General features: G+C 70.5%; 117 protein-coding genes and 4 pseudogenes (2 of these 121 only partly in view). 92 read left to right on the top strand and 29 right to left on the bottom strand.

The genetic code is table 11. From position 1 onward, the window contains the following. The 9 genes and pseudogenes from QP939_RS09330 to QP939_RS09290 all read left to right on the top strand — a co-directional run. Positions 1–641, top strand: the 3' portion of a protein-coding gene (locus QP939_RS09330) for an MCE family protein (RefSeq protein WP_285456226.1). It extends 346 nt beyond the left edge of the window; the window shows 641 of its 987 coding nt (coding positions 347–987); the start codon falls outside the window, past its left edge; the stop codon is at positions 639–641. Beyond that, entirely contained in the window at positions 638–1,822 is a 1,185-nt protein-coding gene (locus tag QP939_RS09325) for an MCE family protein (protein ID WP_285456225.1), read from the top strand. Before QP939_RS09330 ends, QP939_RS09325 begins: the two co-directional genes overlap by 4 nt. Next, the gene (locus QP939_RS09320) at positions 1,819–2,994 is read left to right on the top strand and encodes an MCE family protein (RefSeq protein ID WP_285456224.1); all 1,176 of its coding nucleotides are present in this window, start codon (positions 1,819–1,821) and stop codon (positions 2,992–2,994) included. Before QP939_RS09325 ends, QP939_RS09320 begins: the two co-directional genes overlap by 4 nt. Then, the gene (locus QP939_RS09315; RefSeq protein WP_285456223.1) at positions 2,994–4,259 is read left to right on the top strand and encodes an MCE family protein; all 1,266 of its coding nucleotides are present in this window, start codon (positions 2,994–2,996) and stop codon (positions 4,257–4,259) included. Before QP939_RS09320 ends, QP939_RS09315 begins: the two co-directional genes overlap by 1 nt. A 36-nt stretch (positions 4,260–4,295) precedes the next feature. Next, positions 4,296–4,877, top strand: coding sequence for a hypothetical protein (locus tag QP939_RS09310; protein ID WP_285456221.1), 582 nt, complete (start codon positions 4,296–4,298; stop codon positions 4,875–4,877). A 74-nt stretch (positions 4,878–4,951) separates the two neighbouring features. Then, complete coding sequence (locus QP939_RS09305) at positions 4,952–5,938, top strand: hypothetical protein (RefSeq protein ID WP_285459703.1); 987 nt, start codon at positions 4,952–4,954, stop codon at positions 5,936–5,938. 868 nt (positions 5,939–6,806) lie between these two features. Then, positions 6,807–10,311 (top strand): annotated as a pseudogene (gene rpoB, locus QP939_RS09300) (DNA-directed RNA polymerase subunit beta). A gap of 89 nt (positions 10,312–10,400) precedes the next feature. Next, positions 10,401–14,312: a DNA-directed RNA polymerase subunit beta' gene (locus QP939_RS09295; RefSeq protein WP_285456219.1), complete on the top strand. Its 3,912-nt coding sequence runs from the start codon at positions 10,401–10,403 to the stop codon at positions 14,310–14,312. 164 nt (positions 14,313–14,476) lie between these two features. Further along, on the top strand, positions 14,477–16,198 hold the full coding sequence (locus tag QP939_RS09290; RefSeq protein ID WP_285456217.1) for a SpaA isopeptide-forming pilin-related protein: 1,722 nt from the start codon (positions 14,477–14,479) through the stop codon (positions 16,196–16,198). A 56-nt stretch (positions 16,199–16,254) separates the two neighbouring features. Here QP939_RS09290 and QP939_RS09285 read toward each other — a convergent pair whose 3' ends face one another. Together QP939_RS09285 and QP939_RS09280 are read right to left on the bottom strand one after the other, a co-directional pair. Then, positions 16,255–17,037 (bottom strand): M15 family metallopeptidase, encoded by a 783-nt coding sequence (locus QP939_RS09285; protein ID WP_285456215.1) that lies wholly within the window; start codon positions 17,035–17,037, stop codon positions 16,255–16,257. A gap of 59 nt (positions 17,038–17,096) precedes the next feature. Beyond that, a complete protein-coding gene (locus QP939_RS09280; protein ID WP_285456214.1) occupies positions 17,097–17,597 on the bottom strand; it encodes an Lrp/AsnC family transcriptional regulator in 501 nt (166 codons plus the stop codon). A gap of 95 nt (positions 17,598–17,692) precedes the next feature. On the opposite strand from QP939_RS09280, the gene QP939_RS09275 reads away from it, so the two are divergent. Then, a complete protein-coding gene (locus QP939_RS09275) occupies positions 17,693–18,871 on the top strand; it encodes an MFS transporter (protein WP_285456212.1) in 1,179 nt (392 codons plus the stop codon). A 13-nt stretch (positions 18,872–18,884) separates the two neighbouring features. On the opposite strand, the gene QP939_RS51795 is transcribed toward QP939_RS09275, so the two are convergent. Together QP939_RS51795 and QP939_RS51790 are read right to left on the bottom strand one after the other, a co-directional pair. After that, positions 18,885–19,013 (bottom strand): hypothetical protein, encoded by a 129-nt coding sequence (locus QP939_RS51795; protein WP_352250807.1) that lies wholly within the window; start codon positions 19,011–19,013, stop codon positions 18,885–18,887. Between the two features lie 70 nt (positions 19,014–19,083). Continuing rightward, a pseudogene (locus QP939_RS51790) lies at positions 19,084–19,299 on the bottom strand (GNAT family N-acetyltransferase); the annotation flags it as partial. Positions 19,300–19,424: 125 nt separating this feature from the next. Between QP939_RS51790 and QP939_RS09265 the strand changes: the two are divergent. Then, a complete protein-coding gene (locus QP939_RS09265) occupies positions 19,425–19,649 on the top strand; it encodes a hypothetical protein (RefSeq protein ID WP_285456210.1) in 225 nt (74 codons plus the stop codon). On the opposite strand, the gene QP939_RS09260 is transcribed toward QP939_RS09265, so the two are convergent. Genes QP939_RS09260 through QP939_RS09245 form a run of 4 tightly spaced genes read right to left on the bottom strand, consistent with a single transcriptional unit; the run spans position 19,630 to position 22,335 of the window. Next, on the bottom strand, positions 19,630–20,247 hold the full coding sequence (locus tag QP939_RS09260) for a hypothetical protein (protein ID WP_285456208.1): 618 nt from the start codon (positions 20,245–20,247) through the stop codon (positions 19,630–19,632). The genes QP939_RS09265 and QP939_RS09260 overlap by 20 nt on opposite strands. Then, a complete protein-coding gene (locus tag QP939_RS09255) occupies positions 20,247–21,437 on the bottom strand; it encodes a hypothetical protein (RefSeq protein ID WP_285456207.1) in 1,191 nt (396 codons plus the stop codon). The genes QP939_RS09260 and QP939_RS09255 overlap by 1 nt, the downstream gene beginning before the upstream one ends. 8 nt (positions 21,438–21,445) lie before the next feature. After that, positions 21,446–21,778: a hypothetical protein gene (locus tag QP939_RS09250; RefSeq protein ID WP_285456206.1), complete on the bottom strand. Its 333-nt coding sequence runs from the start codon at positions 21,776–21,778 to the stop codon at positions 21,446–21,448. Continuing rightward, positions 21,778–22,335, bottom strand: a complete 558-nt coding sequence (locus tag QP939_RS09245) for a YbaB/EbfC family nucleoid-associated protein (protein WP_285456205.1) — start codon at positions 22,333–22,335, stop codon at positions 21,778–21,780. Before QP939_RS09245 ends, QP939_RS09250 begins: the two co-directional genes overlap by 1 nt. A 164-nt stretch (positions 22,336–22,499) precedes the next feature. Here QP939_RS09245 and QP939_RS09240 point away from each other — a divergent pair, with 164 nt between their 5' ends. The 40 genes from QP939_RS09240 to truA all read left to right on the top strand — a co-directional run bounded on the left by QP939_RS09240 (position 22,500) and on the right by truA (position 47,466). Continuing rightward, positions 22,500–22,655: a hypothetical protein gene (locus QP939_RS09240; protein ID WP_285456204.1), complete on the top strand. Its 156-nt coding sequence runs from the start codon at positions 22,500–22,502 to the stop codon at positions 22,653–22,655. 495 nt (positions 22,656–23,150) lie between these two features. After that, positions 23,151–23,525 carry a 30S ribosomal protein S12 gene (gene rpsL, locus QP939_RS09235; protein WP_003102113.1) on the top strand — a complete coding sequence of 125 codons (375 nt, stop codon included), beginning with the start codon at positions 23,151–23,153 and terminating at the stop codon, positions 23,523–23,525. Continuing rightward, on the top strand, positions 23,525–23,995 hold the full coding sequence (gene rpsG, locus QP939_RS09230) for a 30S ribosomal protein S7 (RefSeq protein WP_003102106.1): 471 nt from the start codon (positions 23,525–23,527) through the stop codon (positions 23,993–23,995). Before rpsL ends, rpsG begins: the two co-directional genes overlap by 1 nt. A 63-nt stretch (positions 23,996–24,058) precedes the next feature. Then, entirely contained in the window at positions 24,059–26,158 is a 2,100-nt protein-coding gene (gene fusA, locus QP939_RS09225) for an elongation factor G (protein ID WP_285456201.1), read from the top strand. Between the two features lie 131 nt (positions 26,159–26,289). Further along, positions 26,290–27,483: an elongation factor Tu gene (gene tuf / locus QP939_RS09220; RefSeq protein WP_285456200.1), complete on the top strand. Its 1,194-nt coding sequence runs from the start codon at positions 26,290–26,292 to the stop codon at positions 27,481–27,483. 395 nt (positions 27,484–27,878) lie between these two features. Beyond that, entirely contained in the window at positions 27,879–28,184 is a 306-nt protein-coding gene (gene rpsJ / locus QP939_RS09215) for a 30S ribosomal protein S10 (protein ID WP_003102098.1), read from the top strand. A gap of 31 nt (positions 28,185–28,215) precedes the next feature. Further along, positions 28,216–28,872, top strand: coding sequence for a 50S ribosomal protein L3 (gene rplC, locus QP939_RS09210; RefSeq protein ID WP_285456198.1), 657 nt, complete (start codon positions 28,216–28,218; stop codon positions 28,870–28,872). Beyond that, positions 28,869–29,558, top strand: coding sequence for a 50S ribosomal protein L4 (gene rplD, locus QP939_RS09205; RefSeq protein ID WP_285456197.1), 690 nt, complete (start codon positions 28,869–28,871; stop codon positions 29,556–29,558). The genes rplC and rplD overlap by 4 nt, the downstream gene beginning before the upstream one ends. Then, positions 29,555–29,866, top strand: coding sequence for a 50S ribosomal protein L23 (gene rplW, locus QP939_RS09200; protein WP_003102087.1), 312 nt, complete (start codon positions 29,555–29,557; stop codon positions 29,864–29,866). The genes rplD and rplW overlap by 4 nt, the downstream gene beginning before the upstream one ends. A 15-nt stretch (positions 29,867–29,881) precedes the next feature. After that, a complete protein-coding gene (gene rplB / locus QP939_RS09195; protein WP_257921854.1) occupies positions 29,882–30,715 on the top strand; it encodes a 50S ribosomal protein L2 in 834 nt (277 codons plus the stop codon). A gap of 18 nt (positions 30,716–30,733) precedes the next feature. Next, entirely contained in the window at positions 30,734–31,015 is a 282-nt protein-coding gene (rpsS, locus tag QP939_RS09190) for a 30S ribosomal protein S19 (RefSeq protein WP_003102083.1), read from the top strand. A 31-nt stretch (positions 31,016–31,046) separates the two neighbouring features. After that, positions 31,047–31,463 carry a 50S ribosomal protein L22 gene (gene rplV, locus QP939_RS09185; RefSeq protein WP_003102079.1) on the top strand — a complete coding sequence of 139 codons (417 nt, stop codon included), beginning with the start codon at positions 31,047–31,049 and terminating at the stop codon, positions 31,461–31,463. Further along, positions 31,463–32,290 carry a 30S ribosomal protein S3 gene (gene rpsC, locus QP939_RS09180; protein ID WP_257921853.1) on the top strand — a complete coding sequence of 276 codons (828 nt, stop codon included), beginning with the start codon at positions 31,463–31,465 and terminating at the stop codon, positions 32,288–32,290. The genes rplV and rpsC overlap by 1 nt, the downstream gene beginning before the upstream one ends. A gap of 3 nt (positions 32,291–32,293) precedes the next feature. Next, complete coding sequence (gene rplP, locus QP939_RS09175) at positions 32,294–32,713, top strand: 50S ribosomal protein L16 (RefSeq protein ID WP_005166782.1); 420 nt, start codon at positions 32,294–32,296, stop codon at positions 32,711–32,713. Further along, positions 32,713–32,961 carry a 50S ribosomal protein L29 gene (gene rpmC, locus QP939_RS09170; protein WP_004558865.1) on the top strand — a complete coding sequence of 83 codons (249 nt, stop codon included), beginning with the start codon at positions 32,713–32,715 and terminating at the stop codon, positions 32,959–32,961. Before rplP ends, rpmC begins: the two co-directional genes overlap by 1 nt. Next, positions 32,958–33,236, top strand: a complete 279-nt coding sequence (rpsQ, locus tag QP939_RS09165; protein WP_285456195.1) for a 30S ribosomal protein S17 — start codon at positions 32,958–32,960, stop codon at positions 33,234–33,236. The genes rpmC and rpsQ overlap by 4 nt, the downstream gene beginning before the upstream one ends. A 77-nt stretch (positions 33,237–33,313) precedes the next feature. After that, entirely contained in the window at positions 33,314–33,682 is a 369-nt protein-coding gene (gene rplN / locus QP939_RS09160; RefSeq protein ID WP_004558867.1) for a 50S ribosomal protein L14, read from the top strand. After that, positions 33,682–33,996: a 50S ribosomal protein L24 gene (gene rplX, locus QP939_RS09155; RefSeq protein ID WP_004558868.1), complete on the top strand. Its 315-nt coding sequence runs from the start codon at positions 33,682–33,684 to the stop codon at positions 33,994–33,996. Before rplN ends, rplX begins: the two co-directional genes overlap by 1 nt. Next, positions 33,996–34,559 (top strand): 50S ribosomal protein L5, encoded by a 564-nt coding sequence (gene rplE, locus QP939_RS09150; RefSeq protein WP_013222611.1) that lies wholly within the window; start codon positions 33,996–33,998, stop codon positions 34,557–34,559. Before rplX ends, rplE begins: the two co-directional genes overlap by 1 nt. Positions 34,560–34,563: 4 nt before the next feature. Continuing rightward, positions 34,564–34,749, top strand: coding sequence for a type Z 30S ribosomal protein S14 (locus QP939_RS09145; protein WP_004558870.1), 186 nt, complete (start codon positions 34,564–34,566; stop codon positions 34,747–34,749). Positions 34,750–34,835: 86 nt separating this feature from the next. After that, on the top strand, positions 34,836–35,234 hold the full coding sequence (gene rpsH / locus QP939_RS09140; protein ID WP_285456193.1) for a 30S ribosomal protein S8: 399 nt from the start codon (positions 34,836–34,838) through the stop codon (positions 35,232–35,234). 16 nt (positions 35,235–35,250) lie between these two features. Next, entirely contained in the window at positions 35,251–35,790 is a 540-nt protein-coding gene (gene rplF, locus QP939_RS09135; protein WP_285456192.1) for a 50S ribosomal protein L6, read from the top strand. Positions 35,791–35,792: 2 nt separating this feature from the next. After that, positions 35,793–36,191 carry a 50S ribosomal protein L18 gene (gene rplR, locus QP939_RS09130; protein ID WP_285456191.1) on the top strand — a complete coding sequence of 133 codons (399 nt, stop codon included), beginning with the start codon at positions 35,793–35,795 and terminating at the stop codon, positions 36,189–36,191. 34 nt (positions 36,192–36,225) lie between these two features. Beyond that, positions 36,226–36,870, top strand: coding sequence for a 30S ribosomal protein S5 (gene rpsE / locus QP939_RS09125; protein WP_004558874.1), 645 nt, complete (start codon positions 36,226–36,228; stop codon positions 36,868–36,870). Between the two features lies 1 nt (position 36,871). Continuing rightward, entirely contained in the window at positions 36,872–37,057 is a 186-nt protein-coding gene (gene rpmD / locus QP939_RS09120; RefSeq protein ID WP_004558875.1) for a 50S ribosomal protein L30, read from the top strand. After that, positions 37,054–37,500 carry a 50S ribosomal protein L15 gene (gene rplO, locus QP939_RS09115; RefSeq protein ID WP_285456190.1) on the top strand — a complete coding sequence of 149 codons (447 nt, stop codon included), beginning with the start codon at positions 37,054–37,056 and terminating at the stop codon, positions 37,498–37,500. Before rpmD ends, rplO begins: the two co-directional genes overlap by 4 nt. A gap of 102 nt (positions 37,501–37,602) precedes the next feature. Continuing rightward, positions 37,603–38,706 carry a hypothetical protein gene (locus QP939_RS09110; RefSeq protein WP_285456189.1) on the top strand — a complete coding sequence of 368 codons (1,104 nt, stop codon included), beginning with the start codon at positions 37,603–37,605 and terminating at the stop codon, positions 38,704–38,706. Positions 38,707–38,710: 4 nt separating this feature from the next. Next, positions 38,711–39,334 carry a LysE family translocator gene (locus QP939_RS09105; protein WP_285456188.1) on the top strand — a complete coding sequence of 208 codons (624 nt, stop codon included), beginning with the start codon at positions 38,711–38,713 and terminating at the stop codon, positions 39,332–39,334. 274 nt (positions 39,335–39,608) lie between these two features. Beyond that, the gene (gene secY / locus QP939_RS09100) at positions 39,609–40,916 is read left to right on the top strand and encodes a preprotein translocase subunit SecY (protein ID WP_285456187.1); all 1,308 of its coding nucleotides are present in this window, start codon (positions 39,609–39,611) and stop codon (positions 40,914–40,916) included. Next, positions 40,913–41,467 (top strand): adenylate kinase, encoded by a 555-nt coding sequence (locus QP939_RS09095; RefSeq protein WP_285456186.1) that lies wholly within the window; start codon positions 40,913–40,915, stop codon positions 41,465–41,467. Before secY ends, QP939_RS09095 begins: the two co-directional genes overlap by 4 nt. Positions 41,468–41,511: 44 nt before the next feature. Beyond that, on the top strand, positions 41,512–42,288 hold the full coding sequence (map, locus tag QP939_RS09090) for a type I methionyl aminopeptidase (RefSeq protein ID WP_285459702.1): 777 nt from the start codon (positions 41,512–41,514) through the stop codon (positions 42,286–42,288). A gap of 327 nt (positions 42,289–42,615) precedes the next feature. After that, on the top strand, positions 42,616–42,837 hold the full coding sequence (gene infA / locus QP939_RS09085; protein WP_004558881.1) for a translation initiation factor IF-1: 222 nt from the start codon (positions 42,616–42,618) through the stop codon (positions 42,835–42,837). 33 nt (positions 42,838–42,870) lie between these two features. Further along, the gene (gene rpmJ, locus QP939_RS09080; RefSeq protein ID WP_004558882.1) at positions 42,871–42,984 is read left to right on the top strand and encodes a 50S ribosomal protein L36; all 114 of its coding nucleotides are present in this window, start codon (positions 42,871–42,873) and stop codon (positions 42,982–42,984) included. 203 nt (positions 42,985–43,187) lie between these two features. Continuing rightward, positions 43,188–43,568: a 30S ribosomal protein S13 gene (rpsM, locus tag QP939_RS09075; RefSeq protein ID WP_285456182.1), complete on the top strand. Its 381-nt coding sequence runs from the start codon at positions 43,188–43,190 to the stop codon at positions 43,566–43,568. Continuing rightward, positions 43,565–43,750, top strand: a complete 186-nt coding sequence (locus tag QP939_RS09070; protein WP_004558884.1) for a hypothetical protein — start codon at positions 43,565–43,567, stop codon at positions 43,748–43,750. The genes rpsM and QP939_RS09070 overlap by 4 nt, the downstream gene beginning before the upstream one ends. 18 nt (positions 43,751–43,768) lie before the next feature. Further along, a complete protein-coding gene (rpsK, locus tag QP939_RS09065) occupies positions 43,769–44,176 on the top strand; it encodes a 30S ribosomal protein S11 (protein ID WP_004558885.1) in 408 nt (135 codons plus the stop codon). A 23-nt stretch (positions 44,177–44,199) separates the two neighbouring features. Continuing rightward, positions 44,200–44,805: a 30S ribosomal protein S4 gene (gene rpsD, locus QP939_RS09060; RefSeq protein ID WP_125306120.1), complete on the top strand. Its 606-nt coding sequence runs from the start codon at positions 44,200–44,202 to the stop codon at positions 44,803–44,805. 93 nt (positions 44,806–44,898) lie between these two features. After that, positions 44,899–45,969: a DNA-directed RNA polymerase subunit alpha gene (locus QP939_RS09055; RefSeq protein ID WP_043781960.1), complete on the top strand. Its 1,071-nt coding sequence runs from the start codon at positions 44,899–44,901 to the stop codon at positions 45,967–45,969. A gap of 41 nt (positions 45,970–46,010) precedes the next feature. Further along, a complete protein-coding gene (gene rplQ / locus QP939_RS09050) occupies positions 46,011–46,565 on the top strand; it encodes a 50S ribosomal protein L17 (RefSeq protein ID WP_285456177.1) in 555 nt (184 codons plus the stop codon). A gap of 73 nt (positions 46,566–46,638) precedes the next feature. Beyond that, entirely contained in the window at positions 46,639–47,466 is an 828-nt protein-coding gene (gene truA / locus QP939_RS09045) for a tRNA pseudouridine(38-40) synthase TruA (RefSeq protein WP_285459701.1), read from the top strand. Between the two features lie 58 nt (positions 47,467–47,524). Here the strand turns inward: truA and QP939_RS09040 are convergent, their stop codons facing one another. The 3 genes from QP939_RS09040 to QP939_RS09030 are packed head-to-tail and all read right to left on the bottom strand — an operon-like array spanning position 47,525 to position 49,814. After that, positions 47,525–48,244 (bottom strand): hypothetical protein, encoded by a 720-nt coding sequence (locus tag QP939_RS09040; protein WP_285456176.1) that lies wholly within the window; start codon positions 48,242–48,244, stop codon positions 47,525–47,527. Then, positions 48,241–49,476: a type VII secretion protein EccE gene (eccE, locus tag QP939_RS09035; RefSeq protein WP_285456175.1), complete on the bottom strand. Its 1,236-nt coding sequence runs from the start codon at positions 49,474–49,476 to the stop codon at positions 48,241–48,243. The genes QP939_RS09040 and eccE overlap by 4 nt, the downstream gene beginning before the upstream one ends. Beyond that, positions 49,440–49,814: a hypothetical protein gene (locus QP939_RS09030; RefSeq protein ID WP_285456174.1), complete on the bottom strand. Its 375-nt coding sequence runs from the start codon at positions 49,812–49,814 to the stop codon at positions 49,440–49,442. The genes eccE and QP939_RS09030 overlap by 37 nt, the downstream gene beginning before the upstream one ends. Positions 49,815–50,066: 252 nt before the next feature. On the opposite strand from QP939_RS09030, the gene eccB reads away from it, so the two are divergent. From eccB to QP939_RS09015, 3 genes are all read left to right on the top strand, one after another. Then, positions 50,067–51,704 carry a type VII secretion protein EccB gene (gene eccB / locus QP939_RS09025; RefSeq protein ID WP_285456173.1) on the top strand — a complete coding sequence of 546 codons (1,638 nt, stop codon included), beginning with the start codon at positions 50,067–50,069 and terminating at the stop codon, positions 51,702–51,704. Between the two features lie 64 nt (positions 51,705–51,768). Beyond that, positions 51,769–52,089 carry a hypothetical protein gene (locus tag QP939_RS09020; RefSeq protein WP_285456172.1) on the top strand — a complete coding sequence of 107 codons (321 nt, stop codon included), beginning with the start codon at positions 51,769–51,771 and terminating at the stop codon, positions 52,087–52,089. Then, complete coding sequence (locus QP939_RS09015) at positions 52,086–53,156, top strand: WXG100 family type VII secretion target (RefSeq protein WP_285456170.1); 1,071 nt, start codon at positions 52,086–52,088, stop codon at positions 53,154–53,156. The genes QP939_RS09020 and QP939_RS09015 overlap by 4 nt, the downstream gene beginning before the upstream one ends. 36 nt (positions 53,157–53,192) lie before the next feature. Here the strand turns inward: QP939_RS09015 and QP939_RS09010 are convergent, their stop codons facing one another. After that, positions 53,193–54,824, bottom strand: a complete 1,632-nt coding sequence (locus tag QP939_RS09010; protein ID WP_285456169.1) for a S8 family serine peptidase — start codon at positions 54,822–54,824, stop codon at positions 53,193–53,195. A 20-nt stretch (positions 54,825–54,844) separates the two neighbouring features. After that, on the bottom strand, positions 54,845–56,209 hold the full coding sequence (eccD, locus tag QP939_RS09005; RefSeq protein WP_285456167.1) for a type VII secretion integral membrane protein EccD: 1,365 nt from the start codon (positions 56,207–56,209) through the stop codon (positions 54,845–54,847). A gap of 428 nt (positions 56,210–56,637) precedes the next feature. On the opposite strand from eccD, the gene eccCa reads away from it, so the two are divergent. The 5 genes from eccCa (at position 56,638) to QP939_RS08980 (ending at position 64,046) form a co-directional block, all read left to right on the top strand. Beyond that, complete coding sequence (gene eccCa, locus QP939_RS09000) at positions 56,638–60,648, top strand: type VII secretion protein EccCa (RefSeq protein WP_285456166.1); 4,011 nt, start codon at positions 56,638–56,640, stop codon at positions 60,646–60,648. A 103-nt stretch (positions 60,649–60,751) separates the two neighbouring features. Continuing rightward, positions 60,752–62,749 carry a type VII secretion-associated protein gene (locus tag QP939_RS08995; RefSeq protein ID WP_285456165.1) on the top strand — a complete coding sequence of 666 codons (1,998 nt, stop codon included), beginning with the start codon at positions 60,752–60,754 and terminating at the stop codon, positions 62,747–62,749. A 14-nt stretch (positions 62,750–62,763) separates the two neighbouring features. Then, positions 62,764–63,120, top strand: a complete 357-nt coding sequence (locus tag QP939_RS08990; RefSeq protein WP_285456164.1) for a hypothetical protein — start codon at positions 62,764–62,766, stop codon at positions 63,118–63,120. A gap of 253 nt (positions 63,121–63,373) precedes the next feature. Beyond that, positions 63,374–63,691: a WXG100 family type VII secretion target gene (locus tag QP939_RS08985; RefSeq protein ID WP_285456163.1), complete on the top strand. Its 318-nt coding sequence runs from the start codon at positions 63,374–63,376 to the stop codon at positions 63,689–63,691. A gap of 61 nt (positions 63,692–63,752) precedes the next feature. Further along, complete coding sequence (locus QP939_RS08980) at positions 63,753–64,046, top strand: WXG100 family type VII secretion target (protein ID WP_285456162.1); 294 nt, start codon at positions 63,753–63,755, stop codon at positions 64,044–64,046. 154 nt (positions 64,047–64,200) lie between these two features. Here QP939_RS08980 and QP939_RS08975 read toward each other — a convergent pair whose 3' ends face one another. Both QP939_RS08975 and QP939_RS08970 read right to left on the bottom strand, forming a co-directional pair. Next, on the bottom strand, positions 64,201–64,893 hold the full coding sequence (locus QP939_RS08975; protein WP_285456161.1) for a DUF4333 domain-containing protein: 693 nt from the start codon (positions 64,891–64,893) through the stop codon (positions 64,201–64,203). A 29-nt stretch (positions 64,894–64,922) separates the two neighbouring features. After that, on the bottom strand, positions 64,923–65,816 hold the full coding sequence (locus QP939_RS08970; protein WP_285456160.1) for a hypothetical protein: 894 nt from the start codon (positions 65,814–65,816) through the stop codon (positions 64,923–64,925). Between the two features lie 262 nt (positions 65,817–66,078). On the opposite strand from QP939_RS08970, the gene rplM reads away from it, so the two are divergent. The 3 genes from rplM (at position 66,079) to glmM (ending at position 68,554) form a co-directional block, all read left to right on the top strand. Next, positions 66,079–66,531: a 50S ribosomal protein L13 gene (gene rplM, locus QP939_RS08965; RefSeq protein ID WP_004560141.1), complete on the top strand. Its 453-nt coding sequence runs from the start codon at positions 66,079–66,081 to the stop codon at positions 66,529–66,531. Positions 66,532–66,545: 14 nt separating this feature from the next. Further along, positions 66,546–67,046: a 30S ribosomal protein S9 gene (rpsI, locus tag QP939_RS08960; RefSeq protein WP_285456157.1), complete on the top strand. Its 501-nt coding sequence runs from the start codon at positions 66,546–66,548 to the stop codon at positions 67,044–67,046. A 173-nt stretch (positions 67,047–67,219) separates the two neighbouring features. Beyond that, positions 67,220–68,554: a phosphoglucosamine mutase gene (glmM, locus tag QP939_RS08955; RefSeq protein ID WP_285456156.1), complete on the top strand. Its 1,335-nt coding sequence runs from the start codon at positions 67,220–67,222 to the stop codon at positions 68,552–68,554. Positions 68,555–68,599: 45 nt separating this feature from the next. On the opposite strand, the gene QP939_RS08950 is transcribed toward glmM, so the two are convergent. Then, a complete protein-coding gene (locus QP939_RS08950) occupies positions 68,600–69,475 on the bottom strand; it encodes a cytochrome P450 (protein WP_285456154.1) in 876 nt (291 codons plus the stop codon). Between the two features lie 30 nt (positions 69,476–69,505). Between QP939_RS08950 and QP939_RS08945 the strand changes: the two genes are divergently transcribed. The 3 genes from QP939_RS08945 to QP939_RS08935 all read left to right on the top strand — a co-directional run bounded on the left by QP939_RS08945 (position 69,506) and on the right by QP939_RS08935 (position 71,823). Continuing rightward, positions 69,506–71,125: a fatty acyl-AMP ligase gene (locus tag QP939_RS08945; protein WP_285456153.1), complete on the top strand. Its 1,620-nt coding sequence runs from the start codon at positions 69,506–69,508 to the stop codon at positions 71,123–71,125. Next, positions 71,118–71,369: an acyl carrier protein gene (locus QP939_RS08940; RefSeq protein WP_285456152.1), complete on the top strand. Its 252-nt coding sequence runs from the start codon at positions 71,118–71,120 to the stop codon at positions 71,367–71,369. The genes QP939_RS08945 and QP939_RS08940 overlap by 8 nt, the downstream gene beginning before the upstream one ends. Before the next feature lie 175 nt (positions 71,370–71,544). Beyond that, the gene (locus QP939_RS08935) at positions 71,545–71,823 is read left to right on the top strand and encodes a hypothetical protein (protein ID WP_285456151.1); all 279 of its coding nucleotides are present in this window, start codon (positions 71,545–71,547) and stop codon (positions 71,821–71,823) included. Positions 71,824–71,968: 145 nt separating this feature from the next. On the opposite strand, the gene QP939_RS08930 is transcribed toward QP939_RS08935, so the two are convergent. Next, on the bottom strand, positions 71,969–72,325 hold the full coding sequence (locus tag QP939_RS08930) for a hypothetical protein (RefSeq protein WP_285456150.1): 357 nt from the start codon (positions 72,323–72,325) through the stop codon (positions 71,969–71,971). 47 nt (positions 72,326–72,372) lie between these two features. Next, positions 72,373–72,585 carry a hypothetical protein gene (locus tag QP939_RS08925; RefSeq protein ID WP_285456149.1) on the bottom strand — a complete coding sequence of 71 codons (213 nt, stop codon included), beginning with the start codon at positions 72,583–72,585 and terminating at the stop codon, positions 72,373–72,375. A gap of 30 nt (positions 72,586–72,615) precedes the next feature. Here QP939_RS08925 and QP939_RS08920 point away from each other — a divergent pair, with 30 nt between their 5' ends. Further along, a complete protein-coding gene (locus QP939_RS08920) occupies positions 72,616–74,406 on the top strand; it encodes a hypothetical protein (RefSeq protein WP_285456148.1) in 1,791 nt (596 codons plus the stop codon). Between the two features lie 19 nt (positions 74,407–74,425). Next, positions 74,426–74,878 carry a hypothetical protein gene (locus QP939_RS08915; RefSeq protein WP_285456146.1) on the top strand — a complete coding sequence of 151 codons (453 nt, stop codon included), beginning with the start codon at positions 74,426–74,428 and terminating at the stop codon, positions 74,876–74,878. Between the two features lie 19 nt (positions 74,879–74,897). Here QP939_RS08915 and QP939_RS08910 read toward each other — a convergent pair whose 3' ends face one another. Then, positions 74,898–75,722: a dienelactone hydrolase family protein gene (locus tag QP939_RS08910; RefSeq protein WP_285456145.1), complete on the bottom strand. Its 825-nt coding sequence runs from the start codon at positions 75,720–75,722 to the stop codon at positions 74,898–74,900. A gap of 460 nt (positions 75,723–76,182) precedes the next feature. Here QP939_RS08910 and glmS point away from each other — a divergent pair. The 8 genes and pseudogenes from glmS (at position 76,183) to tsaE (ending at position 85,757) form a co-directional block, all read left to right on the top strand. After that, a pseudogene (gene glmS, locus QP939_RS08905) lies at positions 76,183–78,046 on the top strand (glutamine--fructose-6-phosphate transaminase (isomerizing)). 18 nt (positions 78,047–78,064) lie between these two features. Continuing rightward, positions 78,065–79,504, top strand: coding sequence for an NAD(P)H-hydrate dehydratase (locus QP939_RS08900; protein ID WP_285456144.1), 1,440 nt, complete (start codon positions 78,065–78,067; stop codon positions 79,502–79,504). Positions 79,505–79,560: 56 nt separating this feature from the next. Continuing rightward, entirely contained in the window at positions 79,561–80,394 is an 834-nt protein-coding gene (locus tag QP939_RS08895) for a DeoR/GlpR family DNA-binding transcription regulator (protein WP_285456143.1), read from the top strand. Then, positions 80,384–81,814: a xylulokinase gene (gene xylB / locus QP939_RS08890; protein ID WP_285456142.1), complete on the top strand. Its 1,431-nt coding sequence runs from the start codon at positions 80,384–80,386 to the stop codon at positions 81,812–81,814. Before QP939_RS08895 ends, xylB begins: the two co-directional genes overlap by 11 nt. Positions 81,815–81,817: 3 nt before the next feature. Next, positions 81,818–82,909, top strand: a complete 1,092-nt coding sequence (locus QP939_RS08885; RefSeq protein WP_285456141.1) for an ABC transporter ATP-binding protein — start codon at positions 81,818–81,820, stop codon at positions 82,907–82,909. Between the two features lie 177 nt (positions 82,910–83,086). After that, entirely contained in the window at positions 83,087–84,202 is a 1,116-nt protein-coding gene (gene alr / locus QP939_RS08880; protein ID WP_285456139.1) for an alanine racemase, read from the top strand. Next, on the top strand, positions 84,199–85,296 hold the full coding sequence (locus tag QP939_RS08875; protein ID WP_285456138.1) for an alpha/beta fold hydrolase: 1,098 nt from the start codon (positions 84,199–84,201) through the stop codon (positions 85,294–85,296). Before alr ends, QP939_RS08875 begins: the two co-directional genes overlap by 4 nt. Further along, the gene (tsaE, locus tag QP939_RS08870; protein WP_285456137.1) at positions 85,293–85,757 is read left to right on the top strand and encodes a tRNA (adenosine(37)-N6)-threonylcarbamoyltransferase complex ATPase subunit type 1 TsaE; all 465 of its coding nucleotides are present in this window, start codon (positions 85,293–85,295) and stop codon (positions 85,755–85,757) included. The genes QP939_RS08875 and tsaE overlap by 4 nt, the downstream gene beginning before the upstream one ends. A gap of 20 nt (positions 85,758–85,777) precedes the next feature. Here the strand turns inward: tsaE and QP939_RS08865 are convergent, their stop codons facing one another. The 3 genes from QP939_RS08865 to QP939_RS08855 are packed head-to-tail and all read right to left on the bottom strand — an operon-like array spanning position 85,778 to position 89,778. Then, positions 85,778–86,977: an IS30 family transposase gene (locus tag QP939_RS08865; protein ID WP_285456136.1), complete on the bottom strand. Its 1,200-nt coding sequence runs from the start codon at positions 86,975–86,977 to the stop codon at positions 85,778–85,780. Positions 86,978–87,029: 52 nt separating this feature from the next. Then, complete coding sequence (locus QP939_RS08860) at positions 87,030–88,361, bottom strand: carboxyl transferase domain-containing protein (RefSeq protein ID WP_285456135.1); 1,332 nt, start codon at positions 88,359–88,361, stop codon at positions 87,030–87,032. Next, positions 88,354–89,778 carry an acyl-CoA synthetase gene (locus tag QP939_RS08855; RefSeq protein WP_285456134.1) on the bottom strand — a complete coding sequence of 475 codons (1,425 nt, stop codon included), beginning with the start codon at positions 89,776–89,778 and terminating at the stop codon, positions 88,354–88,356. The genes QP939_RS08860 and QP939_RS08855 overlap by 8 nt, the downstream gene beginning before the upstream one ends. 99 nt (positions 89,779–89,877) lie before the next feature. Here QP939_RS08855 and tsaB point away from each other — a divergent pair, with 99 nt between their 5' ends. Genes tsaB through tsaD form a run of 3 tightly spaced genes read left to right on the top strand, consistent with a single transcriptional unit; the run spans position 89,878 to position 92,068 of the window. Beyond that, positions 89,878–90,543, top strand: a complete 666-nt coding sequence (tsaB, locus tag QP939_RS08850) for a tRNA (adenosine(37)-N6)-threonylcarbamoyltransferase complex dimerization subunit type 1 TsaB (RefSeq protein ID WP_285456133.1) — start codon at positions 89,878–89,880, stop codon at positions 90,541–90,543. Continuing rightward, positions 90,540–91,019 (top strand): ribosomal protein S18-alanine N-acetyltransferase, encoded by a 480-nt coding sequence (rimI, locus tag QP939_RS08845; protein WP_285456132.1) that lies wholly within the window; start codon positions 90,540–90,542, stop codon positions 91,017–91,019. Before tsaB ends, rimI begins: the two co-directional genes overlap by 4 nt. Further along, a complete protein-coding gene (tsaD, locus tag QP939_RS08840) occupies positions 91,019–92,068 on the top strand; it encodes a tRNA (adenosine(37)-N6)-threonylcarbamoyltransferase complex transferase subunit TsaD (protein WP_285456131.1) in 1,050 nt (349 codons plus the stop codon). Before rimI ends, tsaD begins: the two co-directional genes overlap by 1 nt. Before the next feature lie 49 nt (positions 92,069–92,117). Here the strand turns inward: tsaD and wecB are convergent, their stop codons facing one another. The 3 genes from wecB to QP939_RS08825 all read right to left on the bottom strand — a co-directional run bounded on the left by wecB (position 92,118) and on the right by QP939_RS08825 (position 94,326). Then, on the bottom strand, positions 92,118–93,269 hold the full coding sequence (wecB, locus tag QP939_RS08835) for a non-hydrolyzing UDP-N-acetylglucosamine 2-epimerase (RefSeq protein WP_285459700.1): 1,152 nt from the start codon (positions 93,267–93,269) through the stop codon (positions 92,118–92,120). A 97-nt stretch (positions 93,270–93,366) separates the two neighbouring features. Further along, positions 93,367–93,546, bottom strand: a complete 180-nt coding sequence (locus QP939_RS08830) for an LAXTG motif-containing small protein (RefSeq protein ID WP_125307442.1) — start codon at positions 93,544–93,546, stop codon at positions 93,367–93,369. A gap of 12 nt (positions 93,547–93,558) precedes the next feature. Next, complete coding sequence (locus QP939_RS08825) at positions 93,559–94,326, bottom strand: choice-of-anchor protein CoaP (RefSeq protein ID WP_285456129.1); 768 nt, start codon at positions 94,324–94,326, stop codon at positions 93,559–93,561. Positions 94,327–94,687: 361 nt separating this feature from the next. Here QP939_RS08825 and xrtP point away from each other — a divergent pair, with 361 nt between their 5' ends. Both xrtP and QP939_RS08815 read left to right on the top strand, forming a co-directional pair. Beyond that, complete coding sequence (gene xrtP, locus QP939_RS08820) at positions 94,688–95,197, top strand: exosortase P (RefSeq protein WP_285459699.1); 510 nt, start codon at positions 94,688–94,690, stop codon at positions 95,195–95,197. Next, positions 95,194–96,570 (top strand): XrtP-associated glycosyltransferase, encoded by a 1,377-nt coding sequence (locus tag QP939_RS08815; RefSeq protein ID WP_285456128.1) that lies wholly within the window; start codon positions 95,194–95,196, stop codon positions 96,568–96,570. Before xrtP ends, QP939_RS08815 begins: the two co-directional genes overlap by 4 nt. A gap of 22 nt (positions 96,571–96,592) precedes the next feature. Here QP939_RS08815 and QP939_RS08810 read toward each other — a convergent pair. Next, a pseudogene (locus QP939_RS08810) lies at positions 96,593–98,456 on the bottom strand (N-acetylmuramoyl-L-alanine amidase). A gap of 367 nt (positions 98,457–98,823) precedes the next feature. Between QP939_RS08810 and groES the strand changes: the two are divergent. Both groES and groL read left to right on the top strand, forming a co-directional pair. Continuing rightward, positions 98,824–99,117 carry a co-chaperone GroES gene (groES, locus tag QP939_RS08805; RefSeq protein WP_007031106.1) on the top strand — a complete coding sequence of 98 codons (294 nt, stop codon included), beginning with the start codon at positions 98,824–98,826 and terminating at the stop codon, positions 99,115–99,117. A gap of 91 nt (positions 99,118–99,208) precedes the next feature. Continuing rightward, on the top strand, positions 99,209–100,822 hold the full coding sequence (groL, locus tag QP939_RS08800) for a chaperonin GroEL (RefSeq protein ID WP_285456127.1): 1,614 nt from the start codon (positions 99,209–99,211) through the stop codon (positions 100,820–100,822). Between the two features lie 111 nt (positions 100,823–100,933). Here groL and QP939_RS08795 read toward each other — a convergent pair whose 3' ends face one another. Next, positions 100,934–101,254: a WhiB family transcriptional regulator gene (locus tag QP939_RS08795; protein WP_277991888.1), complete on the bottom strand. Its 321-nt coding sequence runs from the start codon at positions 101,252–101,254 to the stop codon at positions 100,934–100,936. Positions 101,255–101,484: 230 nt separating this feature from the next. Between QP939_RS08795 and QP939_RS08790 the strand changes: the two genes are divergently transcribed. From QP939_RS08790 to QP939_RS08770, 5 genes are all read left to right on the top strand, one after another. Beyond that, positions 101,485–102,390 (top strand): MerR family transcriptional regulator, encoded by a 906-nt coding sequence (locus QP939_RS08790; protein WP_414641734.1) that lies wholly within the window; start codon positions 101,485–101,487, stop codon positions 102,388–102,390. A gap of 56 nt (positions 102,391–102,446) precedes the next feature. Further along, positions 102,447–103,439, top strand: coding sequence for a hypothetical protein (locus QP939_RS08785; protein ID WP_285456125.1), 993 nt, complete (start codon positions 102,447–102,449; stop codon positions 103,437–103,439). A 131-nt stretch (positions 103,440–103,570) separates the two neighbouring features. Beyond that, positions 103,571–104,167 (top strand): response regulator transcription factor, encoded by a 597-nt coding sequence (locus QP939_RS08780; protein ID WP_003073605.1) that lies wholly within the window; start codon positions 103,571–103,573, stop codon positions 104,165–104,167. 391 nt (positions 104,168–104,558) lie between these two features. Continuing rightward, positions 104,559–105,131, top strand: coding sequence for a sigma-70 family RNA polymerase sigma factor (locus QP939_RS08775; RefSeq protein WP_072474704.1), 573 nt, complete (start codon positions 104,559–104,561; stop codon positions 105,129–105,131). Next, a complete protein-coding gene (locus tag QP939_RS08770; protein ID WP_285456117.1) occupies positions 105,132–106,067 on the top strand; it encodes an anti-sigma-D factor RsdA in 936 nt (311 codons plus the stop codon). It begins immediately after the preceding gene. Between the two features lie 56 nt (positions 106,068–106,123). Here QP939_RS08770 and QP939_RS08765 read toward each other — a convergent pair whose 3' ends face one another. Next, positions 106,124–106,519 (bottom strand): DUF5319 domain-containing protein, encoded by a 396-nt coding sequence (locus QP939_RS08765; protein WP_285459698.1) that lies wholly within the window; start codon positions 106,517–106,519, stop codon positions 106,124–106,126. A gap of 129 nt (positions 106,520–106,648) precedes the next feature. Between QP939_RS08765 and guaB the strand changes: the two genes are divergently transcribed. The 4 genes from guaB to QP939_RS08745 all read left to right on the top strand — a co-directional run bounded on the left by guaB (position 106,649) and on the right by QP939_RS08745 (position 110,612). Further along, on the top strand, positions 106,649–108,160 hold the full coding sequence (guaB, locus tag QP939_RS08760) for an IMP dehydrogenase (protein WP_285456116.1): 1,512 nt from the start codon (positions 106,649–106,651) through the stop codon (positions 108,158–108,160). A 52-nt stretch (positions 108,161–108,212) separates the two neighbouring features. Then, the gene (locus QP939_RS08755) at positions 108,213–108,665 is read left to right on the top strand and encodes a DUF3574 domain-containing protein (protein ID WP_285456115.1); all 453 of its coding nucleotides are present in this window, start codon (positions 108,213–108,215) and stop codon (positions 108,663–108,665) included. Between the two features lie 74 nt (positions 108,666–108,739). Beyond that, positions 108,740–109,267: a hypothetical protein gene (locus QP939_RS08750; RefSeq protein ID WP_285456113.1), complete on the top strand. Its 528-nt coding sequence runs from the start codon at positions 108,740–108,742 to the stop codon at positions 109,265–109,267. Between the two features lie 211 nt (positions 109,268–109,478). Beyond that, positions 109,479–110,612, top strand: a complete 1,134-nt coding sequence (locus tag QP939_RS08745) for a GuaB3 family IMP dehydrogenase-related protein (RefSeq protein ID WP_086672826.1) — start codon at positions 109,479–109,481, stop codon at positions 110,610–110,612. Here QP939_RS08745 and QP939_RS08740 read toward each other — a convergent pair. Next, positions 110,596–110,790: a DUF397 domain-containing protein gene (locus QP939_RS08740; RefSeq protein WP_285456111.1), complete on the bottom strand. Its 195-nt coding sequence runs from the start codon at positions 110,788–110,790 to the stop codon at positions 110,596–110,598. The two genes, QP939_RS08745 and QP939_RS08740, sit on opposite strands and share 17 nt — an antisense overlap. 163 nt (positions 110,791–110,953) lie before the next feature. Here QP939_RS08740 and QP939_RS08735 point away from each other — a divergent pair, with 163 nt between their 5' ends. After that, on the top strand, positions 110,954–112,062 hold the 5' portion of the coding sequence (locus tag QP939_RS08735; RefSeq protein WP_285456110.1) for a GMC family oxidoreductase. 601 nt of this gene lie beyond the right edge of the window; only the first 1,109 of its 1,710 coding nucleotides appear in the window; it begins with the start codon at positions 110,954–110,956; its stop codon lies beyond the right edge, outside the window.

The raw sequence follows: 112,062 nt of genomic DNA, 5'->3' as shown, positions 1-112,062 counted from the left end.
GCGCCCTGAACCCGGGCTCCGCGATCCCGCGCGACCGCACGATGGCCCCCTACGACGTGCTCGACGCGTTCCGCGGGCTGTCCCAGACGGTCGACAACATCGACACCAAGCAGCTCGCGCAGAGCTTCGACACGATCTCGCAGACCTTCGCCAACACGCCGCAGGACGTGAAGGGCGCGCTGTCGGGGCTGTCGAAGCTCTCGGACACGATCGCCTCGCGCGACGAGCGGCTGTCGAACCTGCTGGCCAACACCCGCGAGGTGTCGCAGACGCTGGTCGACCGCGACGCCGAGGTGCAGAAGCTGCTGACCGACGGGAACAAGCTGCTCGACGAGCTGTCCAAGCGCGAGGACGCGATCACGGCGCTGCTCAACGGCTCCCGCGAGCTGGCGACGCAGCTGCAGGGCCTGATCGACGACAACGACAAGCAGCTCGACCCGGTGCTGACCCAGCTCGACCAGCTCACGTCGATGCTGCAGCGCAACCAGGACTCCCTGGCCGACGGCATCAAGAAGTTCGCGCCGTTCATCCGCGTCTTCACCAACACCATCGGCAACGGGCGCTGGTTCGACAACTACATCTGCGGCCTGCTGCTGCCCTCGATGGGCCCGATCAACGAAGAGGGGTGCTACACGAAATGAGTGACACCCGCTTCGGCCAGGCCCTCACCCGGGGCTTCACCATCGCGATCGTCCTCGCGCTCGTCGTCGCCGGCGGGATCTGGTGGACGCTCAAGGACGCCGGCCGCAACCACCTGACCGCCTACTTCGCCGGCGCCGTCGGCCTCTACGAGGGCAACAGCGTCCGGATGCTCGGCGTCGACATGGGCACGGTCACCAAGATCCAGCCCATGGGCAACCAGGTGAAGGTCGAGTTCGAGTACGACCGCTCGGTCGCCGTCCCGGCCGACGCCAAAGCGCTCATCGTGGCGCCGTCGCTGGTGTCGGACCGCTACATCCAGCTCGCCCCGGCCTACACCGGCGGCCCGCGCATCTCCGACGGCGCGGTCATCGGCCTCGACCGCACCGAGGTGCCGCTGGAGGTCGACCAGCTGGCGGCCAGCCTGGCCAAGGTCAGCGAGACCCTCGGCCCGAACGGCGCCAACAAGGAAGGGTCGCTGTCGAACCTGCTGAACACCGCGGCGGCCAACGTCGACGGCAACGGCCAGGCCCTGCACGACACGATCACCAAGCTCGGCCAAGCCGCGGGCACGCTGGCGGGCAACAAGGACGACCTGTTCTCCACCGTGCAGAACCTCGGCAAGTTCTCCCAGACGCTGGCCGACTCCGACAAGCAGGTCCGCAGCTTCGAGAGCCAGCTCGCCGACGTCTCCGGCTACCTGGCGTCCGAAAAGGACAACCTGGCCGCGACGGTGCAGCAGCTGGGCACCACGCTGACGTCGGTGCAGGCGTTCATCGACGCCAACCACGACCGGCTCAAGTCCAATGTGGACAAGCTGGCCGGGATCACGAAGGTGCTCGTCGACCAGCGCAGCTCGCTCGCCGAGATCCTCGACGTCGCCCCGGTCGGCCTGAGCAACCTGGTCAACACCTACAACGGCTCGTCCGGCACGCTCGACGCCCGGCCGAACCTCAACGAGCTGACCCAGCCGCCGCTGGTGATGATCTGCCGGCTGCTCAAGCAGGCCGGCACGAACAACATCCCCGACGTGCTCGGCAACGCCTGCGAAGGCATCGCCGGCGTGGTCGACAAGGCGATCCCGCTGCCGTCCGTGGCGCAGACCGTGCAGGCCCTGCAGTCCGGCCAGCTGCCGCCGCTCCCGCTGCCCGTCGCGGGCCAGCTTTACGGAGGTGGCCAGTGAAAAAGCTACTGACCGTCGGGGCACTCGCCACGGTGTCCGCGCTGACACTGTCCGGCTGCGCCTTCAACGGCATCTACGACCTGCCGCTGCCCGGTGGCGCCGACCTCGGCGACCACCCGTACACGGTGAACGTCGAGTTCCGGGACGTGCTCGACCTGACCCCGCAGGCCGGGGTGAAGGTCAACGAGGTGCCGATCGGCCGCGTCGAGAACGTCGGGCTCACCAAGGACGGCTGGCACGCGCTCGTCACGCTGAAGGTCAACGGCGACGTCAAGCTGCCCGCCAACGCGCTGGCCAACATCAAGCAGTCGAGCCTGCTCGGCGAGAAGTACGTCGAGCTGGCCTCGCCCGGCGACGACCAGGCCCAGGGCAAGCTCGCCGACAACGCGACGATCCCGCTGGCCAGGACCAACCGCAGCGTCGAGGTCGAAGAGCTGCTCGGCGCGCTGTCGCTGCTGCTCAACGGCGGTGGTGTCGACCAGCTCAACACCATCACCAAGGAGCTCAACAACGCCACGTCCGGCCGCGAGCCGGACATCAAGGCGCTGCTGGACAACGCGAACGAACTCGTCACGAACCTCGACAAGCAGTCGCAGAACATCACCCGGGCCATCGACGGGCTGAACCGGCTGTCCTCGACCCTGAACGACCAGAAGGACAAGCTGGCCGGCGCGGTCGACAACCTCGGCCCCGGCCTCGGCGTCCTGGAGCAGCAGCGCGGCCAGCTGGTCACGATGCTGCAGGCGCTGGACAACCTCTCCGGCGTCGCCACCGACACGGTGAACAAGTCGCAGAAGGACCTGGTCGCCGACCTCAAGGCGCTGACGCCGACGCTGCAGAAGCTCGGCGAGGCGGGCAACGACCTGCCGAAGGCGCTGGAGATCCTGCTGACGTTCCCGTTCAGCGACCAGGCCGTCAACGGCGTCAAGGGCGACTACTTCAACCTGTTCGCGAAGGTGGACCTGAACCTGAAGACCGTCGTCGAAAACCTGGGCCGCAGCCGGCAGAACCCGCTCGCCGGGCAGCTGCCGCTGCCGGGGCTGACCGGCGGGACCGAGGGCGCGTCCGGCAACCCGCCGCTGCCGATCCCCGGCGAAAGCGGGCAGCAGTCCGGACAGGCCCAGCCGGGCCTCGGCAATCTCTTCGGGCTCCTCTCGGGAGGTGCGGGCTGATGCTGGTACGCAAGACGAGGATCCAGCTGATCGCCTTCGCGGTCATTTCGGTCGTCGCGATCGTGTACGCGCTGATCCGGTTCGCCGGGCTCGGCAGCGTCTTCGGCAACGACGGCTACACGGTGAAGCTCGAGCTGAACGAGTCCGGCGGCATCTTCACCAACGCCGAGGTCACCTACCGCGGCTACAACATCGGCCGGGTCGGCGAGCTGCGGCTCACCCCGACCGGGCTGGAGGCGGACCTCAACATCGACCCGTCGGCGCCGCAGGTGCCCGCGGACCTCGACGCCGTCGTCGCCAACCGCTCGGCGGTCGGCGAGCAGTACGTCGACCTGCGGCCCAAGGCCGACCAGGGCCCGTACCTGGCGTCCGGCTCGGTCATCCCGGCGAGCAAGGCGACCACCCCGGTCAGCACCGAGCGGCTGATCGGCGACCTCGACTCGCTGGCCGCGTCGGTCCCGGTCGACTCGCTGCGCACGGTCGTCGACGAGTCCTACGACGCGTTCCGCGGCACCGGCGGCGACCTGCAGAAGCTGCTGGACACCGCGCGCAGCTTCACCACGACCGCGCAGGAGTACCTGCCGCAGACGATCCAGCTGCTCGACCAGGGCGGCAAGGTGCTGGACACGCAGAACGACCAGGCCGAGAACTTCGCGTCGTTCAGCAAGAGCCTCAACGAGCTCACCGGCACGCTGAAGAACTCCGACGGCGACCTGCGCAAGCTGATCGGCATCACGCCGCAGGTGGCCGCGCAGGTCAGCCAGGTGCTGAAGGAGTCGGGGCCGGGCCTCGGCGCGCTGACGGCGAACCTGCTCACCACGGCCAACCTGACCGTGACCCGGCTCGACGGGATCGAGCAGGGCCTGGTCACCTACCCGGCCCTGGCCGGCGCCGCGGGCAGTGTCGCCCCGGGTGACGGCACCGCCCACCTCGGCCTGGTGCTGAACCTCTTCAACCCGCCGTCCTGCACCAAGGGGTACCTGCCGTACTCGCAGTACCGGACCGGGAACAACCTGGCCCCGCGGCCCGCGGACGAGAACGCGTACTGTGCCGAACCGAAGGGCAGCCCGATCAACGTCCGCGGCGCGCAGAACGCCCCGTACGGCGGAGTGCCGGTGGCGCCGTCCGACTCCGACGTCGCGGAGAACAAGAACCGCCCGGCGGAGGAGCTGGCCGAGGAGCGGGATACCCGCGGCGTGCCCGGCATCGTCGGCAGCCCGGGTGTCAGCCTGAACAGCATGGGCGCGCTGCTCGGCCTGGCCTGACGTGGATTTGATGACCGTTACCTACCCTGGAGTGTTATGAGTTCGGACGAGCCGGCCGCCACCGCGGTCGAGGAGGTTCCCGAGCCGTCCGAGACGCCGTCGAAGGACTCCTCGCGGATCCTGGTGCTCGGCGCGGCCGCGCTGGCGCTCGCCGCGCTGATCGCCGCGGCGCTGTTCGGGATCCAGTGGTGGGCCGCCGCGGCCGACGACAACGCCGACCTGGCGGCCTCGCGCGAGGCCGTCGTCAAGGCGGGCACGAACGCGCTGAAGGCCTACACCGAGGTCGACTACAACGACCTCGACGGGTTCTTCGCCCGGCAGAAGTCGGTGTCGGACGACAAGATGGCGCAGCAGATCGACCAGTCGGCGCCGACGTTCCGCAAGGCGCTCGCCGACGCCAAGACGAAGGTCACCACGGACGTCCAGGACATCGCCGTCGAGGAGCTGGACGACCACGAAGGCAAGGCCAGCTTCCTCGCCGCGATCGCCACGACCGTCACCCAGGGCGACAAGAGCAGCGCGAAGCCGCTGCGCCTCGAGGTGTCGATGACCCGCGTCGGCGACGAATGGAAGCTGTCCGGCATCGACAGCGTCCCGCTCGTCGCGGCCGGCCAGTAGCTTCACCCGTAAGGAGCCCCGTAGTGCCCCCCTCCCGCCGCAGCAGCAGCACCCCGCCGTCGCGACGGCCCCGCGTGGCCGGTCTGCGCAAGCCGTCGACGGACGAGTCCGCCGCCGAGCGCACCGGCCAGCTCCCCGCGGTGCCGCCAGCGTCCGCGGAGCCGCGCAAGCCGCGGCCCCGGCCGGTGCCGCGCCCGATGCCGCGGCCGGTGGCCAAGCCCGCGCCGGAGGCGTTCGAGCCGAGCAGCGGGCAGATCGACACTTCGCCCGCGGAGGACACCGCGGTGTTCGCCGCGGTCGGCACCGAGGAAGAGCCGCAGGTCGACGCGCTGACCGGCGAGTCCGTCGACGAGGAGGAAGAGGCCCCGGCCCGGCCGGCCCCGCGGCGGAAGAAGCGGGACACCGGCATCGCGAAGCCGACGGAGGAGTCCGAGGTCGCGGTCGAGGACGAGCCGTCGTCGTCGGCCACGGCCGCGGGGTCCCGGGTGCAGAAGCCGTACCTGGTGGCGGGCGCGCTGGTGCTGGTTGCCCTGATCCTGGGCGGCCTGGCGTTCTGGTTCAAGTCGGAGGAGGTCAAGGTCTCCTCGGCGACGAGCAACACGGCGTTGCTGGACGTGGCGAAGACGGCGCAGGTCAAGGACGCCGTCTCGAAGGCGGCCGAGGCCCTGTTCTCGTACGACTTCAACAACATCAAGAAGACCGAGGACGCGGCGAACGACCTGCTCGCCAACGACGACGTCAAGAACAAGTACAACTCGCTGATGGGCGAGGTGAAGAGGCTGGCGCCCGAGCAGAAGATGATCGTGACGTGCAAGGTGACGCGCGCGGCGGTGATCATGCTGAACGGCGACCTGGCGAAGGTGATGGTCTTCGTGGACCAGACGTCGACCCGGACGGACACGAAGAAGACGACGGCGGGCACCGCCCAGCTCCACTTGAACGCCCAGCTCCAGGGCGACAAGTGGAAGATCACCGACATGGACACCTACAACGCACCGAAGGTCCCGGCGGCGTCTCCGGCGCCCTCCTCGGCCCCGGCATCGCCCTCGCCGTCGAAGTAGGTCCGCGGATCGGCGCTGGGTCGGCTGACGCCGGGCTGGTGGCCCGTGCGGCCGTTGGAGGCCGCCTGGGCGGCGCGAGGCGACCACGCCGGCTTGTGGCCCGGCGGAGCCCGGCCTTGCCGCGCGAGGCCGCCCTCTTGCGTGCCCCGGGACGCCGCCGTACGCGCCTGCCTTCGCCGAGCCGGCCGCCGTCAGCCGCAGGGCCTGATCCCGCGCCGGACCGGCCCGCGAGTCGCTCCTGGGCGGGCCCACCCGACGCGATGGTCCGTGCGAACTACTCGCCCGCGGGTCCAGTCGGACCGTGCCCGCGCTCGCCCGGCTGCAGCTGTCCCCGCGGACCCGGCCACCCGCCCGCGAGCCGCGTCCGACACGCCGAAATCCCGGAAGATCCCACTCGAAGCCGCGCGGCGAGTCGTGGCATGAAACACACCTCGGTGCGCCCCAAAACCCCAGGTCGCGGCCCCATTACTGGCGCTACCAGCCGGTAGCTGACAAGATATTCGGCCGCTCACGCTCCGCTGACCCTCTTCCACGCTGCGCCAACCGGCGGGACCCCCGTGTGGCATCTTGACTCTCGGCGCCGGTGGGTTCACGCTTACTCCCGAACGGCGAAACCGGCGGCCCTTGCGGGAGGGACAACCGGCTCGCCTGGAGGCATACCTGAAGACGTCGCGAGGCAGGCTGGGCCCCATCGGGAGCGCCCCCTGGACAGACCGCGCCGTTCGGGCTAGACTGCCTCTTTGCGCTGCCCTCTTTCAGGCTGCCCGGAGCCGGTAGTTAGGATAGTGGGCACACGGCACCCTTGACAGTCGCTGATAGCTGTTGCTATGGCGGCCGTCACCGCTCATTGTCCCCGGAAGGACGCATCTTGGCAGTCTCTCCCGCGAACCAGGCCACTGCTGCGACCACCTCGGCTGAATCTCGCTCGGAGTCCACGGGAATCCCCGGCGCGCCCAAGCGGGTTTCCTTCGCAAAGATTCGCGAACCCCTCAGCACTCCCAACCTGCTCGACGTCCAGATCCAGTCGTTCCAGTGGTTCACCGGGGACGAAGCGTGGTTCGAACGCCGTGTCGAAGAAGGTGAAGAAAACCCGGTCGGCGGCCTCGAAGAGGTCCTGAACGAGATCTCCCCGATCGAGGACTTCTCCGGTTCGATGTCCCTGTCCTTCTCCGCTCCGCGCTTCGACGAGGTCAAGGCCTCGATCGAGGAGTGCAAGGACAAGGACATGACGTACGCCGCGCCGCTGTTCGTCACGGCGGAGTTCGTCAACAACAACACGGGCGAGATCAAGAGCCAGACGGTCTTCCTGGGCGACTTCCCGGTGATGACCGACAAGGGCACGTTCATCATCAACGGCACCGAGCGTGTCGTCGTGTCCCAGCTGGTCCGCTCGCCGGGCGTCTACTACTCGAAGGACGTCGACAAGACGACCGACAAGGACGTCTTCAGCGTCCGCGTGATCCCGAGCCGCGGCGCGTGGCTCGAGTTCGACGTCGACAAGCGCGACACCGTCGGCGTCCGCATCGACCGCAAGCGCCGCCAGCCGGTCACCGTCCTGCTGAAGGCGCTCGGCTGGACCACCGAGGCGATCCGCGAGCGCTTCTCCTTCTCGGAGACGCTGCTGGCCACCCTCGAGAAGGACCACACCGCGGGCACCGACGAGGCGCTGCTCGACATCTACCGCAAGCTGCGCCCGGGCGAGCCGCCCACGAAGGAGAGCGCGCAGACCCTGCTGGAGAACCTGTTCTTCAAGGCGAAGCGCTACGACCTGGCCAAGGTCGGCCGGTACAAGGTCAACAAGAAGCTGGGCCTCGAGACGCCGTACGACACCGGGACGCTGACCGAAGAGGACATCGTCACCACCATCGAGTACCTGGTCCGGCTGCACGCCGGCGAGGACAAGATGACGGCGCAGAACGGCACCGAGATCCCGGTCGAGACCGACGACATCGACCACTTCGGCAACCGGCGCCTGCGCACGGTCGGCGAGCTGATCCAGAACCAGATCCGGGTCGGCCTCTCCCGCACCGAGCGCGTCGTGCGCGAGCGCATGACGACGCAGGACGTCGAGGCGATCACGCCGCAGACCCTGATCAACATCCGCCCGATCGGCGCGGCGATCAAGGAGTTCTTCGGCACCTCGCAGCTGTCGCAGTTCATGGACCAGAACAACCCGCTGTCGGGCCTGACGCACAAGCGGCGTCTGTCGGCTCTCGGCCCGGGTGGTCTGTCGCGTGAGCGCGCCGGCATGGAGGTCCGGGACGTCCACCCGTCGCACTACGGCCGCATGTGCCCGATCGAGACGCCGGAAGGCCCGAACATCGGCCTGATCGGCTCGCTCTGCTCGTACGCGCGGGTCAACCCGTTCGGCTTCATCGAGACGCCGTACCGCAAGGTCGTCGAGGGCCGGGTCACCGACCAGGTCGACTACCTGACCGCGGACGAAGAGGACCGGTACGTCAAGGCCCAGGCCAACGCGCCGATCTCGGACGACGGCACCTTCGTGGAAGACCGGGTCATGGCCCGCCGCAAGGGTGGCGAGGTCGAGCTGATCGACCCGCTCGACATCGACTACATGGACGTCTCGCCGCGGCAGATGGTCTCGGTCGCGACGGCGATGATCCCGTTCCTCGAGCACGACGACGCGAACCGCGCGCTGATGGGCGCGAACATGCAGCGCCAGGCCGTGCCGCTGCTGCGCAACCAGGCCCCGTACGTGGGCACGGGTGTGGAGCTGCGCGCCGCGGTCGACGCCGGTGACGTGCTCGTCGCCGAGCAGGCCGGTGTCGTCGAGGAGCTCTCGGCGGACCTGATCACGATCATGCACGACGACGGCACGCGGAAGAGCTACGGGCTGTACAAGTTCCGTCGCTCGAACCACGGCACCTGCTTCAACCACCGCCCGATCGTCAACGAGGGCGACCGGGTCGAGCAGGGGCAGGTCATCGCCGACGGCCCGTCCACCGAGAACGGTGAGATGGCGCTCGGCAAGAACCTGCTCGTCGCGGTCATGCCGTGGGAGGGCCACAACTACGAGGACGCGATCATCCTCTCCGAGCGCCTGGTGCAGGACGACGTGCTGACGTCGATCCACATCGAGGAGCACGAGATCGACGCCCGCGACACGAAGCTGGGCGCCGAGGAGATCACCCGGGACATCCCGAACGTCTCCGAGGAGGTGCTGGCCGACCTCGACGAGCGCGGCATCATCCGCATCGGTGCCGAGGTCCGCGACGGCGACATCCTGGTCGGCAAGGTCACGCCGAAGGGCGAGACCGAGCTGACCCCGGAGGAGCGCCTGCTCCGCGCGATCTTCGGCGAGAAGGCCCGCGAGGTCCGCGACACCTCCCTGAAGGTGCCGCACGGCGAGACCGGCAAGGTCATCGGCATCCGCGTGTTCTCGCGCGAGGACGACGACGAGCTGCCCCCGGGCGTCAACGAGCTGGTCCGCGTCTACGTGGCCCAGAAGCGCAAGATCCAGCCGGGCGACAAGCTCGCCGGCCGGCACGGGAACAAGGGTGTCATCGGCAAGATCCTGCCGGTCGAGGACATGCCGTTCATGGAGGACGGCACCCCGGTCGACATCATCCTGAACACCCACGGTGTGCCGCGACGGATGAACATCGGCCAGATCCTCGAGCTGCACCTGGGCTGGCTGGCGTCGCAGGGCTGGACGATCGAGGGCAACCCGGACTGGGCGAAGAACCTTTCGCCGGAGCTCTACGACGTCGCGCCCGGCACGAACACCGCCACCCCGGTGTTCGACGGCGCGAAGGAAGAGGAGCTCACCGGGCTGCTCGGGGCGACCAAGCCGAACCGCGACGGCGAGCGCATGGTCAAGGAGAACGGCAAGGCCACGCTGTTCGACGGCCGCTCCGGCGAGCCGTACCCGTACCCGGTCTCGGTCGGCTACATGTACATCCTGAAGCTGCACCACCTGGTCGACGACAAGATCCACGCCCGCTCCACCGGCCCGTACTCGATGATCACGCAGCAGCCGCTGGGTGGTAAGGCGCAGTTCGGTGGCCAGCGCTTCGGTGAGATGGAGTGCTGGGCGATGCAGGCGTACGGCGCCGCCTACACGCTGCAGGAGCTGCTGACGATCAAGTCGGACGACGTGGTCGGCCGCGTCAAGGTGTACGAGGCGATCGTCAAGGGGGAGAACATCCCCGAGCCGGGCATCCCGGAGTCGTTCAAGGTGCTCCTCGAGGAGGCTCCAGTCGCTGTGCCTCAACGTCGAGGTGCTCTCCAGCGACGGCGCGGCGATCGAGATGCGCGACTCCGACGACGAGGACCTCGAGCGCGCCGCGGCGAACCTCGGCATCAACCTGTCCCGCAACGAGTCGCCCTCGGTGGACGACGTCGTGCACTGATCCGGTGTCGAGCGGGGACCTGCCTCCCGTGGGTCCCCGCTCCACCGCCGACCCCTCTCTAGCCGATACAACCCCAAGGGGACTTAGACGTGCTGGACGTCAACTTCTTCGATGAGCTCCGCATTGGTCTCGCCACGGCCGACGACATCCGTCAGTGGTCGTACGGCGAGGTCAAGAAGCCGGAGACCATCAACTACCGGACGCTCAAGCCCGAGAAGGACGGCCTCTTCTGCGAGAAGATCTTCGGCCCGACCCGGGACTGGGAGTGCTACTGCGGCAAGTACAAGCGCGTCCGCTTCAAGGGCATCATCTGTGAGCGCTGCGGCGTCGAGGTGACCCGCGCCAAGGTGCGCCGCGAGCGGATGGGCCACATCGAGCTGGCCGCCCCGGTCACGCACATCTGGTACTTCAAGGGTGTTCCCTCGCGCCTCGGCTACCTGCTGGACCTGGCGCCGAAGGACCTCGAGAAGATCATCTACTTCGCGGCTTACGTCATCACCGGCGTGAACACGGAGCTGCGCCACAACGACCTGCCGACCCTCGAGAACGAGATCGGCGTCGAGCGCAAGAACCTCGAGACCAAGCGGGATGCCGACATCGAGGCCCGCGCGCAGAAGCTGGAAGCCGACCTGGCCGAGCTGGAGGCGGAGGGCGCCAAGTCCGACGTCCGCCGCAAGGTCAAGGAGGGCGGCGAGCGCGAGATGCGCCAGATCCGTGACCGCGCCGGTCGCGAGCTGGACCGTCTCGAGGAGGTCTGGACGACCTTCACCAAGCTCGACACCCGCCAGCTGATCGCCGACGAGCTGCTCTACCGTGAGCTCGTCGACCGCTACGGCGAGTACTTCACCGGCGGCATGGGCGCGGAGGCCATCCAGAAGCTGGCCACCGAGTTCGACGTCAACGCCGAGGCCGAGAGCCTGCGCGACACCATCCGCAACGGCAAGGGGCAGAAGAAGCTCCGCGCGCTGAAGCGGCTCAAGGTCGTCGCGGCCTTCCAGGCCACCGGCAACGACCCGCGCGGCATGGTGCTGGACGCCGTCCCGGTCATCCCGCCGGACCTGCGCCCGATGGTGCAGCTGGACGGTGGCCGCTTCGCGACGTCGGACCTGAACGACCTGTACCGCCGGGTCATCAACCGGAACAACCGCCTCAAGCGGCTGATCGACCTCGGCGCGCCCGAGATCATCGTCAACAACGAGAAGCGGATGCTGCAGGAGGCCGTCGACGCGCTGTTCGACAACGGCCGCCGCGGCCGTCCGGTCACCGGCCCGGGCAACCGGCCGCTGAAGTCGCTGTCCGACCTCCTCAAGGGCAAGCAGGGCCGGTTCCGCCAGAACCTGCTCGGCAAGCGCGTCGACTACTCGGGCCGTTCGGTCATCATCGTGGGTCCGCAGCTGAAGCTGCACCAGTGCGGTCTGCCGAAGGACATGGCGCTCGAGCTGTTCAAGCCGTTCGTCATGAAGCGGCTGGTCGACCTGAACCACGCGCAGAACATCAAGTCCGCCAAGCGGATGGTGGAGCGCTCGCGGCCGCAGGTGTGGGACGTGCTGGAAGAGGTCATCACCGGCCACCCGGTGATGCTGAACCGCGCGCCGACGCTGCACCGCCTCGGCATCCAGGCCTTCGAGCCGCAGCTGGTCGAGGGCAAGGCCATCCAGCTGCACCCGCTGGTCTGCGAGGCGTTCAACGCGGACTTCGACGGTGACCAGATGGCGGTGCACCTGCCGCTGTCGGCCGAGGCGCAGGCCGAGGCCCGGATCCTGATGCTGTCGGCGAACAACATCCTGTCGCCGGCGTCGGGCCGTCCGCTCGCCATGCCGCGACTGGACATGGTCACGGGTCTGTTCCACCTGACCCGCCTCACCGAGGACGCCGAGGGCGCGGGCAACGCGTACTCGTCGCCCGCCGAGGCGATCATGGCCTTCGACCGCAAGGCGCTGAGCCTGCACGCCCCGATCAAGATCCGCATCACCGACCGTCAGCCCGCCAAGGCCGACGAGCCGGCGCTGGCGGAGAAGGGCTGGGAGCCCGGCAAGCCGTGGCTGGCCGAGACCACCCTGGGCCGCGTGCTGTTCAACGACCTGCTGCCGGCGGACTACCCGTTCATCAACGAGCCGATGCCGAAGAAGCGGCAGGCCGCGATCGTCAACGACCTCGCGGAGCGGTACTCGATGACGCAGGTCGCGCAGACGCTGGACAAGCTCAAGGACGCCGGTTTCTACTGGGCGACCCGGTCGGGTGTCACCGTGGCGATCTCCGACGTCCTGGTGCCGAAGGGCAAGCAGGCCATCCTCGACGAGTACGAGGGCAAGGCCTCCCAGGTGGAGAAGCGCTACCAGCGTGGTCAGCTGTCGCACGCCGAGCGGAACAACGAGCTCGTCAAGGTGTGGACGCAGGCCACCGAAGAGGTCCACAAGATCATGGAGACGGCGCTGCCGGACGACAACCCGATCGCGATGATCGTGAAGTCCGGCGCGGCGGGCAACATGACGCAGGTCCGGTCGCTGGCCGGGATGCGTGGCCTGGTGTCGAACCCGAAGGGTGAGTACATCCCGCGTCCGATCAAGGCCAACTTCCGTGAGGGCCTGTCGGTGGCGGAGTACTTCATCGCGACGCACGGTGCCCGGAAGGGTCTGGCGGACACGGCGCTGCGGACCGCCGACTCGGGTTACCTGACCCGGCGTCTGGTGGACGTCTCGCAGGACGTCATCGTCCGCGAGATCGACTGCGGCACCACCCGCGGCATCATGATGCCGATCGGCGAGGACCTCGGCGACGGCCGCGTGCTGCGCGACCAGCACGTCGAGACCTCGGTGTACGCGCGGAACCTCGCGACGGACGCCGTGGACGCCAAGGGCAACGTCGTGCTGAACGCCGGCGACGACCTGGGCGACCCGGCCATCGAGAAGCTGCTCGGCAGCGGCATCTCGAAGGTCAAGGTCCGCTCGGTGCTGACCTGCGAGTCGGCCGTCGGTATCTGCGCGACCTGCTACGGCCGCTCGATGGCGACCGGTCAGCTCGTCGACGTCGGCGAGGCGGTGGGTATCGTCGCCGCCCAGTCGATCGGTGAGCCGGGTACGCAGCTGACGATGCGTACGTTCCACCAGGGTGGTGTGGCCGGTGACGACATCACGACCGGTCTGCCGCGTGTCCAGGAGCTGTTCGAGGCCCGCGTCCCGAAGGGCAAGGCGCCCATCGCCGACGTCGACGGCCGCGTGCGGATCGAGGAGAGCGAGCGGTTCTGGAAGATCACCCTCATCCCGGACGACGGGGGCGAGGAGATCGTCTTCGACAAGCTGTCCAAGCGGCAGCGGCTCGCGAACACCCCGAACGGCCCGCTGGGCGACGGTGACCACGTCCACGTCGGTCAGCAGCTGCTCGAGGGCACGCCGGACCCGCACGAGGTCCTGCGGGTCATGGGGCCGCGCGAGGCGCAGATGCACCTGGTGGACGAGGTCCAGAAGGTGTACCGGGCGCAGGGTGTGTCGATCCACGACAAGCACATCGAGGTCATCGTCCGGCAGATGCTGCGCCGGGTGACGATCATCGACTCCGGGGCCACGGACTTCCTGCCGGGCGAGCTGCCCGAGCGGACGAAGTTCGAGGCGACGAACCGCGCCGCGGTCGCCGAGGGCGGCGAGCCGGCTTCGGGTCGTCCGGTGCTGATGGGTATCACGAAGGCGTCGCTCACCACGGACTCGTGGCTGTCGGCGGCGTCGTTCCAGGAGACCACGCGAGTCCTGACCGACGCGGCGATCAACGGCCGCTCGGACAAGCTCGTCGGCCTCAAGGAGAACGTGATCATCGGTAAGCTGATCCCGGCCGGTACGGGCATCAACAAGTACCGCAACATCCAGGTGCAGCCGACCGAGGAGGCCCGGGTCGCGGCGTACGCGATCCCGTCCTACGACGACGGCTACTACACCCCGGACGTGTTCGGGACGGGCACCGGTGCCGCGGTGCCGCTGGACGACTACGACTTCGGCCGCGACTTCCGCTGACGAAGCTGTTCTCAGGAAAGGCCCTCGCCGGGTTTCCGGCGGGGGCCTTTCCCGTTTTGGCACCTCGATGACTATTAACTCCTGCAATTACCCGATAGAGTGACCCGGTTCACGCGGTTCGGGGGCTTTGCGCGTTTCCAACGGGTAATCAGGGGTGACTGTTCGTGAACAAATCCAGAGGCGCGAGATCTGTCGCGCGCACATTCGCGACCCTCGCGGCCGCGGCGGCGTTGACCAGCGTGTTCGCCGCGCCGGCGGGGGCGGAGGAGCCGACGTCGACGGCACCGTCCACGGTGGAAGCGCCGAGCAGCAGTTCGACCGCGCCGACGCCGACTTCTTCCGCGCCGGAGAGCAAACCCGCGGCCCAGCCGCAGGCCGAACCCGTGGAGCGGGCCCAGGTCGAAATCTCGGCCGTCTTCGACAAGGAGACCTACCAGACCGATGAGGACGTCCACTTCACCTTCAAGGTGACCAACGTCGGCTCGGCCACCGCGAAGGGCCTTACGGTCTGGCAGCGCTTCGACCAGCCGACTGATCTGAACGTCCCGTACGAGCCGGGCTGGGGCCCGCTCACGAGCGGCAACCCCGGGGTCGACCTCGAGCCCGGCAAGACGTTCGTGCTCCACGGCACCGGCAAGATCCGGGACATCGACCAGGACTCCACGGTCCTGCGGGGCGTCGTGTTCGACGCGACCAACTTCGGCGTCGGGGAGTTCACCGCCAAGGCGGCGGTCGCCAAGGTGGCCGGGCGCGCGACGGGCGTCGTGTACGGCGACAAGAACGGCGACGCCACGCTCGACGACGGCGAACAGCTTGCGGGGGCGAAGCTGACCTTGCGCTACGTCCACGGCGACAAGACCTACACGGCCACGAGCGACGCCGACGGGAAGTTCACCTTCGCCGACCTCCCGGCCGCCGAGTACTACCTCGGCGGCGAGGTCGTCAACGGCTGGCTGATCCCGTGGCAGACCATCCGGATCGGACCGGACTCGAAGGACCTGCTCGTCCGCGGGGCACCGCCGCTGAACGGCGCGCTCAAGGCGACGATGGCGTTCACCCAGGACAGCTACAAGGTCGGCGACCTCGCGCACGTCACCGTGACGCTGTCGAACTCGGGCAAGACCCCGCTCGTCGGCATCGTGGCCGCGTGCAACCGCATCGGCGACCCGCACCACCTGACCGGCCGCACCCCCGGCTGGGGTGACCTCGCGACGACCGGCGTGACGATCGCCCCGGGCGAGACGCGCACCTTCGACGTGACCGAGGCGGTGCCGGAGGCCGCGTTCAACCGCGGGTACGTCGTGGTCTCGTGCGACTTCGGGTACGACGAGGTCGACATCGAAAACCACGCGGACGCCGGTGACCAGGCGTGGGTGCCGGGTGCCAAGGCCACGATCATCGGCCGGGTGGTGCACGGTGAGCAGGGGCTCGCGGGCGTCAAGGCGGTGCTCGTGTCCGACCAGAAGTGCCCGGTCGTCGGCGAGCAGACGACCGACGCGAGCGGGACCTTCGAGTTCCACGACGTGGTGCCGGGCCCGAACTACGACATCTACCTCCTGCCGCCGTCGGGTTGGCGGATCAAGTACGACAACCCGACTTCGCCCGACGTCCGCGGCCCGGCGGACCAGCCCGCCCGGCTGTTCATCGAGGCCGAGGAGGGTGACGCGCCGCTGCCGACGGTGCCGGCCAACCCCGCCGACTGCACGCCCGGCGCGCCCACCTCGACCACCGGCGCGGCCGGTGGCACGGGCGGCGGCCAGAGCAGCGGCTCCGGCCTGGCCAGCACCGGTGTGGAGGCCCTCGGCCTCGGCGCGCTCGCGCTGACGGCCCTGGCGCTCGGCGGCGGCCTGGTCTTCACCGCCCGCCGTCGCAAGCGCGCGGCCTGACGAACACACGACAGCGCCCCTCGGTCCACTGTGGACCGAGGGGCGCTTTTCGCGTTTCAGCGGAGGCTGCGGCGGGACACCGGGAAGTCGAAGTAGGTGTCCGGGAAGGGCTCGCCGTTCAGCGTGTAGTGCCACCACTCTTCGGGCAGGTTGCGGAAACCCGCCGCGGCCATGGTGTTCTTCAGCAGGTCGCGGTTCTGGCGCGCGACCCCGGTGATCGCCGGGTTGTCCGTGTGCGCCAGCGGGTCGAAGCAGTCGAAGCCCGTGCCCATGTCGACCATGTTGTCGCCGAAGCGCTCGCCCTGCGGGGCGAAGCACGGCTTCAGCGGCTCGCTCGGGATGTAGGGCCGCTGCGGTCGCGGCGGGAGCTTGACGATCGTGAGGTCCATCGTGCTGCCGCGGCTGTGCCCGGACTTCTCGGCGATGTAGCCGTCGGCGAAGAGCCGGTCCTTGGCGACGTTCGGGTAGAACTCGGCCTTCATCTTCTCGTCGGCGAGGTCCTTCGCCCACCGCACGAAGTGGTCGACCGCCCGCTGCGGGCGGTAGCAGTCGTAGACCTTGAGCGTGTAGCCCTGCCGCAGCAGCCGCGCCTGGACGTTCCGCAGGCCTTCGGCGGCCGGCCGGGTCAGGATGCAGAGCGGCTGGCGGTAACCGTCGACGCGCTCGCCGACGAAGTTGTGGCGGGTGAAGTACCGGATGTCCTGCAGGATCGTCGGGGCGACGTCGGAGAGCGCGACGAACTCGCGCGGCGCGGTCGGCGTGGCCGCTTGGGCGGTTCCGGGGGCGACGAGGGCGGCCGCGGCCGCGAGGGCGACGGCGAAAGTCCGGAAGATCGGCATCCTTCTCGTCTATCAGGTGCGAACCGGGCGGACAGCCGCCTCCCGGGCAGCACTTCGGGTCACGACCAGCCTTCCGGCGTGCTCGCCCGGAGGAAGTCGTCCGACGGCGGCTGCACCGGCCTGCCCTCGTACTGCGTCGAGAGCACCACCGACGACCGCAGCTCGCCGTGCTTGCCCAGGCGTTCCAGCAGGCCCTCGAAGTGCTCCAGCGACGCCGCGCGGATCTTCAGCATCGTGCAGTGGTCGCCGGAGAGCCGGTGGATCTCGACGACCTCCGGGTAGTCCTCGGACTTCGACGTCTTCAGCAGGCAGCTGCTCAGCGCGCACCGCATCTCGACGAACGCCTGCAGCGGCTGGCCCGCCCGCCGCGCGTCGACCTGGGCGCGGTACCCCGTGATCACCCCGGTCTCCTCGAGCCGCCGCACCCGCTCGGCCACCGCGGGCGCCGAGAGGTTGATCCGGCGGCCGAGCTCCTTGAACGACAGCCTCCCGTCGGCCTGCAGCAGGTCCAGCAACCGCCAGTCGACGTCGTCCAGGGCCTTTTCCGAACGAAAGGTCATGGCCCCCATCTTCCTTCCGAAGCGCGGGCCGAGCGACCGAAATCCCGTTGATCGTCCCTTCGGCGCGCGGCCGGAAATCCCTAAAGTTCCTGGTCATGGGGACTTTGACGACCACCGGGCGGACCCGGTCGATGGGGGCGCTGTTCGCCGGCGTCGCGTTGCTCAACACGGCCACGGTCGGCCTGAGCACGGCGGCGACGCTGATCGTCGCCGCGGGCAGCGGGCCGGGCTGGAGCGGTTTGCCGAGCGTCGCGAGCGTGCTCGGCACCGCGGCCGGGGCGCTCGGCGCGGGGCTGCTGCTGCCCGCGCACGGCCGTCGCCGCGTGCTGGTTTCGGGCTACGGCGTCGCGGCGGCCGGCGCGCTGATCGCGTTCGCCGCCGCGCTGGCGACGTCGGTGGTGCCGCTGCTGCTCGGGATCCTGCTGGTCGGCATCGGCAACGGCGGGGCGCAGCTGTCGCGCTACCTCGCCGCGGACCTGTACCCGGAGGAACGCCGCGGCCGCGCGCTCTCGACGGTCGTCTGGGCCGGGACGGTCGGCGCGCTGGTCGGCCCGGCGCTGATGGCCCCGGCGGCCGACGTCGTGACGGCGCTGGGCTGGCCCTCGCTGTCCGGTCCGGTGGCGGTCGCGGTGCTGGCCACCGCCGGTGCGGCGCTGGCCGCGTCGCTGCTGCCGCGCGACGTCCCGCCGCCGCGGGAGCCGGTGGTCACCCCGGTCGTCGCGCCGGTGCGGTCGGCCGCCGTGGTGAAGCCGCTGGTCGCGATGGTCGCCGCGCAGCTCACGATGGTCGCGGTGATGACCATGACGCCGCTGCAGCTGGAGAGCCACGGGCACGGCCTCGACGTCGTCGGCTGGGTGCTGAGCGCGCACATGATCGGCATGTTCGCGCTGGCGCCGCTGTCCGGCTGGATCGCCGACCGCTGGGGCCCGCGCGTGACGGTCAACGCGGGCCTCGGCGTGCTGGCACTGTCGACGGCGACGGCGATCGCGGCCCCGACGGCGCACAGCTCCGGCCTGCCGGTGGCGTTGTTCCTGCTGGGGTACGGCTGGAACCTCGTGTTCGTCGGCGGCAGCGCGCAGCTGAGCCGCGACCTCGAGCCGCAGACGCGCAACCGGGTGCGGGGCTTCGTCGACGCGGTGGTGTGGTCGGCGTCCGCGCTCGCCGGGCTCGGCTCCGGGCAGCTGTTCGCCGGCGGCGGGTACGGCCTCGTCGCGGTCGTCGGCGGGGTGCTCGCGCTGCTCCCGCTGGCGTTGCTGGCCCCGCGGCGGACGTGACGGTTCAGGGCCGTCAGCCGAGGGGCTTGGCGAACCAGTGCTCGGCGAACTGTTCGTCGTTGAACGGCTCGACCTCGGCGTAGCCGACCTTCGCGTACAGCGCGCGGGCCTCGACGAGGTCGTGGCGGGTGTCGAGCCGCATCAGCCGGGAACCGAGCTTCCCGTGCGGCTTCTTCGGCGGCCGCCACCAGCGCGGGCGCGCCGCCCGTGCCGCGGTGCCCGGGCCGCACGAACACCTTGGTCAGCTCGCTGATCCCCGGCTCGACCACCCGGGTCCCGGCGCAGCCCGCGACCGCGCCGTCGACGTACCCGACGAGGAACGCCCCGGTGGGCGGCACCAGGTCCGTGCCCGGTTCTTCGGCCACGTAGTGCGTGAGCTCCGCTTCGGTGATCGGGCGACCGAAGTAGCGTGAAGCGACTTCGTCCATGTACTCGCGCATGATCGCGACGGCGTCCGGGTGCGCGACGTCGATCCGGGTGATCTTCCAGTCCACGTCCTCATCCTGGGGTCGCTGTCCAGCGAATTCCGCCGGCCCCGGGCACCATGGGAACCATGACGACCCTCACGAAGCGCCTCGCGGTGGTGGCCGTCCTCCTGGTCACCCTGGGCGCGGTCCTGCTGTCGATCGGCGCCATCGGCTTCCGGGCGACCTCCGACCAGCCCGACGCCAACATCGGCGCCGGCTTCGCTCTGCTGGCGGGCCCCTACATCGTGGGGCTGGGCCTGGTCTTCGCGCTGTCGGCGGGCCTGACGCACCTCACGACGCGGCGTCGCTGACGTCCCACAGCGCGGCCGGCAGGTGGTCGGCCAGGTCGGCGAGGTACTCGGCCTCGGCCACGACGTTCTGCCGCGTCGCGCAGCCCTGGCCCCACGTGCGGGCCGAGCCGTGCTCGACGACGACGTCACGCTGAGCGAACCGCGGGTGCGCGGCCAGCCAGCGGCTCAGCTCGGCCTCGAGCCCCGGGTCCGACGGCACCGCCACGCCCTTCCCGGCGGTGATCCGCAGCTGCGGCGACGGCGGCACGCGGACCTGGGTGACGTGGACGTCGCGGAAGTACGTGTGGTCGTCGAAGTGCCGGTACGGCTCCTGGCCGTCGACGGCGATCACCGGCCGGTCGCGGTGGCGGAACTCGACCCACGCCTTGTGGCCGCTTTCGACCAGCGGCCGCCCGGACGGGTGGAGCACGCCGAACGTCGGCGCCGGGTTCGCGTCACCGGCGACGCCGCTGTGGAACGCGCCGCCGCGCTCGGCCGCGAACGCCTTGAACCAGTGCTCCCGGCGCCCTTCGACGTACTTCGTGTGCGAGCGCCACCAGATCGCGGCCGCACCCGCGAAGATCGCCGCGATCAGGACCACCACCACGACCAGGAGCATCAGAAGTCCAGGTCCTCGCGCGTCTCTTCGTCGGACTGCTCGCGGCCCTTCTCGCCGGAGTCGCTCGCCTTCTTGGCGTTCTTGACGTGGCTGTTGAGCTTGCCGAGGTGGTCGTTCAGCGTCTTCGCCGGGTTGTCGCCCGGCTTGGCCGGGTTGAACGCGAAGACGCCCTTGGCCGCGGCCTCGCCGCCCTTCTTCGCGATCTCGGACAGGGCGTTCTTCCCGGCCCGCTTGCCGATCATCCCCTCGGCGCCCTTGAGCTTGTCGACCATGCTCTTGCCCGCGTTCGCTTCGGCGAGCTCCTTCAGCTTGCCCGCGGTCTTGCCTTCGGCGAACACCTTGCCCAGCTTGGTCGCGGCCAGCTTGGCCTTCATCTTCTGCAGCCAGGCGAGGATCTTCTGGAGCAGCTCGCGGACCTTCGACACCTTCTGCGTCGTCTTCGCGGTGGTCGTGCCGAGCTTGACCTCCGACGCCGTGCCCGCGGTGGCGACCGACGCCCCGCAGGTGGGCACCGCGGCCGCCAGCGCCGGGATCCAGATCATGATCAGCCAGGTGACCAGCTCGGTGAGGATCGCCTTGATGAGGTCCTCGATGAAGCTCATCAGCATGCTGCTCAGCTGCAGCATCTGCGCGAGGTCGCCCGACTTCGCGGAGACACCGCCGATGCCGTGGGCGAACTCGCCGAGCGACCGGCGCGCGGCGTCGCCGGCGTCACCCTTCCAGTCCGCCAGTGACGTGTCCGCGACCTCGGCGAAGTTCTTCGCCAGCTGGTCGAGACCGGTGGCGATGGCGGAGAAGTTGTCGGCGGCGATGCCGAGCGCCGGCCCGTCGCCGCTGACGAAGTGGATCGCGTCCTGGATCGGCTGGACCGCGCTGATCAGGAAGTTCAATCCCTGCCCGACGAGCCAGCCGAGCGGGTCGGTGGCGATGTCGGTGATCGTGCTGGCACTCGATTGGATGAAGCTGGTCGTGTCGGTCGCGATCGTGCCGAGGCCGAGCGCGATGTCGACGCCGTCGGGGTGCGGCGCGGTCGCCGCCTTGAACACCGAGGAGACGTCCTTGCCGACGGTCACCGCGCCGCCGACGAACGGCGTCGCCTTGACCGCGTTGTCGACGTTCACCCCGAGGACCGTGTTCGGGTCGTCGCTCTTCACGCTGACGCCGCTCGCGACGTCCTGGAACTCCGCCATCGTTCCCCCTACGGCTTCTTCGGGCCGTCGAGCAGGACCTCGACCTGGCCGAAGAAGGCTTTGTGGTCGTCCTCGGTGCCCTGGTAGACGCGCGCCGCGTCGGTGAACTTCTCCTGCGCCGACGCCAGGCCCTCGGCCATCGACCCCAGCAGGTCCCGCAGCTCGTGCAGGGTTTCGTCGTAGCCCCGCTTGGTGAACAGGCCCACCACGCCCCACGACTTGTCGCCGACGTCGGACTGCCCGACCTTCTCGGTGAACTTCGCGCCTTGGTCCCGGTACTTGCCGAGCACGCCGACGTAGTCGCGCAGGGCGTCCACGCGGACCTGGTAACCCTCGGGCATCAGTCCTCCTCGTCGAACAGGTTCCGCAGGAAGCGGTCGCCCGCGGACCCGCCGTTCGCGGGCGGGGCGGGCGGGGGCGGGGCGGCGTCGGCCTGGCGCAGCACGCGCTCCTCGGAGAAGTCCTCCGGCGGCGCGGGCGGCCGCCCCGGCTCTTCCGCCAGCTTCGACCGCAGTTCCTCGACGGTGGTTCCGAACGCCTCGGCCTGGGTCTCGAGGACCTGGTCGACCAGGCCCTGCTCGTCGCCCAGGTGCTCCTGGACGAGCACCGCCTGCCGCCGGGCCGCCTCGCCGACGGCCTCGCGCAGGGTGGCCATCAGGGTGGCCGACAGCGCCTGGGGGCCCTTGGCGAGCGCCGCGTCGGTGAATTTGACGTCGAGGACCGCGCCGCCCGGCCCGGTGACGACGGTCACGCCGCCGTCCGGCGAGGACGCGCTCGCCCGCAGCTCGGTCAGCTCCTGCCGCATCGCCCCGAGGCCGGCGAACCGGTCGTCGGCGTTCCGGATGCTCGACTGGAACCGCTCGAACTCGGCTACCAGCTGGTCGAACTCGGCGGACATGGTCCTGGTCCCTCCCGGTCGCGTGCCCTTCGCCACCCATCGTGGCCCCTCGGCGACGGTGTGACGCACGGAACGACCGATCCGATCCCGGTGCATCACCCGGTCGGGTAATGGGTAGGTTTCCGGCCGCAAGGGGAAGCAGGGGACAGCGCTAGGAGTGCGTGATGAGCAGCAGCGAAGGGGCCGAGCGGCCCGCCGAAGAACCGAAGTCGACCGGCAGCCACGCGGCGCCGGAAGGGGCGGGCGTGCACCCGCTCATCGACCTGTCGCGCGACCCGAACCCGGGCAAGCCGGACCACGCGAAGCCCGACGAGGACTGACGCGCCCGTCGTCGCGTCCGGTGCGGTGAAGGGCCCGTTCGTCTCGTCCGAGGCGAGCGAGTCGCCCTTCATCCCACGCCGGGTGCGCGGCTCGGCCGGGGAACATCCCCCAGGCCGGGGGTGTTGAAAAAGAGGTCACGTCCGCGGAAGCCGCGGCCGCGACCCGGGCGCGACCGGACTCCGGAACATCCCGCGGCCCCGGCGTGTTCAGAGGTAGGCTGGAGGTTCGCCGACCTTCAGACCCCCCGCCGCGCTCCGTCCGGACCCGGGCGGGTATCTTTGGAGACCGTGCCCGGCAGGCGTCGGGCCGCTCCGCGTGCCGTGCGCATGGGCGGGGTGCTCAGGCACCCGGTCACCGGCTTCGGCAGGTCGGGGTTCCGACGGAAAATCCCTCCGGGAAGCTACCGGTCGCGAGACCGTGACGCGGGCCGACACGCCCGACCGCGGGGGCCGGTGAAGACACGAAGAAGCAGATCACGACAGGAAGCTGGTCCATTGCCCACGATCCAGCAGCTGGTCCGCAAGGGCCGCCAGGACAAGGCTGCCAAGCAGAAGACCGCGGCCCTCAAGGGGAGCCCGCAGCGGCGTGGCGTGTGCACTCGCGTGTACACCACGACCCCCAAGAAGCCGAACTCGGCGCTGCGCAAGGTCGCGCGTGTGAAGCTGACCAGCGGCATCGAGGTCACCGCCTACATCCCCGGTGAGGGCCACAACCTGCAGGAGCACTCGATGGTGCTCGTGCGTGGTGGTCGTGTGAAGGACCTTCCGGGTGTCCGTTACAAGATCATCCGCGGTTCGCTCGACACGCAGGGTGTCAAGAACCGCAAGCAGGCGCGCAGCCGGTACGGCGCGAAGAAGGAGAAGAGCTAATGCCCCGCAAGGGTCCGGCCCCGAAGCGGCCGCTGATCTCCGACCCCGTCTACGCCTCCCCGCTGGTCACCCAGCTGGTGAACAAGGTGCTGAAGGACGGGAAGCGGTCCCTGGCCGAGCGCATCGTGTACGGCGCGCTCGAAGGCGCTCGCGAGAAGACGGGCACCGACCCGGTCGTCACGCTGAAGCGCGCCCTCGACAACGTGAAGCCCACCATCGAGGTGAAGAGCCGCCGCGTCGGTGGTGCCACCTACCAGGTGCCGATCGAGGTCAAGCCGGGTCGCTCGACGACCCTGGCGCTGCGCTGGCTGGTCTCCTTCTCGCAGGCCCGCCGCGAGAAGACGATGATCGAGCGCCTGCAGAACGAGCTCCTGGACGCGTCGAACGGCCTCGGGGCCTCCGTGAAGCGTCGCGAGGACACGCACAAGATGGCCGAGTCCAACCGGGCCTTCGCGCACTACCGCTGGTGATTTCCGCCCGGCATCAGATGCAAGCCATGCCGGGCCCCACGCTTGAGACAGGGGAACATTCTCGTGGCACGTGAAGTGCTGACCGACCTCAACAAGGTCCGCAACATCGGCATCATGGCGCACATCGACGCCGGCAAGACCACCACCACCGAGCGGATCCTGTTCTACACCGGGGTCAACTACAAGATCGGTGAAGTCCACGACGGCGCCGCCACCATGGACTGGATGGAGGAGGAGCAGAAGCGGGGTATCACCATCACCTCGGCTGCGACCACCACCTTCTGGAACGACTACCAGATCAACCTGATCGACACCCCCGGGCACGTCGACTTCACCGTCGAGGTGGAGCGCAACCTGCGGGTGCTCGACGGCGCGGTCGCCGTCTTCGACGGCAAGGAAGGCGTCGAGCCGCAGTCCGAGCAGGTCTGGCGGCAGGCGGACAAGTACGACGTCCCGCGCATCTGCTTCGTCAACAAGATGGACAAGCTGGGTGCGGACTTCTACTACACCCTGCGCACCATCGAGGAGCGCCTCGGTGTCAAGCCGCTGGCGATCCAGCTGCCGATCGGCGCCGAGAACGACTTCGAAGGCGTCATCGACCTGGTCCGCATGAAGGCGCTGACCTGGCGCGGCGAGGTCCAGAAGGGTGAGGACTACTCGGTCGAGGACATCCCCGCCGAGCTGGCCGACCGCGCCGCGGAGTACCGGGAGAAGCTGATCGAGGCCGTCGCCGAGACGGACGACTCCATGATGGAGAAGTTCCTCGAGGGCGAAGAGCTCTCCGAGGCCGAGATCAAGTCCGGCATCCGCAAGCTGGTCATCACCCGCGAGGCGTTCCCGGTCCTGGCCGGCTCCGCGTTCAAGAACAAGGGCGTGCAGCCCATGCTCGACGCGGTGATCGACTACCTGCCGTCGCCGCTGGACGTCCCGGCCGTCGAGGGCCTGCTGCCCGACGGCGAGACCCCGGTGACCCGCAAGGCGTCGGTCGACGAGCCGTTCGCCGCGCTCGCGTTCAAGATCGCCGCGCACCCGTTCTTCGGCAAGCTGACCTACATCCGGGTGTACTCGGGCAAGGTCGCCGCCGGGGCGCAGGTCATCAACGCGACCAAGGAGCGCAAGGAGCGCATCGGGAAGATCTTCCAGATGCACTCCAACAAGGAGAACCCGGTCGACGACGCCCAGGTCGGCCACATCTACGCGGTCATCGGGCTGAAGGACACCACCACGGGTGACACCCTGGCGGACCCGCAGAACCCGATCGTCCTCGAGTCGATGACCTTCCCGGAGCCCGTCATCCGGGTCGCGATCGAGCCGAAGACGAAGGCCGACCAGGAGAAGCTGTCCCTGGCGATCCAGAAGCTGGCCGAAGAGGACCCGACGTTCCAGGTCAAGCTGGACGAGGACACCGGCCAGACGATCATCGCGGGTATGGGCGAGCTGCACCTCGAGGTGCTGGTGAACCGGATGAAGTCCGACTACAAGGTCGAGGCGAACATCGGCAAGCCGCAGGTCGCCTACCGCGAGACGATCAAGAAGACGGTCGACAAGCTGGACTACGTCCACAAGAAGCAGACCGGTGGTTCCGGCCAGTTCGCGAAGGTCATCGTGAAGCTGGAGCCGCTCGAGCGCACCGACGGCGCGCTCTACGAGTTCGACAACAAGGTGACCGGTGGCCGCGTGCCGCGGGAGTACATCCCGTCGGTCGACGCGGGCGCGCAGGACGCGATGCAGTACGGCGTCCTGGCCGGCTACCCGCTCGTCGGGTTGAAGTTCACCCTGTTGGACGGTGCTTACCACGAGGTCGACTCTTCGGAGATGGCGTTCAAGATCGCCGGTTCCATGGCGATGAAGGAAGCCGCGAAGAAGGCCGGCCCGGTGATCCTGGAGCCGATGATGGCGGTCGAGGTGACCACGCCCGAGGACTACATGGGTGACGTCATCGGTGACCTCAACTCCCGCCGTGGTCAGATCCAGGCCATGGAGGAGCGGTCGGGCACCCGCGTCGTGAAGGCGCTGGTCCCGCTGTCGGAGATGTTCGGCTACGTCGGCGACCTCCGGTCCCGCACCCAGGGCCGGGCGAACTACTCCATGGTGTTCGACTCCTACGCCGAGGTTCCCGCGAACGTCGCGAAGGAAATCATCGCGAAGGCGACGGGGGAGTAAAGCCCCCCACCGCGCGCGGGCATTAAGGGACTCTCCTGAACGTCCGCTAGCACCGACGAAGGAACATTCACGGGGCGGCAGCCACGCCGCCCCGTGAGCACAAAGCGAAACCAGTCCAGGAGGACATTCCAGTGGCGAAGGCGAAGTTCGAGCGGAGCAAGCCGCACGTCAACATCGGGACCATCGGTCACGTCGACCACGGCAAGACCACGCTCACCGCGGCGATCACCAAGGTTCTGCACGACAAGTACCCGGACCTCAACGAGTCGCGTGCGTTCGACCAGATCGACAACGCGCCCGAAGAGAAGCAGCGCGGCATCACGATCAACATCTCGCACGTCGAGTACCAGACCGAGAAGCGTCACTACGCGCACGTCGACGCCCCCGGTCACGCGGACTACATCAAGAACATGATCACCGGTGCCGCCCAGATGGACGGCGCGATCCTGGTGGTCGCCGCGACCGACGGCCCGATGCCGCAGACCCGTGAGCACGTGCTGCTCGCCCGCCAGGTCGGCGTGCCCTACATCGTGGTCGCGCTGAACAAGGCCGACATGGTCGACGACGAGGAGATCCTCGAGCTCGTCGAGCTGGAGGTCCGCGAGCTGCTGTCCTCGCAGGAGTTCCCGGGCGACGACGCCCCCGTCGTGCGCGTCTCGGGCCTGAAGGCCCTCGAGGGCGACGAGAAGTGGGCCGAGGCCGTCCTCGAGCTGATGACCGCCGTCGACGACAACGTGCCGGACCCGGTGCGTGAGCTCGACAAGCCGTTCCTCATGCCGATCGAGGACGTCTTCACCATCACCGGCCGCGGCACCGTCGTGACCGGTCGTGTGGAGCGCGGCCAGGTCAACGTGAACGAAGAGGTCGAGATCGTGGGTATCCGCGAGAAGTCGACCAAGACCACCGTCACCGGTGTCGAGATGTTCCGCAAGCTGCTCGACTCGGGCCAGGCGGGCGACAACGTCGGCCTCCTGCTCCGCGGCATCAAGCGCGAGGACGTCGAGCGCGGCCAGGTCGTCGTGAAGCCGGGTACCACCACCCCGCACACCGACTTCGAGGGCCGGGTCTACATCCTGTCGAAGGACGAGGGTGGCCGTCACACCCCGTTCTTCAACAACTACCGCCCGCAGTTCTACTTCCGCACCACCGACGTGACCGGCGTCGTGACCCTCCCCGAGGGCACCGAGATGGTCATGCCGGGCGACAACACCGACATCTCGGTCCAGCTGATCCAGCCGGTCGCGATGGACGAGGGTCTGCGCTTCGCCATCCGCGAGGGTGGCCGGACCGTCGGCGCGGGCCAGGTCACCAAGATCAACAAGTGATTTCACGCCCCGCCCGGGGGTAATACACCCCCGGGTCAGGGGCGTCAAATCACGTGTGCGACACTATTCAGGTTGCTCGTCCTGGGGCGGCCGATCCCTGTCAGGGGTCCGGCCGCCTCGGTGCGAGTGGCCACGGTCCGCCGAGCTCTTCCTTCGGGTTGCAGGCGAGCGGGCAACGGCAGTGAGACGGTCAGCCGGCTCATAGCCTCCTCACGTTGAGGAAGACCAGGCAAGACGACGATCCCGCGGGATCCGTCTGTGCGTCGGGCGCGACACGCCCGACCGCGTGGACCGGGGACAGGGCCGTTGAACTGCGGAAACCCAGGCCCAGGGTGGAAACACCCGGCGGGGTTTGTGAGATAGCGGCACGAGACGACAAGGAACGAGCAGCCACCATGGCGGGACAGAAGATCCGCATCCGGCTCAAGGCCTACGACCACGAGGCGATCGACACCTCGGCGCGCAAGATCGTGGAGACGGTCACGCGCACCGGCGCCCGGGTCGTCGGGCCGGTGCCGCTGCCCACCGAGAAGAACGTTTACTGCGTCATCCGCTCGCCGCACAAGTACAAGGACTCGCGCGAGCACTTCGAGATGCGCACGCACAAGCGTCTGATCGACATCCTCGACCCGACGCCGAAGACGGTCGACGCGCTCATGCGCATCGACCTGCCGGCGAGCGTCGACGTCAACATCCAGTAAGCGTTGGGCGAGCGGCGGAGATAAGAGACTCATGTCTGACAGGCAAGTGAAGGGCATCCTGGGCACCAAGCTCGGCATGACCCAGGTCTTCGACGAGCAGAACCGGGTTGTCCCGGTCACCGTCGTGAAGGCCGGTCCGAACGTGGTCACCCAGGTTCGGACCCAGGAGAAGGACGGCTACAAGGCCGTGCAGCTGGCGTTCGGCGCGGTCGACCCGCGCAAGGTGAACAAGCCGCGCACGGGCCACTTCGACAAGGCGGGCGTGACGCCGCGCCGGTTCCTCGCCGAGCTGCGCACCACCGACGCCGAGACCTACGAGGTCGGCCAGGAGATCACCGCCGAGGTGTTCGCCGCCGGTGTCGAGGTCGACGTGACCGGGACCAGCAAGGGCAAGGGCTACGCGGGTGTCATGAAGCGCCACGGCTTCAAGGGCCAGGGCGCGAGCCACGGTGCCCAGGCCGTGCACCGCAAGCCGGGCTCGATCGGTGGCTGCGCCACCCCCGGCCGCGTCTTCAAGGGCCTGCGCATGGCGGGCCGGATGGGCAACGACCGGGTCACCACGCAGAACCTGACCGTGCACGCCGTGCGTGCCGACGACGGCCTGCTGCTGATCAAGGGCGCTGTGCCCGGTCCCAAGGGCGGCGTGCTGTTCGTTCGCAGCGCCGCGAAGGGTGGTAACTCCGAATGACAAGCGTCGAGCTGAAGACCCCGGCCGGTAAAGCCGACGGCACGGTCGATCTCCCCGAGGAGATCTTCGACGTGCAGGCCAATGTCGCGCTGATGCACCAGGTGGTGGTGGCCCAGCAGGCCGCCGCGCGCCAGGGCACGCACGACACGAAGACCCGCGGTGAGGTCTCCGGTGGCGGCAAGAAGCCGTACCGGCAGAAGGGCACCGGTCGTGCCCGCCAGGGTTCGACCCGCGCGCCGCAGTTCGCCGGCGGTGGCGTCGTCCACGGCCCCACGCCGCGTGACTACTCGCAGCGCACCCCGAAGAAGATGAAGGCCGCCGCCCTGCGTGGCGCCCTCTCCGACCGGGCCCGCGCCGGCCAGCTGCACGTCGTCACCGAGCTGGTGACCGGCGAGAAGCCGTCCACCAAGGCCGCCAAGACCGCCCTCGCCGCCGTCACGGCCGCGAAGCGCGTGCTCGTGGTGCTGCACCGGGACGACGAGCTGAGCTGGGTCTCCCTGCGGAACCTGCCCGAGGTGCACCTGCTCTGGGCCGACCAGCTCAACACCTACGACGTGCTGGTCAACGACGACGTCGTGTTCACCAAGGCCGCGTACGACGCGTTCGTCGCCGGCCCCGTCCGCGGCAAGGCCGTCAAGGCTTCCGCGCGGTCGGGCGAGGTCACGGAAGGGAGTGACGAGAAGTGAGTTCGGTCGCCATTCCGGACCCCCGCGACATCCTGCTCGCGCCGGTCATCTCCGAGAAGTCCTACGGGCTGCTCGAGGACCACAAGTACACGTTCATCGTCCGCCCGGACGCCAACAAGACCCAGATCAAGATCGCGGTCGAGAAGGTGTTCGGCGTCAAGGTGGTCAGCGTCAACACGGCCAACCGCCAGGGCAAGCGGAAGCGGACTCGCGCCGGCTTCGGCAAGCGCAAGGACACCAAGCGCGCCATCGTGACTCTTTCGCCCGAAAGCAAGGCGATCGAGATCTTCGGCGGACCCACCGCGTAAAGGACTGAGCTGACAATGGGCATCCGCAAGTACAAGCCGACGACCCCGGGTCGTCGCGGTTCGAGCGTCTCGGACTTCGCCGAGATCACCCGCTCCACCCCGGAGAAGTCGCTGCTGCGTCCGCTGAGCGGTTCGGGCGGTCGCAACTCGTCCGGCAAGATCACCACCCGGCACAAGGGTGGCGGCCACAAGCGCGCTTACCGCGTCATCGACTTCCGTCGCAATGACAAGGACGGCATCCCCGCCAAGGTCGCGCACATCGAGTACGACCCCAACCGGTCCGCTCGCATCGCGCTGCTGCACTACGCCGACGGCGAGAAGCGCTACATCATCGCGCCGGAGAAGCTGAAGCAGGGCGACACCGTCGAGAACGGCCCCCGGGCCGACATCAAGCCGGGCAACAACCTGCCGCTGCGCAACATCCCGGTCGGCACCGTGATCCACGCGATCGAGCTCCGCCCCGGCGGCGGCGCGAAGATGGCGCGGTCCGCGGGCGCGAAGGTGCAGCTCGTCGCCAAGGACGGGCCGTACGCCCAGCTGCGTCTCCCCTCGGGTGAGATCCGCAACGTGGACGTGCGCAACCGCGCCACGGTCGGCGAGGTCGGCAACTCCGAGCACGCCAACATCAACTGGGGCAAGGCCGGCCGCAACCGCTGGCGCGGCAAGCGCCCCACGGTCCGCGGTGTCGTCATGAACCCGGTCGACCACCCGCACGGTGGTGGTGAGGGCAAGACCTCCGGTGGTCGCCACCCGGTCAACCCGAACGGTAAGCCCGAGGGTCGTACGCGCCGGCGCAAGCCGTCCGACGCCCTCATCGTCCGCCGCCGGCGTACCGGCAAGAAGCGCTGAGCAGGGAGGTAGAAGCACATGCCACGCAGCCTTAAGAAGGGCCCGTTCGTGGACGACCACCTGCTCAAGAAGGTGGACGCGCTGAACGAATCGGGCAAGAAGACGGTCATCAAGACCTGGTCGCGCCGCTCGACGATCATCCCGGACTTCCTGGGTCACACGATCGCCGTGCACGACGGCCGCAAGCACGTCCCGGTGTTCGTCACCGAGGCCATGGTGGGTCACAAGCTGGGCGAGTTCGCCCCGACGCGGACCTTCAAGGGCCACATCAAGGACGACCGCAAGTCGCGCCGCCGCTGAGCGGGCACGAGAACAGACAAGGGAAGTAGCGATGAACGCCCAGAACGACGCGACGACCGAGGCCCTGCCTACGGCGTACGCGCGGGCTCGCTTCGTCCGGGACTCGCCGACCAAGGTGCGCCGGGTGATCGAGCTCATCAAGGGACGTAGCGCCGCCGACGCCTTGGCCGTGCTCCGGTTCGCCCCGCAGGCGGCCAGCGAGCCGGTCGCGAAGGTGCTCGCCAGCGCCGTGGCCAACGCCGAGAACAACCTTCAGCTGGACCCGGAGACGCTCTGGGTCAAGAACGCGTACGCCGACGAGGGCCCCACCCTCAAGCGCATCCGCCCGCGGGCCCAGGGCCGCGCGTACCGGATCCGCAAGCGGACCAGCCACATCACCGTCGAGGTGGAGTCGCGTCCGGCCGTCGCGCAGAAGGCTCAGAGCAAGAAGAAGGCAGGTGGCCGGTAGTGGGCCAGAAGATCAACCCGCACGGTTTCCGCCTGGGTATCACCACGGACTGGAAGTCGCGCTGGTACGCCGACAAGCAGTACGCGGAGTACGTGGCCGAGGACGTCAAGATCCGGAAGCTGCTCTCCACCGGCATGGAGCGCGCCGGTATCTCCAAGGTCGAGATCGAGCGCACCCGTGACCGCGTCCGCGTCGACATCCACACCGCCCGGCCGGGCATCGTCATCGGCCGCCGCGGCGCGGAGGCCGACCGGATCCGCGGCGCGCTGGAGAAGCTGACCAAGAAGCAGGTCCAGCTGAACATCCTCGAGGTCAAGAACCCCGAGGCCGACGCCCAGCTGGTCGCCCAGGCGGTCGCGGAGCAGCTCTCCAACCGCGTGGCGTTCCGCCGCGCGATGCGGAAGGCGATCCAGACCTCCATGCGCTCGCCGCAGGTCAAGGGCATCCGCGTGCAGTGCGGCGGTCGTCTCGGCGGTGCCGAGATGTCCCGCTCCGAGCACTACCGCGATGGCCGCGTCCCGCTGCACACGCTGCGCGCCGACATCGACTACGGCTTCTTCGAGGCCAAGACGACGTTCGGGCGCATCGGCGTGAAAGTGTGGATCTACAAGGGTGAGCTCGTCGGTGGCCTGAAGGCCCGCGAGGCCCGCGACGCCGCCGAGCGCGCGCCGCGTCGCGAGCGCAGCGACCGCCCGTCCCGCCCGCGTCGTTCCGGCGCGTCGGGCACGACGGCCACCTCGACCGAAGCCGGTCGCGCCGCCGCTGCCGCCACGACCGAGGCCCCGGCGGCTCCGGCCACCGAGACCGCAGAAAAGACGGAGGGCTGAGACGTGCTCATCCCGCGCAGGGTCAAGCACCGGAAGCAGCACTCCCCGAAGCGCCACGGCGCCGCCAAGGGTGGCACGAAGGTCAACTTCGGCGAGTACGGCATCCAGGCGCTTGAGCACAGCTACGTGACGAACCGGCAGATCGAGTCCGCTCGTATCGCCATGACCCGTCACATCAAGCGTGGCGGCAAGGTGTGGACGACCATCTACCCGGACCGCCCGCTGACCAAGAAGCCGGCCGAGACCCGGATGGGTTCCGGTAAGGGTTCGCCCGAGTGGTGGATCGCCAACGTGAAGCCGGGCCGCGTGATGTTCGAGATCTCGTTCCCGAACGAGGAGACGGCTCGCGAGGCGCTGCGCCGCGCGATCCACAAGCTGCCCATGAAGTGCCGCATCGTGACCCGTGAAGGTGGTGAGTTCTGATGGCGAAGGCAGGTGCCGCCCAGGCATCGGAGCTGCGTGAGCTCACCGCGGAAGAGCTCGTCCTGCGTCTCAAGGAGTACAAGGAGGAGCTCTTCAACCTCCGCTTCCAGATGGCGACCGGGCAGCTCGACAACAACCGCCGTCTGCGCACCGTCCGCACGGACATCGCGCGGATCTACACGGTCATGCGCGAGCGCGAACTCGGCCTGTCCGTTGCCCCCGACGCCGAGAGTGAAGGTGCCGCATGAGCGAGCCCACCACCGAGACGCCGGCCCGGAACGACCGCAAGGTCCGCGAGGGCTACGTCGTCTCGGACAAGATGAACAAGACGATCGTGGTCGAGCTCGAGGACCGCAAGAAGCACCCCCGCTACTCGAAGGTCGTCCGCACCACCTCCAAGGTGAAGGTGCACGACGAGAACAACGAGGCTGGCGTGGGCGACCGGGTCACCCTGATGGAGACCCGCCCGCTGTCGGCGACGAAGCGGTGGCGCCTGGTGCAGATCGTGGAGAAGGCCAAGTAAGCAGGGCTCTTTAAGAGTTCTTAGTTCCGCAAGGCTCGCTCGTCGGGCGAGAACCGGCGCGACATACAGGAGTTGACGTGATCCAGCAGGAGTCGCGGCTTCGGGTAGCCGACAACACGGGTGCGAAGGAAATCCTCTGCATCCGGGTTCTCGGTGGCTCCGGGCGGCGCTACGCCGGCATCGGCGACATCATCGTCGCCACCGTGAAGGACGCCATCCCGGCCGCCGGGGTGAAGAAGGGCGACGTCGTCAAGGCCGTCATCGTCCGCACGGTGAAGGAGCGTCGTCGTCCGGACGGTTCCTACATCCGGTTCGACGAGAACGCCGCCGTGCTCATCAAGAACGACAACGAGCCCCGCGGCACCCGCATCTTCGGCCCCGTGGGCCGCGAGCTGCGCGACCGAAAGTTCATGAAGATCATTTCGCTCGCGCCGGAGGTGCTGTGATGAAGGTGAAGAAGGGCGACACGGTCGTCGTCATCGCCGGCAAGGACAAGGGCGCCAAGGGCAAGGTCATCCAGGCCTACCCCGAGCGCGAGCGCGTGCTGGTCGAGGGCGTGAACCGGATCAAGAAGCACACGCGGATCAGCCAGACCCAGCGCGGCGCGCAGTCCGGCGGCATCGTCACGCAGGAGGCGCCCATCCACGTCTCGAACGTGATGGTCGTCGACTCGGACGGCAAGCCGTCCCGGGTGGGTTACCGCATCGGCGAGGACGGCAAGAAGGTCCGGATCTCGCGCCGGAACGGTAAGGACATCTGATGACCACCGCTGAGAAGACCTCTCCGCGCCTCAAGGTGCGGTACCGCGAGGAAATCAAGGGCCAGCTGCAGGCTGAGTTCTCCTTCGCCAACGTCCACCAGATCCCGGGCGTGACGAAGGTCGTCGTGAACATGGGCGTCGGCGACGCCGCCCGCGACAGCAAGCTGATCGAGGGCGCGGTCAAGGACCTCGCCCTGATCACGGGTCAGAAGCCCGAGGTCCGGAAGGCCCGCAAGTCCATCGCGCAGTTCAAGCTGCGCGAGGGCCAGCCGATCGGCGCGCGCGTCACGCTGCGCGGCGACCGGATGTGGGAGTTCCTCGACCGGCTGCTGACCATCGCGCTGCCGCGTATCCGCGACTTCCGCGGGCTTTCGCCGAAGCAGTTCGACGGTCACGGCAACTACACGTTCGGTCTCAACGAGCAGTCGATGTTCCACGAGATCGACCCCGACTCCATCGACCGCCCGCGCGGCATGGACGTCACCGTCGTCACGACCGCTACGAACGACGACGAGGGCCGGGCGCTGCTGCGCAAGCTCGGCTTCCCGTTCAAGGAGAACTGAGCCGATGGCCAAGAAAGCACTGGTCCACAAGGCCGCGAAGAAGCCGAAGTTCGCCGTGCGCGCCTACACCCGCTGCCAGCGGTGCGGCCGCCCGCACGCCGTGTTCCGCAAGTTCGGGCTCTGCCGGATCTGCCTTCGCGAGATGGCGCACGCGGGCGAGCTGCCCGGCGTCCGCAAGTCCAGCTGGTAAGAGCTTCTTTTTAACTCCCACTTCGCCACAGGCCCCGCCCGCTCCGGCGGGCGGGGAACCAGGGCGAGAAAGGTTGACAGGTCACCATGACGATGACCGACCCCATCGCAGACTTCTTGACGCGTCTGCGTAACGCGAACTCGGCGTACCACGACGAGGTCAAGCTCCCGCACTCGAAGCTCAAGGCGAACATCGCCGAGATCCTCAAGCGCGAGGGCTACATCGCGGGCTACCACGACGAGCCGGGCGAGAAGCACAAGAACCTCGTCGTCGAGCTCAAGTACGGCCCCAACCGCGAGCGGAGCATCGCCGGTCTCCGGCGCGTCTCCAAGCCCGGTCTGCGGGTCTACGCAAAATCGACCGAACTGCCGTCCGTGCTCGGCGGCCTGGGCATCGCGATCATCTCGACGTCCTCGGGCCTCCAGACCGACCGGCAGGCCAAGCGCAACAGCGTGGGCGGCGAAGTCCTCGCCTACGTCTGGTAAGGAAGGGGGCACAGACATGTCACGCATCGGAAAGCTGCCGGTCGCCGTCCCCTCCGGGGTCGAGGTGACCATCAACGGTCAGCACATCAGCGTCAAGGGCCCCAAGGGGACCCTGGAGCACACCGTCGCCGAGCCGATCACGGTCGAGCGCGACGACGACGGCACGCTGCTGGTCAAGCGCCCGGACGACGAGCGCACCAGCAAGGCCCTGCACGGCCTCACCCGCACCCTGGTGAACAACCTGGTCGTGGGTGTGACCGCGGGCTACGAGAAGAAGCTCGAGATCCACGGTGTCGGTTACCGCGTGCAGGCCAAGGGCTCGGACCTCGAGTTCGCCCTCGGCTACTCGCACCCGGTGAAGATCGAGGCCCCGGAAGGCATCACCTTCAAGGTGGAGAGCCCGACCCGGTTCTCGGTCTCCGGCATCGACAAGCAGAAGGTCGGCCAGATCTCGGCGGTCATCCGCCGGCTGCGGCGCCCGGACCCGTACAAGGGCAAGGGCCTGCGGTACGAGGGCGAGAAGATCCGCCGCAAGGTCGGAAAGACGGGTAAGTGATCATGAGCGACACGACTACGAAGCGCAAGCCGGTGGGCAAGGACATCTCGACCCGCCGCCGCGTCGCGAAGGCCCGTCGGCACTTCCGCCTCCGCAAGAAGGTCTCGGGCACGGACCAGCGTCCGCGCCTGGTCGTCAAGCGGTCCTCGCGGCACATCGCCGTGCAGGTCATCGACGACCTCGCCGGCCACACGCTGGCGTCGGCGTCCACCCTCGAGGCGGACGTCCGGGCGTTCGAAGGCGACAAGAAGGCCAAGGCCGCCAAGGTCGGGGCCCTCGTCGCCGAGCGCGCCAAGAACGCCGGGATCTCGGCTGTGGTGTTCGACCGTGGGGGCAACGCCTACCACGGCCGCATCGCCGCGCTCGCCGACGCCGCCCGTGAGGCGGGGTTGGAGTTCTGACGATGCAGAAGCTTGTTAACGGAAGGAAAGCCTGATGCCGGGACGTACACGGCAATTCGGCGGCGGCCAGGGTGGACCCGGCGGGCAGGGCGGCAACGACCGCGGTGACCGTCGCGACCGCCGCGACCGGCGCGACAGCGGCCGTGGCGGGGCGGCCCAGGACAAGACCCCGCACCTCGAGAAGGTCGTGACGATCAACCGCGTCGCCAAGGTCGTCAAGGGTGGTCGTCGCTTCAGCTTCACCGCCCTGGTGGTCGTCGGCGACGGCGACGGTCAGGTCGGCGTCGGCTACGGCAAGGCCAAGGAAGTTCCCGCGGCCATCGCCAAGGGCGTCGAGGAAGCGAAGAAGAACTTCTTCCGCGTTCCCCGCGTCGGCGGCACCATCCCGCACCCGATCCAGGGTGAGGAGGCCGCCGGTGTCGTGCTGCTCCGTCCGGCGTCCGCCGGTACCGGCGTCATCGCCGGTGGCCCGGTGCGCGCGGTGCTGGAGTGCGCGGGTGTCCACGACGTGCTGTCGAAGTCGCTCGGCTCCGACAACGCGATCAACATCGTGCACGCGACCGTGGCGGCCCTGAAGGGCCTGCAGCGTCCCGAAGAGGTCGCGGCCCGCCGCGGTCTCCCGCTCGAGGACGTCGCGCCGGCCCGGATGCTGCGCCAGCGCGCGGGCCAGGGGGTCTGACATGGCTCAGCTCAAGGTCACCCAGGTCAAGAGCAAGATCGGCACGAAGCACGCTCACCGCGAGTCGCTGCGCACCCTCGGGCTGCGCAAGATCCGCCAGAGCGTCGTGCGTGAAGACACCCCCCAGGTGCGCGGCCTGATCCACACCGTCCGCCACCTGGTGGAGGTCGAGGAGGTCCAGGCATGACGGCCATCAAGATCCACCACCTGCGTCCGGCTCCGGGCGCCAAGCGCGACAAGATCCGCGTGGGCCGTGGTGAGGGTTCGAAGGGCAAGACGGCCGGTCGCGGTACGAAGGGCACCAAGGCCCGGAAGAACGTGCCCGCCGGGTTCGAGGGTGGGCAGATGCCCATCCACATGCGGCTGCCGAAGCTGCGTGGCTTCAAGAACCGCTTCCGCACCGAGTACCAGCCGGTGAACGTGGGCGACATCGCCCGCGTCTTCCCGGACGGCGGCACCATCGGTGCCGAGGAGCTCGTCAAGAGCGGTCTGGTCCGCAAGGGCAAGCTGGTGAAGGTCCTCGGCAACGGCGACGTGAACGGCGTCAAGCTGGACGTCACCGCCGACGCGTTCTCCGGCTCCGCCAAGGAGAAGCTCGAAGCGGCCGGTGGCACCGCCACCACCAACTGAGTTGGTTCGATCGAAGGCCCGTCTGGTTCGCCAGGCGGGCCTTCGGCGTTCCCCGGGCCGATACTCCTTGCCGTGGCCGGGATCCGGACGGAGGATCGCCAGGTGGACAGACCTTCGCAGGACCCGCCTGACCCTTCGGCCGCGGAATCGCCGCTGAGCTTTCCGGTCGAGGCGCCGAGGCTCTCGGGTGTCGAGCCGGGCGGGGGAGCGCCGCCGGATTTCCCGGTGGAAGCGCCCCGGCCTGCGTCGCTGGAGTTTCCCGCCGAGGTCGCGCGACCGGGCGGGGGAGAGCCGCTGAGTTACCCGGTCGAGGCCGCCCTACCCGGGCCGACGTACCCAGCCGAGGTAGCCCCGCCCGCGCCGCTGGACTTCCCGGTGGAGGCGCCTCGGCCCGAGCCGCTGGCCTTCCCCGCCGAGGCGGCCCAGCCGACGCCGCCGACTTTCGCCGCGGGAGCGACCCAAGCCGCACCATCGGCCTTCCCACCGCCACCGCAAGGCGCCGAGCCACCCCAGCAGCTGCCGTTCCCGGTCGCCGAGATCCCAGGCGTCGTAGCGGTGCCGCAGCCGGTCGCCGCCAACCCCGAACCACCCGTCACCCCAGGCGAACCCGCCCCGAGCGGCCTCCTCCGCCTGGTCCCACCCCTCCTCGCCGCCGCGGCCGCGCTGATGGCCGCGCTCGGCGTCTTCCTCCCGCTCTTCCGGGTCGAGCAGCGCATGGGCCGCGGGCAGCGGTTCTTCCAGGCACCGCTGACCGTCACCGAGACCGCCTGGGGCACCCGGACCGACTTCCCCGGCCAGGAAGCCATCGACCAGGGCGGCCCGCCGGTCGGCATCCCGCTGATCGCCGCCGTCGTACTCCTCGTCGTCGCGGCCGTTCTCGCCTTCTCGCGGCCGGATCGGCCCCTCGGGCGGTGGCTGCTCGCCGCGGGGGCGTTCTTCACCGCCGGGGTCGTCTTCACCGTCGGGATGAGCGGGCTCGGGTGGTCCGCCATCGCCGACGCCGCCGAGTTCGAAGTCAGCACCGCCGCCGGGATGTGGCTGCTGATCGGGGCCACCGTGCTGGCCGCCGCCGCGGCGGTCGTCGCCGCCCTGCTGGTCAAGAACCGTGGCTGGGCCGATCCCGCGCTCGCCTACAGCGACACCCCGACGCCGCCGTCCGGGGTCGCGATAACCGTTCTGCCACCCGACGAGCCGCCGCTACCGTAGAGCCATGTCGTGGCTGCTGGTCTTCTTCGGGGCTTCCGTCCTCATCGCCCTTACGCCCGGCGCGAACAACCTGCTCGGCCTCCACCACGGCATGACGCACGGTGTTCGCCGCGGCCTCGCCGGGCTGGCCGGCCGGCTGGCCGCGTTCACCCTGTTGATCACCGCCGTCGCGGGCGGCCTGGGGCAGCTGCTCGCCGCCTCCGAGACCGCGCTCACGATCATCAAGTGGGCCGGTGCCGCCTACCTGCTCTACCTCGGCCTTCGCCTGCTGTGGTCGACGTTCCGGGGCGAAGCGGACGTCCCGGAGCCGGACACCGAACCGGCGTCCGCCTGGCGGGTGTCGCGCAAGGAGTTCGGCGTCGCGATCACCAACCCGAAGGCCATCCTCATCTTCACCGCCTTCGTCCCGCAGTTCATCGACGCAGGTCACGGGCCCTTCCCGGCGCAGATCGCGCTGCTCGGCGGGGTGTACCTGCTGGCCGAGTTCCTGGCCGGCTCCGTCTACGTCGGCGTCGGTGCCGCCGTGAAGACGATCAAGCTCACCCGGCGGGCGCGGCGCAACGTCGACCGCGGGACCGGGGTCGTCCTCGTCGGCCTCGCCGGGGTGCTCGCGACGTCGAACGCGTGATCCGGATCCGCCCCGACGGCGGGCGGATGTGTCAAGGATTACGGCCGACACGGCGAAGTGGATCAACCCGCCGGAGCAACCTTGGTACGGAAAACGCACACGGACTGCGGACACGCCCCGTGAAGCTGTTAGAGTCGGCGACACGCTTCGGGACGAGTGTGCCCCGAAGCGTTCCTGGCTTGCCTGCCAGTAGTGCTGTGTTCCCGCCGGCCCCCGTGCCGGCCAAGCCGATCGTCGGTTACGGACAGCCGACGACGCCGAGGAGGTCCCCCGCGTGCTCAGCGCCTTCCGCTCGGCTCTCGCGACGCCGGATCTACGCAAGAAGATCCTGTTCACGCTAGCCATCGTCGCGGTCTACCGGATCGGTGCGACCATTCCGGCGCCCGGGATCTCGTACGGTGCCGTCCAGGCATGCAGCTCCCAGGCGCAGCAGGAAGGCGTCTACCAGCTGCTGAACCTGTTCAGCGGCGGTGCGCTGCTGCAGCTGTCGCTCTTCTCGACCGGCATCATGCCGTACATCACGGCGAGCATCATCATCCAGCTGCTGACCGTGGTCATCCCGCGGTTCGAGGAGCTGAAGAAGGAAGGGCAGTCCGGCCAGGGCAAGCTGACCCAGTACACCCGGTACCTGACGATCGCGCTGGCGATCCTGCAGGCCACCGGCGTGGTCGCGCTCGCGGACCGCAAGCAGCTCTTCCCCGACTGCGACCAGTCGATCATCCCGGACAACAGCGTCTACTCGCTGGCCCTGATCGTCATCACCATGACCGCGGGCACCGCCGTCATGATGTGGCTGGGCGAGCTGATCACCGAGCGCGGTGTCGGCAACGGCATGTCCGTCCTGATCTTCCTGAACATCGCCGCGCGCATCCCGGTCGAGGGCGGGAACATCCTGTCCAACGGCGGCGGCATCGCGCTGACGATGATCTGCATCTTCGGGCTCGTGATCATCGCGAGCGTCATCTTCGTCGAGCAGGGGCAGCGCCGGATCCCGGTGCAGTACGCCAAGCGCATGATCGGCCGCCGGATGTACGGCGGCACGTCGACCTACCTGCCGATCAAGGTGAACCAGGCCGGCGTCATCCCGGTCATCTTCGCGTCGTCCCTGCTGTACCTGCCGGACCTGATCAGCCGCCTCGTCGGCGACCAGAACAGCAACTCCGGCTGGCAGGTGTTCATCAAGAACTACATCGTCAACCAGGGCAACTGGGTACACATCCTGCTGTACTTCGGCCTGATCATCTTCTTCACGTACTTCTACATCACGATCACGTTCAACGTGGACGAGCGTGCGGAAGAGATGAAGAAGTTCGGCGGGTTCATCCCGGGCATCCGCCCGGGCCGCCCGACCGCGGAGTACCTGAGCTTCGTGCTCGGCCGGATCACCCTGCCCGGCTCGCTGTACCTGGGCATCATCGCGATCCTCCCGAACTTCTTCCTGTCGGTGACCGGTAGCGGGAACAACCAGAACTTCCCGTTCGGTGGCACGGCTGTGCTGATCATGGTCGGTGTCGGCCTCGACACCGTGAAGCAGATCGAAAGCCAGCTGATGCAGCGCAACTACGAAGGGTTCTTGAAGTGACGCGGTTGGTTCTCGTGGGTCCGCCCGGCGCGGGCAAAGGTACGCAGGCGGTGGCGCTGTCCGAGCAGCTGCGCATCCCGCACATCTCCACGGGTGACCTGTTCCGCGCGCACGTCGGCCAGGAGACCCCGCTCGGCCAGGAGGCCAAGCGCTACCTGGACTCGGGCGAGCTCGTGCCCGACTCGGTGACGAACGAGATGGTCCGCGAGCGGCTCGCCGAGCCGGACGCGAAGGCCGGGTTCCTGCTCGACGGCTTCCCCCGCAACACCAAGCAGGCCGAGGTCCTCGGCGAGATCCTGGGTGACGCGGACGTCGCGCTCGACGCCGTGATCCAGCTGCAGGTGCCGGAGGACGTCGTCGTCGGGCGGCTCATGTCGCGCGGCCGCGCGGACGACACCGAAGAGGTCATCCGCCGCCGCCAGCAGATCTACGTCTCGGACACCGCGCCGCTGCTCGAGTACTACGCCGACATCCTGGTGACGGTCGACGGCGTCGGCAGCGTGGACGAGATCTCCGGCCGCGTGCTGAAAGCGCTGCGCGACCGCACGTGAATCTCGGAGGGTTGCGTGTTCTGCAAGTGCTCCGCCGCGGGCGCATGATCGAGGTCAAGACCCCCGGCGAGCTGGAGGCGATGCGGGCGGCGGGTCTCGTCGTGGCCCGCACGCTCGCGGCGGTCCGCGCCGCGGCGAAGCCCGGTGTCAGCACGGCCGAGCTCGACGAGCTGGCCGAGCAGACGATCCGGGACGCCGGCGCGGTGCCGTCGTTCAAGGGCTACCACGGCTTCCCGGCGTCGATCTGCGCGTCGGTGAACGAGCAGATCGTCCACGGCATCCCGGCGAAGACGCAGGTGCTGGCCGACGGCGACATCATCTCCGTCGACTGCGGCGCGATCCTCGAGGGCTGGCACGGCGACTCCGCCGTCACGCTGGCCATCGGCACGGTCTCCGACACCGACCTGGCGCTGTCCGCGGCGACCGAGGCGGCGATGTGGGCCGGCATCGAGGCGGTCAGCGCCGGCGGCCGGCTCACCGACATCTCCTACGCCGTGCAGTCGGCGGCCGAGCGCGCGGGCCGCGACGACGGCGTCGAGTACGGGATGATCGTCGAGTACGGCGGCCACGGCATCGGCCGCCAGATGCACATGGACCCGTTCCTGCCGAACGTCGGCAAGCCGGGCAAGGGCCCGCGGCTGAAGCCGGGCATGGCCCTGGCGATCGAGCCGATGCTGACCGGCGGCGGCGGGGAGACCCGCGAGCTGGACGACGGCTGGACGGTCGTCACGGCCGACGGCTCCCGCGCGGCCCACTGGGAGCACACCGTCGCCATCACCGAAGACGGTCCCTGGGTGCTGACTGCCGCCGAAGACGCCTGAGTCCTCCGGGGGGTCCGGGTGGCGGAGCCCCCGGCCCGGGGCGAAGCCCCGGATGTCACTGACCTGCGCGTTCACCCACAAGTAGTGATCGCCATCACGTCCACCTGCACGTCCCTTTAGCATGGTCACCCCCGGTTTGGGGGTCGCGACACGGGTTGCGTACACTGTCAAGTCGGCGCACTTATCGCGCCCGGATCCTGCGCGCTCGTGAATTCACGATCTTGGGAGCCGGGCACCAGTGTGCCACGCAACACCCGACCCAGCACTAGTGCTCGGATTGATCATGGTGTGGCGACAGACGCTGAAGACAACGGAAATGCGGAGGACATGGCGAAGAAAGACGGGGCCATCGAGGTCGAAGGCCGCGTAGTCGAGCCGCTCCCCAACGCGATGTTCCGCGTCGAGTTGGAGAACGGTCACAAGGTCCTGGCACACATCAGCGGCAAGATGCGGCAGCACTACATCCGCATCCTGCCGGAGGACAGGGTTGTCGTGGAGCTCTCGCCCTACGACCTCTCTCGTGGTCGCATCGTCTACCGCTACAAGTGATCACGAAGAGCAGCTACTAGGAGAGCAGAAGACGTGAAGGTCCAGCCGAGCGTCAAGAAGATCTGCGACAAGTGCAAGGTGATCCGCCGCCACGGCCGGATCATGGTGATCTGCGAGAACCTGCGGCACAAGCAGCGGCAGGGCTGATCGCCAAGCACTCGGCAGAGTGATTGACGGCTACACAACCTCCCCGTACCTGCCGGGCCACGCGAGTGGTCCGGTACACCCCCGGACTTCAGGCCGGGGCCGGGACACCCGAAGCGCAAGCCGAGGGCACGACACGCGAGTCGGTCCCGGAACCGGACGGGGAGCAGACCTGAAGAAACCTCAATGAAGGAGCAGAAGCGCCAATGGCACGACTCGCTGGCGTAGACCTTCCCCGCGAGAAGCGGGTGGAGATCGCGCTTACGTACATCTACGGCATCGGCCGTACCCGCTCGAAGCAGCTCATCGCGGCTGCCGAGATCAACGCGGACACCCGCGTCAAAGACCTCAGCGATGACGACCTCGCGAAGCTGCGTGCGTACATCGAAGAGAACTTCAAGGTCGAGGGTGACCTTCGCCGCGAGGTGAACGCCGACATCCGTCGCAAGATCGAGATCGGCACCTACCAGGGGCTGCGCTGGCGTCGTGGTCTGCCCGTCCGCGGACAGCGGACCAAGACCAACGCCCGCACCCGCAAGGGTCCGAAGAAGACGGTCGCCGGCAAGAAGAAGGCTGGCAAGAAGTGAGCGTCCAGGGCAAGAAGGTCGTGCAGATGGGTGGCGTTCACCGCCGCGGCTCGGCTTGTGTCTCGCCCAAGGCGCTCTACGCCCGCCCGATGGCGCTCCGCAACCTGTACACCGACGCCGGTTCGATCATCCGGCGCGGACAGGCCGAAGCGGTCGCCGCTCACCAAGAGAACGCGCGCTAACAGGAGATCCCTCAGAACATGCCACCGAAGTCTCGTACCGCGGCCGGGGCCAAGAAGGTCCGCCGCAAGGAAAAGAAGAATGTCGCGCACGGTCACGCGCACATCAAGAGCACCTTCAACAACACCATCGTCTCGATCACGGACCCGACCGGTGCCGTGATCGCGTGGGCGTCGAGTGGTCACGTGGGCTTCAAGGGCTCCCGTAAGTCCACCCCGTTCGCCGCGCAGATGGCCGCCGAGAACGCCGCCCGCAAGGCCGCCGAGCACGGCATGAAGAAGGTCGACGTCTTCGTGAAGGGCCCGGGTTCGGGCCGCGAGACGGCGATCCGCTCGCTGCAGGCGGCCGGCCTCGAGGTCGGCACCATCCAGGACGTGACCCCGCAGCCTCACAACGGCTGCCGCCCGCCCAAGCGGCGCCGGGTCTGAGGAACGGGGAGGAGTAAGAAGAAATGGCTCGTTACACCGGCCCCGCGACGCGTATTTCGCGTCGCCTCAAGGTTGACCTCATCGGCGGCGACCAGGCTTTCGAGCGTCGCCCCTACCCGCCGGGCCAGCACGGCCGCGGGCGCATCAAGGAGTCCGAGTACCTCCTGCAGTCGCAGGAGAAGCAGAAGGCTCGCTACACCTACGGCGTTCTCGAGCGTCAGTTCGTCCGGTACTACAAGGAAGCCGTCCGGCGTCCGGGCAAGACCGGTGAGAACCTGCTGCAGATCCTCGAGTCCCGCCTGGACAACGTGATCTACCGCGCCGGCATCGCCCGCACGCGCCGCCAGGCGCGCCAGCTGGTGAGCCACGGCCACTTCCTGGTCAACGGCCAGAAGGTGAACGTCCCGTCGTTCCAGGTCACCAAGTGGGACATCATCGACGTGCGGCCGAAGTCCATGGGCATGCTGCCGTTCGTCGCGGCGAAGGAGTCCTTCGGCGAGCGCCCGATCCCGGCGTGGCTGCAGGTCGTCCAGTCCAACCTCCGCGTGCTGGTCCACCAGCTGCCGGAGCGCGCGCAGATCGACGTTCCGGTCCAGGAACAGCTGATCGTCGAGCTCTACTCGAAGTAATCGAGTCACGGGCGGCGGCGCCCCCAGTGCGCCGCCGCCGCGCCATCCCTTCGACGTCATATGGCGGGCGTCGTCTGGAAAGGAAAACAAGGAATGCTGATTTCCCAGCGGCCGGCTCTCGGCGAAGAGACGGTCAACGAGACCCGCTCCCGGTTCACCATCGAACCGCTGGAGCCCGGCTTCGGCTACACGCTCGGCAACTCGCTGCGGCGCACGCTGCTGTCGTCCATCCCGGGCGCGGCCGTGACGAGCATCCGCATCGACGGCGTGCTGCACGAGTTCACCACCGTTCCCGGGGTGAAGGAAGACGTCACCGACATCATCCTGAACCTCAAGGAGCTCGTGGTGTCCTCGGAAGAGGACGAGCCGGTCACCATGTACCTGCGCAAGCAGGGCCCGGGTGAGGTCACGGCTGCCGACATCGTGCCGCCGGCCGGCGTCACCGTGCACAACCAGGACCTGCACATCGCGTCGCTGAACGGCAAGGGCAAGCTCGAGATCGAGCTCGTCGTCGAGCGCGGCCGCGGTTACGTTCCCGCCCTGCAGAACAAGCAGGCGGGCGCGGAGATCGGCCGGATCCCGGTCGACTCGATCTACTCGCCGGTCCTGAAGGTGACGTACAAGGTCGAGGCGACCCGTGTCGAGCAGCGCACCGACTTCGACAAGCTGATCCTGGACGTCGAGACCAAGCCGTCGATCACGCCGCGCGACGCGGTCGCGTCGGCCGGCAAGACGCTGGTGGAGCTGTTCGGTCTCGCCCGCGAGCTGAACGTCGACGCCGAGGGCATCGAGATCGGCCCGTCGCCGCAGGAGGCGGACACCATCGCCGCCTACGCGATGCCGATCGAGGACCTGGACCTCACCGTCCGGTCGTACAACTGCCTCAAGCGCGAGGGCATCCACACGGTGGGCGAGCTGGTCTCGCGCAGCGAGGCGGACCTGCTCGACATCCGCAACTTCGGCGCCAAGTCGATCGACGAGGTCAAGCTCAAGCTCGTCGGCCTCGGCCTCGCGCTGAAGGACAGCCCGCCCGGGTTCGACCCGACCGCGGCGGCCGCCAGCTACGACGGCGAAGGCTGGTCGGAGGGTGTCGGTGGGATCGCCGACGGCATTTCGGACGGCCACGACGATGGCCAGGACTACGCAGAGACCGAGCAGCTCTGAGGCCGTGTGCCTGGACGCTGTGAGCTGAACTAGGAGAACCAATGCCCACCCCTACCAAGGGAGCCCGGCTCGGCGGGTCGTCCGCGCACGAGCGGCTGATCCTGGCCAACTTGGCCACGCAGCTGTTCGAGCACGGCAAGATCACGACCACCGAGGCGAAGGCCCGCCGGGTCCGCCCGCTGGCCGAGAAGCTGATCACGAAGGCGAAGCGGGGCGACCTGCACAACCGTCGTCAGGTGCAGAAGGTCGTCCGTGACAAGGACGTCGTGCACAAGCTGTTCGCCGAGATCGGTCCGCACTTCGCGGAGCGTCCGGGCGGCTACACCCGGATCACCAAGACGATGGCGCGCAAGGGCGACAACGCCGCCATGGCCGTCATCGAGCTGGTGGCCGAGAAGACGGTGACTTCGGAAGCCGAGCGCGCTCGCAAGACGAAGTTCGCCAAGGACGAGAAGCCCGCCGCCGCCCCGGCTGCCGAGGAGACCACCGAGGCGCCCGCCGCCGAGGAGGCTCCCGCTGCCGAGGAGGCCAAGGCCGAGGAGACCACCGAGGCCCCCGCCTCGGAGGAGACCGACGCCGACGCCAAGAAGGACTGACGTCCTGACGGCCGCTTCGACACCGGACGAGCCCGCCACTCCCGCTGGGGAGGGCGGGCTCGTTCGTCTGCGCCTGGACGTCTCCTACGACGGCACGGACTTCTCGGGCTGGGCCCGCCAGCCGGGCCGCCGGACGGTCCAGGGGCTGCTGGAGGAGGCGCTGCGGAAGCAGCCGCCGGGTGCGTCGGTGCCGAAGTCCGTGGTGGTGGCGGGCCGCACGGACGCCGGGGTGCACGCGACGGGCCAGGTGGTGCACGTCGACGTCGTCCCGCTCGCGGAACCTTCGGGCCGGATCCCGGTGTCGCCCGAGGGCATCCCGGACCTGACGCGCATGGTGGGCCGCTGGAACCGCCTCCTGCCGGGGGACGTGCGCGTGCTCGGCGCCCGGGTGGCCCCGGATGGTTTCGACGCGCGGTTCTCGGCGATCCGCCGTCACTACCGCTACCGCGTCTCGGACGCGCCGTGGGGCGTGGACCCGTTGCGCCGCCACGACACGCTGGCGTGGAACCGTCCACTGTCGACGGACGCGATGAACGCCGCCGCGGCGGACCTGCTGGGCCTGCACGACTTCGCGGCGTACTGCAAGCAGCGCGAGACGGGCACGACGATCCGCGAACTGCAGCGCCTCGAGTGGGAGCGCGTGGACGAGCACCTGCTGGAGGTCCGGGTCTCGGCGGACGCGTTCTGCCACTCGATGGTCCGCAGCCTGGTGGGAGTCCTGCTGCTGGTGGGCGACGGCCGCCGCACGGACGAGTGGCCGTCGAAGGTGCTGGAGAGCGGCATCCGCGACAGCGCGGTCGCCCCGGCCCACGGCCTCACCCTGCTCGGCGTGGACTACCCGCCGGACGAGGAACTCGCGGCCCGCGCGGAACAGACCCGCAACGTCCGCACCGCGCCGTAACCGAAAGCGGGTGGCTCCCCGAGGGGAACCCCCCGCTTTCGCTTGTCCGAAGAGGACCTCAGTCGCCGCGGCGGACGGGGCCCAGGAGCTGCTGCTCCTTGCCGGTCGTGACCAGGCGCAGGGGGCGCCACAGGTTGCGGCCCAGCGCCACCACCTGGTCGTCCTTCAACGTCGTCAGCTGGCGCATCATCTGGGGCGGCAGGCGCCAGATGCGGGCCGCCAGCTCGGCCTGGCCGGCCGGGAGGCGCTGCATCAGGACCAGGTCCGCCGCGTTGGCCGTCGCGCCCGCCTGCGGGTGCAGGTACGGCAGGACGTACACCGTCGTCTGCCACGGCGAGCGGGGCGGGAACAGGTCCTGCGGTGTCGGGCCGCCGTCGGTGACCACCAGCAGCGGCGCGTCCTCCGACGGCCGCGGCAGCTCGACCGGTGAGAGGCGGCGGATCTGCACCAGCGGGGACGGGCGGCCGTCGCGGCTGCCCGCCGCGCGGGACAGCACCTGCCACTCCGTCGGGCGACCCGTCGCGACGACGACCCACGCGCCGACCGCCATCGCCCGCATCGCCACCTGGCGGGCCAGGTACAACCCACCCACCAGCACGATGCGCGTCGGCGTCGAGCGCAGCGCCGAGATCGTCAGCGGCTCGCCCTTGAGGCCCGAGCCGAGCACGATGCCGCCGCGGTCACCCGACGGGCTGATCGCGTCGAGCATCGCCGGGTCCACGGTGAACTCCGGGGCCACCCCCAGGTTCTGGCCCGCGTCACGCATCCGGGAACTCATGCCGTGCCTCCGATCGGCAGCGTCGCGGCGAACGCGGAAACCTGCAGCCCGCGCAGCGGCGTCAGGTCCACGCCGAGCCGCTCGGACAGCCCGTTGAGCCGCTGCTCGGCGGCGTCGAGCTCACGCGGGTTGCGCGCGCTCAGCCGGACCACGCCGCGCAGTCCGATCTTGCCTTCGTCGGACGCCGGGGAGATCGACATCGCCAGCGTCGCCGACAGCGCGCGGACGCTCGTCAGCGCGTCCAGGCTGCCGGTGATCTTGCCCTTCGGCCAGCCGGTGATCGCGTAGCTCGCGTGCCCGATGCCGGCCGCGGTCACGCCGGACCACCGCTCCTGCAACGTCACCTTCGTCGGCGAACCGGCGACGGCGGTGAGCTCGGCGGCCGAAATGCTCGCGCGCAGCAGCTCGTCCGGGTCCAGCGGGCGGGTCGGCACGCCCTGGGACTCCAGCGCGTTGCGCACCCGCGAGAGCGCGCCGATGAGGGCGCGGTGGGCGCCGACGACGCCGCCGCCGCGTTCCCGGATCGCCGCCGGGCAGCGCTTCGGGTCCAGCCGGATCGCCACCCACGTCGTGCGTCGCGCCGCCGCGGGCAGCGGGCCCAGCACCTCCATGTAGGAGGACAGGGCGGGCGAGTCCGACGGCAGCGCCGCGCTGCCCGGGTAGCAGTGCCAGATCATCTGGATGGAGTCGAGGACCACACCGCGGTCTTCGAGGCACGGCGCGAGCGCCGACAGCGGCAGGCTCGGCGCGCCACCCGCCTGGGTGATCAACGCCGGGGTCGGCTCGACGAGCAGCACCGCCGTCCAGGTGCCGTCGTTCCACGCGATCCCGACCTGCTGGCGCTCGTGGTCGACGCCGTGCGCCACCACGAGGTCCGGCACCGCGATGCGGAGCAGGTTCACGCGGGCGTCGTCCGGGCCGGTGACCGTGGTCTCCTCGGCGGCGAGCTCCTCGACGGTGCTCGGCGGCAGCGGGTTCGCGACGCGGTCGTGGGAACGGAAGGAGTAACGCATCGTCAGGCCGACCCACTGGGTGAACCAGCGGCCGCGCCAGCGCAGCAACGCGACGATGAGCGCGAAGCCGACGACGCCGACCCCGACCCACTTCAGCGACATGTCGATGGCCAGCAGCACGAGCCCGACCGCGAGGCCGACCTCGAGCACGACGAGGTTCGCCACGGGCAGCGGCCCGAGGGTCACGCCGCTGGTGCGCCGCCGGGAAGGAGGAGCCATCCGGACCGGCGCGGGGCCGGGCGGAGGAGCGGGCGGGCCGTCGGCACCTTCGGGTCCGGGGCCACCAGGTCCTCCCGGACCGCCAGGGCCGCCGGGGCCACCGGGACCGCCGGGCCCACCGGGTCCGCCCGGACCGCCGGGGCCGCCAGGTCCTCCCGGACCGGGGCCGCCGGGACCACGTCCGCCCGGACCGGGACCAGGGCCACCGGGACCACCCGGGCCGCCGGGACCAGGACCGCCGGGACCGCGCGGAGGAATACCGGGTCCTCCAGGACCGCCACCGGGTCCGCCGGGGCCTCCAGGACCGCCGGGGACGCCACCGGGACCTCCCGGGCCACCGGGTCTGCCCGGCCGCGGCGGCGGGCCCGGCGGACGGCCGGGCGGCGGGGGCCCGGGCGGGCCTGGCGGACGTGGAGGAGTGGTGACGGACATCCGCGCTTTCTCTTCCCCTCGTGGCTTGCTGCGTACCCGGAAAGCCGGGTCCCGGGGTGTCCGACACTAGCCGGAGTTGGTAGAAACCCCACACCAGACGGTCCCCGTACGGCTATCCTGCGGAACCGTACCGCGACGGGGAGAGCTGTAGGTCGAGAATGCCATCAACACCCACGACTAAGTCTCAGGTCCAGGCGTATCAGTTCGTCCTACGGCGGATGCAGTCCGCGCTGGTCCGGCGGGACGCCGTGATGCTCCACGACCCGATGCGCACCCACACGAGGGCCACGATCGTGGGGGTCGTGCTCGGGGCGCTCGGCATGATCGTGTTCGTCGTCTGGGGGCTGCTGAGCCCGAAGCCGTCCGTGCCGGAGGCCGGCAACATCGTGATCGGCGAGCAGTCCGGCACGGTCTACGTGGTGGCGGGCAACCCGAAGAAGCTGATCCCGACGTTCAACCTCGCGTCGGCGCGGCTTTTGCTGCTGGCGCAGTCGAAGCAGTCGAGCGCGGGTGCCGGCGGCACGGCGGCGGCCCCGCCCGCGCCCGCCGCGGCGAGCAGTGCGAGTGTGAAGAACCCCACGGTCGTTTCCGACGACCAGCTGGCGTCCATTCCGCGCGACAAACTCACCGGCATTCCGGACGGCCCGCAGCTGATCCCGACGGATTCGCAGCGGATTTCCCCCGATTGGGCGGTGTGCGACCAGGTCCAGCTCGACCCGTCGCTGCCGAACCCGGACATCGGCAAGACCAACACCTACGTCTTCGGCGGGGTCGCCCCGAGCAGCCTCGGCGCCGAACTGGGCGAGAACGAGGCGTTGCTGGCGACGGCCGAGAACGGCAAGACCTACCTGATCTACCGGCTGCCGAGCTCGCGGAACCGGCCGAACGCCAACACCGTGCGCGCCGAGATCGACGTCGCCAACCCGAACGACGCCGTCCGCACGGCGCTCGGGCTGCAGCAGCGGCCGCGGAAGATCACCCAGGGCCTGCTGAACGCGATCCCCGAGGTCCCGCCGCTGACGCCACCGCGGATCGCCGACGGACAGGCGCCCGCCGACTTCGACGGGCTGACCGTCGGCGACGTCTTCTCCACACAGCCGACCGGTGACCAGCCGAAGTACTGGGCCATCACCACGAACGGCATCCAGCAGGTTTCCCAGGCGGTCGCCGACGTCATCCGCGTCGCGAAGCACGGCAGTGCGAGCAAGCCGCGGCAGCTCGGCCTCGACAAGCTCGCCGGCGTGCGCGTGCTGCAGCCGAGCGACCCCGACTACATCCCGGTCGACGAGTTCCCGCGCGCGGTCCCGACGGTCCTCGACGCGACGAAGAACTCGTCGGTCGCCTGCCTCGGCTGGTCGCTGGTCGGCTCCGGCAATGACCAGGACGCGCACACCTCGGTGTTCGTCGACACGCAGCTGCCGGGCCAGAAGGCCACCGGCGACAAGTTCACCCCGATGACGGTGACCACGCCGGGCCCGAACCGCGTGCCGATCAACGGCTTCTACCTCAAGCCCGGGTTCGCCGCGGTGGTCCAGTCCGCCACCGGCAAGGACAGCTTCGGCAAGGGCGCCATCCAGCTGATCTCCGACCGGGGCGTGCGCTACAGCGTCCCGGACGCGCAGACCGCGGACGCGATCGGGCTGAACAACCGGCAGCCCGCGCCGGAGTCGATCATCGGGCTGCTGCCGACCGGCGCGTCGCTGAACACCCAGGACGTGTTGAAGCAGTTCGACTCGGTGCCGATCGACCCGAACGCCGGCACGTTCCCGACGCCGACGCAGCAGGCGGGGCCCTGACCGGAACCACCGGCCGGCCGCGGGCGTCACACGCTCGAAGGTCTTTTCGTGAGCGGAGGTGCCCGTGGCCGGCTTGAGGATGGACGGCGTCGTCGTCGCCGAGTACGCCAAGACGGCCGAGGGGGCCGCTGACGACTTGGACGCGGCGGCGGCGGAAGTCGGCGGCGAGGGGTTCTCCGCGGAGTCGTACGGCGCGCTGGGGGCCCAGATCGGGCTCGGTGAGTCGTACGGCCGGGCGGCCGGGGCGTTGCGGCGTCAGTTGACCGACGGCGCGGAGGCGCTGCGCTCGGCGGCGGAGGCCCTGCGGCAGGTCACGGTCCGCCACGGCGGGCAGGACGAAGAGGCCGCCGAGCTGATCAAGCGCGCCGGAAGGCTGGACGGATGATCGCCGAAAGCTCCACCGAGTCCATCCCGCACCCGCTGGCGAAGCAGGCCGCCGTGCCGGTCCCGCAGGGCGAGGACGTCATCACGGCGGCCGAGCCGTACCTGGGCTACCTCACGGACTTGTCACGGCAGCTCGGGGTGATCGACCCGGTCGAGACGTACTTCCGCCCGCTGATCGGCCGCTGGGCCGACCTCGGTGCGGAGGCGGACCGCCTCCGCCAGGCGGCCTCGGCGGCGGCCGAGGTGTCGGCCCGCCTCGAGGATCAGCTCGGCCGCCTCGACGCGGGCTGGGAAGGCCGCGACGCGGACTCGTTCGTCGCCTACATCCGCGAAATCGGCGCGGCGGGCGGGGATCTGCAGGAGGCGCTGAACGTCCTGGCGGGCGCGCTCGACGACATGGTGGAGACGGTCCGCGACGTCGTCGTCGACCTGGTCGGGGTGCTGGTGGACGCGGCCGAGCTGACGTCGGAGACGATGCTCCTCCCGACCGGCGGCACGCGCCGGGCCCGCGCCCAGCTGCAGGAGACGCAGGAGTCGGCGAAGGCCCTGTACGAGACGGCGCGCGACGTGATGGAGGCGTTCAACCGCCTGTGCGACGGCGTCGACGACCCGGACGCGGCGGCCACGAGCATCGAGATCAAGCACCGGTACCCGCAGGAGCGCTTCAAGCTGCACGACGGCGCGTTGAACGAGGCGGGCTCGGACGAGCAGGCCACGGCCGCTACCGGTGCTGCCGCCGAGGACGTGACAACGCCGTCTTCGGCCTCGGAACCGGCCGAGCCGAAGCACACGGACTCCGGGACACCGGACGACGGTCAGCCGGCGCCCCAGCAGGCTCCCGCCCCGCAGGAGCACCAGAACCAGGGGATGTCGGGCGTTCCGATGATGCCGATGATGGGCTTCGGGGCGTTCGGCATGGGCGGCGGCCAAGGTCGTCGGCCGTCGAAGTCGCGTCAGGTCGTGAAGCCGTCGGAACTGCTGGGCGAGCCGGGTTTGGTTGCCCCGCCCGTGATCGGCGAGGACGAGAAACCCGCGCCGCCACCGGAAAAGAAGCCGCCGGCACAGTGAAACCCCCGGCCCGCGGGCCGGGGGTTTCCCGTTGGCTCAGCGCCGGGTCGACGTGGTTTCGGCCGGGCGGGTGCGGCGGACCGTCCGCATCACGAAGACCGTGATCAGCAGGGCGACCACGCCACCGGCGGTCCCGGCCAGCGCGACGATCACCGGCGTCGAGCTGCGGTCGTTGGCGGGCGGGAGCTGGGCCATCTGCTGCGACGGCATCGGCGCCATGTTCCCGACTTCCGACGGCAGGATCTGCGTCAGCGCCGCGACCGGGTCGATGACCCCGGCGCCGACGAACTGGTCGCGCCCGCCCGGAGCGGCCGGGTGCTGAGCCGTCTCCTTGATCCGGTTGACGACCTGCTTCGCGCTGAGGTTCGGGTACTTCGCCCGGACCAGCGCGGCGAGACCCGCGACGTACGGCGCCGCGAAGCTGGTGCCCTGGATCTCGCTCGCCTTGTCGCCGCTTTCGAACGTCAGGTTCGCCAGGCCGCTGGACCCCTCGGCCGGGTCGAGCGAGATGATCTTCGTGCCGGGCGCCGCGACGCCGACCCAGGGGCCGTGCACGCTGAACGGCGCCACGCTGCCGGTCTTTTCCTCGATCGCGCCCACGGACAGCACGTCGTCGGCGAACCACGGCGGCGTGACGATCGTCTTCGGCCGCTTCACGTCCGGCTGGTCGTTCTGCGGGCACTTGTCCGTGACGTTGCCCGCAGCGGCGACGATCACGATGTCCTTCGAAGCCGCGTAGTGGATGGCCGCCTGCACCTGCTGCTCGCCCGCGGTGATCCCGCCGTCGGCCGTGCGGCAGTTGTCGACCGACATGTTGACGACCTTGATGTCGCCGCGGTCGGCGATCCGCACGAGGATCTCGGCCAGCGTCTTCAGGGTGCCCGCCGTGCCTTCCTTCTCGAGCTGGCGGCCACCGTTCGTCTGCCCGGGCGAGGTGTGGTCGCCTTCGCTGCTGCCCCCACCTCCGGAGCTGGGCGGCAGCTGCGTTTCCGACCCGGCGGGCGGGTTGGTGCTCGACGACGGCGTGCCGCCGGTGCTGCTGGCCGGCGGGGCCGCCGTTTCCTTGGCGGGCCCGTAGTTCTCGCTCAGCTGGCGGAAGGACACGATCGTCGCGTCGGGCGCGACGCCGACGAAGCCGACCTCGGGGTTGTCGGGCTTGGCCGCGATGATCCCGGCGACTTCGGTGCCGTGGCCGTCGCAGTCCTCAAGGCCCGGTTTCTGGCCGCGGGTCGTCCCGGCGACGTAGTCCCCGCCCGATTCGAGGCGGTTCTGGAACCACGGGTGGTTGGTGACGCCGGTGTCGATCACCGCGACCTTGATGCCGCCGCCCGCCGAACGGTCGGGGGTCGCGGCGCGGACGATGTCCTGCGCCTTCGAGATCTGCAGGTACTCCTGACCCCACGGCCGGTTCTTGATCTCGATGTTCTGACCGAGCGTGCTGCGCTGCACGCACCCCTTGGTCTGCGTGTAGTTCTTGTCGGGCTTGCCTTCGTCGGCGGGCCGCTTGCTTTCGTCGACCGGGGGCGGGGTCGCCCAGTAGCCGTCGGCCGGGGCGGTCTGCGCCCACGCGGGCAGGGCGGCGCCGAGCGGGGCCAGTACGCCGAGCAGGCCGGTCAGCAAAGCGGTGGTGGTGCGCCGGGCCGGGCCGAAACGCCGTCCTACAACCATCCGAGATTCACCCGATCCGGTCACTTGAAGTTCAGGTGCCGCAGGGTGGTGTAGAGATCCATCACACCCAGGGCGAGCGGGAGCACCGAGGCGATGCAGATGCCTTCGATGATCTCCACGGTGCGGCGCAGCGGCGGCGAGAAGCGCTGGTTCGGGAAGATCACGCCGACGACGAGCGCGCCCGCGGCGAGCAGGACCAGCACGCCGAAGACGTACAGGAGGCGGTTCTCGGCGCTGGCCGAGACGAGCCAGCCGATCCCGATCCCGGTCGCCGCGACGAGGCCCGTGGTCAGCAGGGCGATCGCCTGGCTGCCGTTGGCGTACGCGCGGGCGCGCAGGAGCAGCACGAGCGTCGCGACGACGCCGAGGATGATGCCGAACGCGCCGGGCGCGGTGGCGGCGATGATCGCGGAGATGGCGACGGTGGCGCCGCAGCCGATCATCAGGCCGGTCATGTAGTTGTGCGCCACCGCCGTGCGGCGCTCGATCGCGCGGTAGTCCGGGAAGCCGGAGTCTTCCTTGAGCTCTTCGGCGTTGCTCGGGACGTGCGGCAGCGGCAGCTTCGCCAGCCAGATCGTGGCGCGCGGCAGGAACGAGATGCAGGCGAGGGCGACCGCGACCGTGCCGGCCGCGATGCCGGCCGCCGGGTGCGCGACGAGCGTGCCGAAGAGGAAGGCCAGCGCGCCGAAGGTGCCCGCGGTGGCGGCGGCGATGAACGTCGTGATGCCCGCGCCGATCACCATGATGCAGACCGAGGCGACGATGATCACGAGGACCGCGCCGAGCAGCAGGTTCGCCCGCAGCGAGAGCCCGGGCACGATGTAGAAGCCGCTGACGAAGGCCAGCGGCAGCCCGCCGGCCGCGGCGATCAGCACCCCGGTCGCTTCGGCGTGGTAGGCCTTGGCGAGCGTCGCGCCGACCGCGACGCAGGCGATGGCACCGATGCCGCCGGCGATGGCGGCGCCGAGCGCGGAGCCGCCGTAGAAGGAGCCGCTCATGAACAGCGCGACGGCGGCGACGAACAGCGCCAGCCCGCCCGCGATGTGCCCGAAGCGGTTGGCCGTCTCCTTGGTCCACGGCCGGAAGCTGTCGGGCGAGGACTCGGCGATGGCGTCGACGACGTCGTCGTAGAGCGGCGGCGGCGGGTTCTCGTTGCGCTTGCGGAGCTGGAGCAGCTCACCGTCGACGACGCCGAGCGAGGCGAGCGTGCGGCTCGGGTCGAGCGGGGCGTCGCCGAGCTTGGCCAGCGCCCAGCCACCGTGCCGGGCCCCGCCGTCCGGCGAGGTCTCCTTGGCCATGTCCAGCAGCATCGGCAGCAGATCGGCCACCGCGACGTCGGCGGGCAGCGCCACGTCGATCCGCGTGGAGGGCGCGACGACCGTCACCCTGCTGAAAACTGTCGTGCCCGTAGCCACTGCACTGCCCCCGCTCGGTTGAGACTGCTCCCGGGGGAACTTATACCGAACCCCGGTGCCGACATCATCGAACGTCCGAAATTCACCGGCAACGGCAGGTCAGGTCACCGCCCGCCGGGTGGGCTGAAGGGGACGTTCGTCTCATCTGATGCGCTGAAGGGTCCTTTCCTGTCATGTGATGGGAGGAAAGGACCCTTCAGCCCACCGTCCGGGTGCGGGTCGGGGCCGAACCTGCGCGTTACTGTCGGTGGTGGGTCGTACACTCGGATCCGAGGGCAGGGGACCGGGCTCACGAGGGCGGTTCCGGCATCCGCCGGAATTCCGCCGCGGTGTTCGATAGGTTGTTCCGCGCACCTCGCGCACCAAAGCGGCGTCGAGTTTGAATGAGGGGTCCTTCGATGAGCACGCTGCAGTTCAAGAAGTCGCCGCGGCTGGCGGCACCTCGCCCGCCGGGCGGCGAGGTGCACCTCGAGCCGCCGCCCGAGGTGCCCCGGGTCATCCCCGGGAACATCGTCATGAAGGCCCTTCCGGTCGTCATGATCGTCGCGTCGCTCGGGATGATGGTCTTCATGTTCCAGGCCAGCAACCGGAACCCGATGATGATGGCCATGGGCGGCATGATGGTCGTCGGGACGCTGGGCATGATGGCCGGCGGCGGTGGCAAGGGCGGCGGTGCCAAGCGCGCCGAGATGGACGAAGATCGCAAGGACTACCTCCGCTACCTCGGCCAGATGCGCGACCGGGCCCGCGAGGCGATGGTCGACCAGCGCGCGGCGCTCGAGTGGGTGCACCCCGACCCCCAGTCCCTCTGGTCGCTGGCCGCCAGCCGCCGGATGTGGGAACGTCGCCAGAACGACCAGGACTTCCTGCACCTGCGCGTCGGGCGCAGCTCGCACCGCCTCGCGACGCGGCTGGTGCCGCCGCAGACCGGGCCGGTCGACGAGCTGGAGCCGATCGCCACCCTCGCGCTGCGCCGGTTCGTGCGTGCGCACTCGATCGTGCCGGACCTGCCGACCCAGATCACCCTCCGCGGGTTCGCCGCGGTGAGCATGCAGGGCGAGCGCTCGCTGACCCGCGGCCTCACCCGCGCCATGCTCGCGCAGCTGGTTTCCTTCCACAGCCCCGACGACGTGCTGATCGCGGTCGCCACCGCCGGTCGCGCGAAGGAGGAGTGGGAGTGGGCGAAGTGGCTGCCGCACGTCCAGCACCCGACGCTGTCCGACGGCATCGGCCAGCTCCGCATGATGGCCGGTTCGCTGGCCCAGATCGAGAACTGGCTCGACGAGGAACTCCGTGACCGGCAGCGGTTCTCCCGCAACGCCACCCCGGCGCCGGACCAGCCCCACGTCGTGATCATCATCGACGACGCCGAGGTGACCCGGGAAGAGCAGATCATCCTCGAAGAGGGTCTGGTCGGCGTCACCCTGATCGACCTGTCCGACTCGATCGGCAACCTGGCCGCCCGCCGCGGTCTGCGGCTGGTCGTGGAACCGGATCGTCTCGGTGCGCGCAGCGCCGGTGGCGTCGAGTGGTTCGGCCGCCCGGACACCCTCAGCGTGGTCGAGACCGAGTCGCTGGCCCGCCTGATCTCGCCCTACCGCGTCGGTGGCGCGGCCGGGCAGGACGTCGGCGACGAAGAGCCGCTGCTGTCCAACCCGTCGCTGCTGGAGCTGCTCGGCATTCCCGGTGACCCGATGACGTTCGATGTGCAGCAGGCCTGGCGTCCCCGCCCGATCCGCGACCGCTACCGGGTCCCGTTCGGCGTCGGCGAGTACGGGCAGCCGGTGGAGCTGGACATCAAGGAGGCCGCGGCCGAGGGCATGGGCCCGCATGGGCTGTGCATCGGCGCGACGGGTTCGGGTAAGTCGGAGTTCCTGCGCACCCTGGTCCTGGGCATGCTGGCCACCCACTCCTCCTCGACGCTCAACTTCGTGCTGGTCGACTTCAAGGGTGGTGCGACGTTCCTGGGCCTGGACAAGGCCCCGCACGTCTCCGCGGTGATCACCAACCTCGCCGACGAAGTCACCCTGGTCGACCGGATGAAGGACGCCCTGGCCGGGGAGATGAACCGCCGTCAGGAGGCGTTGAAGAACGGCGGTAACTTCAAGAACGTCTGGGAGTACGAGAAGGCCCGCGAGAACGGCGCCGACCTCGATCCGCTGCCCGCGTTGTTCATCGTGTGTGACGAGTTCTCGGAGTTGCTGGCGGCGAAGCCGGACTTCATCGATTTGTTCGTCGCGATCGGCCGGTTGGGCCGGTCGCTGCAGATGCACATGCTGCTGGCCTCCCAGCGGCTGGAGGAAGGCAAGCTGCGCGGTCTGGACTCGCACCTGTCCTACCGCATCGGCCTCAAAACCTTCTCCGCCGCCGAGTCCCGCGCCGCGATCGGCGTCCCGGACGCGTTCGAGCTGCCCTCGGTCCCCGGCGGCGGCTATCTGAAGTACGACACCTCGACGCTGGTGCGGTTCAAGGCGTCGTATGTGTCGGGGCCGTATCGGCCGGCGGGGATCAAGGCGGCGGGTCCGGCGGCGACGGTGGTGCGGGCGGACAAGCGTCCGCAGTTGTTCGTGCCGGATTTCATCGAGTTGCCCAAGGAACCCGAGCCGCAGCAGATCGAGGCCCCCACGCCGGAGGCGCCGCAGTCGGAGGAGGCGGTCGAACCGTCGGAGTTGGATGTGATCGTGTCGCGGCTGGTGGGGCAGGGCCCGCCCGCGCACGAGGTGTGGCTGCCGCCGTTGAAGGACCCCAACTCCCTCGACACCTTGTTGCCGAACCTCAACCCGACTGATGACCGGGGTTTGTCGCCGGTCGGGTTTTTCGGCAACGGCCGCCTGCAGGTGCCGTTGGGGATCATCGACCGGCCGTATGAGCAGCGCCGCGACCCGCTGTGGGCGGATTTCTCCGGCGCGGCCGGGCACGGGGTGATCGTGGGGGGTCCGCAGTCGGGGAAGTCGACGATGCTGCGGACGCTGATCATGTCGATGGCGTTGACCCACACTCCGGAGGAGGCGCAGTTCTACTGCCTGGACCTCGGTGGCGGCACCCTGGCCGGGCTCGCCGACCTCCCCCACGTCGGCGGGGTCGCGGTGGCGCGCCGCGAGCCGGACAAGGCCCGGCGGATCGTGGCCGAGCTGACCACCCTGCTCACGGAGCGGGAGGGCCGGTTCGGGGCGATGGGGATCGACTCGATGACCGAGTTCCGCAACCGCAAACGCCGTGGGGAGATCCGGGCGGAGCAGGACCCGTTCGGGGACGCGTTCCTGATCGTGGACAACTGGCGAGCCCTGCGGGATGACTTCGAGGAGCTGGAAACCACCATCACCCGCCTGGCGACGCAGGGTCTGTCCTATGGGGTGCACGTGGTGATCGCGGCGAACCGGTGGGCCGACATCCGCCCGGCGATCAAGGACATGCTCGGCACCCGCTTCGAGCTGCGGCTGGGTGATCCGACCGAGTCCGACATCGACCGCCGCGTCGCGGTCAACGTGCCTGCTGGGCGGCCGGGGCGGGGGTTGACGCGGGAGAAGCTGCACATGCTGGGCGGGTTGCCGCGCATCGACGGCTCGAGTGACCCGGAAACCATCGCCGCCGGGGTGGCGGACGCGGTGGGGAAGATCCGGGGGGCGTGGCGGGGGCGGGTGGCGCCGCAGGTGCGGCTGCTGCCGGAGATGATCACCTACGAGGAGGTCCTCAAGCTCGATGGCCAGCGGGAGTCGAAGCTGATCCCGATCGGGGTGAACGAGGAGGACCTGCAGCCGATCTACCTGGACTTCAACGCCGAGCCGCACTTCTACGCCTTCGCCGATGGGGAGTCGGGGAAGACGAACCTGCTGCGGCAGATCGCCCGCGGGATCTCCGAGCGCTACAGCGCCAAGGAGGCGTTGATTCTGCTGGTGGACTACCGGCGCACGATGCTCGGGTTCATCCAGGGTGATTCGCTGCTGGGGTATGCGGTGTCGGCGGCGCAGCTGGAAAGCATGGTCAGCGACGTGTTCAACTCGATGACCCGCCGGCTGCCGGGCCCGGACGTCACCCAGGAGCAGCTGAAGACCCGCTCGTGGTGGAAGGGCCCGGAGTTGTTCATCCTGGTCGACGACTACGACCTGGTCGCGACCTCGACCAACAACCCGCTGCGGAAGATCTCCGACTTCCTGCCCCAGGCCAAGGACGTCGGCCTGCACCTGGTCGTGGTCCGTCGTACCGGTGGCGCGTCGAAGGCGATGTATGACCCGATCATCGGGAAGCTGAAGGAAATCGCGGCGCCGGGCATGGTGATGAACGGCTCCCGCGACGAAGGCGCCCTGGTCGGCAACATCAAACCCTCGGCGATGCCGCCCGGGCGGGGCACCATGCTCACCCGCAAGTTCGGCAAACAGCTCATCCAGGTCTCGTGGATCAACCCCGACTGAGCACGGCAGCGGGACGCGCACCGGCGGAGGGTAGGTTTCTCCCCGAGGGCGCGTCCCGGTTGCCGGGCGCGGGGGAACGCGACGAACTCTGCGGGAGCTGCTGGTGACGGTCCGGGTTGCGGTGGACTTCGGGACATCGAGTACCTGTGTCGTCGCCTCGGTGAACGGGCGCGAGCCGCAGGTCGTGGTGATCGACGGCCAGCCGCTGATGTCCTCGGCGGTGTACGCGGCGGCGGACGGCACGCTGTTCGTCGGCCAGGAGGCCGAGCGGCAGGCGGCCGTCGACCCGTCGCGGTACGAGCCGAACCCGAAGCGGCGGATCGACGAAGGCGAGCTGCTGCTCGGCGAGAACGTCCTGCGCGTCACCGACGTCGTGCACGCGGTCCTCGGCCGCGCGGTCGCCGAGGCGCGCCGCCTGGCCGGTGAGGCCGAGATCGACCTGCTCGTGCTGACCCACCCGGCCGACTGGGGCGCCATCCGCACCCGGCTGCTGCGGCAGGCCGCCGGCGGGCTGGCCCGCGAGGTCGCGCTGGTGCCGGAGCCGGTCGCCGCGGCGGTCTACCACGCGGCGACGTTCGCGCCGCAGGACGTGACGAGCGACCGCACCGTCGAGTTCAGCGGCCGCCCCGGCGACGCGCTGGCCGTGCTGGACCTCGGTGGCGGCACGGTCGACGTCAGCGTCGTGCGGCGGCTGCCGCCGGACACCGCGCGGGACCGCGCCGGCCGCCCGCAGCGCGGTGGCTTCCAGGTGCTCGCCACCCGGGGCGACCCCGGGTTCGGCGGCGCGGACATCGACCAGGCGCTGCTGGAGCACGTCGGCTCGCTGGTTTCCGCGGCGGACCCGGACGCGTGGCGCCAGCTCGTCGAAGGGCGCGAGCTCGTCGACCGGCGATGTCGGCGGGTGCTGCGCCAGGACATCCGCGGCGCGAAGGAAACGCTGTCGCGGCACGCCTACACGGACGTGCCGATGCCGCCGCCGTTCGCCGACGCGCACGTCACCCGCGAAGACCTCGAGCGGCTGATCGCCGCGCCGCTGGGCCGCGCGGTGGAGCTGACGGTCGCGGCGATCGGTGACGCGGGCCTGCGGCCGAAGCAGCTCACCGCGATCTTCCTGGTCGGCGGGTCGAGCCGGATCCCGATGATCTCCCGGCTGGTGCACGAGCGCACCGGCGTGGTGCCGACCAGCCTCGACCAGCCCGAGACGGTCGTCGCGCGCGGTGCGCTGCGGGCCGTGCTCGTGGACCCCGACCGCACCGGCGCCCTCCCCGGCGAAGCGATGGCCCGCATGGGCGCGGTGCCCGGCGGTGCCCTCAACCCGGCGGCGCAGCGCACGGAGGTCGTCCGCCCCGGCGACGTCGCCCCGCGGCCCGCGCCGCCGCGTCCCGCACCCGGCGGGTTCCCGCCGAACGCGAACCGCCCGGCCCCGCCGCCGTCGCCGCCGCACGGGCAGCCCGCGGCGCGGCCGTGGACGCCGCCCGCCGGGCAGCCCGCCCAGTTCGGTGCCGCGCGCGCCGAAGGGGCCCCGGCCGAGCAGCCTGGCAAGAAGAAGAGCCGCGGGAAGCTCTGGGGCCTGGTCGGCGTCGCCGTGGTCGTCGTGGCCGCACTCGTCGTCGGCGGTGTGTTCCTCTTCGGCGACCCCGGCGGCCAGGCCGAGACCGGCCGGACGCTGGCGCAGTACGACTTCAAGTTCGTCTCGCCGGAAGACTGGGTGCAGACCGACGACCGGGTCGCCGACAAGCAGGTCGTCATCCACCCGCAGGATTCCCGGGACGGCAACGACCTCCTGGTCGCCCAGGAGTACGTCATGGACTACGACGCGACCGCCGAGCCGCAGAAGCTCGTCGACGAGCTCAAGCGCTACGCGGTGAGCGAGCCCGAGCGCTGGAGCGCGATCACGCCGAACCTGTCGTACGCGGGCAAGATGGTGATCGGCTACCACGAGCGCAAGCCGGACCGGCCCGACCTCCAGGTCGACTGGTACGTCCTGGCGAAGGGCCGGATCCGCGTCCACGTCGGCTGCCAGTACGCCACGCCGCAGCTGCGCGACCGGGTGAGCGCGGCGTGCGTGCAAGCCGTGCGCACGGTGGAAATCCTCGACTGAGAGGAGGGCACGCGGTGCCGTCCGAAGAATTCGATAGCGCCGCGGCGTCCTTCAAGCGGATCGGCCAGGACGCGGTGACGCACTCCCGGCGCGTCGCGGGGAACGCGCTCGCGCGCACGCGGCGCCACCACAGCGAAAACGTCGAGCTGCTCAAGCGCAGCGGCCGCGGCGCGAAGCCCGGCGATCCGACGCCCGGCACGCTCCGCGCCGCCGCGGAACGGTTCCGCCGCGCCCGCGGATTGGCCGTGCCGTCGGTTCCCGATCCCGCCGATCCGGTTCCTTCGCGTTCGCAATCTCCCGCGCGTCCCCCTCGATCGGGTGACGACGAGGAGGACTTTTCCCAGATGCGAATCATGAAACGGGACGGCTGAGTACCCCGAGGTGCTCGCTGTGCGTGTGCTAACCCCGCTGGTGGAGAACGCATTTTCGGGTGACGGATCGCCATGTCGGTGCCGTTTCGGAATACCCGCGGCGATCGGTTCCCCGGTGCGGCGTTAACGCAAGCAACTACTTGCGGGCAAAGCACGACAAGGGGGAACCGGACGTGGCAGTGTCTCCGTCGTAGGGCCGTACGAACGAACAAGACCTGGTACGGACGACCACACTTGAGAAGGGGGTTCCAGCATGGCTGGATTCCAGGGAACACCGCAGCAGTTCACCGAGGCCGAGGGTCGCGTGACCGAGGTCCGCTCGGGCATGGACAGCAACCTGGCCACGCTGCGCGACCGCATCGAGGCGACCCGCGCGGGCTGGCAGGGTGAGGCGCAGAAGGCGTTCGACCACGTCATGCAGCGCTTCGACGACGACGCCCGCCAGATGAACCAGGCGCTGCAGCGCATCGCCGACCTGCTCCGCGAAGCCGGTTCGAAGTACGAGCGCTCCGAGCAGCAGCAGCAGGAGACCATCGCGGCCCTGAACAAGGGCTTCGAGGCCCTCGGCTGAGTGTCACCCCTGAACTTTCTTTCCCACACCCAAAACTTCCACAGCACAGAAGGAGCACATCATGCCTGATGGCGCCGGCATTGTCGTCAATTACGCCACCATCCACGCGGCCGCCGAGGACTGCAACAGCACGGGCAACGAGCTGCAGCAGGCCTTCGACCGCCTGAAGGACGACCTCCGCCCGCTGGTCACCACCTGGACCGGTTCCGCGAAGGAGCAGTACGACCAGGCCCAGCGCACCTGGGACCAGAAGTTCGAGGACCTGAAGCAGGTTCTGGCGCAGATCGCCGCCGCCCTGCCGCAGATCGCCGACGGCTACCAGAGCACGGACAAGGCCGTCGAGGGCCTGTTCTGATCGGTTAGTCCCGGGAACCACGGCGGGCCCGCACTCCGGTGCGGGGCCCGCCGTTTTCCTTTGTGCGGCAAGGGATCGGACGGCGAGGTCGCGGGAGCTGGCCGCGCCGCACCGGGCCCGCGTCACGTCCAGCGGCGCACCGCCGCCGGGAACCTCAGTGGGGCGCGCCGACCTCGTACTCGGGCCGGTCGTTGAGCACCCGCACCGTGACCTTCTTGTCCTGGCCCGCGATCTTCACCGTGCAGTCGAAGGTCGTGCCGTTCTCGGCGGCTTCGTTCGCCGGGCACTGCGCGTCCTTCACGTCCGGCTCGCCGTAGCTCTCGTTGAGGACCTTGACCACACCGTCCTGAAGGGACTGTCGCTCGAGGACGTCCCCGCGGAACGCGCCGAGCAGCCACGCCGCGCCGCCGCCGATGACGAGCACCAGCACCGCCGTTCCCGCCACCAGCAACGGTTTCTTCGACTTCGGCTTCTTCTCCGGCTCCGCCGCGAACGCGCCGAGGCCGCCGTACTGCGTCGGCTGGAACCCGCCGCCGTACTGCTGCTGACCAGGCTGCGCGGGCCAACCGCCGCCCGGCGTTCCAGGCTGCTGCGGGGTGGGCTGCGACGGCGGCTGCCACGGCCCGCTCGGCTGCCCCTGCCACGGCCCGGAGAACGAGCCGGTCGTGCCGGGCTGGGCCTGGTTCCACTGGCCCGTGTACGAGCCCGTGACGGCGCCCTGGTCCGGGTTCTGCTGCCACTGCCCGGCGTGCGGGCCGGTCGCCTGCTGCTCGGGCTGCCCGGCGCCGGGCTGGTTGCCCTGCGGCTGCCACCACTGCGGCTGCCGCGGGTCGGGCGGCTGGGTCATCGGAGATCACCTCGGGTCGTGGTCACGCCTCAGCTGCCCTGCGCTTCGCCGAGCCGGCGGTAGAAGTCGTTCATCGCCGCCCGGTCGGGCAGCACCGTGATCTGCGACGCGTCCGGCAGCTTCGGCATGTCCTGCAGGCTCGCCTTGCCGGTGAACCGGAAGTCGTACTTGAGCTCCAGGTTGTGGCCGTCGCCGGAGAACTTGGCCTCCATCACGAACGAGACCAGGCTGCCGTCCGGGTTCAGCGTGATCGTGGTCGGCACCATGGCCTTCTTCAGCTCCGGCCCGACCTGGTCGACCAGGCTCTGCGGCAGGATCTCGACCTTGTTCTTGACGAAGATCCCGAACGGCACGTTGACCGTCAGCGCGGTCTTGCCGTCGCCGAGGCTCTTCGCCCCGCGCACCGCCCGCTTGTCGGCCTTGTAGGCGTCGACGGTCGAGTCCGACATCCGGCACGGCGTCAGCACCCCGCCCCAGACGCACGGCTGGACCAGGCCCGCCTCGGGTTTCGGCATCGACACCCAGGCCGTCGGCGAGACGCCCTTCTGGACGTAGACCGGGCCGAGGTAGGTGTACTCGACCGTGCCGTCCGCCGGCCAGTACGTGTCGATGATCTCGTCCGGGTTCTTCAGCGACCGGTGCCGCACGACCCGGTTCTCCGGGCTGCCCGTGCGCGCCGACGTCACGACGCTGTGGATCCACTTGTCGTCGAACTTGAAGTAGGCGTCCATCGAGTTGGTGACGTCGCGCGTGTCCGTGATGGCGTCGCCGAGCTTCTTGATCACCTGCTCGAACTTGCCGCCGACGTAGTCCGCGGCGTCGTCGCCCTTCGGCAGCGCGGTGCCCGCCTTGGCCTGGCCGCACGCGCTGACCAGGGCCAGCAGGGCGGCGAGGACGAAGATCGCCGCCGGTCGTTTCCTCATCGCCGTCCCCTGCTCGACTGTGTCCCCGGGTCCGCCCCATCCTCGCGTGTCGCGCTCGCGCGCGCAGGCACTTCGGGGGGAAAACCGGGTAGAGTCCCGGCTGCGCCCGGGCCGCCCGAAGCCTAGTATGGGCGCTTCCACCCACCCCCGATGCACGGGCGCGGTGGGCGTGGGGGTATCTTCATATGTCGTTGTGCGCTGCGGCGCGTAAGCGCTAGGCCCGCACAGAACCCACACGCAATGTTGACGACGAGGTAGACCCTTGCCCACGTACAGCCCCAAGCCCGGCGACGTCACTCGTGCCTGGCACGTGATCGACGCCGAGGATGTCGTGCTCGGAAGGCTGGCGACCGAGGTCGCCACGCTGCTGCGCGGCAAGCACAAGCCGACCTACGCCCCGCACGTGGACACCGGTGACTTCGTCATCATCGTCAACGCCGAGAAGGTCGCGCTCACCGGAAACAAGCGCGAGCAGAAGTTCGCGTACCGGCACAGCGGTTACCCGGGCGGTCTGCGGAAGCGCTCGTTCGGCGAGCTGCTGGACACCAAGCCCGAGCACCTTGTCGAGAAGGTCGTCAAGGGCATGCTGCCGAAGAACAAGCTCGGCCGCGCCCAGGCGAAGAAGCTGAAGGTGTACGCCGGCCCGCAGCACCCGCACGCCGCGCAGCAGCCGCAGGCGCGCGAGATCACCAAGATCGCGCAGGTCGCGCAGTGAGTGAGGAACAGTCTGTGACCAGCACCGAGACCGAGACCCCCGAGGTCGTTGAGGCCACCGAGGCGACCGAGACCGGCGCCGTGGCCACCAGCGAGACCCCCGCCGCGCCGCGCCCGTCGCGTGCCGCGGGCGGCAACGCCCAGACCGTCGGCCGCCGCAAGGAAGCCGTCGTCCGCGTGCGGGTCGTCCCGGGCACCGGTGAGTTCAAGCTCAACGGCCGCTCGCTCGAGGAGTACTTCCCGAACAAGGTGCACCAGCAGCTCATCCGCGAGCCGCTGGTCACGGTCGAGAAGCCGGACTCCTTCGACATCTTCGCCAACCTCCGCGGCGGCGGCGTCTCCGGCCAGGCCGGTGCGCTGCGCCTGGCGATCGCCCGCGCGCTCGTCGAGGTCGACGCGGACGACCGCCCGGCCCTCAAGAAGGCCGGCTTCCTCACCCGTGACGCCCGCGCCACGGAGCGGAAGAAGTACGGCCTCAAGAAGGCCCGCAAGGCCCCGCAGTACAGCAAGCGCTGATCGCGCCTCTGGCGCAACCCACCGGAGCGCCCATCCGTCCATCGGATGGGCGCTCCGGCGTTTTTCGGGGTATCCGTGTCGTTTCCGGTGGTCGGAGCGACATCCGGGGGTGGGGGACAGCGGTCCGTCAGGGTCGCTAGGTTGTCGTGGTGGTTGTCCAAGGAGGTCGATCGATGGCACGCCTGTTCGGTACCGACGGGGTACGTGGCCTGGCCAACGGCGAGTTGACGCCGGAGCTCGCGCTGGCGCTGGCGGCCAGCGCCGCCCGCGTGCTCGCCGCGCACGACCGCTCGCACCGGCCGGTCGCGGTCGTCGGCCGCGACCCGCGCGCCAGCGGCGAGATGCTGGAAGCCGCGGTCGTGGCGGGCCTCACGTCCGCCGGGGCCGACGTGCTGCGCGTCGGCGTCCTGCCGACGCCCGCCGTCGCGTACCTGGTCGGCTCGCTCGAGGCCGACCTGGGCGTGATGATCTCCGCGTCGCACAACCCGATGCCCGACAACGGCATCAAGCTCTTCGCCGCGGGCGGGCACAAGCTCCCCGACGGCATCGAGGACGAGATCGAGGCCGGCCTCGCGGACGGCAAGGTCCGCCCGACCGGTGCCGGCGTCGGCCGCGTCCACGACGTCGACGACGCCCTCGACCGCTACGCCACCCACCTACTCGGCGCGACGCCCCACTCGCTCGCCGGGCTGAAGGTCGTCGTCGACTGCGCGAACGGCGCGTCGTCGGCCGCCGCGCCCGAGGTCTACCGCCGGGCCGGTGCCGAGGTCGTCGCGCTGCACGCCGAGCCGGACGGCATCAACATCAACGAGCACTGCGGCTCGAACCACCCCGAGAAGCTCCGCGAAGCGGTCGTCGCGCACGGCGCCGACCTCGGCATCGCGCACGACGGCGACGCCGACCGCTGCGTGGCCGTCGACTCCGCGGGCGAGCTCGTGGACGGCGACCAGATCATGGCCGTGCTGGCGCTCGCGCTGGCCGAGTCCGGCGAGCTGACCAAGGACACCCTGGTCGCGACCGTGATGAGCAACCTCGGCCTGCACCTGGCGATGAAGGCGCACGGCATCCACGTCGTGACGACGGCGGTCGGCGACCGCTACGTCCTCGAGGAGCTCCGCGCGAGCGGCTTCGCCCTCGGCGGCGAGCAGTCCGGCCACGTGGTCCTGCCCGCGCACGCCACGACGGGCGACGGGCTGCTCACGGCGTTGCGCCTGATGAGCCGCATGGCCGAGACGGGCAAGTCCCTGGCGGACCTGGCGGCCGTGATGAACCGGCTGCCGCAGGTGCTGGTCAACGTCCCGGTCGCGGACAAGGCGGCGGTCGCCGACTCGTCCGAGGTCCGCGACGCCGTCGGCGAGGTCGAGGCCGAGCTGGGCGAGGAGGGCCGGGTGCTGCTGCGCCCGTCCGGCACCGAGCAGCTGGTCCGCGTCATGGTCGAGGCCCCGGCCCAGTCGACGGCCCAGGCCGCGGCCGACCGCCTGGCCGGTGTGGTCTCCGCGGTCTCGTAACCCCCGCTCACCCCGTCGTGAGTGTTTAGGGCGGTTCTAACCGCCCTAAACACTCACGACAACTTGCGCCGAGACCAGGCCGTGGAACACCGGGTGGGTCTTCCAGCGCACCTTCCGCACCTCGCAGCCGCTGTCCAGGTGCTTCGCCAACGCCGTGAGCGCGATCTCGCCCTCGGCCAGCGCGACTCCTGAGCCTGGGCACGCGTGGCGGCCCAGGCCGAACGGGAGGCCGTCGGTCAACGACACCGCCACCGGGCCGTCCGGGCCGAAGCGCAGGACGTACCGGGCCGGGCAGATCGCCGTCACCAGCTCGCGCACGCTCCGCGGCCCCGAAGTGGCCAGCTCCAGCCCCGCGCACGCGAGGAAGTTCAGCGAGTTCTCGTACGCCGCGTGCGCCAGCACCACGGGGTTGAACATCAGCTCGTCGTCGTCGAGCCGCCCGGCCGCGTGGGCCTCGCGCAACGCCGTCAGCCCGCCCGGCCCGGCCGGGGTCCGGCTGAGCTGCACAGCGAGCCGGAACGCCGCCGCCTGCCCGGCCCGGTCCGTGCCGCCGAAGACGTCGAGGTTCGCCGTCGTCGCCTCCAGGCGGTCCAGGAAGCCGTCGTCGAGGCCGACGCCGAGCACCGCGGACGCCACCGTGCCCGCCACCGGCCGCGCGAAGTCGCGCACCAGGTCGAACGACGACCCCAGCCCGCCGACCGCCGCTTCGATCGACGCGACCACGGCGTCGGGGAGCGGCTCCAGCCCGGCGATGATCTCCCGCAGCACGCCGCGCACCCGGGTGTGGCCGTCGCCGTCGCGCAGCAGGACGCTCGGCGAGCCGCCGCCGGGATCCGACGTCAGATCGGGGGACCGCAAGGCCCGCGCGCACGCGTCACGCCCGGATACCACGCCGATCCCGCGCTTCTCGAACTCCTCCATCGCGCCACCACGGTAGGGCAGGATGGGGCCGTGCCGCCCGCAGAAGTCCCGGAAGACGTCCTGACCACGCCGTTCACGGACTACCTGCTCCGCAACGCCGCCGCAGACCGGCCCGCGTTCACCTGCCGCACCTTCCCCGGGCCCACCGACCACACCCTGACCTGGCCGCAGGTGCTCGCGCGCGTCCGCGGCGTCGCGCGGGAGCTGCGGCGGCACACCCGGCCGGGTGACCGGGTGGCGATCGTCGCCCGCCAGGACCTCGGGTACGTCCTCGCGTTCCTCGGCACGCTCTACGCCGGGCTCGTCGCGGTGCCGCTGTCGGTCCCGACCGGCCGCACCCACCGCGCCCGCATCGAGGCCGCCTTCGCGGACGCGACGCCGTCGGTCTGCCTGGCCTCGAAGAACCTCGTGGAAAAGGTTCCGCACGACGTCGTGCTGGCCGTCGAGGACATCGAGCCCGACGACGCCGAGCCGCCCGGCGTCGTGGCGATGACCGATCCCGCGTACCTGCAGTACACCTCGGGCTCGACGCGCCGCCCGGCCGGTGCGGTGATCTCGCACCGCGCGCTGGTGGCCAGCTGCTGGCAGAGCACCCGGCCCTACCACGCCGACGCGTCGAGCCACCTCGCCGGCTGGGTGCCGTTCTTCCACGACATGGGCCTGATCCTGCTCATCGGCGTCCCGGTGTTCCTCGGCGCGCGGTCGGTGTTCTTCACGCCGATGGAGTTCGTGCGCGACCCGCTCCGCTGGCTCCGGCTGCTCGCCGACCACCCGCGCGCGATCACCGCCGCGCCGAACTTCGCCTTCGACCTGGCCGCCGAGGCCGCGGGAGACCTCGAAGACGTCGACCTTTCGCACGTCAACGCCGTCCTCAACGGCAGCGAACCGGTCCGCGCGGCGAGCGTCGAGGCCTTCGACCGGGCCTTCGCGCCGTTCGGGCTGCCGCGCGCGGCGCACAAGCCGTGTTACGGGCTGGCCGAGGCGACGGTGTTCGTCGCGAGCGCGGGCGACGAAGGCCCGACGGTGACCGCGTTCGACCGGGACGCCCTCCGCGCCGGCGTCGCGAAGCCCGCCGAGGGCGGCGAGGCGCTGGTGGCTTCCGGCCTGCCGTACGGCCAGCGAGTAGAGATTGTCGACAAAGAGACCGGCGCGGCCATGCCCGACGGCGAGGTCGGCGAGATCCGCGTGTCCGGGCCCAACGTCGCCGACGGCTACTGGGGTCACCCCGAGCGCGGGGACGTCTTCACCGCCGACGGCCTGCGCACCGGCGACCTCGGCTTCGTCCACGACGGCCTGCTGTACGTCGCGGGACGGCTCAAGGACCTGATCATCGTCGACGGCCGCAACCACTACCCGCAGGACATCGAGGCCACCGTCGAGGCCGCGCACCCGGCCGTCCGGGCGGGCCGGGTCGCCGCGTTCGCGGTGCGGGACGGGCGCGGCGAAGGCGTCGCGGTCGTCGCCGGGAGCGCGGCCACCGGCGACGACGTCGAGACAGCCGTGCGGCGGGCCGTCTCCGCGGGCCACGACCTGCCGCTGCGCGCCCTGTGGCTCGTCCCGCCGGGCGCGGTGCCGCGGACCTCCAGCGGCAAGGTGTCCCGCGCGGCCGCCCGCGACCGGTGGTGGGGAGAGAATGACGGCCATGGATGACCTCGCCGACGAGATCCGGAAGATCGTCTGCCGCGCCCTCGAACTGCCGCCGGAGCGGCTCACCGACACGACCCCGTTCGACGACATCGGCATGACGTCCCGGCAGCGCGTCCAGCTGCTCGCGCGGGTCGAGGTGGCCTACGGCGTGTCCGTCGACCTGGACGAGCTCGACCGGCTGGTGGACGTCCGCGGCGTCGCCGAAGTCATTTCCGAGGCGCTCGCCGCGCAGCACCCCACCGGGTGAGTGCACTTCCGCGAAGCCCGGGTCGGGCCCGCGGCCGAACGCTAGACTCTGTGTGCATCTGCGATGGCACCGAACGGCGTCCGCGCGCGTCTCAGTCGGGAAACCCGAGCCTGGGACTGTGGGATCGAAGGGGGCAGCGACCATGCCAAACGGTTATGAAGCGAGTTCGGAGGCGATGACGCGAGCGCAGATGCGCCTCGCGGACGTCGCGGACGACCCGGCCGCGGAAGCGAAGAAGGTCGCCCCGACCGAGCTGAAGAAAGAAGACATGGGACGCGTCCACGGGGACGGTTTCGACAAGTACAAGACCGGCATCGACGAGATCGGTGCCGGGCTCACCGGCCTCTCGAACGCCCTGATGAACCTGGGCAGCGGCATCGGGGCGGCCGGCTCCAAGTACACCGCGCAGGAAGCCGACGCCGGCGCGCAGGCGAAAGCGGCGGGGAGCAAGTAATGGCCGACTGGGCGGAAATCAAGAAGATCCTCGACGACCCGAACGTCTCCATGGAGACTAAATCGGAGTTGATGGAGGAGTACGACCGCAACACCATCAACTTCAACGACGAAGAAGAAGAGTACGCGAAGAAGTACGTCGAGAACTACTCCGACGGCGGCAACGACGGGTACCGGGTCTTCGAAAACGACGACACCGACGAGATCGTCGCCCGCGCGAAGGAGGAGTCGGCGGCCAAGGGCAAGGAACAGCAGGCCCAGACCGACCGCAAGAACCAGGCGAAGAAGAACCTCGACGGGATCGCCGCGCCGACGCTGGGGGCCGGCGCGAAGTCGTCCGACGAAATGCTCGACCAGGGCAACGTCGCGGTCGACTTCCTCGTGCAGTGGACCGACGAGATCTGGAACAAGATCAAGGGCGGGTCCGGCCACATCGACTCGCAGAAGGACCTCCGCGACAAGTTCCACGAGAACCGCGGGATCCAGTTCCAGAAGTTCCTCACCGAGGCCGACGACCTGACCAAGGCGCACAAGGTCGTCGAGGACACGCTCACCAAGAGCGACACCGAGCTTCCGGACCCTCTTCGGGGAGTGGAAGGGCAAGGGCGCCAACGCGGCCGAGATCAAGTACGACGAGATCATCAAGCCGCACGCCAAGGAGCTCTCGCAGCAGATCGACGGCGCGGCGAAGCTGATCCCGCAGACCGTCACGCACGTCTACGACGCCGTCAAGAAGAAGGTCGACGAGGTCCTCGGCCTGCACCGCACCACGATCGCCCAGGCCGACATCAACATGGCCAAGGACGTCCTCAAGATCGCCAACGGCGAGACCGAGGAGTTCGACGACTTCATGAAGGTCGCGGGCTGGATCGACGCGGTCAACGCGAAGAACGGCAACCAGTCGAACCTCGCCGAGCGCCTGCAGAACGACGACTGCGGCTTCAACGACGAGAACAAGGAGTACGGGCGCAACGTCTGCCGCTACTGGCGCGACGGTGCGTTCACCACCGAGTACCAGGGCCTGATCAACGCGTTCAACGGCTCCTGCAAGACCGCCAAGGACACGATCGACCAGCAGTGGGGCGCGCTCGAGCGCTTCATGGACGGCTACCGCAACCAGCTCACCGAGGGCAAGAACGACAGCAAGCCCGACGACGGCGGCGGCGACCCGGGCAAGACCGACACCGGCGGTGGTGGCAAGAAGGACACCGGCGGGGGCGGGGGCACCGGCGGCGGCACGGGTGGCGGCACCGGCGGGGGCGGCAGCACGACGCCGTCGGCGACCGAGCCGCCGAAGGCCGAGGAGCCCCCGAAGCCGGACGACGGCAAGAACCCGATCACCGGCAAGCCGCTGGAGATCAACCCGGAGACCGGCGAGCCGTACCCGATCGACCCGAAGACCGGCGAAGCCATCAAGGACATGGACGACACCGACACGGTGTCGGTCAAGAAGGGCGACAACACGATCACGATGTCCGAGCCCGACGCCCAGGGCAAGCAGGACATCTCGGTGGACGACGGCCACGGCAACAAGAAGGACTACCACCTCGACTGGGGTGACGACGACAAGGCCGAGGCGGGCAAGGACGGCAAGGACGCCAAGGGCGCCGACGGCGGCTTCGGGCCGCAGGGTTCGCAGCAGGGCGCGGTCAAGGAGGGGCAGCCCTCGGCCGACGGCACGTACAAGCCGGGCCCGGACGGCAAGATCCACATCCAGGACGGCAACCTCAAGATCACGGCCGAGCGGCCGGAGGGCCCGGACGGCCCGACGATCGTGACGGTCGACGACGGCAAGGGCGAGCCGACCACCTACACCCTCGACGAGAAGGACGACCCGAAGGCGGGCGACCTCAAGGCGGACGACAAGGGCACCGACGGCAACGGCTCGGCGATCAAGCACGACGCGGACGCCGAGTCGGCGCTGAAGAAGGACCCGTCGCCGGACAACCCCGACCCGGGCTTCACGCGCGGTTCGGGCGAGGGCGGCTTCGTCGCGGGCGGTGGTTCGGGCGAGGGCGGCTTCGTCGCCGGTGGCGGTTCCGGCGGAGGCGGCTTCGCCGCGCCGGGCGGGCAGGACTTCTCCGGTGACTTCGGCGGCGGTGGCGGGGGCGGCGTCGCGGCCGAGCCCGCGGTGGCCGCGGCCGACGCCGGTGTCTCGGGCGGCGGCGCCGGTGGCGACGCGACGTCGACGGCGGGGGCGAGCGACTTCGGGTCGGCCGTCACCGGCGGCGGGTCGGCGGACTTCGCCGGCGCGGTGTCCCTGGACCCGGGCGCCCAGTCCGGCGCGAGTGACGCGTCGGTCCCGATGTCCGACGGCGGCGGGCTCGGCGCGACCCCGGTCGACCCGGGCATGCACCAGGCCGCGGCGAACTCGTCGAGCGGCATGAGCGGGATGAGCGGCATGGGTGGCATGGGCATGATGGGCGGCATGGGCGGCGCGCCCGGCGGGGGCGGCGGCGACCAGCAGCGCGGGCCCAGCCAGTACCGCATCGAAGGCGGCGTCTTCGAGACGAGCGGCGCGAAGGGCCGGATCAGCGGCTCGCTGGACGACGAGGGTGACCGCTCGATCCGGTACGACCGGTGACGAGGGCTGAGGAGGGCCGATGAGCAGCGCCGAAGACCGGTACCGCGCGGCGGTGTCCACGATGGACGCCGCGGCGCGGGAGCAGGACGAGCAGCGGGGGCTGCGCGAACGCCGCGTCGCGGAGGCCGAGGCGCAGGCGCGTGACGGGCTGCGCCAGGAGCTCGGGGCCGCGCAGAAGTACGCCGAGCACATGGACGAGCTCAACAAGCGCAAGCAGAGCGCGGGAGGCTGGGCGACGGAGAAGACGCTGGCCGACAAGGGCCGCGAGTCGCTGATGGAGTTCGGCGTCCAGGACGAGGAGGCGGCCCCGGCGTTCTCGGGCTACGCGGCCCCGGCCGCGGCACCCCCGCGTCCCGAACCGGCCCCGGAACCACCCCCGGCGGCGGCCGCACCCGAGCCGCCCCGGCGTGGACGCCACGCGCGTCAGCCGGACGACGAGGACGACTTCTCCAGCACCAGCTGGCTGGTCTGAGTCTCTGAGCGACGGGCCCTCAGTGGGCGGGTTCTTCTTCCCGCTCGATGGGGGCCCGTTTGACGTCCGCCTCCAGCAGGGGCCGGTACTTGCCGGTGCCGGTGAGGTGGGTGAGGAAGAAAGCGGTGAACAGGGCCCGCGTGAGCTGCTGGGTCCCGCGGTGCGGCTTGCCGTGCATGACGAACTGGGTCCAGTGCTTGCCTTCGGTGACGCCGAGGTGGGTGGCCTTGCCGAGGGTGCGGAGCTGGACGTCGTCGCCGCCCCAGGCGTCGGCGATGGCCTCGGCGTGCGCGACCTTGGGCGCGACGAGGTCTTCTTCGGCGGCCAGGTGCAGCCCGGGAACGGTGACGGCCTTGGCGGATTCGGAGGCGGGCGGCAGCGTCTGCGCGGGGGAGACGGTGGCGACGGCCTTGATCCGCGGGTTTTCGGCCTGCGCGTCCTGCGCCGCGGCGAGCACGGCGGAGCCGCCACCGGTGGAGTGCCCGGCGAGGCCGAGCTTGGCGGGATCGACGCTGATGCCGTCCGGCCCGAGCCGCACGGTGGTGACGACGTCCAGGGTGGTCAGCAGATCGGCGGCGAGCAGCCGGTGCGACGGAAGAGGCCCCCGCTGGGTGGCCGGAGCGGCGGCGACGATGCCCCAGCTGGCGAGGTGGTGCAGCAGCTGCCGGTACCGCTCGGGGGGCTGCAGCCAGCCGTGCCCGAAGGCGACGGCGGGCAGCCCGAGCCCGGCGCGCGGCGTGTAGACGACGCCGGGCAGTCCGACCAGGGCGAGGTTGCCTCGGAGGACCTCGTGCGGGCCTGGGTGCGTCAACTCCGCGAGCAGCTGCTTCGGCTTGCTGGCCATGGCCGGAACCCTACTGTGCGCCGCCGTCGAGGGCTCGCCCGCCGCCCGGCGCGCCGCACACACCGGTCGCCGCGGCGCGAGGTGCCTGGCGAGCCGCAGCCGCCACTCTCTGCCGCGCGCCCCTGGCCCCAAGCGCCCCAATGTGGCCTTGGTTGCGTCTGACGCACCGAAGGCCGCCTTGGGTGCGTCTGACGCACCGAAGGCCACATTGGGGCGCTCCACCCGCCCGGTCCCGGCCCGTCTCGGCGCGAGTTGTCGTGAGTGTTTAGGGCGGTTAGAACCGCCCTAAACACTCACGAGCGCGCCGCCGCCTTAAGCCGTGTGACCGGTCGCCCGTATCCCGGCACCCGTGTGGGTGACACCGCATTGGTCCGGACCACCGCCCAGCTCATCTCCCCAGGTCAACGGGCCTTTCCGGACCCCGTCAGCACCTCGAACGTCCCTCGTTAGGCTGGTGCGCGTGTGTGGAATCGTGGGATACGTCGGGCACCGCCCGGCTCTGGACGTCGTCCTCGGCGGGCTCCGGCGCATGGAGTACCGCGGTTACGACTCGGCCGGGGTCGCGGTCCTCGACGGTGCCGGTGCCCTGACCGTCGAGCGCAAGGCGGGCCGCCTCGCCAACCTGGAAGCCGAGCTCGACAAGGTCGGCCGGGAGAACTTCGGCGGGACCGCCGGCATGGGGCACACCCGGTGGGCCACCCACGGCGCGCCCGTCGACCGGAACTCGCACCCGCACCGCGACTCCACCCAGCGCGTCGCCGTCGTGCACAACGGCATCATCGAGAACTTCGCCACCCTGCGCGCCGAGCTCGAGGCCGCCGGGGTCGAGATGGCCAGTGACACCGACAGCGAGACCGCCGCCCACCTCATCGCCCGCGCCTACGACGAGGGCGACACCAAGGGCGACTTCACCGCCAGCGTCGCCGCCGTGTGCCGTCGGCTCGAAGGGGCCTTCACCCTCGTCGTGACGCACGCCGACCACCCCGACACCATCGTCGCCGCGCGGCGGTCTTCGCCGCTGGTTGTCGGCGTTGGCGAGGGTGAACACTTCGTCGCCTCCGACGTCGCTGCCTTCATCGAGCACACCCGCGAGGCCGTCGAACTGGGTCAGGACCAGCTCGTCGTCATCTCGCGCGAGGGCTACGAGGTCACCGACTTCCACGGCGACGCCGCCCAGGCCAAGCCGTTCACCGTCGACTGGGACCTCTCCGCCGCCGAGAAGGGCGGCCACGAGTACTTCATGCTCAAGGAGATCGAGGAGCAGCCCGAGGCGCTGGCCAACACGCTGCGCGGGCACTTCGAGTCCGGCCGCATCATCCTCGACGAGCAGCGCATCTCCGACCAGGACCTGCGCGACGTCGACAAGGTCTTCGTCGTCGCCTGCGGGTCGGCCTACCACTCCGGCCTGGTCGCCAAGTACGCCATCGAGCACTGGACGCGGCTGCCCGTCGAGGTCGAGCTGGCCTCCGAGTTCCGCTACCGCGACCCGGTCCTGGACCGCGACACGCTCGTCGTCGCGGTGTCCCAGTCCGGCGAAACCGCGGACACGCTCGAAGCCGTCCGGCACGCGCGCGAGCAGAAGGCGCGCGTCCTCGCCGTCTGCAACACCAACGGCGCGCAGATCCCGCGCGAGTCCGACGCCGTCCTCTACACCCACGCCGGGCCCGAGATCGGCGTCGCCTCGACCAAGGCGTTCCTCGCCCAGATCGCCGCCAACTACCTCGTCGGCCTGGCGCTGGCGCAGGCGCGCGGCACGAAGTACCCGGACGAGGTCGCCCGCGAGTTCGCCGAGCTGGAGGCCATGCCCGCGGCCGTCCACAAGGTACTGTCCACTGTGGAGCAGACGCGTGACCTCGGCCGCCGGATCGCCGACTCGCGCGCCGTGCTGTTCCTCGGCCGCCACGTCGGGTTCCCGGTCGCCCTCGAAGGCGCGCTGAAGCTCAAGGAGCTCGCGTACATGCACGCCGAGGGCTTCGCCGCCGGCGAGCTCAAGCACGGCCCGATCGCGCTGATCGAAGAGGGCCTGCCGGTCGTCGTCGTGATGCCGTCGCCGAAGGGCCGCGCGGTGCTGCACTCGAAGCTCGTCTCGAACATCAGTGAGATCCAGGCGCGCGGCGCCCGCACGATCGTGATCGCCGAAGAGGGCGACGAGACCGTCCGGCCGTTCGCCGACGAGCTGCATCGAGGTCCCCGCCGTCCCGACGCTGCTGCAGCCGCTCGTCTCCACCGTGCCGCTGCAGGTGCTCGCCGCGGAGATCGCCCGCGCCCGCGGGTACGACGTCGACAAGCCGCGTAACCTGGCGAAGTCGGTCACTGTCGAGTAACCCGCGGGAGGCCCCGCCGTGCAGGGAATCTGGACCACGGAACGGATTCGCGAGGCGGAGGGGCGGCTGTTCGCCGTCACGCCCGAAGGCGAGCTGATGCGGCGGGCGTCCTTCGGGCTGGCCGTCCACCTGGCCGGCTTCCTCGAAGACCACACCGGCGGCGTCTTCGGCCGCCGGGTCGTGCTGCTCGTCGGCTCCGGCGACAACGGCGGTGACGCGCTGTGGGCCGGGGCCTTCCTGCGCCGTCGCGGGGTGGCCGTCACGGCGATCCTGCTCAAGCCCGAGAAAGCCCACGCCAAGGGCCTCGAGGCGCTGAAGCGCGCCGGGGGCCATGTGGTGTCCGGCGCGGACGGTCCACAGTGGATCGCCAAGGCCGACGTCGTCGTCGACGGCATCATCGGCATCTCCGGCAAGGGCGCGTTGCGGCCGGACGCCGCACGGCTCGTCGGGCTGGTCGAAGCCCCGATCGTCGCGGTCGACCTGCCCAGCGGCGTCGATCCGGACACCGGCGCGGTCGACGGCCCCGCGGTGAAGGCGGCCAAAACGGTCACGTTCGGCGCGCTCAAGCCGGTGCACGCGCTCGCGCCCGCCCACTGCGGCGAGGTCGTGCTGGTCGACATCGGCCTCGACCTGACCGACCCCGACCTGCGCCGGCTGGACATCGTCGACGTCGCCGCGGCCTGGCCGGTGCCGGGCCCGGAGGACGACAAGTACAGCCAGGGAGTGGTCGGCATCGCGGCGGGCTCGGCGACGTACCCGGGCGCGGCGGTGCTCGCCGCGGGCTCGGCGGTCCGCGCGACGGCCGGGATGGTCCGGTACGCGGGCCACGCGGCCGACGTCGTCCGGGCGCAGTGGCCGGAGATCATCGCGACGGGCACGGTCGCCGACGCGGGCCGCGTCCAGGCGTGGGCGGTCGGGCCGGGCATCGGCACCGGCTCGGAGGGCCGGGACGTCCTGCGGTACGTGCTCGGCCAGGGCGTCCCGGTCTGCGCGGACGCCGACGCGACGACGATCATCGCGAAGTCCCCGGACGTCCTCGACGCCCGTGATCCGGACACGCCGCTGGTCCTGACGCCGCACGCGGGCGAGTACGAGCGCCTGATGGGCCGCAAGCCGGGCGCGGACCGCGTGACGGCGGCGCGCGACGCGGCGAAGAAGTACGACGCCGTGGTGCTGCTCAAGGGCCACTGCACGGTGATCGCGGCCCCGGACGGCCGCGTCGCGGTCAACACCCCGCGCGGCGCGTGGCTGGCGACCGCGGGCTCGGGCGACGTGCTGTCGGGCCTGGTCGGCGCGCTCCTGGCGGCCGGGTTGGACCCCTGGCTGGCGGCGAGCATGGCCGCGCACGTCCACTCGCTGGCGGGCGCGATCGCGGCCCAGAACGCCCCGACCTCGGCGTCGGCGCTGGTCCACGCGATCCCGGAGGCCCTCAGGTCGATCCGGTCGCTAACGTCCTGAGAAGAGTTATCGAGTTCTCTGTTAACTCGGGGCGATAAATCTGGTAAGAATGCCGTGTGAGCGGCGGCACAGCACCCGGAGACCGGAAGACCCGGCCGTCCGACGCCGTCGTCGAACAGCGGCGGCAGGACATCCTCGACCACGTCATTGAGCACGGTGCGGTGCGCATCGACGACCTGACCGCCCGGTTCAAGGTCAGCCTGATGACCATCCACCGCGACCTCGACGACCTGGCCGAACGCCGGCTCCTGCGCAAGCTGCGCGGCAAGGTCGAGGCCTACCCGGCGCTCACCATCGAGACCGCCGCCCGCTTCCGCGACACGCTCCACCACGGCGAGAAGGAAGCCCTCGGCGAGGCGGCCGCGAAGCACGTCCAGCCGGGGCAGACCGTCTTCGTCGATGACTCCACCACGCTGCTGCCGCTGGTCAAGCGGCTGGCCGAGATCGACGCGCTCACCGTCGTCACGAACTCGCTGCACGCCGCCCGGCTGCTGGGCCCCAAGGTCGAGGTCGTCCTCGCCGGGGGTCGTTATAGCCACGAGTACGACTCCTGCGCCGGTCCCGAGGTGCTCAACCTGCTCGACTCCATCCGCGCCGACGTCTCGTTCGTGTCGGTCACGGCGGTGGCCGTCGGGCGGCTCTACCACCCCGACCGCGACTACGCCGAGCTGAAGAAGGCCGCGCTGAAGGTCGCGAACGAGAACGTCCTCGTCGTCGACCACTCGAAGTTCGGCCGCACCGCCACCTACGCGCACGGCGACGTCGGCGACTACGACCTGCTGATCACCGGGGAGACCACGCCCACCGAGGAGATCGAGGCCGCGCTCAACGCGGGGACCGCGATCGAGATCGTCGAACACGTCGAGGAGGGGCAGCCCTATGACAGCTGAGCTGGTGGCCGGCATCGATTCGTCCACGCAGTCGACCAAGGTCGTCGTGTGCGACGCCGAAACCGGCGAGATCGTCCGCACCGGCCGCGCGCCGCACCCGGAGGGCACCGAAGTCGACCCCGCCGCCTGGTGGGACGCCTTCAAGGAGGCCACGAAGGGCCTGCTCGACGACGTCAAGGCCATCGGCGTCGGCGGTCAGCAGCACGGCATGGTGACCCTCGACGAGCACGGCGACGTCGTCCGGCCCGCGCTGCTGTGGAACGACACCCGCTCCGCGCAGGCGGCGCTCGACCTGATCGACGAGCTGGGCGGGCCGTCGGTCTGGGCGAAGTCCGTCGGCTCGGTGCCGGTCGCGAGCTTCACCGTGACGAAGCTGCGCTGGCTGGCCGAGAACGAGCCGCAGCTCGCCGACCGCGTCGCTCGTGTGCTGCTCCCGCACGACTGGCTGACCTGGAAGCTCACCGGCGGCGACCCGGTCACCGACCGCGGCGACGCGTCCGGCACCGGCTACTTCTCGCCGTCCGACAACGCCTACCGCCTCGACGTCCTGGCCCACGCGTTCGGCGGCCGGACGCCGGAGCTGCCGACCGTGCTCGGCCCGGCCGAAGCCGCCGGGCAGACCCCGGACGGGATGCTCGTCTCGGCCGGGACCGGCGACAACATGGCCGCCGCGCTCGCGCTCGAACTCCAGCCCGGCGACGTCGTCGTGTCGCTCGGCACCAGCGGCACGGTGTTCGGCGTCGCGGAAACCGGCGCGGCGGACGCGTCCGGCGAGGTCGCCGGGTTCGCCGACGCCACCGGCCGCTTCCTGCCGCTGGCCTGCACGCTCAACGCCGCCCGCGTCCTCACCGCGACGGCGTCGATGCTCGGGGCGACGCTGAGCGAGTTCGACCGGCTCGCGCTGACCGCCGAACCCGGCTCCGGCGGCCTGACCTTCCTGCCCTACCTCGACGGCGAGCGCACCCCGAACCTGCCGGGCGCGACGGGCTCGTTGAGCGGCCTGACCCGGGACAACATGACCCCGCAGAACCTCGCGCGCAGCGCCGTCGAAGGCATGCTGTGCGGCCTGGCCGCCGGGCTCGACGCGGTGCGCGCGCACGGCCTCGACGTCGGCCGCGTGCTGCTGATCGGCGGCGGCGCGCAGTCGGCCGCCGTCCGCGCGGTGGCGCCGCTGGTGTTCGGCGTGCCCGTGCAGCTGCCCGAAGTCGCCGAGTACGTCGCCATCGGGGCGGCGCGCCAGGCGGCGTGGGCCTTGACGTCCAGTGCGGAACCCCCGTCCTGGCAAGGAAACCAGAAGCTCCGGCTCGAGCTGGACGAGCCGACCGAGGCGCAGCGCGCCGAGGGCCACCGGATCCAGCAGCGCCACCTCGAAGCCCGCGAAGCGGCGTATGGGGTCCGGCGGAATCTCGGAGAGGACTGACCGATGGCTTCCATCACCTACGACAAGGCGACCCGGCGCTACCCCGGCGCCGAGCGCCCCGCGGTCGACGCGCTGGACCTGGAGATCGCCGACGGCGAGTTCCTGGTGCTGGTCGGCCCGTCCGGCTGCGGCAAGTCGACCAGCCTGCGCATGCTCGCCGGCCTCGAGGACATCGACGAAGGCGCCGTCTGGATCGGCGACCGCGACGTCACGCAGCTGCCGCCGCGCTCCCGCGACATCGCGATGGTGTTCCAGAACTACGCGCTGTACCCGCACATGACGGTCGCGCAGAACATGGGCTTCGCGCTGAAGATCGCCGGGCGCCCCGCGTCCGAGATCAAGCAGAAGGTGCTCGACGCGGCGAAGCTGCTGGACATCGAGCAGTACCTCGACCGCAAGCCGAAGGCGCTCTCCGGCGGTCAGCGCCAGCGCGTCGCGATGGGCCGCGCGATCGTCCGCGAGCCGCAGGTCTTCCTGATGGACGAGCCGCTGTCGAACCTGGACGCGAAGCTGCGCGTGTCGACGCGCACGCAGATCGCCGCGCTGCAGCGGCGCCTGGGTGTCACGACGGTGTACGTCACGCACGACCAGGTCGAGGCCATGACGATGGGTGACCGCGTCGCGGTGCTGTCGGACGGTCTCCTGCAGCAGTGCGACACCCCGCGCGCGCTGTACGACCGGCCCGCAAACGCTTTCGTCGCGGGCTTCATCGGCTCGCCGGCGATGAACCTGGTGACGGCGAAGCTGACGGCGGACGGCGCCGAGCTGGGCGGCGGCAGCGTCCCGCTGACCCGCGAGGTCATCGCCGCGGCCGACGGCGACACGGTGACGCTCGGCTTCCGCCCCGAGTCGCTCGAGGTGGTCAGCGAGGGCGAGAACACGGTGCCGATCAAGGTGGACCTGGTCGAGGAGCTCGGCTCGGACGCGTACGTCTACGGCAAGCTCGCCGAGACGGACGCGGAGGGCACGAAGTCCAACGTGGTCGCCCGGGTCGACCCGCGCACGCCGCCCGCCATGGGCGACACGCTCCACCTGCGGATCCGGCCGGACGAGCTGCACGTGTTCTCCGCCACGTCCGGGGCTCGCCTGCCCTGATTTGGGTCGCGCGCCCGGGGTGGGGATGCTCACCCCGGGCGCGCGGCTGCCTTGGTGTGCGGGGTGCGGCCTGCACGCTGGCCTCGGGTCCGCTCGCGGTCAGGGCCCGCGAGGTGGGCACGCTCACCTCGGGTGCACGCCACCCCCACCCCCGCGCATGGGAAACTGGAGGGCGCCATGACCTCCAGTTTCCCGCGCGCCCAGGTGGACATCGACCTCGACGCGATCCGCCACAACCTCACCCTGCTGGGCGCCCGCGCGCCCGGCTCCGAGGTGATGGCCGTGGTCAAAGCCGATGCCTACGGCCACGGTGCGCTTCCCGTGGCGCGCGCCGCCGTCGAGGCCGGGGCGAGCTGGCTCGGTACCTGCTCGCTCGGCGAGGCCCTCGCCCTGCGCGAAGCCGGGATCAGCACCCGGCTGTTCAGCTGGCTGGACACCCCCGACGTCGACTTCGCGCCGGGCATCGAGGCCGACATCGACCTCGCCGCCAGCTCGCTGGGTGAGCTTCGCCGCATCGCCGATGCCGCGAAACCGGGTACCCCGGCTCGTGTGCACCTCAAAATCGACACCGGGCTCTCGCGCAACGGCTGCCCGCCCGCCCGCTGGGCCGAGCTGGTCGAAGCGGCGGCCGCCGAACCGCGCGTCGACGTCGTCGCCATCTGGTCCCACCTCGCCTGCGCGGACGAACCCGAACACCCCTCCGTCGACATGCAGGCCAAGCGCTTCGCCGAGGCCTACGACGCCGCCCGCGCCGCCGGGCTCGACCCGAAGCGGCACCTGGCCAACTCCGCCGCCCTGCTGACCCGGCCCGACCTGCACTTCGACCTCGTGCGCCCGGGCATCGCGATGTACGGCCTCAACCCCGTGCCGCAGCCGGAAGACCTGCGCCCGGCCATGACGTTCCGCTCGGCCGTCGCGCTGGTCAAGCGCATCGACGCCGGGGAATCCGTCTCCTACGGGCACACCTGGACCGCGCCGCGTGACACGAACCTCGCGCTCATCCCCGCCGGGTACGCCGACGGTGTGCCGCGCAGCCTGTCCGGGCGGATGGACGTCTACCTCGGCGGGCAGCGGCGGCCGGTCGCCGGGCGGGTCTGCATGGACCAGCTGGTCGTCGACTGCGGTGACTACGAGCCGTCCGTCGGGGACGAAGTCGTCCTCTTCGGCCAGGGGACGCGCGGCGAGCCGACGGCCCGGGAATGGGCCGACAAGCTGGGCACCATCGACTACGAGATCGTCACCTCGATGTACCGGCCGCGCGTCCGCCGCCGGTATCTGGGGGCGCGTTCGTGACACCTTCACGACGACTGCTGGCCATCGCCGGCGGGGTCGGGGCCGTGGCCACCGGGACCGCCGCCGCCATCGCCGTCGCCGCGCAGCAGCGGCGGCACAGTGAGGATCCGTACGTGGACGAGCCGCTGGGGGACCTGAAGCCCGACCGCACTTCGACGGTCGCGGCCGAGGACGGCACGCCGCTTTCGGTCGAGGAGATCGACCCGGAGGACGGCGGCGAACCGGAACTGACCGTCGTGGGCGTGCACGGCTTCGCGCTTTCCCGGCGCTGCTGGCACTTCCAACGTCGAGACCTCGCGAAGCTCAGCCTGCCGCGCGTGCGCCAGGTCTACTACGACCACCGCAGCCACGGCCTTTCCGGCGCGGCCACCGCGGAGACGTCGACCATCGAGCAGCTGGCCCGCGACCTCGACTGCGTGCTGCGGTCGGTGGTGCCGGACGGGCCCATCGTGCTGCTGGGGCACTCGATGGGCGGCATGGTGATCATGGAGCTGGCCGCCGAGTTCCCCGAGCTGTTCGAAGACCGCGTGTGCGGCGTCGCGTTCATCGCGACGGCGGCGGGTGAAGTCGGCGCACGCGGGTTGCCGCGTTCGCTGCTCTCGAAGTACAACCCGCTGACGCGCGCCGCCGGGGGTCTCGCCGGCTGGCAGCCCGGGCTGGTGGAGTTCGTGCGCGCGGCGGGCGGGCAGCTGACGCGCCAAGCCGTGCGACGGCTGGCGTTCGGCAGTCGCGACGTCGCGCCGCGGCTCGTCGACTTCATGCTCGAGATGCTCGAAGTGACGCCGGTGCGCGGGCTCGTGAACTTCGTCGACACGCTCGGCAGCCACAACCGCTACGCCGCGCTGGCCGGGCTGAAGCACGCGGAAGTGCTCGTCATCGGCGGCGATTCGGACCGGTTCACGCCGTTCGCGCACGCCGAGCGGATCGCGGCCGAGCTGCCCGACGCGGAGCTGGTGCGCGTCCGCGGCGCCGGCCACATGGTCCAGCTCGAGCAGCCCGAGCTGGTGAACAGCCATCTGATCGATCTCCTGCAGCGCTGTTCCGGTGTGGACGGCGAAACCTCGGCCCGGCGAAACTGGTGGTGGCAGCGTTGACAATGGTGTTCCCGACACCCGACGACACGATGGACTTCGGGCGCGCGCTCGGCCGCGTCCTGCGCGCGGGCGACCTGGTCCTCCTGGCCGGGCCGCTGGGCGCGGGTAAGACGACGCTGACCCGCGGCATCGCGGACGGCCTCGGCGTCGGCGGCCGCGTCAGCTCCCCGACGTTCGTCCTCGCGCGCGTCCACCCGGCGGGCGCTTCCGGCGTGCCCCTGGTGCACGTGGACGCGTACCGCCTGGGCGGCGACCTGTCCCAGCTGGACGACCTGGACCTGGACACGGACCTGGAGCGCTCGGCGATCGTGGTCGAGTGGGGCGAGGGCTCGGCGGAGCGCCTGTCGGACGACTACCTGGTGGTCCGGCTGGACCGCCGCGAGGACGACGTCCGCGAGGTGACCCTGGAACCGCACGGCTCCTGGGCCGACCGGGTGCCGGAGCTCGCCCAGACCTCGTGAGTGAGAAACAGTGGGTGGTTTCAAGCGGTCGTCGCAACAGGGTCCTGTGTGGACAGTAGCATCGCGAGGCGTTCGGCTGGGGTGTCCCAGCCGAGCGTCTTGCGCGGGCGGCCGTTGAGTTCGGCAGCGACTTTCGCCAGGTCAGTAGGGGTGTGTACCGACAGATCGGTGCCTGTGGGGAAGTACTGCCGCAGCAGCCCGTTGGTGTTCTCGTTCGACCCGCGCTGCCAGGGCGAGTGCGGATCACAGAAGTAGATCGCCATGTCGGTGGCCAGGGTGATGGTGGCGTGCTGGGCCATCTCGGTGCCCTGATCCCAGGCCAGCGACCGGCGCAGCTCCTGCGGCAACCCCCGGATGACGGTGATCATCGCCTCGGCGACCGCGGCGGCGTCTTTGCCGCCGGGCAGGTGCAGCAGCAGGCAGAACCGGGTGCTGCGCTCGACCAGGGTCCCGATCACCGAGCGGCCGTCCTTGCCGACGATCAGGTCGCCTTCCCAGTGCCCCGGGACGGCCCGGTCGGCGGCCTCGGCGGGCCGCTCGGAGATCGGGACCATCCCGGCGATCCTGCCCTGACGGGTCCGGCGCCCGTCGGAGGTGCGATGGGGCTTGCGGATCGCGCGTCCGGTGCGCAGGCACGCGGCCAGCTCCCGGCGCAGCGCACCGCGGCCTTGGACGTAGATGGCCTGGTAGATCGTTTCGTGGGTCACGTGCATCCTCGGCTGGTCGGGGAAGTCCCGTTTCAGCCTGGCAGCGATCTGCTCGGGCGACCACCGCGCGGTCAGGTCCTGCTGGACACGGTCGTGCAGGACCGGGTCGGTGGCCAGTTTCGCGGGTTTCGGTCGTTTCGCGCGGTGTTCGGCAATGTGCTGGGCGGTGCTGGCCCGATAGCGGCCACCACCGCCGGTGCTGTTGCGGTCCAGTTCCCGCCCGATGGTGGAGCGGTGGCGGCCCAGCCGCCGCGCGATCTCCGCCCGTGGCACGTCCTGGGCGTGCAGGACCATGATCTCCTCCCGCTCGGCCAGCGAGAGATAGCGGCTCGAGCAGGCTGTCGGCGCGTTGGTGATCACGCCTCCAGCCTGCTCGAACAGTCGTCTTCCGCTGGCCGGCGACACGCCCGCGGCCCTCGCGGCGTGTTCTACGGGCAGCCCTGCTCGGATCTGGTCCCAGAATGCCACCCGGACGTCGCGGGACAGCCACCGACGGCGATCGTTTTCGGTCATGGCAACACCTCTCAGGTCAGGTGTTGCAACGACCGCTAGAACCCAAGGTGTTCTAACCCTGTTTCTCACTCACGACCGCGCGGGCGACGCCCAGGTCCATCAGGTCCTGGGGGCGCAGGTGCAGCTGGTTCGCCAGCGCAGGGACCTCCGAAGCCGGACGCTTGAGGATCGCCGCCGCGGCTTCCGGGGATGTCACCGAGAAGTACGCGTCCGGCGCCACCCACGTCGAGTCCGCCGCCGCGAACGCCAGTGCGCCACCCGATCCGCCTTCGCCGATCACCAGCGTCGTCACCGGGACCGACGCCGTCGCCACCGCCTCGAACATCTCCGCGATCGCGCCGCCCGCGCCCGTCCGCTCCGCCTCCGCGTCGTTCGCCGCGCCCGGGGTGTCCACCAGCGTCAGCACCGGGATCCTCAGCCGGGACGCCAGTCGCACCAACCGGGCCGCCGTGCGGAAACCCGCGGGCGACGTCGGTGTGCCGCACTGGGCCGCGTACGCGATCGTCCGCCCGTCGCGCCAGCCGAAGCCGCACGCCACGCCGGGATCGACGCCGCCGCAACGGTCTCCGCTGATGTCCTCCCGCCAGCCGAAGTACGCGTCGAGGTACTCGGCCGCGCGGGCCCGCCGCGGTGAGCGCGCCGCCTGGACCGCTTCCCAGCCGGTCGCCGGCAAATCCGCCGGACGCAGCGCCGAAGGCGGCGGCGCGGCCGCGGACGACCGCGCGGTCAGCAAGCGCAGCCACCGTTCCAGCGCCGGGCCGAGCTGATCCGGCGCGACCAGCGCGTCGACCTGACCCCACTCGTACTTGGCCTCCGCGGTGTACGCCTCCGGCGAGCCCGACGGACGCACTCGCGAGCCCGCGAAGCCCACCTGCGCGTCCGGCAGCGCGAGGATGACGTCGGCACCCGCGCCGAGCGTCGCCCAGCCGCCGCCGGTCGTCGGGTCGCGCAGCACCGAGATCTGGGGGATGCCGGATGCCCGCGTCAACGCCGACGCCCGCGCCACCCGCTGCAGCTGCATCAACGCCCGCATGCCCTGCTGCATGCGGCTGCCGCCGGTGGAAATCAGCGACACCACCGGCAGCCGCGCGTCGCGGGCGTGGGCGAACGCCGCCTCGATGCGGTCGCCCGTGCGCTGCCCGAGCGAGCCGCCGAGGAACCCGAACTCGAACGCGATCAGCACGGCCTCGGTGTCGCCGATCTTCGCCGTCCCGCAGACGACCGACTCTTTCTCGCCGGTGCGCTCTTCCGCCGCCGCACGGGCTTCGCGGTAGCCCGGCCAGTCGATCGGCCCGTCGGCGGGCTCTTCGCGCAGCGGGGTGGGGAACTCCGTGAAGCCGTTCGCGAGCGCGCCGACGACCTCGCGCGCCGGCGGCCTAGGCACCGAGCGCCCGCTTCATGACCTTGCCCATGTCGTTGCGCGGCAACGCGTCCAGGTACCGGACGACCCGCGGCCGCTTGTGCGGCGCGAGCAGCCGGGCGACGTGGTCGGCCAGCTCGTCGGCCGCGGGCGGCTCACCCGAGGCCACGATCCACGCGACGATCCGCTCGCCCAGGTCGTCGTCCGGCTCGCCGGTGACGGCCGCCTCCGCGACGCCGGGGTGTTCGAGCAGTGCGTTCTCGATCTCGCCCGCGCCGATCTTGTAGCCGCCGCTCTTGATCAGGTCGGTCGCCTTGCGCCCGACGATCTTGACGTAGCCGTCGGCGTCGCGGGTCGCCATGTCGCCGGTGCGGAACCAGCCGTCGTCGAACGCCGCCGCCGTCGCGTCCGGGCGGTTGAGGTACTCGGTGAACAGGTTCGGGCCGCGCACCTGGATTTCGCCGACCGTCTCGACGTCGTCGATCACTTCGCCCGCTTCGCCGACCAGCCGGAGTTCGACGCCCCGCAGCGGGACGCCGACGGTGCCGGGCTTGCGCTCGCCGTCCGCGCGGACGCTCGTGTTCATCAGCGTCTCGGTCATCCCGTACCGCTCGACGACCTGCTGGCCGGTCGCCTGGGTGATCCGCTGGTGGTCGTGCACGGGCAGCGCCGCGGACCCGGACACGAGAAGCCTCGCTTTGCGAAGGGCGTCCGCCAGCGCCGTGTTCGTGCCGACCTCGCCCGCGATGCGGTGGTACATGGTCGGGACGCCGAACAGCATCGTCGCGCCATTCGAGAGCTCCCGCGCGACGCCCTCGGTGGAGAACCCGCCGAGGTGGCGCACGGAGCCGCCGCGCCGCAGCGGCCCGAGGATGCCGAGGATCAGGCCGTGCACGTGGAACAGCGGCAGCGCGTGCACGAGGACGTCGTCGCCGGTCCAGCCCCAGGCGTCTTCGAGGGCGTCGAGCGTCGTCGCGAGCGCGCGCCGGGGGAGGACGACGCCCTTGGGCGGGCCGGTCGTGCCCGAGGTGTAGACGATCAACGCGGGTGTCTCGGGGTCCGGTTCTTCCGCGAGCGGCCCGGCTTCCCCGGTCAGCGGGATGTCGCGGCGGGGGAGCGCCGCGAGGCCTTCGGGCAGCTCGACGCCGGGCTCGGCGAGCACCAGCTGCGGCTCGCTGTCGGCCAGGATATGCGTCAGCTCGCGCTCGCCGATCTTCGGGTTGAGCGGCACGGCCGGGACCCCCGCCAGCAGCGCGGCGACGACGGCGACGCTCGTGTGCACGGTCGGCGTCGCCCACACGGCGACGCGGCCGCGGGGCAGCTCGCGGGCGAGCCCGCCGGCGACCGCGGCGAGCTCGGCGTGGGTCAGGACGTGGTCGCCGAAGCGCAGGGCCTCGGAGGCGGAACCGTCGGCGAGGGTGGGGAACAACGGGGCGGGCACCGCGGGGACCTCCCAGAGTCGGACTCCATCCGCACGTTACCCTGCGGATCCGTCCCCTGCAGCGAGCCGTCGAAGGCGCTGGTCGTAGGCTGGGACACCGTGTTGGTACTGGCGATCGATACCTCGACCCCGGCGGTGACCGCGGGGGTCGTCGCGGTGGACGGAAGCGGCGTCGAGACGCGCGGGGAGCGCGTCACGGTCGACGCCCGCGCCCACGGCGAGCTGATCACCCCGCACGCGCTGGCCGCGGCCGAAGCCGCCGGCGTGACCCTCAAGGACCTCGACGCGATCGTCGTCGGCGTCGGCCCCGGGCCGTTCACCGGCCTGCGCGCCGGGATGGCCACCGCCGCCGCGCTCGGCCACGCCCTCGGCCTGCCCGTGTACCCGGTCTGCAGCCTCGACGCGCTGGCCGCCGACGTCGAGCCGGGCGAAGGCGCGTTCCTCGTGCTGACCGACGCCCGCCGCCGCGAGGTCTACTGGGCCGCCTACGACGCGGCCGGGCAGCGCACCGACGGCCCGCACGTCCAGCGCCCCGCCGACCTCGAGACCGACGTCAAGGTGGCGGCGGGCGACGGTGCCCTGCTGTACGCCGAGGCACTCGACGTCCGGCCGGTCGAGCCGCGCTTCCCGTCGCCGGCCGGGCTCGTCAAGGCCGCGCGGAACGCGTTGCTGGCGAAGGAAACGCCCGCGCCGCTGACGCCGTTGTACCTGCGCCGTCCCGACGCCGCGGAGCCCACGGCGCCGAAACGGGTGACCACGCCGTGAGACTCGAACCCTTGCGCCGCCGGGACATCGCCCGGTGCGTCGAGATCGAGAAGATCCTCTTCCCCGGCGACGACCCGTGGAGCGCCCGCGCGTTCCACTCGGAACTGGACGCGGGCAACTTCTACCTCGCCGCCCGCCCGGACGAGGGCGACGAGCTGCTCGGCTACGCCGGGCTGGCCGTCGTCGGGCGGCGCCGCGGCGAGTACGAGGCGACGGTGCACACGATCGGCGTCGCACCCGAGCACCAGGGCCAGGGCATCGGCAAGGCGCTGCTGCGGGCGCTGCTGGAGCGGGCCGACGAGGTCGAGGCACCGGTGTTCCTCGAGGTCCGCACGGACAACACGGCGGCTCTCGCGCTGTACGAGAGCCACGGCTTCGAACGGCTCGGCATCCGGAAGCGCTACTACCAGCCTTCCGGCGCCGACGCGTACACGATGGTGCGCCCCGCGCGGGCGCGAGACGAGGTGGCGGGCTGATGTCACGCATCATCATGGGCATCGAGAGCTCGTGCGACGAGACCGGCGTCGGCCTGGTCCGCCTGCACGACGACGGCACGGTGGAGCTGCTCGCCGACGAGGTCGCCTCGAGCGTCGAGCAGCACGCGCGCTTCGGCGGTGTCGTGCCCGAGGTCGCCAGCCGCGCGCACCTCGAGGCGATGGTCCCGACGACCACGCGGGCCTTCGAGAAGGCCGGGCTGGCACTGTCCGATGTGGACGCCATCGCGGTGACCGCCGGGCCGGGCCTGGCGGGCGCGCTGCTCGTCGGCGTCTCGGCGGCGAAGGCGTACGCGACAGCGCTGGACGTGCCGCTCTACGGCGTCAACCACCTGGCCGGGCACATCGCGGTGGACACGCTGCAGCACGGGCCGTTGCCGACGCCGTGCCTGGCGCTGCTGGTCTCGGGTGGGCACACGCAGCTGCTGCGCGTCGACGACATCGCGTCCGAGATCACCGAGCTGGGGTCCACAGTGGACGACGCGGCGGGCGAGGCGTACGACAAGGTCGCCCGCGTGCTCGGCCTGCCGTACCCGGGCGGCCCGCCGATCGACAAGGCCGCGAAGAACGGCGACCCGGCGGCGATCGCGTTCCCGCGCGGCATGACCGGCCCACGCGACGCGAAGAACGACTTTTCCTTCTCCGGCTTGAAGACCGCGGTCGCGCGCTGGGTCGAAAGCGCGGGGCGGCGCGGCGAGGAGATCCCGGTGGACGACGTCGCGGCGTCGTTCCAGGAAGCCGTCGCGGACGTGCTGACGATGAAGGCCGTTCGCGCGGCGAAGGAGCAGGGGATCGGCACCATCGTCATCTCGGGTGGCGTGGCGGCGAACTCGCGTTTGTCCGCGCTGGCCGCCGAACGCTGCGAGGCGGCGGGGATCGAGCTGCGCGTCCCGCGGCCGCGGCTGTGCACGGACAACGGCGCGATGATCGCGGCCCTGGGCGCGCACGTGGTGGCGGCCAAGCGCCCGACGGCCCCGCTGGACTTCAGCGCGAACCCGGCCCTCCCGGTGAACGTGGTCTCGCTGTCGTGAGTGTTTAGGGCGGTTAGAACCGCCCTAAACACTCACGACAAGTCTTGGGCTACGAAGCCGCAGCGTGCTTGTGCTGCTCGGCGCCCACGCCCAGCAGTTCCTCGATCGCGGCCACCGCCAACGCGGCCGCATTGCCTTCGCCGTACGGGTTTCCGACCTGTGCCGGACGCAGCTCGCCGCTCAGCAGCCGCGCCGCGGTGTCGGCGATGCGTGACGTGTCCGTGCCGACCAGCCACGCGCACCCGGCCTCGACGACCTCCGCGCGCTCGGTGACGTCGCGCAGCACCAGCACCGGCGTGCCGAACGTCGGGGCCTCCTCCTGGATGCCGCCCGAGTCCGTCAGCACCAGCGACGCCAGCCGCAGCGCGCGCACCAGGTCCGGGTACTCCAGCGGGTCCGTCACCGTCACCCGCGGCAGGCCGCCCAGCGCCGCTTCGACCTGGGCCCTGACCTGCGGGTTCGGGTGCGCCGGGAACAGCACCTGGACGTCCGGGTGCTCGGCGACGATCAGCTGCACCGCGGCGAGGGTCCGCTCCAGCGGCTCGCCCCACGACTCGCGGCGGTGCGACGTCACCAGCACCAGCCGCTCACCGGCTTCCGCGATTTCCATCTCCAGCAACGCCAGCGCCGTGTCGCGGGCGGGCAGGTCACGCGCCGCGATCTCCAGCACGGCGTCGACGACCGTGTTGCCCGTGACGGCGATCCGTTGCCGCGCAACGCCTTCCGAGCGCAACGCGGCGGCCGCGCCGAGCGTCGGCGCCAGGTGCAGGGCCGCCAGCCGCGACACCATCTGCCGCGCGCCCTCCTCGGGGAACGGCGCGGTGAGGTCGTGCGTGCGCAGCCCGGCTTCCAGGTGCACCACCGGGATGCCCAGCCAGAACGCGGCCAGGGCGCCCGCGAGCGTCGTCGTCGTGTCGCCCTGGACCACCAGCGCGGCCGGGGCGTGCCGGCGCAGGACGTCGTCGAGCGCGGGTAGCAGGCCCGCCACCAGCTCAGCCTGGCCGCCGGTGACCCGCGGCGGCACGTCCAGCCAGGCGTCCGCGACCAGGCCGAACGGCGCCAGCGCCTGCTCGACCATGCCCGCGTGCTGGCCGCTGTGGACCAGCACCGGCCGCAGCGCCGGGTGCGCCTCCATGGCCAGGGCGAGCGGCGCGAGCTTGAGCGCTTCCGGCCGCGTCCCGGCCAGCAACATCACATCCACCTCGCGGTGCCCCTTCTCCACATCGTCCAGTGTCCAGCAAATTTCCACCGAAAGGGACCGCCGGCGCGCGAGGGGCACACGCCGACGGCCCCCTCTCTCACTCCCGCGCCTGGGAGAGACGGCGGTTGCGGCGGTGGACGGCGATCAGCGCGACGGTCCCCAGCAGGACCAGCAGCACGCCGACGGCCAGCCACCACCCGATGTCGGCCCCGGTGGCGGCGAGGGTGCCCACCCCGCCGCCGGCCACGCCGACGCCGGCGCCCGGCATCTTGTACATCCCGGACCTCGCTCAGGCCTGGGTGGCGCGACGGCGGTAGATGCGCGTCCCGACCGGCACCGCGATGGCGCCGAGCAGGCCGAGCCCGATCCACAGGCCCGCGCCGGACGCCAGCGGCATCGGCGGCGCGGCCGGGCCGCAGTTCGCCTGCGACACGATGACGTCACCCGAGCCGAGCGCATTGAGGCCTTCGCCGAGCAGCTTCACGTGGACGGCGTTGACCGTGAGGCTGCCGTCGTTGTTCTTGATCTGCTCGTTCAGGATGATCGTCGCGACGTTGAGCTCGCCGAGCCCGACCTTGATCTGCGTGTTCGGGGCGGGGGTCGAGTCGACCGCGCCGACCTTGCCGAGGTCCGCGCCGACCAGCTTCGTGCTGCCCTCGACGCCCTTCTGCGTCGCCGTGCAGACCGCCTCGACGAGCTTGATGCCGACGTTCCCGAGCGCCGCCTTGAGCAGCGGCAGGCCGACGTCGGCGGTGCTCGCCTTCGCCGTGACCGCGCCGGAGTTGTCGTCGCGCTTGGCTTCGGTGTTGATCGCGCCGGCGGTGAGGACGCCGGGCAGGTCGACCTTCGCGAGGCTGTTGCTCGTCGGGCCCGCGGTGCTGGCGGCCGCGAACGGGCCCGCCTTCACCGCCTCCTTGCCGAGCAGCTTCACGTCGACCTTGACGCCGTACGCGGATCCGTCGCCGGGGGCCGCCGAGGCGGGGGCCGCGCCGGCGAGCACGACGCTCGCCACGACCGCGGCGAGCAGTCCGCCGCGGCGCACGAGGGAGCTCTTCATCAACTGGTCCTCCGAATTCGCTGTGTTTCCCGGGGTATCGCGTGACGGCGGCGCGGATCGAACCGGCTTGCCTCGACTCGGCACGCGAATCGACTATCGCCAAGACCGGCTCGAATAGCACATGAAATTTCCCGAATCACCGGATCGGGTAAGACCCGGCGCCGTTTCCGCAGGTCGTTTCGATATCACCCTGTTGGCCTAGCAAGTTTGCCGCGGAACGAGCCGAATGGGCGCTCAAACCACCCCTCCGGGTGGAACGGCGGGCCGCTCATGACTTACGCTCGCCGGGGGTCCGCAGCTTGATCGAAGAATCGACACCGAGAGGAACGTCGTGGCCGTAGCGAGCGCTCCGAACGCTGGGATGGCACGGTTTCCGCTGGTCGTGGCGCTGGGTGCGCTGGCGGCCGCGGGGGTCGTGGTGGTGGTGGCCGAGCGGTTCTACCGCGAACTGGAAGTGCGGCTGGCCGGCGCGATCCTCGACGTCATCACTACATCGGGTGTTTATGTCGCCGGTGATCGCGAGTCTGTTTACTTTGGGTTGAGCGGCGCTGCTCCGTTCGGGTTGAGAATGACGCCGGAATGTTCTTCGGCGTTTCTTTTGCTCCCCTTGCTCGTTGTGACCATGATCATGTTGTACTTCCGGCCCGCGAATGCGAAGCGGCTCTTCTTTTCGCTCGGCATTTCCGCACTCGTCGTCGTGCTGGTGAACCAGTTGCGCATTCTCACGATCGTCGGGCTGGTGCACGGGTTCGGCACCGACGAGGGCTACTACTGGGGCCACACGCTGCTCGGCTCGATGGTCAGCGTGTTCGGCGGCGCGGTCTCGATCGTCCTGTTCGTCTGGCTGGCCACCCGGAAGAAGAAGGCATGAGCGTCAAGGTCCTGCTGGCCATCACGCAGGCGTTCGCGCTCACGATGAGCGTGGCGTTCCTCGTCTACGTCGTGGTGATCGTGGTGCCGTACCTGCGCCGCAAGCCGGGCCCGGTGGGCGACCCGGCCGACTTCACGTGGCACTTCTTCGTGCCGTGCCGCGACGAGCAGGTGGTCATCCGCGACACGATCCGCTACCTGCGCACCACGTTCCGCAAGGCGCACGTCTGGGTCGTCGACGACGACTCGGAGGACCGCACCGCCCGCGTCGTCCGGATGCTGTGGCGGCGCCACGGCGGCTACGACCCGTACCTGCACCTGGTGCCGCGCGTGCGGCCCGAAGCCCGCACGGGCAAAGGCGACGCGCTCAACGCCGCCTACCGCGCCTTGAACGACTGGATGGGCCCGGACGCGGCGCGCGACGACGTCGTCGTGGTGGTCGTCGACGCCGACGGCCGTCCGGCGCCGAACTGCCTCGAGGTCTGCGCGGCCAGGCACCTCTTCGGCGACCCGGAGGTCGGCGCGGTGCAGCTCGACGTCTGGATGAGCAACGTCGAAACGCCGCCGCCGACGCGCAACCCGGTCGGCCGCTGGTTCGGCTTGAAGCTCGCGCAGCTGCAGGACCTGGAGTTCCGCACGGCGATCGCGGCGATCCAGACGTCCCGCGGGTTCACCGGCACGATCTCGATGGGCGGCAACGGCCAGTTCACGCGGCTCACCGCGCTCGACTCGATCGCGGGCGGCACCGAAGAGCCGTGGCGCGGCTCGCTGCTGGAGGACTTCGAGCTGGGCGTCCACCTGCTCACGGCGGGCTGGCGCACCGGGTTCACGCCGGATTCCCATGTGGCGCAGGAAGGTCTGTACAGCCTGCGGCGGTTCCTCGTGCAGCGGACGCGGTGGGGGCAGGGCACCATGCAGTGCGCCCGCTACCTGCGCCGGATCTGGGACTCACCGCACGTGACCACGCTCGGCGCGGCGGAGATGATGTACTACCTCGCCCAGCCGTGGCTGCAGCTGCTCGGCTCGCTGCTGTACCCGATCCCGTTCCTGCTGCTGGTGGTGAGCACGGCGGGCGACCCGGCGCAGATGTGGACGTGGTTCACCGAAGGCGCGTGGATCCTGTTCGCGATCTACGGCTCGTTCGGGCTGCTGCCGTTCCTCGTCTGGGGCCCGATCTACCAGCTGAAGTGCTTGCGCAGCAAGAACATCCTGCGCGGCATCGGGATGGGCTTCGCGTACGCGGCGTACATCTACACGTTCTACGTGACGTCGTGGCGCGCGCTGTTCCGGCTGGTGCGCGGCCGCAACGGCTGGGCGAAGACGCGCCGCAACACCGAACAGGCGACCGGGGCGAAGGTCGCGCTCGACGCGTGAGCGCGACCTCCGCCGGGCCGGGCTAGAACGCCGGGACGAGCCGGACGTCGTCCGCCTTGACGAACGCGATCCGGTGCCCGAACTGGATCTGGACGTACTTGAGCTTGCCCTTGACCACGACGTGGTCGGCCGCGTCGAACGTCACCGCGTAGTAGTACTCCGAGCCGACCGTCCCGGCCGAGGAGTACTTCTGGCCGGCGGAGAGGGTGTACGGCAGCGGCGTGATCGCCTGCACCGGCACGTTCGCCGGGTAGGCCTCGGGCTCGGGGTAGGCGCGCCCGAACACCGGCACCGTCGCGAGGCCGGGCTTCGGCGTCACGACCCAGCCGATCGCGGGCTTCGCGACGCGCGCGTTCTTCGGGTTGTGGAACCAGCCCTTCTGGCCGAGGTACCAGACGGCGGTCCAGTCACCACGCACCTCGGCGACGGCGTACTGCTGCCCGGTGGCGACCCGGCTGCCGACGTCCGAGACGTCCATGGTGGACGGCGACCCGTCGGTGTGCAGGCCGGCGTCCTTCAGCAGCGGCGAGGTCTCACTGGGCTCCGAGTGCAGCACGACCGCCTCCGAACCCCGCGGCGCGCACGGGGTTCCCGGGCTGTCGCAGCCGGTGAAGGCGGGCTGGTTCGTCGCGAAGTCCGGGTCGATCGTCACCAGCGACGAGCCGGGCAGGCCGAACCCGCCGAGCGGCGCGCCGAGCAGGTCGAAGTAGTGCGACCAGTCCCAGTACGGGCCCGGGTCCCAGTGCATGCCCTTGATGGTCGACGGGATCGTGCCCGGCACGTTGTCGTGGCCGATGATGTGCGCCCGGTCGAGCGGGATGCCGTACTTGCGCGCGAGGTAGCCGACGAGCTTCGCGCTCGAGCGGTACATCGCCTCGGTGTACCAGGTGCCCTTCGCGGCGAAGCCCTCGTGCTCGATGCCGATGGACTTCGCGTTGACGTACCAGTTGCCCGCGTGCCAGGCGACGTCCTTCGTCGGGACGTGCTGGGCGATCAGGCCGTCGTTCGAGCGGATCGTGTAGTGCCAGCTCACGTACGTCGGGTCCTGGGCGAGGTCCAGGACGTTGTCCCAGTAGCCCTCGGTGTCGTGGATGACGATGTGGTCGATCTTCTGGCTCTCCGGGCGGTTCGCCAGGTCGTGGTTTCCGTAGTCGTTGTCCGGGAAGCTCCTGGTACGGCGCCGGGACCGACTCGCAGGCCACTGTTTTCGGGCACTCGACGTTCGCCGGGTTCGTCTCGTGCTGCGGGGTGGTTACGTCCGGGGTTGCGGCCAGGGTGATCTGCTGGCCGTCGTCCGTTGTCCTCGTCACGCCCGTTTTGATCGTTGCGAAGACCTCGTCCGCGAACGTCTCGGCGGCTTCTCCGGTTGAGCCGCTGTAGCGCTCTACCGCTTCGTACCAGTCGCTCGTGTGGTACTTCGCCAGGAGGGCCGCTCCTCCTCGGATGTTCTGCGTGGGGTTCGTGCGGAGCGTGCTCGCGTCCGAGTTCAGGAGCTTGGCCGCTTCGTCGATCGTTTGGAGCGTCGGGGGTGGGGCTGGTGGTCCGGCCTGGGGATGGAGGGCTGGGCGGGCCTCGTCGCCTCGCGGGTCCTCCGTGCCTTCGTCGTGGTGGCTTGTCGCCACTCCCGCTTCGCGCAGGTCCGTCAGGTGCATCGGGCCGTAGCCCGCTGAGGTGCTCGGCGTTCCCGCGTTGAAGTCCCAGCGGGATTCGAGGTAGGAGACTCCCAGGAGGATGTTCTCCGGGACTCCGAACTCCTTGGCCGCGGCCTTGAAGTCCTGCTGCCGCTGGCTCGTCGTGTCGGCCTGGGCCGGTGCGGTGGCCAGGCCTGCTGCGATCGCGAGCGCCGCCGTGATGGTCGCGGTTCTCCGGAAGGGATGGGATGACATGGGCATAAACCCCCAGGGTTCTCGTGCCAGACGGTGAGAACCTAACCAGAAACTCACGCTCCGGGTAAGGGGTTGTTGCCGCGCCTCGTGCACCCTCGCCCCGGCTCTTCGGTGCCGACTGCTCGGCGCGGTGTGGGCGGACTCGTTGCGCGGCTGGCGGGCGTTCCGGCGAGCGGGCGATCGCCGCCGGTCAGGGCGCCTCTCCCTGCGTTTCACACGTCAGGGACCACCCTCCTTGCGAAGCTGGCACTCACCTGGCTAGAGTGCTAATTGCACGGCCCGACACGCCCCGGCACCCGCGACGGCGGGGGTGGTAGGACCGTAAGTCATCCTGCCAACGCTTTCGACGACCGTGGAGGTCAACCCGGTGAGCGTGAACATCAAGCCGCTCGAGGACAAGATCGTTGTCCAGACGAGCGAGGCCGAGGAGACGACCGCTTCCGGCCTCGTCATCCCCGACACCGCCAAGGAGAAGCCCCAGGAGGGCAAGGTTCTGGCCGTGGGCCCGGGCCGGATCGACGACAAGGGCAACCGCGTCCCGCTCGACGTTTCCGTCGGCGACGTCGTCATCTACTCCAAGTACGGCGGCACCGAGGTCAAGTACAACGGTGAGGACTACCTGATCCTGTCCGCCCGCGACGTGCTGGCCGTCATCAACTGACGTCCGCTCGCAGCGCATGACGCCCCGGGCCCCGCAGCAAGCCGGGGAGCGGGGCGTTCTTGCGTTCAGAGAAAGGTAAGCGGAACACGCCATGCCCAAGCAGATCAGTTTCGACGAGGACGCTCGTCGCGCGCTCGAGCGCGGGGTGAACAAGCTCGCCGACGCGGTCAAGGTCACCCTCGGCCCGCGTGGTCGCCACGTCGTGCTCGACAAGAAGTTCGGCGGCCCGACCATCACCCTCGACGGCGTGACCGTCGCCCGTGAGATCGAGCTCGACGACCCGTTCGAGAACCTCGGCGCGCAGCTCGCCAAGAGCGTCGCCACCAAGACCAACGACGTCGCCGGCGACGGCACCACCACCGCGACCGTGCTCGCGCAGTCGCTGGTGAAGGTCGGCCTGCGCAACGTCGCCGCCGGTGCGAACCCGACCTCGATCGGCCGTGGCATCGAAGCCGCCGCGGAGAAGGTCATCGAGGTCCTCAAGGCCAAGGCCACCCCGGTCAAGGGCCGCGAGAACATCGCCCAGGTCGGCACCGTGACCTCGCGTGACGCCAACATCGGCGCCCTGCTCGGCGAAGCCGTCGAGAAGGTCGGCGAGGACGGCGTCATCACCATCGAGGAGTCGTCGACCCTGGCGACCGAGCTGGTGATCACCGAGGGTGTCCAGTTCGACAAGGGCTTCCTCTCGGCGCACTTCGCGACCAACCCGGAGGAGCAGAAGGCGATCCTCGAGGACGCCTACGTCCTGCTGCACCGCGAGAAGATCTCGGCGCTGGCCGACCTGCTGCCGGTGCTGGAGAAGGTCGTCGAGGCCAAGAAGCCGCTGCTGATCATCGCCGAGGACGTCGACGGCGAGGCGCTGTCCACCCTCGTGGTGAACTCGCTGCGCAAGACGATCACCGCCGTCGCGGTCAAGGCGCCGTTCTTCGGCGACCGCCGCAAGGCGTTCCTGGACGACCTCGCGGTCGTCACCGGCGGCGAGGTCATCTCCGCGGAGATCGGCCGCAAGCTGTCCGACGTCGACCTCGGCGCGCTCGGCAAGGCCCGCCGGATCGTCGTCACCAAGGACGACACCACGATCGTCGACGGCGGCGGCACGGCCGACGCCATCGCCGGGCGGGTCGCGCAGATCCGCAAGGAGATCGAGACGACCGACTCCGACTGGGACCGCGAGAAGCTGCAGGAGCGGCTCGCGAAGCTCGGCGGCGGCGTCGCCGTCATCAAGGTCGGCGCGGCCACCGAGACCGAGCTGAACGAGCGCAAGCACCGCATCGAGGACGCCGTGGCTTCGACCAAGGCGGCCGTCGAGGAGGGCATCCTGCCCGGCGGTGGCTCGGCGCTGGTGCACGCGGTCAAGGAGCTCGAGGGCTTCCTCGGCCTCGAGGGCGACGAAGCGACCGGCGTCAAGATCGTGCGCGACGCCCTGACCGCCCCGCTGTTCTGGATCGCGACGAACGCGGGCCACGAGGGCGCGGTCATCGTCAACAAGGTGCAGGAGCAGAGCTGGGGGCAGGGCTTCAACGCCGCCACCGGCGAGCTCACCGACCTGCTGGCCGCCGGCATCGTCGACCCGGTCAAGGTGACCCGGTCCGCGGTGGCGAACGCCGCCTCCATCGCCCGGCTGGTGCTCACCACGGAGTCGTCCGTGGTCGAGAAGCCGGTCGAGGAGGAGCCCGCCGCGGCGGGCCACGGCCACTCGCACTGACGCTTCACCGAAAACGGGGCGGCACTTCGTGTGCCGCCCCGTTTCTTCGTTTCCCGGAAAGCACGGAGGGCGGCACCCCACCCGGTGCCGCCCTCCGATGTCTGTGGGCGCTCAGCCGCCGGACATGCTGAGCGCGCGTTTGTCGGCCTTGATGATGTGCTCGCGTTCGGACTCCGAGAGCCCGCCCCAGATGCCGTAGGGCTCGTGCACCGCCAGCGCGTGGCTGCGGCACATCTCCAAGACCGGGCAGCTCAGGCAGACGGCCTTGGCCCTGGCCTCCCGCCGTGCCCGCGCCGGGCCGCGCTCGCCGTCCGGGTGAAAGAAGGACGCGCTGTCCATCCCCCGGCACGACCCTTCGAGCTGCCAGTCCCACATGTCGGCGTTGGGTCCTGGGAGCCTGCGCGTGTCTGCCATCCTGACCGCCTCCGTCATTCGGTCGATGCCGCTAGCTGCTCTGCTGTGGTGCCGATACTCCATTCGGTGCAACGGCGGTAACGTTAGAAGCGCGCCAATAGTTGTTCAAGCGATTCGGTTCGATTCAGCCGTTAGGCATCCCCCGGATGTGTGAGCAGGGGTTTCGCCTCCGGTTGCCGACTCCGCTGAGTGCCTGGATATTGAGGCTCGTGGGAGCTGGGTCGGGCACCGAAGAACCCACCCTGCCGGTGGCCTCGGTCGCCCGCCGGCTCGGGGTCGCCCCGTCCACCCTCCGAACCTGGGACCGCCGCTACGGGCTCGGCCCGAGCCGGCACACCGACGGCCGCCACCGCCGCTACGGCAGCTCCGACATCGGCAGGCTCGAACTGATGCAGCGCGCGTTGCTGAGCGGCGCGTCGACCGCCGAAGCCGCGCGCTACGCCCTCGAGCAGATGCCGCGGTCCGGGCCGCCGCAGCCGGAGGAGCCCGAGGAGCCCCCGGAGGCCGAGGCCGCCGACGACGGCCACGAAGTCCGGTCCCGCCTGGCCCGCCGTCTGAGCACGGCCGCGCTCGCGATGGACGTCGGCGCGGTGCAGCGCATGCTCGCGGACACGATCGCCGAGCTCGGCGTGCTCCCGGCGTGGACGGGGGTGATCGAGCCGGTGCTGTCGGCGCTGGGCGCACGCTGGCGCGGTGCGAGCGCGGGCGCGGAGGTCGAGTACCTGCTGGCGGAGTGCGTGTTCGCGGCGCTGGTGCGCGCGACCCCGGTGCTCGACGAGCCCCGCAACACGCGCCCGGTGCTGCTCGGCTGCGTCCCGGAGGAACGGGACTCGATGCCGATGTACGCGCTGGCGGCGTCGCTGGCGGGACGGCGGATCGGCGCGCAGCTGTTCGGCGTGCCGCTGCCCGCGGAGGTCCTGGCGGTGGCGGTGCGCCGGAGCGCGCCGGCGGCGGTGGTGCTGTGGGCGCAGCGGCGCGGGGTGGCGGACACGCGGTTGTTCGCGCGCGTGTCGCGGGGACGGCAGCGGAGCAGGCTGTTCGCGTGCGGGCCGGGCTGGGACCCGGCGACGCTGCCGGACAAGGTCGAGCTGCTCACGGACCTGCCGGGCGCGGCGGACCGCATCGAGCACGTCCTGGTGGGCACGCGCCGGTAGGCGCCTCGGCGGATTCGATCATGGTTTCTGTCGGTGGGACCCGCTAGAAAGGTCGGGTGCACGAAGCCGCCCTCCGGGCCGCCGCCTTCGGGGGCGAGCCACTGCCCGACCCCGCGTCGACGCGGGGCGGCGACACCGCGCGCGAACGGCTCCTCGCGGCGATCGTGCTGGGCGCACAGGGCCGGTACGCGGCCGCGGCGGCCCTCCTGGATGTCCTCCGGCGCGACAGAGACCCGGTGACGGCCTCACTGGCCGCCAGCACGCTTGGGGCGCACCGTCGGCAGCTGGGCGGCCACCGGCAGGCCCGCGCACTGGACGGCGAGGCGTTCGCGAAGGTCGCGGACGGCGGCCAGGGCTCGGCGGAGGTAGGCCGGGCTTCGGCCGGTGCGGCCGCCGCGCTCGAGGGCGACGGTGAATCGGATCGCCTCGGTTCGGCCGCCATCGGCGACCCCAGTGGCCTCGACGCCGCCGGAGCCCTGTTCGGTTCGGCCACCACCGACCCCGACGGCCTCGACGCCGCCGGAGCCCGAGCCGACGCCCTGCTCGGCCTGGCCGCCGACAACCTCGCCCTCGGCCGCCTCACCGCCGCACGTCGCTTCGCCGCCCGCGCCTCCCGCGAGGACGCACGGTGGCGGGCCACCGTCCGGGGCGGCTGGGTCGGGGCCGAGATCGAGCTCGCCGCAGGTCACGGCGCCGCCGCTGTCCCGCATGCCGAACTCGCCTTCGAAACCGCCGTCGCGCGGGGCGCTCGGCGGCACGCCGTGAAATCCGGGATTGTGCTGGCCGTGGCCCTGCGGGCCGCCGGTGCTCCCGATCACCGGGAGATTTCGGACGCTCTTGTCGGAAAGGCGATGGCCACCGCGGAAGAATGCGAACTGCTTTCACTTTTGTGGCCGGCGGCACTCGTCGCCGCCGACCTGCGCCCAGGACACGCCGAGGAGTATCGATTCAGAGTGGCGGAGGTGTTGCACGCAGTGTTACGAAACGCAGATCCTTGCGGGAGGAGGGTTGCGGGGGAATCACCATGGGTCCCCGTCCCGGGTGGTTGAGCCGTCGGAATGGGGTGTTCCGGCATCCGGGCTAAGAAGTTTCAAAAAAAGCCACCGGATCGTGTCAAGGTTCGGGCTAAAGCGTCCGATAGGGGAAGTGGAATGTCACCCGGCTGCAGGAAGGAAACCCCGTGACGACGGTCTTGATCTGCGACGACCGACGCAGTGTCCGTGAAGGGCTCACCCGAGTGATGTCCGCGGTCCCTGGGGTCAGTCGCATCGACTGCGTAGCGCACGGTGACGAGCTGCTGGCCCGGTACTCCCGTCAGCCCGTCGACGTCGTGCTGGTCGGGACGCAGCGCGCGGTCCCGACGGGTGTCGAAGCCACCCGGCGGCTCGTCTCGGCCAACCCCCAGGCGAACGTCATCGTCTTCGGCGCCCCGGACGACGCCGGCAGCATCGCCGCCGCCATCGCCGGCGGTGCCCGCGGCTACCTCCGCTGGGACGCGTCCCGGCCGGAGCTGGTCGCCGCGCTGGCCCACACCCTCGCGAGCACCTCGGTGCCCGCGCCCCGTCAGCCGTCCGACCCGGGCGTCCAGCTGACCGAGCGCGAGCTTCAGGTGCTCCGCGGGATGAGCCAGGGCAAGAGCAACGGCCAGATCGGCCGCGAGCTGTACCTGTCCGAGGACACGGTCAAGACCCACGCCCGCCGGCTGTTCCGCAAGCTCGGCGTGCGCGACCGCGCGCAGGCCGTGGCCCACGGCTTCCGCCGCGGCCTGGTCAGCTGACCTGTCGCTCTCCCCGTTCCTGACACGGCCGGTTTACAGGTGACGACGGGCCAGGGCGCACTCCGCCCTGGCCCGTACCTGTGTGGTCCCCATCACACTCCGGCGCCCTCAGAGGCAGCCTCCGGGGCGGATCCCCGCCTCGAACCCCGTCTTCCCCGCGGATCTCGTACCCGCGACGCCGCTCGCTCGTTGAATGGGCGACCTCGATCGCGGACCCGCAGGGTAATCCGTATTTTCGCGGCTCACGTGGCCGCGGCGCGCCGGGGAACACCGCGCGCGCCGGCCCGGACCGGGCCGCAGGTACGGTAGCGGTCACCCGGCGCGTGGTGGAGGCGATCCACGAGCCGGACTCTTTGCACGCCTACACGTAACACTGGGACTGTTGTCTGCGATGGCCAATGTGGGGGATGGACTGGATGAGCCGGTCGCCGCTGCTGTCGAGGGAGATCCCCAGGCAGTGGAGCGGCTGCTGGCTGCTATCCGTCCGCTGGTAGTGCGGTATTGCCGCGCTCGGGTTGGCAGGCAGGAGCGATCGTTCGCTTCGGCGGACGATGTTGCGCAGGAGGTGTGTCTCGCGGTGCTAACGGCATTGCCCTCGTACCGCGACCAAGGCCGCCCATTTCTGGCGTTCGTCTACGGGATCGCTCAGCACAAGGTGGCCGACGCGCATCGCGCGGCCGCCCGCAACCGGGCCGAGCCGGTGGCCGAGATCCCCGACGAGATCGAGGGCGGGGTGGGCCCCGAGCAGCGGGCGCTGCAAGGTGAGCTGAACGAGCGGATGTCCCAGTTGTTGCAGGTGCTGCCGGACAAGCAGCGGGAGATCGTGGTGCTCCGCGTGGTCGTCGGCCTGTCGGCGGAGGAGACCGCGGACGCGGTCGGCTCCACGCCCGGCGCCGTCCGCGTCGCCCAGCACCGCGCCCTCGCGCGGCTGAGAAAGGTCCTGGCCGCGGAGGAGGTGATCTGAGTGACCGGTCACGAGAAGGGTTTCGAGCCGGAGGACGTCTTCGGCAGTGGCCTGTCGGCGTCGGAGGCGGAGTTCGCCGCCGACCTGTCGGCCGTGCAGGCCGACGACGCGCTGCTCGACGCGCTCGGCGGGTCCGACCCGGCGCTGGCCGACGGTCTCGGCGACCAGGAGCTCAACGCGTTGCTGGTGGCGTGGCGAAGAGACATCGACAGCGAGCCCTTGGCCGAACTGGTCGACGTCGACACCGCTGTGCGCACCGTGAACACCGCCGCTCTCGCGAAGCGGCATTCCGCGAGCGGACGCCGCCGCAGGCTGCTCGTCCCCGTCGCCGTCGCCGCCGCCGTGCTGGCGATCGCGTTCACCGGGACCGGGCTGGCCGCGCGCTCCGCGCAACCCGGCGACACCCTCTGGGGTCTCGCGAAGGTCCTCTACGCCGACCACACCCGCTCGGTCGAAGCCGCCGCGAACGCGAAGCTCGACCTCGAGAAGGCCAATCTCGCCATCGCCGGCGGCAACCTCGACGCCGCCCGCCAGGCCCTCCAGGACGCTCAGGCCGCGTTGTCGCAGGTCTCCGACGAGGACAACCGCGACCAGCTGATGGAGCAGCACCGGCAGCTCGCCGCGCAGCTGCAGAACCCGGAAGCGCCGGTGCAGGGCCCGACGCAGACCTCGGTGCCGCAGGTGCCGCCGGGCGCGTCGTCGACGCAGGTCCCGCCGGCCGGCTCGGCGACGTCGATCCCGGGCAGCGGCAGCGGCACCACCAGCCTGCCGGGCAGCGGGACGCCGACCCCGACGCCCCCGCCGCCGACCACCGAACCGCCGCCGCCGACCACCGAGCCGCCGCCGAGCACGACCGCCGCGAGCGGCAACGACCCGGGCACCAACACCGGGCGCAGCGAGGCGGGCGAAGGCCAGAGCGTCGGCGAAGGCCAGTAGGACTCAGGACACGGAAAAGCCCTGGTGAGCAAACTCACCAGGGCTTTTTCGCGGGTTCAGTAGGCGCTTTCGTTGGCCGTGACGCCGTCGGCGAAGCCGCGGCAGTAGTCCCAGCTCACGTAGTCGCCGGGGTTCGGGTCGTAGGCGGGCTCGTGCGGGCGCATCCGCCCGTCGGCGAGCAGCTGCTCGAGGCTGGCGCGCAGGAGGTGCCAGTCGTGGTAGTGCGGTTCGTCGCACTCACCGCAGTCCACGACGATCCCGCGCACCCCGCGGGGTTCGAGGAGGGCCTGGTAGACGGCCAGATCCGAAAGGTCGGCCAGCAGCTCGGTGCGTTCCTGGTCGCTGATCGGCTCGTCCAGCCGGTCCTCGTCGACGAGGAACGCCCGGGCCGGGTCGTCCGGGTCGTCCGCGAACGGGTCTGGAGGCAGGACATCATGCGCCACGGCCTGCACGGTACCGGGCGGTCCCCGCGGCTCGCCCACCACCCGGGGCGGGGCCACGCGGCGGATATCATGAGGAGAAGGCTCCGAGTCGCCACAGCGACCCCGCTCATCCCGCGCCAGGAAGGCCCTTCACCCGCTATGACCAGCGACGGCACCACCGCCCCCGTTCCGGCCAAGTTCGCCATGCTCGGCCTGACTTTCGACGACGTGCTGCTGCTGCCGGCCGAATCGGACGTCGTGCCCAGCACGGTCGACACGAGCACCCGGCTGAGCCGGAACATCACCCTCGGCATCCCGCTGGTCTCCGCCGCGATGGACACCGTCACCGAGGCGCGGATGGCGATCGCCATGGCCCGCCAGGGCGGCATCGGCGTGCTCCAGCGCAACCTCCCGATCGACGAGCAGGCCGCCGCGGTCGAGGTCGTCAAGCGCTCGGAGGCCGGCATGGTCACCGACCCGGTGACGTGTTCGCCGGACGCGACGCTGGCCGAGGTCGACGCCCTGTGCGCGAAGTTCCGCATCTCCGGCGTGCCGGTGACGGACGCGGCCGGGACGCTGGTGGGCATCATCACCAACCGCGACATGCGGTTCGAGGTCGACCACAGCCGCCCGGTGTCCGAGGTGATGACGAAGGCGCCGCTGGTCACCGCCCAGGTCGGCGTCTCCGCGGACGCGGCGCTCGGGCTGCTGCGCCGCCACAAGATCGAGAAGCTGCCGATCGTGGACGGCGCGGGCAAGCTCCGCGGCCTGATCACGGTCAAGGACTTCGTGAAGACCGAGCAGTACCCGAAGGCGACGAAGGACCCGGACGGCCGCCTCATCGTCGGCGCCGCGGTCGGCGTCGGCCCGGACGGGCACCAGCGCGCGATGGCGCTGGCCGACGCCGGGGTCGACGTCCTGATGGTCGACACCGCGCACGGCCACTCCCGCGCGGTCGTCGAGACGGTCTCGCTGCTGAAGAAGGAGCTGGGCGACGCCGTCGACATCGTCGGCGGCAACGTCGCGACGCGGGCGGGCGCGCAGGCGCTGGTCGACGCGGGCGCGGACGGCATCAAGGTCGGCGTCGGCCCGGGCTCGATCTGCACCACCCGGATCGTCGCGGGTGTCGGCGTCCCGCAGATCTCGGCGATCTACGAAGCCGACCTGGCCGCGCGCCCGGCGGGCATCCCGGTGATCGGCGACGGCGGCATCCAGTACTCGGGCGACATCGCGAAGGCCATCGCGGCCGGCGCGTCCACGGTGATGCTGGGCAGCCTGCTCGCCGGCACCGCCGAGTCGCCGGGCGACCTGATCCTGGTCAACGGCAAGCAGTTCAAGGTCTACCGCGGCATGGGCTCGCTGGGCGCGATGCAGTCCCGCGGCCAGGGCAAGTCCTACTCGAAGGACCGCTACGCCCAGGACGACGTGCTCAACGAGGACAAGCTGGTCCCCGAAGGCATCGAGGGCCGGATCCCGTTCCGCGGGCCGCTCGCGAACGTCGTGCACCAGCTGGTCGGCGGCCTGCGCGCGGGCATGGGCTACGCGGGTGCGGAGACCATCGCGCAGCTGCAGGAAGCGCAACTGGTCCGGATCACCGCGGCCGGGCTCAAGGAGAGCCACCCGCACGACATCACGATGACCGTCGAGGCGCCGAACTACACCACGCGTTAGTCCGCCCTTCCGGTCGTTCCGCCGCCTGGTCGTGGGCCGTGACACTCGGCCCATGACCAGGATGGCGATTTCCCGGCGGACGGTGGTGGCCGTGACCGCCGCGGCGGTGCTGGGGCTCGGCGGCGGCGTCGCCGCGTCGGCCGACACGTCGGCGACACCGGCGCAGGTCCAGTCGCCGGGGGAGATCTGGAAGCGCACGGAGCTGTTCTTCGGCACCGGCAAGCCCGACGGCACCGAGGTGACCGACGCGGAGTTCGCCGCGTTCACCGAGCGGGAGATCACCCCGGCGTTCCCGGACGGCTTCACGCGGCTCGACGGCAGCGGCCAGTGGCGCGGCGGATCCGGGACGATCGTGCGGGAGCACACGCACGTGATCGTGCTGCTGTACCCGTTCGCCGACCGGGACGCCGAACGCGAGATCGAACAGCTCCGCGGTGACTACGAAAAGCAGTTCCAGCAGGAATCCGTACTGCGTTCGGACTCCGTGGCGAAGGTCTCCTTCTGAGTTTCCGTGACCTAGCGTGCTTACGGTAATCGGTCTATCGCCTTGCGTGGCCATCGTGGTGTGCACTGAAGGGCATGACGGCCGGCCGCTTCGCGCGCGTGCTCCGCAAGGTGTTCTTCACGGCCGTCGCGGTGGTGTCCCTGCTGCTGGGCGGGATCGTGTGCCTGATGTGCCAGGCGCTCGCCGGCCGCGACGCGCCCACGTACCGCGTCGAGGGGCACGTGACGTCCCACGAACGGGGAGCGCTCCCGGTCGGCGGCGACGAGGAAGCGCTCAGCCACACGATCGGCGTCGACGCGGGGAGCGGGCACTATCGCGTCACGGCGGTCGGCCCCGGCCTCGACCTGCCCGCGGGCCAGCCGGTGGCGCTCGACATCTCGACGGCGGACGGCAGCATCGCCTACCTGCGCGCCGGCGGCGGGGTCGTCGACCTGCGGCCGGGAGTGGTGCGCCCGGTGCTGTCGATCGTGGCGGCACTGCTCGCGCTGGGCGCGGTGTACTTCGGCGCGGTGCGGCTGAACGTGTACCCGCCGGTGGCGACCTGGCTGGCCCTCGCGCTGGGCGCGGTGCTGGCCCCGGTGGCGGTGTTCGTGCGGGTGTGAGCCGGTCCCGAGCGCCCCAATGTGGCCTTCGGTGCGTGAGACGCAACCAAGGCGGCCTTCGGTGCGTCAGACGCAACCAAGGCCGCCTTGGGGTGCTGGCAAGCCGTCAACGGCGGGTCCGCGTGCTGGTCCCGGACCCCGTGCGCGGGTCACCCACGCGGACTAGCGACAATGGGGCACGGCAGATTGTCGTCGTCGGAGGAGGCTTCACGTGCGGGACCTGGTCGAGATCGGGATGGGCCGCACCGCGCGGCGGGCGTATGACCTCGACGACGTCGAGATCGTGCCGTCGCGGCGGACCCGGTCGTCTTCGGTGGTGTCCACCTCCTGGCAGATCGACGCCTACCGCTTCGACCTGCCGCTCGTCACGCACCCGACGGACGCGATCGTCTCGCCCGGCACCGCCGTCGCCGTCGGCGAGCTGGGCGGCCTGGGCGTGCTCAACGCCGAAGGCCTCTGGGCGCGGCACGCCAACGTCGAGGACGCCATCTTCCAGCTCGTCCGCGCGGCCGAGGACCTCGAAGACCCGACCGCGGTCGGCCGCGTGCTGCAGGAGCTGCACGCAGCGCCGATCCGGCTGGACCTGCTCAGCGAGGCCATCAAGACCGTTCGCGAATCCGGCGTCACCGTGGCCGCGCGCGTCAGCCCGCAGCACGCCGCCGAGCTGACCCCGGACCTGATCGCCGCCGGCGTCGAGATCCTCGTCGTGCAGGGCACGATCATCTCCGCCGAGCACGTCCAGCGCGACGCCGAGCCGCTGAACCTCAAGGAGTTCATCGGCCGCCTCGACGTCCCGGTGATCGCCGGCGGTGTCAGCGACTACCGCACCGCCATGCACCTCATGCGCACCGGCGCGGCCGGGGTCATCGTCGGCCACGGCTACACGCCGGGCGTCACCAGCACCGACCGCGTGCTCGGCATCGGTGTTCCGATGGCCACCGCGATCATCGACGCCGCGGCCGCCCGCCGCGACTACCTCGACGAGACCGGCGGCCGGTACGTGCACGTCCTGGCCGACGGCGGCATGACGGTGTCGGGCGACATCGCCAAGGCCATCGCGTGTGGCGCGGACGCCGTCATGCTCGGCTCACCGCTGGCCGCCGCGTCGGACGCGCCCGGCCAGGGCCTGTACTGGACGGCGGCGGCCGCGCACCCGTCGCTGCCGCGCTCGCGCGTGGCGGCCGGGCCGGACTACGCCGTCGACCTCAAGACCCTCCTGTTCGGGCCGTCGTCCGACGCGGAAGGCGTGGTGAACCTCTTCGGCGCGCTCCGCCGCGCCATGGCCAAGACGGGTTACTCGGACCTCAAGGAGTTCCAGCGGGTGGGCCTCACCGTCCGGCGGTGAGGTGCTCGAGGAACGCGGCGAACGCGGTCGCGGAGTAGACGAGGACGGGGCGGGGCGCCGGTTGCTTGGTGTCCCGCACGCCGACGACACCGGGTCCGGTGCCGATCTCGACGCAGGCGTTCTCTTCGAAGTGGCTGTGGCTCGACTTGCGCCACCCGGTGAGCGTTCGCAGGCTCATCGTGGTCTCCCCGAAATCGTGTCCCGCCCGCGGTGATTCGCCGACGCGGACATCGAGCACCTTGGTGAATACCCACCGCCGCGGTCGATCAAAGCGTCCAGAAGGGTGACTGGCCAGTAACTTACCTCTGGTCAGGACGCGAACCCCGGGTTACGCTCCAGGTGTGACTGCCAGTAACACCACCACCAGTGCGGGTGGCCTCGACTACGACGTCGTCGTGGTGGGGTCGGGGTTCGGCGGCAGCGTGGCGGCGCTGCGGCTCACCGAGAAGGGCTACCGGGTAGCCGTCGTCGAGGCGGGGCGGAGGTTCGCCGACGACGAGTTCGCCAAGACGTCGTGGGACCTCAAACGCTACCTGTGGGCGCCGCAGGTCGGCTGCTACGGCATCCAGCGCATCCACATGCTCAACGACGTCATGGTGCTCGCGGGCGCCGGCGTCGGCGGCGGGTCGCTCGTCTACGCGAACACGCTCTACCGGCCGCTGAAGCCGTTCTACGCCGACAAGCAGTGGTCGCACATCACCGACTGGGAGTCCGAGCTCGCGCCGCACTACGACCAGGCGAGCCGCATGCTCGGCGTCGTCACGAACCCGACGATCACGCCGTCGGACGTCGTGATGCGCGAGGTCGCGAAGGACATGGGCGTCGCCGACTCGTTCCACCCGACACCGGTCGGGGTCTACTTCGGCAAGCCGGGGGAGACGGTGAAGGACCCGTACTTCGGCGGCGCCGGGCCGGAGCGCGTCGGCTGCACCGAGTGCGGCTCCTGCATGACCGGCTGCCGCGTCGGCGCGAAGAACACGCTGGTCAAGAACTACCTGTACCTGGCGGAGAAGGACGGCGCGAAGGTCATCCCGCTGACCACGGTGACGTCGGTGAGGCCGATCGACGGCGGCTACGAGGTCTCACTCAAGAAGACCGGGACAACGTCGAAGAAGTTCCGGACGACGATCACGGCCGAGAAGGTCGTCTTCGCCGCCGGGACCTGGGGCACGCAGAACCTGCTGCACAAGATGAAGGACACCGGCACGCTGCCGAAGCTGTCGCGGCGGCTGGGCGAGCTGACCCGCACCAACTCCGAGGCCATCATCGGCGCGGCCCGCACCGAGGTCGACGAGAGTCGCAACTTCAGCCGCGGCGTCGCGATCACGTCGTCGATCCACCCGGACGAGAACACCCACATCGAGCCGGTCCGCTACGGCAAGGGCAGCAACGCGATGAGCCTGCTGCAGACGATCGCGACCGACGGCGCCTCGCCGGTGCCGCGCTGGCG

The organism is Amycolatopsis nalaikhensis, from assembly GCF_030264295.1.
Classification (GTDB): Bacteria; Actinomycetota; Actinomycetes; order Mycobacteriales; family Pseudonocardiaceae; genus Amycolatopsis; species Amycolatopsis nalaikhensis.
This window is presented reverse-complemented; position numbering and strand designations above follow the sequence as displayed.

Excerpts from the sequence above, each read along its gene's own strand:
- QP939_RS09265 (WP_285456210.1), top strand. The coding sequence starts at position 19,425 with ATGACGACCCTCACGAAGCGCCTCGCGGTGGTGGCCGTCCTCCTGGTC.
- QP939_RS09245 (WP_285456205.1), bottom strand. The coding sequence starts at position 22,335 with ATGTCCGCCGAGTTCGACCAGCTGGTAGCCGAGTTCGAGCGGTTCCAG.
- glmM (WP_285456156.1), top strand. The coding sequence starts at position 67,220 with ATGGCACGCCTGTTCGGTACCGACGGGGTACGTGGCCTGGCCAACGGC.
- rplE (WP_013222611.1), top strand. The coding sequence starts at position 33,996 with ATGACCACCGCTGAGAAGACCTCTCCGCGCCTCAAGGTGCGGTACCGC.
- infA (WP_004558881.1), top strand. The coding sequence starts at position 42,616 with ATGGCGAAGAAAGACGGGGCCATCGAGGTCGAAGGCCGCGTAGTCGAG.
- guaB (WP_285456116.1), top strand. The coding sequence starts at position 106,649 with ATGACCAGCGACGGCACCACCGCCCCCGTTCCGGCCAAGTTCGCCATG.
- QP939_RS08740 (WP_285456111.1), bottom strand. The coding sequence starts at position 110,790 with ATGAGCCTGCGAACGCTCACCGGGTGGCGCAAGTCGAGCCACAGCCAC.
- QP939_RS08915 (WP_285456146.1), top strand. The coding sequence starts at position 74,426 with ATGAGCAGCGCCGAAGACCGGTACCGCGCGGCGGTGTCCACGATGGAC.
- rpsM (WP_285456182.1), top strand. The coding sequence starts at position 43,188 with ATGGCACGACTCGCTGGCGTAGACCTTCCCCGCGAGAAGCGGGTGGAG.
- rpsE (WP_004558874.1), top strand. The coding sequence starts at position 36,226 with ATGCCGGGACGTACACGGCAATTCGGCGGCGGCCAGGGTGGACCCGGC.
- alr (WP_285456139.1), top strand. The coding sequence starts at position 83,087 with ATGACCTCCAGTTTCCCGCGCGCCCAGGTGGACATCGACCTCGACGCG.
- groL (WP_285456127.1), top strand. The coding sequence starts at position 99,209 with ATGCCCAAGCAGATCAGTTTCGACGAGGACGCTCGTCGCGCGCTCGAG.
- QP939_RS08975 (WP_285456161.1), bottom strand. The coding sequence starts at position 64,893 with ATGACCCAGCCGCCCGACCCGCGGCAGCCGCAGTGGTGGCAGCCGCAG.
- rpsS (WP_003102083.1), top strand. The coding sequence starts at position 30,734 with ATGCCACGCAGCCTTAAGAAGGGCCCGTTCGTGGACGACCACCTGCTC.
- eccB (WP_285456173.1), top strand. The coding sequence starts at position 50,067 with ATGCCATCAACACCCACGACTAAGTCTCAGGTCCAGGCGTATCAGTTC.
- QP939_RS08970 (WP_285456160.1), bottom strand. The coding sequence starts at position 65,816 with ATGAGGAAACGACCGGCGGCGATCTTCGTCCTCGCCGCCCTGCTGGCC.
- QP939_RS08830 (WP_125307442.1), bottom strand. The coding sequence starts at position 93,546 with ATGTACAAGATGCCGGGCGCCGGCGTCGGCGTGGCCGGCGGCGGGGTG.
- QP939_RS08950 (WP_285456154.1), bottom strand. The coding sequence starts at position 69,475 with ATGGAGGAGTTCGAGAAGCGCGGGATCGGCGTGGTATCCGGGCGTGAC.
- QP939_RS08980 (WP_285456162.1), top strand. The coding sequence starts at position 63,753 with ATGCCTGATGGCGCCGGCATTGTCGTCAATTACGCCACCATCCACGCG.
- rpsK (WP_004558885.1), top strand. The coding sequence starts at position 43,769 with ATGCCACCGAAGTCTCGTACCGCGGCCGGGGCCAAGAAGGTCCGCCGC.
- rplO (WP_285456190.1), top strand. The coding sequence starts at position 37,054 with ATGACGGCCATCAAGATCCACCACCTGCGTCCGGCTCCGGGCGCCAAG.
- QP939_RS09260 (WP_285456208.1), bottom strand. The coding sequence starts at position 20,247 with ATGCTCCTGGTCGTGGTGGTGGTCCTGATCGCGGCGATCTTCGCGGGT.
- rpsD (WP_125306120.1), top strand. The coding sequence starts at position 44,200 with ATGGCTCGTTACACCGGCCCCGCGACGCGTATTTCGCGTCGCCTCAAG.
- QP939_RS08755 (WP_285456115.1), top strand. The coding sequence starts at position 108,213 with ATGACCAGGATGGCGATTTCCCGGCGGACGGTGGTGGCCGTGACCGCC.
- QP939_RS08910 (WP_285456145.1), bottom strand. The coding sequence starts at position 75,722 with ATGGCCAGCAAGCCGAAGCAGCTGCTCGCGGAGTTGACGCACCCAGGC.
- QP939_RS09040 (WP_285456176.1), bottom strand. The coding sequence starts at position 48,244 with ATGAGTTCCCGGATGCGTGACGCGGGCCAGAACCTGGGGGTGGCCCCG.
- QP939_RS08750 (WP_285456113.1), top strand. The coding sequence starts at position 108,740 with ATGACGGCCGGCCGCTTCGCGCGCGTGCTCCGCAAGGTGTTCTTCACG.
- QP939_RS09250 (WP_285456206.1), bottom strand. The coding sequence starts at position 21,778 with ATGCCCGAGGGTTACCAGGTCCGCGTGGACGCCCTGCGCGACTACGTC.
- QP939_RS08825 (WP_285456129.1), bottom strand. The coding sequence starts at position 94,326 with ATGAAGAGCTCCCTCGTGCGCCGCGGCGGACTGCTCGCCGCGGTCGTG.
- QP939_RS08865 (WP_285456136.1), bottom strand. The coding sequence starts at position 86,977 with ATGACCGAAAACGATCGCCGTCGGTGGCTGTCCCGCGACGTCCGGGTG.
- rplV (WP_003102079.1), top strand. The coding sequence starts at position 31,047 with ATGAACGCCCAGAACGACGCGACGACCGAGGCCCTGCCTACGGCGTAC.
- QP939_RS09015 (WP_285456170.1), top strand. The coding sequence starts at position 52,086 with ATGATCGCCGAAAGCTCCACCGAGTCCATCCCGCACCCGCTGGCGAAG.
- QP939_RS09010 (WP_285456169.1), bottom strand. The coding sequence starts at position 54,824 with ATGGTTGTAGGACGGCGTTTCGGCCCGGCCCGGCGCACCACCACCGCT.
- QP939_RS09285 (WP_285456215.1), bottom strand. The coding sequence starts at position 17,037 with ATGCCGATCTTCCGGACTTTCGCCGTCGCCCTCGCGGCCGCGGCCGCC.
- QP939_RS09275 (WP_285456212.1), top strand. The coding sequence starts at position 17,693 with ATGGGGACTTTGACGACCACCGGGCGGACCCGGTCGATGGGGGCGCTG.
- rplB (WP_257921854.1), top strand. The coding sequence starts at position 29,882 with ATGGGCATCCGCAAGTACAAGCCGACGACCCCGGGTCGTCGCGGTTCG.
- xrtP (WP_285459699.1), top strand. The coding sequence starts at position 94,688 with ATGGCACGGTTTCCGCTGGTCGTGGCGCTGGGTGCGCTGGCGGCCGCG.
- rplF (WP_285456192.1), top strand. The coding sequence starts at position 35,251 with ATGTCACGCATCGGAAAGCTGCCGGTCGCCGTCCCCTCCGGGGTCGAG.
- QP939_RS09105 (WP_285456188.1), top strand. The coding sequence starts at position 38,711 with ATGTCGTGGCTGCTGGTCTTCTTCGGGGCTTCCGTCCTCATCGCCCTT.
- rplQ (WP_285456177.1), top strand. The coding sequence starts at position 46,011 with ATGCCCACCCCTACCAAGGGAGCCCGGCTCGGCGGGTCGTCCGCGCAC.
- QP939_RS09310 (WP_285456221.1), top strand. The coding sequence starts at position 4,296 with ATGAGTTCGGACGAGCCGGCCGCCACCGCGGTCGAGGAGGTTCCCGAG.
- rpsJ (WP_003102098.1), top strand. The coding sequence starts at position 27,879 with ATGGCGGGACAGAAGATCCGCATCCGGCTCAAGGCCTACGACCACGAG.
- QP939_RS08775 (WP_072474704.1), top strand. The coding sequence starts at position 104,559 with ATGGCCAATGTGGGGGATGGACTGGATGAGCCGGTCGCCGCTGCTGTC.
- QP939_RS08795 (WP_277991888.1), bottom strand. The coding sequence starts at position 101,254 with ATGACGGAGGCGGTCAGGATGGCAGACACGCGCAGGCTCCCAGGACCC.
- QP939_RS08815 (WP_285456128.1), top strand. The coding sequence starts at position 95,194 with ATGAGCGTCAAGGTCCTGCTGGCCATCACGCAGGCGTTCGCGCTCACG.
- QP939_RS08940 (WP_285456152.1), top strand. The coding sequence starts at position 71,118 with ATGGATGACCTCGCCGACGAGATCCGGAAGATCGTCTGCCGCGCCCTC.
- QP939_RS09255 (WP_285456207.1), bottom strand. The coding sequence starts at position 21,437 with ATGGCGGAGTTCCAGGACGTCGCGAGCGGCGTCAGCGTGAAGAGCGAC.
- map (WP_285459702.1), top strand. The coding sequence starts at position 41,512 with ATGATCGAGGTCAAGACCCCCGGCGAGCTGGAGGCGATGCGGGCGGCG.
- QP939_RS09240 (WP_285456204.1), top strand. The coding sequence starts at position 22,500 with ATGAGCAGCAGCGAAGGGGCCGAGCGGCCCGCCGAAGAACCGAAGTCG.
- QP939_RS09325 (WP_285456225.1), top strand. The coding sequence starts at position 638 with ATGAGTGACACCCGCTTCGGCCAGGCCCTCACCCGGGGCTTCACCATC.
- QP939_RS08920 (WP_285456148.1), top strand. The coding sequence starts at position 72,616 with ATGGCCAAGGACGTCCTCAAGATCGCCAACGGCGAGACCGAGGAGTTC.
- QP939_RS09055 (WP_043781960.1), top strand. The coding sequence starts at position 44,899 with ATGCTGATTTCCCAGCGGCCGGCTCTCGGCGAAGAGACGGTCAACGAG.
- rpmD (WP_004558875.1), top strand. The coding sequence starts at position 36,872 with ATGGCTCAGCTCAAGGTCACCCAGGTCAAGAGCAAGATCGGCACGAAG.
- QP939_RS08885 (WP_285456141.1), top strand. The coding sequence starts at position 81,818 with ATGGCTTCCATCACCTACGACAAGGCGACCCGGCGCTACCCCGGCGCC.
- rplR (WP_285456191.1), top strand. The coding sequence starts at position 35,793 with ATGAGCGACACGACTACGAAGCGCAAGCCGGTGGGCAAGGACATCTCG.
- rplD (WP_285456197.1), top strand. The coding sequence starts at position 28,869 with ATGACAAGCGTCGAGCTGAAGACCCCGGCCGGTAAAGCCGACGGCACG.
- QP939_RS08985 (WP_285456163.1), top strand. The coding sequence starts at position 63,374 with ATGGCTGGATTCCAGGGAACACCGCAGCAGTTCACCGAGGCCGAGGGT.
- rpsG (WP_003102106.1), top strand. The coding sequence starts at position 23,525 with ATGCCCCGCAAGGGTCCGGCCCCGAAGCGGCCGCTGATCTCCGACCCC.
- QP939_RS09280 (WP_285456214.1), bottom strand. The coding sequence starts at position 17,597 with ATGACCTTTCGTTCGGAAAAGGCCCTGGACGACGTCGACTGGCGGTTG.
- QP939_RS09315 (WP_285456223.1), top strand. The coding sequence starts at position 2,994 with ATGCTGGTACGCAAGACGAGGATCCAGCTGATCGCCTTCGCGGTCATT.
- QP939_RS09145 (WP_004558870.1), top strand. The coding sequence starts at position 34,564 with ATGGCCAAGAAAGCACTGGTCCACAAGGCCGCGAAGAAGCCGAAGTTC.
- rplX (WP_004558868.1), top strand. The coding sequence starts at position 33,682 with ATGAAGGTGAAGAAGGGCGACACGGTCGTCGTCATCGCCGGCAAGGAC.
- QP939_RS51795 (WP_352250807.1), bottom strand. The coding sequence starts at position 19,013 with ATGCGGCTCGACACCCGCCACGACCTCGTCGAGGCCCGCGCGCTGTAC.
- rplC (WP_285456198.1), top strand. The coding sequence starts at position 28,216 with ATGTCTGACAGGCAAGTGAAGGGCATCCTGGGCACCAAGCTCGGCATG.
- QP939_RS08935 (WP_285456151.1), top strand. The coding sequence starts at position 71,545 with ATGACGCGAGCGCAGATGCGCCTCGCGGACGTCGCGGACGACCCGGCC.
- eccCa (WP_285456166.1), top strand. The coding sequence starts at position 56,638 with ATGAGCACGCTGCAGTTCAAGAAGTCGCCGCGGCTGGCGGCACCTCGC.
- rpsH (WP_285456193.1), top strand. The coding sequence starts at position 34,836 with ATGACGATGACCGACCCCATCGCAGACTTCTTGACGCGTCTGCGTAAC.
- tsaD (WP_285456131.1), top strand. The coding sequence starts at position 91,019 with ATGTCACGCATCATCATGGGCATCGAGAGCTCGTGCGACGAGACCGGC.
- rpmC (WP_004558865.1), top strand. The coding sequence starts at position 32,713 with ATGGCGAAGGCAGGTGCCGCCCAGGCATCGGAGCTGCGTGAGCTCACC.
- xylB (WP_285456142.1), top strand. The coding sequence starts at position 80,384 with ATGACAGCTGAGCTGGTGGCCGGCATCGATTCGTCCACGCAGTCGACC.
- eccE (WP_285456175.1), bottom strand. The coding sequence starts at position 49,476 with ATGGCTCCTCCTTCCCGGCGGCGCACCAGCGGCGTGACCCTCGGGCCG.
- rpsQ (WP_285456195.1), top strand. The coding sequence starts at position 32,958 with ATGAGCGAGCCCACCACCGAGACGCCGGCCCGGAACGACCGCAAGGTC.